Source organism: Pseudomonas sp. KCJK8993 (assembly GCF_046230915.1).
Classification (GTDB): Bacteria; Pseudomonadota; Gammaproteobacteria; order Pseudomonadales; family Pseudomonadaceae; genus Aquipseudomonas; species Aquipseudomonas piscis.
This window is the reverse complement of record NZ_JBJJLO010000009.1, coordinates 1-95,000: the sequence shown is the minus strand read 5'-3', so window position 1 is coordinate 95,000 and position 95,000 is coordinate 1. Positions and strand designations below refer to the sequence as shown.

The 95,000-nt window shown below is 64.4% G+C and carries 88 protein-coding genes and 1 pseudogene; 58 read left to right on the top strand and 31 right to left on the bottom strand.

Going from position 1 to position 95,000, the window contains the following annotated elements:
- The 3 genes from ACK6AU_RS05375 to ACK6AU_RS05365 form a co-directional block, all read right to left on the bottom strand.
- On the bottom strand, positions 1-1,209 hold a 1,209-nt coding region (locus tag ACK6AU_RS05375; RefSeq protein WP_409298126.1), incomplete at its 3' end, for a methyl-accepting chemotaxis protein.
- Positions 1,210-1,281: 72 nt separating this feature from the next.
- Entirely contained in the window at positions 1,282-3,057 is a 1,776-nt protein-coding gene (locus ACK6AU_RS05370) for a GspE/PulE family protein (RefSeq protein WP_409298124.1), read from the bottom strand.
- A 102-nt stretch (positions 3,058-3,159) separates the two neighbouring features.
- The gene (locus tag ACK6AU_RS05365; RefSeq protein ID WP_185696969.1) at positions 3,160-3,489 is read right to left on the bottom strand and encodes a hypothetical protein; all 330 of its coding nucleotides are present in this window, start codon (positions 3,487-3,489) and stop codon (positions 3,160-3,162) included.
- A gap of 124 nt (positions 3,490-3,613) precedes the next feature.
- Between ACK6AU_RS05365 and ACK6AU_RS05360 the strand changes: the two genes are divergently transcribed.
- On the top strand, positions 3,614-4,084 hold the full coding sequence (locus ACK6AU_RS05360; RefSeq protein ID WP_085594347.1) for an Lrp/AsnC family transcriptional regulator: 471 nt from the start codon (positions 3,614-3,616) through the stop codon (positions 4,082-4,084).
- Here the strand turns inward: ACK6AU_RS05360 and ACK6AU_RS05355 are convergent, their stop codons facing one another.
- Positions 4,085-5,452, bottom strand: coding sequence for an inorganic triphosphatase (locus tag ACK6AU_RS05355; RefSeq protein WP_409298121.1), 1,368 nt, complete (start codon positions 5,450-5,452; stop codon positions 4,085-4,087). It abuts the gene before it with no gap.
- A 158-nt stretch (positions 5,453-5,610) separates the two neighbouring features.
- Here ACK6AU_RS05355 and argE point away from each other — a divergent pair, with 158 nt between their 5' ends.
- The 11 genes from argE to coaA all read left to right on the top strand — a co-directional run bounded on the left by argE (position 5,611) and on the right by coaA (position 16,911).
- Entirely contained in the window at positions 5,611-6,768 is a 1,158-nt protein-coding gene (gene argE / locus ACK6AU_RS05350) for an acetylornithine deacetylase (protein ID WP_185696971.1), read from the top strand.
- Between the two features lie 136 nt (positions 6,769-6,904).
- Positions 6,905-8,203 carry an amino-acid N-acetyltransferase gene (argA, locus tag ACK6AU_RS05345; protein WP_409298118.1) on the top strand — a complete coding sequence of 433 codons (1,299 nt, stop codon included), beginning with the start codon at positions 6,905-6,907 and terminating at the stop codon, positions 8,201-8,203.
- Between the two features lie 498 nt (positions 8,204-8,701).
- The gene (locus ACK6AU_RS05340) at positions 8,702-10,027 is read left to right on the top strand and encodes an OprD family porin (RefSeq protein ID WP_185696973.1); all 1,326 of its coding nucleotides are present in this window, start codon (positions 8,702-8,704) and stop codon (positions 10,025-10,027) included.
- Positions 10,028-10,301: 274 nt separating this feature from the next.
- A complete protein-coding gene (locus ACK6AU_RS05335) occupies positions 10,302-10,940 on the top strand; it encodes a peroxiredoxin (RefSeq protein WP_022641715.1) in 639 nt (212 codons plus the stop codon).
- 207 nt (positions 10,941-11,147) lie between these two features.
- Entirely contained in the window at positions 11,148-11,741 is a 594-nt protein-coding gene (ssuE, locus tag ACK6AU_RS05330; protein ID WP_185696975.1) for an NADPH-dependent FMN reductase, read from the top strand.
- Between the two features lie 90 nt (positions 11,742-11,831).
- Positions 11,832-12,797 carry a sulfonate ABC transporter substrate-binding protein gene (locus tag ACK6AU_RS05325; RefSeq protein ID WP_409298115.1) on the top strand — a complete coding sequence of 322 codons (966 nt, stop codon included), beginning with the start codon at positions 11,832-11,834 and terminating at the stop codon, positions 12,795-12,797.
- A 24-nt stretch (positions 12,798-12,821) separates the two neighbouring features.
- Complete coding sequence (gene ssuD / locus ACK6AU_RS05320; RefSeq protein ID WP_022641712.1) at positions 12,822-13,970, top strand: FMNH2-dependent alkanesulfonate monooxygenase; 1,149 nt, start codon at positions 12,822-12,824, stop codon at positions 13,968-13,970.
- A gap of 9 nt (positions 13,971-13,979) precedes the next feature.
- On the top strand, positions 13,980-14,768 hold the full coding sequence (ssuC, locus tag ACK6AU_RS05315) for an aliphatic sulfonate ABC transporter permease SsuC (RefSeq protein WP_409298113.1): 789 nt from the start codon (positions 13,980-13,982) through the stop codon (positions 14,766-14,768).
- Positions 14,765-15,571 carry an aliphatic sulfonates ABC transporter ATP-binding protein gene (ssuB, locus tag ACK6AU_RS05310; protein ID WP_282879216.1) on the top strand — a complete coding sequence of 269 codons (807 nt, stop codon included), beginning with the start codon at positions 14,765-14,767 and terminating at the stop codon, positions 15,569-15,571. Before ssuC ends, ssuB begins: the two co-directional genes overlap by 4 nt.
- Before the next feature lie 88 nt (positions 15,572-15,659).
- The gene (locus tag ACK6AU_RS05305) at positions 15,660-15,875 is read left to right on the top strand and encodes a molybdopterin-binding protein (RefSeq protein ID WP_011064106.1); all 216 of its coding nucleotides are present in this window, start codon (positions 15,660-15,662) and stop codon (positions 15,873-15,875) included.
- Between the two features lie 118 nt (positions 15,876-15,993).
- Positions 15,994-16,911 (top strand): type I pantothenate kinase, encoded by a 918-nt coding sequence (gene coaA / locus ACK6AU_RS05300; RefSeq protein ID WP_185696979.1) that lies wholly within the window; start codon positions 15,994-15,996, stop codon positions 16,909-16,911.
- A gap of 21 nt (positions 16,912-16,932) precedes the next feature.
- On the opposite strand, the gene ACK6AU_RS05295 is transcribed toward coaA, so the two are convergent.
- Positions 16,933-17,571 (bottom strand): TetR/AcrR family transcriptional regulator, encoded by a 639-nt coding sequence (locus tag ACK6AU_RS05295; protein ID WP_185696980.1) that lies wholly within the window; start codon positions 17,569-17,571, stop codon positions 16,933-16,935.
- A 141-nt stretch (positions 17,572-17,712) separates the two neighbouring features.
- Positions 17,713-19,089 carry a glutamine synthetase family protein gene (locus tag ACK6AU_RS05290; protein ID WP_185696981.1) on the bottom strand — a complete coding sequence of 459 codons (1,377 nt, stop codon included), beginning with the start codon at positions 19,087-19,089 and terminating at the stop codon, positions 17,713-17,715.
- Positions 19,090-19,367: 278 nt separating this feature from the next.
- Between ACK6AU_RS05290 and ACK6AU_RS05285 the strand changes: the two genes are divergently transcribed.
- From ACK6AU_RS05285 to ACK6AU_RS05250, 8 genes are all read left to right on the top strand, one after another.
- Entirely contained in the window at positions 19,368-20,150 is a 783-nt protein-coding gene (locus ACK6AU_RS05285) for a gamma-glutamyl-gamma-aminobutyrate hydrolase family protein (RefSeq protein WP_185696982.1), read from the top strand.
- A gap of 38 nt (positions 20,151-20,188) precedes the next feature.
- The gene (locus ACK6AU_RS05280) at positions 20,189-21,547 is read left to right on the top strand and encodes a glutamine synthetase family protein (protein ID WP_022641707.1); all 1,359 of its coding nucleotides are present in this window, start codon (positions 20,189-20,191) and stop codon (positions 21,545-21,547) included.
- A 56-nt stretch (positions 21,548-21,603) separates the two neighbouring features.
- Complete coding sequence (locus tag ACK6AU_RS05275; protein ID WP_185696983.1) at positions 21,604-22,968, top strand: aspartate aminotransferase family protein; 1,365 nt, start codon at positions 21,604-21,606, stop codon at positions 22,966-22,968.
- A 200-nt stretch (positions 22,969-23,168) separates the two neighbouring features.
- Positions 23,169-24,266 (top strand): polyamine ABC transporter substrate-binding protein, encoded by a 1,098-nt coding sequence (locus ACK6AU_RS05270; RefSeq protein WP_022641705.1) that lies wholly within the window; start codon positions 23,169-23,171, stop codon positions 24,264-24,266.
- Positions 24,267-24,455: 189 nt separating this feature from the next.
- Positions 24,456-25,550, top strand: a complete 1,095-nt coding sequence (locus ACK6AU_RS05265) for a polyamine ABC transporter substrate-binding protein (RefSeq protein WP_185696984.1) — start codon at positions 24,456-24,458, stop codon at positions 25,548-25,550.
- A 71-nt stretch (positions 25,551-25,621) separates the two neighbouring features.
- On the top strand, positions 25,622-26,764 hold the full coding sequence (locus ACK6AU_RS05260) for an ABC transporter ATP-binding protein (protein WP_409298108.1): 1,143 nt from the start codon (positions 25,622-25,624) through the stop codon (positions 26,762-26,764).
- Complete coding sequence (locus ACK6AU_RS05255) at positions 26,761-27,681, top strand: ABC transporter permease subunit (RefSeq protein WP_185696985.1); 921 nt, start codon at positions 26,761-26,763, stop codon at positions 27,679-27,681. The genes ACK6AU_RS05260 and ACK6AU_RS05255 overlap by 4 nt, the downstream gene beginning before the upstream one ends.
- Positions 27,678-28,568: an ABC transporter permease subunit gene (locus ACK6AU_RS05250; protein WP_409298106.1), complete on the top strand. Its 891-nt coding sequence runs from the start codon at positions 27,678-27,680 to the stop codon at positions 28,566-28,568. Before ACK6AU_RS05255 ends, ACK6AU_RS05250 begins: the two co-directional genes overlap by 4 nt.
- 198 nt (positions 28,569-28,766) lie before the next feature.
- Here the strand turns inward: ACK6AU_RS05250 and ACK6AU_RS05245 are convergent.
- The 3 genes and pseudogenes from ACK6AU_RS05245 to ACK6AU_RS05235 all read right to left on the bottom strand — a co-directional run.
- A pseudogene (locus ACK6AU_RS05245) lies at positions 28,767-28,900 on the bottom strand (carboxymuconolactone decarboxylase family protein); the annotation flags it as partial.
- 82 nt (positions 28,901-28,982) lie between these two features.
- Entirely contained in the window at positions 28,983-31,394 is a 2,412-nt protein-coding gene (locus ACK6AU_RS05240) for a penicillin acylase family protein (RefSeq protein WP_409298104.1), read from the bottom strand.
- Between the two features lie 97 nt (positions 31,395-31,491).
- Positions 31,492-32,085, bottom strand: a complete 594-nt coding sequence (locus tag ACK6AU_RS05235) for a DUF6436 domain-containing protein (RefSeq protein ID WP_185696988.1) — start codon at positions 32,083-32,085, stop codon at positions 31,492-31,494.
- Between the two features lie 109 nt (positions 32,086-32,194).
- On the opposite strand from ACK6AU_RS05235, the gene ACK6AU_RS05230 reads away from it, so the two are divergent.
- Complete coding sequence (locus ACK6AU_RS05230) at positions 32,195-33,133, top strand: alpha/beta hydrolase (RefSeq protein ID WP_409298128.1); 939 nt, start codon at positions 32,195-32,197, stop codon at positions 33,131-33,133.
- A gap of 54 nt (positions 33,134-33,187) precedes the next feature.
- Here ACK6AU_RS05230 and ACK6AU_RS05225 read toward each other — a convergent pair whose 3' ends face one another.
- Entirely contained in the window at positions 33,188-33,940 is a 753-nt protein-coding gene (locus ACK6AU_RS05225; protein WP_409298102.1) for a DUF2059 domain-containing protein, read from the bottom strand.
- Between the two features lie 151 nt (positions 33,941-34,091).
- Here ACK6AU_RS05225 and ACK6AU_RS05220 point away from each other — a divergent pair, with 151 nt between their 5' ends.
- Entirely contained in the window at positions 34,092-34,724 is a 633-nt protein-coding gene (locus ACK6AU_RS05220) for a 2OG-Fe(II) oxygenase (RefSeq protein ID WP_185696990.1), read from the top strand.
- A gap of 2 nt (positions 34,725-34,726) precedes the next feature.
- Complete coding sequence (locus tag ACK6AU_RS05215; protein WP_409298100.1) at positions 34,727-35,215, top strand: DUF523 domain-containing protein; 489 nt, start codon at positions 34,727-34,729, stop codon at positions 35,213-35,215.
- A 116-nt stretch (positions 35,216-35,331) separates the two neighbouring features.
- On the opposite strand, the gene ACK6AU_RS05210 is transcribed toward ACK6AU_RS05215, so the two are convergent.
- The gene (locus ACK6AU_RS05210) at positions 35,332-36,117 is read right to left on the bottom strand and encodes a transporter substrate-binding domain-containing protein (protein ID WP_185696992.1); all 786 of its coding nucleotides are present in this window, start codon (positions 36,115-36,117) and stop codon (positions 35,332-35,334) included.
- A gap of 131 nt (positions 36,118-36,248) precedes the next feature.
- On the opposite strand from ACK6AU_RS05210, the gene ACK6AU_RS05205 reads away from it, so the two are divergent.
- Positions 36,249-36,686 carry a DUF4399 domain-containing protein gene (locus ACK6AU_RS05205; protein ID WP_185696993.1) on the top strand — a complete coding sequence of 146 codons (438 nt, stop codon included), beginning with the start codon at positions 36,249-36,251 and terminating at the stop codon, positions 36,684-36,686.
- 128 nt (positions 36,687-36,814) lie between these two features.
- Here ACK6AU_RS05205 and serA read toward each other — a convergent pair whose 3' ends face one another.
- Complete coding sequence (gene serA, locus ACK6AU_RS05200) at positions 36,815-38,044, bottom strand: phosphoglycerate dehydrogenase (protein WP_185696994.1); 1,230 nt, start codon at positions 38,042-38,044, stop codon at positions 36,815-36,817.
- A 203-nt stretch (positions 38,045-38,247) separates the two neighbouring features.
- Here serA and ACK6AU_RS05195 point away from each other — a divergent pair, with 203 nt between their 5' ends.
- The 4 genes from ACK6AU_RS05195 to ACK6AU_RS05180 all read left to right on the top strand — a co-directional run bounded on the left by ACK6AU_RS05195 (position 38,248) and on the right by ACK6AU_RS05180 (position 42,442).
- Entirely contained in the window at positions 38,248-39,642 is a 1,395-nt protein-coding gene (locus ACK6AU_RS05195) for an FAD-binding oxidoreductase (protein ID WP_185696995.1), read from the top strand.
- A gap of 41 nt (positions 39,643-39,683) precedes the next feature.
- On the top strand, positions 39,684-40,349 hold the full coding sequence (locus ACK6AU_RS05190) for a fumarylacetoacetate hydrolase family protein (protein WP_409298096.1): 666 nt from the start codon (positions 39,684-39,686) through the stop codon (positions 40,347-40,349).
- A 163-nt stretch (positions 40,350-40,512) separates the two neighbouring features.
- Positions 40,513-41,436: an SdiA-regulated domain-containing protein gene (locus ACK6AU_RS05185; protein ID WP_185696997.1), complete on the top strand. Its 924-nt coding sequence runs from the start codon at positions 40,513-40,515 to the stop codon at positions 41,434-41,436.
- A 97-nt stretch (positions 41,437-41,533) separates the two neighbouring features.
- Entirely contained in the window at positions 41,534-42,442 is a 909-nt protein-coding gene (locus ACK6AU_RS05180) for an SdiA-regulated domain-containing protein (RefSeq protein ID WP_409298094.1), read from the top strand.
- A gap of 57 nt (positions 42,443-42,499) precedes the next feature.
- Here the strand turns inward: ACK6AU_RS05180 and rpiA are convergent, their stop codons facing one another.
- Complete coding sequence (gene rpiA, locus ACK6AU_RS05175; RefSeq protein ID WP_022641685.1) at positions 42,500-43,171, bottom strand: ribose-5-phosphate isomerase RpiA; 672 nt, start codon at positions 43,169-43,171, stop codon at positions 42,500-42,502.
- 206 nt (positions 43,172-43,377) lie between these two features.
- Here rpiA and ilvA point away from each other — a divergent pair, with 206 nt between their 5' ends.
- Genes ilvA through ACK6AU_RS05155 form a run of 4 tightly spaced genes read left to right on the top strand, consistent with a single transcriptional unit; the run spans position 43,378 to position 47,101 of the window.
- A complete protein-coding gene (ilvA, locus tag ACK6AU_RS05170; protein WP_409298091.1) occupies positions 43,378-44,892 on the top strand; it encodes a threonine ammonia-lyase, biosynthetic in 1,515 nt (504 codons plus the stop codon).
- A gap of 40 nt (positions 44,893-44,932) precedes the next feature.
- A complete protein-coding gene (locus ACK6AU_RS05165; RefSeq protein WP_409298089.1) occupies positions 44,933-45,361 on the top strand; it encodes a DUF2269 family protein in 429 nt (142 codons plus the stop codon).
- A gap of 19 nt (positions 45,362-45,380) precedes the next feature.
- Positions 45,381-46,637, top strand: a complete 1,257-nt coding sequence (locus ACK6AU_RS05160; protein ID WP_185697001.1) for an SDR family oxidoreductase — start codon at positions 45,381-45,383, stop codon at positions 46,635-46,637.
- Positions 46,634-47,101, top strand: coding sequence for a DUF2269 domain-containing protein (locus ACK6AU_RS05155; protein WP_185697002.1), 468 nt, complete (start codon positions 46,634-46,636; stop codon positions 47,099-47,101). Before ACK6AU_RS05160 ends, ACK6AU_RS05155 begins: the two co-directional genes overlap by 4 nt.
- Before the next feature lie 45 nt (positions 47,102-47,146).
- On the opposite strand, the gene ACK6AU_RS05150 is transcribed toward ACK6AU_RS05155, so the two are convergent.
- Positions 47,147-47,803 (bottom strand): HAD family phosphatase, encoded by a 657-nt coding sequence (locus ACK6AU_RS05150; protein ID WP_185697003.1) that lies wholly within the window; start codon positions 47,801-47,803, stop codon positions 47,147-47,149.
- 143 nt (positions 47,804-47,946) lie between these two features.
- Here ACK6AU_RS05150 and ACK6AU_RS05145 point away from each other — a divergent pair, with 143 nt between their 5' ends.
- Positions 47,947-48,426 carry an RNA pyrophosphohydrolase gene (locus ACK6AU_RS05145; RefSeq protein WP_011064073.1) on the top strand — a complete coding sequence of 160 codons (480 nt, stop codon included), beginning with the start codon at positions 47,947-47,949 and terminating at the stop codon, positions 48,424-48,426.
- Between the two features lie 22 nt (positions 48,427-48,448).
- Positions 48,449-50,728 carry a phosphoenolpyruvate--protein phosphotransferase gene (ptsP, locus tag ACK6AU_RS05140; RefSeq protein WP_185697004.1) on the top strand — a complete coding sequence of 760 codons (2,280 nt, stop codon included), beginning with the start codon at positions 48,449-48,451 and terminating at the stop codon, positions 50,726-50,728.
- 41 nt (positions 50,729-50,769) lie between these two features.
- On the opposite strand, the gene ACK6AU_RS05135 is transcribed toward ptsP, so the two are convergent.
- Positions 50,770-51,516 carry an NRDE family protein gene (locus ACK6AU_RS05135; protein ID WP_409298086.1) on the bottom strand — a complete coding sequence of 249 codons (747 nt, stop codon included), beginning with the start codon at positions 51,514-51,516 and terminating at the stop codon, positions 50,770-50,772.
- 124 nt (positions 51,517-51,640) lie between these two features.
- On the opposite strand from ACK6AU_RS05135, the gene ACK6AU_RS05130 reads away from it, so the two are divergent.
- The 4 genes from ACK6AU_RS05130 (at position 51,641) to ACK6AU_RS05115 (ending at position 55,088) form a co-directional block, all read left to right on the top strand.
- The gene (locus ACK6AU_RS05130; RefSeq protein ID WP_022641676.1) at positions 51,641-52,423 is read left to right on the top strand and encodes a sulfite exporter TauE/SafE family protein; all 783 of its coding nucleotides are present in this window, start codon (positions 51,641-51,643) and stop codon (positions 52,421-52,423) included.
- A gap of 79 nt (positions 52,424-52,502) precedes the next feature.
- Positions 52,503-53,312 carry a prolipoprotein diacylglyceryl transferase gene (gene lgt, locus ACK6AU_RS05125; RefSeq protein WP_185697006.1) on the top strand — a complete coding sequence of 270 codons (810 nt, stop codon included), beginning with the start codon at positions 52,503-52,505 and terminating at the stop codon, positions 53,310-53,312.
- Between the two features lie 48 nt (positions 53,313-53,360).
- The gene (locus ACK6AU_RS05120; protein WP_185697007.1) at positions 53,361-54,332 is read left to right on the top strand and encodes a thymidylate synthase; all 972 of its coding nucleotides are present in this window, start codon (positions 53,361-53,363) and stop codon (positions 54,330-54,332) included.
- Positions 54,333-54,503: 171 nt separating this feature from the next.
- On the top strand, positions 54,504-55,088 hold the full coding sequence (locus ACK6AU_RS05115) for an undecaprenyl-diphosphatase (RefSeq protein ID WP_185697008.1): 585 nt from the start codon (positions 54,504-54,506) through the stop codon (positions 55,086-55,088).
- 24 nt (positions 55,089-55,112) lie between these two features.
- On the opposite strand, the gene cadR is transcribed toward ACK6AU_RS05115, so the two are convergent.
- A complete protein-coding gene (gene cadR, locus ACK6AU_RS05110) occupies positions 55,113-55,562 on the bottom strand; it encodes a Cd(II)/Pb(II)-responsive transcriptional regulator (protein ID WP_185697009.1) in 450 nt (149 codons plus the stop codon).
- Positions 55,563-55,651: 89 nt separating this feature from the next.
- Between cadR and ACK6AU_RS05105 the strand changes: the two genes are divergently transcribed.
- The 10 genes from ACK6AU_RS05105 (at position 55,652) to ACK6AU_RS05060 (ending at position 67,827) form a co-directional block, all read left to right on the top strand.
- On the top strand, positions 55,652-57,979 hold the full coding sequence (locus ACK6AU_RS05105) for a heavy metal translocating P-type ATPase (protein WP_409298083.1): 2,328 nt from the start codon (positions 55,652-55,654) through the stop codon (positions 57,977-57,979).
- 115 nt (positions 57,980-58,094) lie between these two features.
- Positions 58,095-58,964, top strand: a complete 870-nt coding sequence (locus ACK6AU_RS05100) for a LysR family transcriptional regulator (RefSeq protein ID WP_185697254.1) — start codon at positions 58,095-58,097, stop codon at positions 58,962-58,964.
- Between the two features lie 261 nt (positions 58,965-59,225).
- Positions 59,226-59,441 carry a hypothetical protein gene (locus tag ACK6AU_RS05095; RefSeq protein ID WP_185697011.1) on the top strand — a complete coding sequence of 72 codons (216 nt, stop codon included), beginning with the start codon at positions 59,226-59,228 and terminating at the stop codon, positions 59,439-59,441.
- Between the two features lie 205 nt (positions 59,442-59,646).
- The gene (locus tag ACK6AU_RS05090) at positions 59,647-60,390 is read left to right on the top strand and encodes a hypothetical protein (protein WP_185697012.1); all 744 of its coding nucleotides are present in this window, start codon (positions 59,647-59,649) and stop codon (positions 60,388-60,390) included.
- A 25-nt stretch (positions 60,391-60,415) separates the two neighbouring features.
- Positions 60,416-62,074 (top strand): IucA/IucC family protein, encoded by a 1,659-nt coding sequence (locus tag ACK6AU_RS05085; RefSeq protein ID WP_409298080.1) that lies wholly within the window; start codon positions 60,416-60,418, stop codon positions 62,072-62,074.
- A 121-nt stretch (positions 62,075-62,195) separates the two neighbouring features.
- Positions 62,196-63,272, top strand: coding sequence for a putative 2-aminoethylphosphonate ABC transporter ATP-binding protein (locus ACK6AU_RS05080; RefSeq protein ID WP_185697014.1), 1,077 nt, complete (start codon positions 62,196-62,198; stop codon positions 63,270-63,272).
- Between the two features lies 1 nt (position 63,273).
- Positions 63,274-64,998 (top strand): putative 2-aminoethylphosphonate ABC transporter permease subunit, encoded by a 1,725-nt coding sequence (locus tag ACK6AU_RS05075; protein WP_409298078.1) that lies wholly within the window; start codon positions 63,274-63,276, stop codon positions 64,996-64,998.
- Positions 64,999-65,049: 51 nt separating this feature from the next.
- Complete coding sequence (locus tag ACK6AU_RS05070; RefSeq protein WP_185697016.1) at positions 65,050-66,075, top strand: putative 2-aminoethylphosphonate ABC transporter substrate-binding protein; 1,026 nt, start codon at positions 65,050-65,052, stop codon at positions 66,073-66,075.
- Between the two features lie 61 nt (positions 66,076-66,136).
- The gene (locus ACK6AU_RS05065; RefSeq protein WP_409298076.1) at positions 66,137-67,270 is read left to right on the top strand and encodes a TIGR03364 family FAD-dependent oxidoreductase; all 1,134 of its coding nucleotides are present in this window, start codon (positions 66,137-66,139) and stop codon (positions 67,268-67,270) included.
- Positions 67,270-67,827: a phosphonate degradation HD-domain oxygenase gene (locus ACK6AU_RS05060; protein ID WP_185697018.1), complete on the top strand. Its 558-nt coding sequence runs from the start codon at positions 67,270-67,272 to the stop codon at positions 67,825-67,827. Before ACK6AU_RS05065 ends, ACK6AU_RS05060 begins: the two co-directional genes overlap by 1 nt.
- Before the next feature lie 93 nt (positions 67,828-67,920).
- Here ACK6AU_RS05060 and ACK6AU_RS05055 read toward each other — a convergent pair whose 3' ends face one another.
- Together ACK6AU_RS05055 and ACK6AU_RS05050 are read right to left on the bottom strand one after the other, a co-directional pair.
- On the bottom strand, positions 67,921-69,297 hold the full coding sequence (locus ACK6AU_RS05055) for a GTPase/DUF3482 domain-containing protein (protein ID WP_409298073.1): 1,377 nt from the start codon (positions 69,295-69,297) through the stop codon (positions 67,921-67,923).
- Positions 69,290-70,669, bottom strand: coding sequence for a DUF2868 domain-containing protein (locus tag ACK6AU_RS05050; protein WP_185697020.1), 1,380 nt, complete (start codon positions 70,667-70,669; stop codon positions 69,290-69,292). The genes ACK6AU_RS05055 and ACK6AU_RS05050 overlap by 8 nt, the downstream gene beginning before the upstream one ends.
- A 120-nt stretch (positions 70,670-70,789) precedes the next feature.
- Between ACK6AU_RS05050 and ACK6AU_RS05045 the strand changes: the two genes are divergently transcribed.
- Entirely contained in the window at positions 70,790-71,302 is a 513-nt protein-coding gene (locus tag ACK6AU_RS05045) for a dihydrofolate reductase (RefSeq protein ID WP_409298071.1), read from the top strand.
- Between the two features lie 116 nt (positions 71,303-71,418).
- On the opposite strand, the gene ACK6AU_RS05040 is transcribed toward ACK6AU_RS05045, so the two are convergent.
- Positions 71,419-72,810 carry an L-cystine transporter gene (locus ACK6AU_RS05040; RefSeq protein WP_409298069.1) on the bottom strand — a complete coding sequence of 464 codons (1,392 nt, stop codon included), beginning with the start codon at positions 72,808-72,810 and terminating at the stop codon, positions 71,419-71,421.
- A 240-nt stretch (positions 72,811-73,050) separates the two neighbouring features.
- Here ACK6AU_RS05040 and ACK6AU_RS05035 point away from each other — a divergent pair, with 240 nt between their 5' ends.
- The 4 genes from ACK6AU_RS05035 (at position 73,051) to ACK6AU_RS05020 (ending at position 78,062) form a co-directional block, all read left to right on the top strand.
- Positions 73,051-74,106, top strand: a complete 1,056-nt coding sequence (locus ACK6AU_RS05035) for a haloacid dehalogenase-like hydrolase (RefSeq protein ID WP_185697023.1) — start codon at positions 73,051-73,053, stop codon at positions 74,104-74,106.
- 210 nt (positions 74,107-74,316) lie between these two features.
- Complete coding sequence (locus tag ACK6AU_RS05030) at positions 74,317-75,717, top strand: MBOAT family O-acyltransferase (protein ID WP_409298066.1); 1,401 nt, start codon at positions 74,317-74,319, stop codon at positions 75,715-75,717.
- Complete coding sequence (locus ACK6AU_RS05025; protein WP_409298064.1) at positions 75,704-76,837, top strand: DUF459 domain-containing protein; 1,134 nt, start codon at positions 75,704-75,706, stop codon at positions 76,835-76,837. Before ACK6AU_RS05030 ends, ACK6AU_RS05025 begins: the two co-directional genes overlap by 14 nt.
- A 1-nt stretch (position 76,838) precedes the next feature.
- Positions 76,839-78,062: an SGNH/GDSL hydrolase family protein gene (locus ACK6AU_RS05020; protein WP_185697025.1), complete on the top strand. Its 1,224-nt coding sequence runs from the start codon at positions 76,839-76,841 to the stop codon at positions 78,060-78,062.
- 69 nt (positions 78,063-78,131) lie between these two features.
- Here the strand turns inward: ACK6AU_RS05020 and ilvD are convergent, their stop codons facing one another.
- Positions 78,132-79,973 (bottom strand): dihydroxy-acid dehydratase, encoded by a 1,842-nt coding sequence (ilvD, locus tag ACK6AU_RS05015; RefSeq protein WP_409298062.1) that lies wholly within the window; start codon positions 79,971-79,973, stop codon positions 78,132-78,134.
- A gap of 301 nt (positions 79,974-80,274) precedes the next feature.
- On the opposite strand from ilvD, the gene ACK6AU_RS05010 reads away from it, so the two are divergent.
- Positions 80,275-80,853, top strand: a complete 579-nt coding sequence (locus tag ACK6AU_RS05010; RefSeq protein ID WP_409298060.1) for a hypothetical protein — start codon at positions 80,275-80,277, stop codon at positions 80,851-80,853.
- On the opposite strand, the gene ACK6AU_RS05005 is transcribed toward ACK6AU_RS05010, so the two are convergent.
- Positions 80,822-82,015, bottom strand: a complete 1,194-nt coding sequence (locus tag ACK6AU_RS05005; protein ID WP_409298058.1) for an MFS transporter — start codon at positions 82,013-82,015, stop codon at positions 80,822-80,824. The two genes, ACK6AU_RS05010 and ACK6AU_RS05005, sit on opposite strands and share 32 nt — an antisense overlap.
- A 113-nt stretch (positions 82,016-82,128) precedes the next feature.
- On the bottom strand, positions 82,129-83,325 hold the full coding sequence (locus ACK6AU_RS05000) for a class I SAM-dependent rRNA methyltransferase (RefSeq protein ID WP_022641654.1): 1,197 nt from the start codon (positions 83,323-83,325) through the stop codon (positions 82,129-82,131).
- Between the two features lie 214 nt (positions 83,326-83,539).
- Between ACK6AU_RS05000 and ACK6AU_RS04995 the strand changes: the two genes are divergently transcribed.
- The gene (locus ACK6AU_RS04995; protein WP_185697256.1) at positions 83,540-84,352 is read left to right on the top strand and encodes an HDOD domain-containing protein; all 813 of its coding nucleotides are present in this window, start codon (positions 83,540-83,542) and stop codon (positions 84,350-84,352) included.
- Entirely contained in the window at positions 84,352-85,164 is an 813-nt protein-coding gene (gene mutM, locus ACK6AU_RS04990) for a bifunctional DNA-formamidopyrimidine glycosylase/DNA-(apurinic or apyrimidinic site) lyase (RefSeq protein ID WP_409298056.1), read from the top strand. The genes ACK6AU_RS04995 and mutM overlap by 1 nt, the downstream gene beginning before the upstream one ends.
- An 81-nt stretch (positions 85,165-85,245) precedes the next feature.
- Here mutM and ACK6AU_RS04985 read toward each other — a convergent pair whose 3' ends face one another.
- From ACK6AU_RS04985 to ACK6AU_RS04965, 5 genes are all read right to left on the bottom strand, one after another.
- Positions 85,246-85,497, bottom strand: a complete 252-nt coding sequence (locus ACK6AU_RS04985; RefSeq protein ID WP_016963552.1) for a YfhL family 4Fe-4S dicluster ferredoxin — start codon at positions 85,495-85,497, stop codon at positions 85,246-85,248.
- A gap of 136 nt (positions 85,498-85,633) precedes the next feature.
- The gene (gene coaD, locus ACK6AU_RS04980) at positions 85,634-86,113 is read right to left on the bottom strand and encodes a pantetheine-phosphate adenylyltransferase (RefSeq protein WP_022641651.1); all 480 of its coding nucleotides are present in this window, start codon (positions 86,111-86,113) and stop codon (positions 85,634-85,636) included.
- A gap of 115 nt (positions 86,114-86,228) precedes the next feature.
- On the bottom strand, positions 86,229-87,824 hold the full coding sequence (locus tag ACK6AU_RS04975; RefSeq protein WP_409298053.1) for a GMC family oxidoreductase N-terminal domain-containing protein: 1,596 nt from the start codon (positions 87,822-87,824) through the stop codon (positions 86,229-86,231).
- A 90-nt stretch (positions 87,825-87,914) separates the two neighbouring features.
- Positions 87,915-88,460, bottom strand: a complete 546-nt coding sequence (locus ACK6AU_RS04970) for a twin-arginine translocation pathway signal protein (RefSeq protein WP_409298051.1) — start codon at positions 88,458-88,460, stop codon at positions 87,915-87,917.
- Between the two features lie 80 nt (positions 88,461-88,540).
- Complete coding sequence (locus ACK6AU_RS04965; RefSeq protein ID WP_185697032.1) at positions 88,541-89,971, bottom strand: coniferyl aldehyde dehydrogenase; 1,431 nt, start codon at positions 89,969-89,971, stop codon at positions 88,541-88,543.
- 145 nt (positions 89,972-90,116) lie between these two features.
- Here ACK6AU_RS04965 and ACK6AU_RS04960 point away from each other — a divergent pair, with 145 nt between their 5' ends.
- Both ACK6AU_RS04960 and ACK6AU_RS04955 read left to right on the top strand, forming a co-directional pair.
- Positions 90,117-90,788: a TetR/AcrR family transcriptional regulator gene (locus tag ACK6AU_RS04960; protein ID WP_185697033.1), complete on the top strand. Its 672-nt coding sequence runs from the start codon at positions 90,117-90,119 to the stop codon at positions 90,786-90,788.
- A gap of 36 nt (positions 90,789-90,824) precedes the next feature.
- A complete protein-coding gene (locus ACK6AU_RS04955; RefSeq protein ID WP_409298048.1) occupies positions 90,825-91,679 on the top strand; it encodes a sulfurtransferase in 855 nt (284 codons plus the stop codon).
- An 83-nt stretch (positions 91,680-91,762) separates the two neighbouring features.
- On the opposite strand, the gene ACK6AU_RS04950 is transcribed toward ACK6AU_RS04955, so the two are convergent.
- From ACK6AU_RS04950 to ACK6AU_RS04935, 4 genes are all read right to left on the bottom strand, one after another.
- Positions 91,763-92,596: an AraC family ligand binding domain-containing protein gene (locus tag ACK6AU_RS04950; protein ID WP_409298046.1), complete on the bottom strand. Its 834-nt coding sequence runs from the start codon at positions 92,594-92,596 to the stop codon at positions 91,763-91,765.
- A complete protein-coding gene (locus ACK6AU_RS04945; protein WP_185697036.1) occupies positions 92,589-93,590 on the bottom strand; it encodes a hydrolase in 1,002 nt (333 codons plus the stop codon). The genes ACK6AU_RS04950 and ACK6AU_RS04945 overlap by 8 nt, the downstream gene beginning before the upstream one ends.
- A 63-nt stretch (positions 93,591-93,653) precedes the next feature.
- Positions 93,654-94,274, bottom strand: a complete 621-nt coding sequence (gene rsmD / locus ACK6AU_RS04940) for a 16S rRNA (guanine(966)-N(2))-methyltransferase RsmD (protein ID WP_185697037.1) — start codon at positions 94,272-94,274, stop codon at positions 93,654-93,656.
- Positions 94,274-95,000, bottom strand: a 727-nt coding sequence (locus tag ACK6AU_RS04935; RefSeq protein ID WP_409298043.1) for a M16 family metallopeptidase, incomplete at its 5' end; no start/stop codon positions are given. The genes rsmD and ACK6AU_RS04935, both read right to left, overlap by 1 nt.

Sequence of the window (95,000 nt, the reverse complement as noted above, 5' to 3'; positions counted from 1 at the left end):
GCCCACGGCGAAGCCGGGTCCGGCCTCGCCGGCGCGGGCGGCCTCGATGGCGGCGTTGAGCGCCAGCAGGTTGGTCTGTTCGGCGATGCTGTTGATCACCTGGATGATCGAGTGGATTTCTTCGGAGGACTGGCCCAGGGCCGTGATGCTTGCAGAGGACTGGTTGACCGCCTCGGCAATCTGGCTCATGCCGTTCACCACGCCGAGTATCACTTGGCCGCCGCTGCCGGCCAGGGATTCGGAGTGGGCCGAAATGCTCTGGGCGTTGCGCGCATGTTCGGCGACCTGGGCGATGTTGCTGATCATCTGTTCCATGGCCGCCGCCATGTCGGTGGCGCCATCGGCCTGCTCGCTGGCGCCGTCGGCGATGTTCGACGAGGTACCGCTGAGGCTGTGGGAGCGGCCACGCAGCTCCTCGCTTTCATGGCGGATGGTGGTGATCATCCGCCGCAGGTTGTCCTGCATTTCGCCCAGGGCCTGTTGCAACTGGCCGGCTTCGTCTTGGCTGTCGACGCTGATGTTGCGGGTCAGGTCGCCCTGGGCAATGGCCCGGGCCGTGGCCACGGACTTCTCCAGGGGCTTGAGCACGCGGTTGAGCAGTTGTCGGGTCAGCAGGCACAGGGCCAGGGCAGCGCACAGGCTGCCACCGACCAGCCAGCCAGCGGCCTGGCGCACGGCTGTTTCACTGCGGGCGCGGGTCTGCGCGCTACTGGCTTCGATCTTGCTGCTCAGGGCCTCGTTGCGGGTTTCCACTTCAGTGAAGCGCTGGGAGAACTCCGGCATCTGCAGGCGTGCTGCCTGGGGATCCTTGAGGGCCAGCCCGGCGATGTCCTGGGCGGCCCGGATGTAGTTCTCCAGCACCGGTTGCAGTTCACCGATGGCCTCGCGGATATCCGGTGCCAGGGGCAGCCGGGCATTCTCGGCCAGGGATTTGCGGAACCAGTCGCCGTGCTCGCGCAGGCTGTCGCGCACCTCGTTGCCCGCCGCTTCGTCACCGGGTTGGCTGCTCAGCGCCTGCAGTACATCGGCCCGCAGGGCGTCATGCATCATGTCGGCCTCCAGGTGGTTGCGCAGGGCGCTGGCATTGAGTTCGTTGTCGTGAAGGGCGCTGGCCAGGCGCGCCTGGCCCCAGAGACCGATGCCGGCCACCAGGGCGATGGCCAGCAGGCTGATAGCCCCCGAGGTGATCATGTTATGGCGGATGTTCATGCCCGGCTCCCTGCGCGTTTCGGCTGTGCCTAAAGCGTAGTCCAGCTCCTGGGGTGTGCCCTTGCGGCACTTTCAGGACTCGTTACAGGGCGTGACCCGCAAGGCTTCCTCCAGGCTGGTCTGCCCTTGCGTCACCTTGTGCGCGGCCGCCAGGCGCAGGCTGCGCATACCGGTGGCAGCGGCTTGGCGGCGCAGTCCGGCCAGATCGAGCTCCGGCTGGATCAGGGGCCTCAAGGCATCGTTCAAGCGCATGATTTCATAGACTCCGACCCGCCCGCGGTAGCCGGTGCCCCGGCACTCGGCGCAGCCAATGGCGCGGTGGGCGTGCAGGGGCGCCGGCAGTCGCTCGGGCGGGGCCAGGCTGCGCCATTGATCCGCGTCCAGATCCACCGGTTGCTTGCAATGGCGGCACAGGGTGCGCACCAGGCGCTGGGCCATGACCCCGAGCAGCGTGGCCTTGATCAAGTAGTGCGGCACGCCCAGCTCCAGCAGGCGGCTGATGGCGCCCGGGGCATCGTTGGTGTGCAGGGTGGACAGGACGAGATGCCCGGTGAGGGCCGCCTGGATGGCCACCTCGGCGGTTTCCAGGTCGCGAATCTCGCCGATCATGATGATGTCCGGATCCTGGCGCAGCAGCGCGCGTACGCCGCTGGAGAAACCCAGGTCGATGTTGTGCTGTACCTGCATCTGGTTGAAGGATGGCTCGATCATCTCGATCGGGTCTTCGATGGTGCACAGGTTGATCTGGGGCGTGGCCAGCTTCTTCAGGGTGGCGTAGAGGGTGCTGGTCTTGCCCGAGCCCGTGGGGCCGGTGACCAGGATGATGCCGTGGGCCTGGGCGGTCATGGCTTGCCAGCACGCGAGGTCCTCGGCGCCGAAACCCAGTTGGTCGAAGTCCCTGAGCAGGACCTGGGGATCGAAGATACGCATCACCAGTTTCTCGCCGAAGGCGGTGGGCAGGGTCGAGAGCCGCAGCTCGACGGCATTGCCCTCGGGAGTGAGGGTCTTGATCCGCCCATCCTGGGGTTTGCGACGTTCCGCGACGTTCATCCGGCCCAGGCTCTTGAGGCGGCTGACAATGGCCAGGGCCACATGGAGTTCAAAGGCATAGACGGTGTGCAGCAGGCCGTCGATACGCAAGCGCAGGTTGCCCTGTTCACGCCGGGGTTCGATGTGGATATCGCTGGCTCGCTGTGCGAAGGCGTACTGCAACAGCCAATCGACGATATTGACGATGTGGGCGTCGTCGGCATCCGGCGCCTGGTCGCCGCTGCGCGGCTTCAGTAATTGTTCGAAGTTGCCGGGACCGCTGCCTCGATGTTCGTTGCTGGCGCCGTTGACCGACCTGGCAAGGCGATAAAACTCCTGGGTCAGGTGGCGAATCTGCGCCGGGCTGGCCAGCACCCGCCGCACGGAGCGCTTCAGGGCATGGGCCAGGTCCGTTTCCCAGCCGTTGACATAGGGCTCGGCGCTGGCCACGGTCACGCTCCGAGTATCCACGGCGACGGCCAGGATCCTGTGTCGCTGGGCGAACGCCCGGGACATCAGTGGAGTGATGGCGGCTACATCGATCTGCAGTGGGTCCAGGCGTAGATAGGGTTGGCCGGCCTCCTGGGCGAGCCAGGCGGTGAGGCTGTCCAGGTCCAGCTGGCGGCCCGGGTGGCGCAGGTCTGGCAAGTGCTGTTCGGCGATGCTCTCCAGCGGGTGCCGGGGCTCACCGATCTCATGTTGCCTTGCCGCCATGACCTGCTCGGCGGACTCCTGGCTGATCCGCCCCTGGGCCTGCAAGTCGCGCAGCAACGTGCCGAGCTCCAGCTTGCAGTCCCGGGACAGGTTGTCGGTACCCATGGGGTTCTCCCTGTTCGTGGTCGAGATCCCGACCGGAACAGCCAAGGGTAGCCTTGGGCGGACCCAGGGCGGGCAACCAAGGGTTGCAGGGTTTTGCCGGCCTCAGCCAGCGGCTTGCAGGCGCATGGGGTCCAGTTGTTGCAACTCGACCGAGCAGACGCACACCAGGTTGCGCAGTTTATCGGCTATCACCCCGGCGCGATGCCAGCTCAAGCCATCGAGTTCCACTTGCAGGTGCAACATATCGTCCTGCTGTTGCACCGAGACCCGCTGTGGCACCAGGAACTGCAAGGCGAAATGGTTGAGGACCCGGCACAGCACATCGGCTTCGGCGTCGGCTGCCAACTGGTAGTGCACACGGCAATGGGCTTGGCTGGGGTTCCAGACATCAGGTCGGGGCGAGGGGCCAGAGGCGGTGTCGAAAGGGGGCATGGTGATCTCCAGTTCAGTGGAGAAATTTTTACATTCGGTTTTGGGTATTTCTTATCTAAGATGGGATGTTTTTCAGATTTGGCGAATTGAAATATTCGTTATCTAGCTGATTTGGAGATTGATCATGCATAGCGAGTTGGACGCCTATGACCGCCGGATTCTCGCCTTGTTGCAGGAAGACGCCTCGCTATCCAGCGCGCAGATCGCCGAGCAGGTGGGACTGTCGCAGTCGCCATGCTGGCGGCGGATCCAGCGTTTGAAGGAAGAAGGGGTGATTCGCGGCCAGGTGACCTTGCTCGATCGCAAGAAGATCGGGCTGAACACGCAGATTTTCGCCGAGATCAAGCTCAATGCCCACGGTCGTTCCAACTTCACCGAGTTCACCGAGGCGATCCGTGGTTTCCCGGAAGTGCTGGAGTGCTACGTGCTGATGGGAGCGGTGGACTTCTTGCTGCGGGTGGTGGCGGCGGACATCGAGGCCTACGAGCGCTTCTTCTTCGAGAAGCTGTCCATGGTGCCGGGTATCCAGGAGGTGAACTCGATCGTTGCCCTGTCGGAGATCAAGTCCACCACCAGCCTGCCGCTGCTGCGCTGATCACATGCGCAGCAGGGTCTTCCAGGCACGGTTCTGGAACACCGCGATGGCTTGCTGCTTGCGTGCCGCCAGGGCTTCGTCGCCGAGCGGCTCGTTGGCCAGTTGCGCCAGCTTGTTCAGCTCGCCATAGAGGCGGTCCAGCTCGGGGATCTCCAGCACGCCGCGGGCGTGGTGCAGCCAGGCCTGGATACGCTCGATGCGCGGCAGTTGCTCGGCCAGGTCCTCGGGTTGCTGCTGGTAGCGCGGCAATTGCAGGGACCTGGCTTCTTCGGCCAGCAGGCGTGGCAGCCAGCTGTCCAGGCGCGCGGCACCCTGGCGATTGCCGCGGGTGTTGCGCTCGGCGGTCCAGGCCCGGGCCAGCAACCAGCGTGAGGTAGTCAGCGAGAACAGGCCCCAGCGTACGTCCTGCAGCTCTTCGAGGAACTGCTCCGGTGCGGCCTTGCGCACGTCTTCGTCATCGAGGCCGGCTTGTACCAGCGGGCGCCAGTCTTCGAGCAGCGCGTCCAGGGCGCTGCGCAGTTCGGCGGTGGCTTGGCGTGGCGCCGCCTGACCCAGGCTGCTGGCCAGGGCGCGTAGTTCGGCGAGGTTTTCCACCCACTCCTGCAGCAGTCGCCAATGGCCGTTGAAGCGGTACTGTTCGGCCAGGCGCTGGCTGCTGCCCAGCAGGTGCCAGGCGAGGGCGGCGAAGGCTTCGTCCAGCGGCGTTTCGGCAGTCAGTTGCGGGGCCGGCAGGCTCAGGGAATAGCTGCCGGCATCGAACAGGCGGTAGCCGCGTTCGGCCTTGCTGATGTCGCAGGGCATCAGTGGCAGGGTCATGGCCAGTTCCGAGGCCAGTTCCAGCAAGGCGGCCGGTTCGCCTTCCCGCAGTTCCAGCTCCAGCTCGCAGATTTCTTCCTTGTGCTTGCCGGCGACCACTTGGCCCTGGTCCAGGGCCGCTTCGATCACCACCTTGGCCTTTCCGCGACCCCAGGCGATTTCCGCGCGCTCGCGGACGAAATCGGTGGTGAACATCGGCTTGAGGGTCTTTTTGTCCAGCTCGGCCAGGGCTTCGGGCCAGCATTGGCCGTCGAGTTTCTTCAGGTCGAGCTTGGCCTTGGGCAACTGCCAGTCGTATTCGTTGCGCTCGGACAGGCCGGCGATGCTCTGGCCACGGGTCTTGAGGGTCTGGATCACCACGTCGCCATCGCGGCGCAGGCGCAGGGCCACCTTGGCCTGGGCCAGGTCGCGGTCCGGGCTGTCGAAGTACTGGTTCATCAATTCACGGCGTTCCCAGCCACTTTTGTTGCGTTTCTTCAGCAGCGGGTGCTCGCGCAGGGCGGCGAGGGTCTCGCGGCTGGCGCGGAGTTTGATTTCGGTTTCTTTCTGCATGGCCGGACAATCCAGGATCGGGAGCGCAGCCGGGGAAGAGTTGGCTGCCAAGGTCGTGCAGTGTACAGGACAAGGCGCCGACAGGTGCCGCCGCGGTTCCTTCGGTGGGGCAACAGCCCCTATGATGGGCCTCGTCTTGGACATTCCGGAGCCCGCCCATGCCATTGCCGTCGATGAAGGATCAATTCGCCGCGTTGATCGCCGCCCCTTCGGTGAGTTGCACCCAGCCTGCTCTGGACCAGTCCAACCGGCCGGTCATCGACCTGCTCGCCGGTTGGCTCGGCGACCTGGGTTTTGCCTGCGACATCCAGCAGGTCAGCCCCGGCAAGTTCAACTTGCTGGCCAGCTTCGGCAGTGGCCCTGGCGGCCTGGTGCTGTCCGGGCACAGCGACACCGTGCCGTTCGACGCCGCGCTGTGGCAGACCGACCCACTGAAGCTGACCGAGGTCGACGGGCGCTGGGTCGGCCTTGGCAGCTGCGACATGAAGGGCTTCTTCGCCCTGGCCATTGAGGCGGTGCGGCCGTTGCTCGAACAACCGTTCAAGCAGCCGCTGCTGATCCTGGCCACCTGCGACGAGGAAAGCTCCATGGCCGGAGCCCGGGCCCTGGCGGATGCCGGACGGCCCCTGGGACGCGCGGCGGTGATCGGCGAGCCCACCGGGCTCAAACCGATCCGCCTGCACAAGGGGGTGATGATGGAGCGCATCGACATCCTCGGGCGCAGCGGCCATTCATCGGATCCGAGCCTGGGCCGCAGCGCTCTGGAGGCCATGCACGATGCCATCGGCGAACTGCGCGGCCTGCGCCTGCAATGGCAGCGAGAGTTTCGCAATCCGCAATTTGGCGTGCCACAGCCGACCCTGAACTTCGGTTGTATCCACGGTGGCGACAACCCCAACCGAATCTGTGGCCAGTGTTCGCTGGAGTTCGACCTGCGGCCCCTGCCGGGCATGGACCCGCAAGCCCTGCGCGAGGCGATCCGCCAGCGGCTCAGGCCGGTGGCCGAACGGCACGAAGTGCGGATCGACTATGCGCCGCTGTTTCCTGCCGTTCCGCCGTTCGAGCAGCCCGAGGACGCCGAACTGGTGCGAGTGGCGGAGCGCTTGACCGGGCATCGTGCCGAAGCAGTGGCGTTCGGCACCGAAGCGCCTTATCTTCAGCGCCTTGGTTGCCAGACCCTGGTGCTCGGCCCGGGGGATATCGCGTGCGCCCACCAGCCGGGGGAATACCTGGAAATGTCACGCTTGCAGCCTACCGTGCATCTATTACGGGAATTGATTGAACATTACTGCCTGAAGCCGGCCCAATTTCAGTAAATTGCCGTCGTCCCTGTCCGTACCCATGAGGAGAGTAAGCGTGTCGCCAAGCCTGTTCCGACGATAACCATCAGCCCGTTGTGCGTTTTCCGTTTCGTCCTTTCATAGGCTGCTTTTTATTTACAGGCTCAGGTTCATGCCCGAATACGTCAATTGGCTCCGCCATGCGTCTCCCTACATCAATGCCCATCGCGACTGCACCTTCGTGGTCATGCTGCCCGGCGATGGTGTCGAACATCCCAACTTCGGCAATATCGTCCACGACCTGGTGCTGCTCCACAGCCTGGGAGTGCGCCTGGTGCTGGTGCATGGTTCCCGTCCACAGATCGAATCACGCCTGGCCGCCCGCGGCCTGACTCCGCATTACCACCACGGGATGCGGATCACCGATGCCGCCACCCTGGAATGCGTGATCGACGCCGTGGGCCAGCTGCGCATCGCCATCGAAGCGCGCCTGTCCATGGACATGGCCTCCTCGCCGATGCAGGGCTCGCGGTTGCGGGTCGCCAGCGGCAATCTGGTGACCGCGCGGCCGATCGGCGTGCTCGAGGGCGTCGACTACCACCACACCGGCGAGGTGCGTCGGGTCGATCGCAAGGGTATCAACCGCCTGCTGGACGAGCGATCCATCGTCCTGCTGTCGCCCCTGGGCTATTCGCCTACCGGGGAAACCTTCAACCTGGCCTGTGAAGACGTCGCCACCCGTGCCGCCATCGACCTGGGCGCCGACAAGCTGCTGTTGTTCGGGGCTGACCCGGGATTGCTGGACGAGAATGGCAAGCTGGTGCGTGAACTGCGTCCGCAACAGGTGCCTGCCCATTTGCAGCGTCTGGGCGCCAACTACCAGGCCGAGTTGCTGGATGCGGCGGCCGAGGCTTGCCGGGGTGGGGTAGGGCGCAGCCATATTGTCAGCTATGCCGAGGATGGCGCCTTGCTGACCGAACTGTTCACCCGCGATGGCGGTGGCACCCTGGTGGCCCAGGAGCAGTTCGAGCGGGTGCGCGAGGCGGCGATCGAGGATGTTGGCGGCCTGCTGGAGCTGATCAGCCCGCTGGAAGAACAGGGCATCCTGGTGCGGCGTTCCCGCGAAGTGCTGGAGCGGGAGATCGAGCAGTTCAGCGTGGTCGAGCGCGAAGGCATGATCATCGCCTGCGCTGCGCTGTACCCGATCGCCGACTCCGACGCTGGCGAACTGGCTTGCCTGGCGGTGAACCCGGAGTATCGGCACGGCAAGCGTGGCGATGAATTGCTGGAAAGGATCGAGGCCCGGGCCCGGGCCCAGGACCTCAAGACCCTGTTCGTGCTCACCACTCGCACGGCTCACTGGTTCCGTGAACGGGGCTTTGTGCCCAGCAGCGTGGAGCGCCTGCCATCGGCGCGGGCCTCGCTGTACAACTATCAGCGCAATTCGAAGATCTTCGAAAAAGCCCTCTGAAATCTTTCCATCCGTTCGCCAGCGCCGCGGCTCGATCATGGGATCGGACCGCGGCGCTGTGTATTTCAGAATAATTTCATTTCGATACTAAAACTGTAACAAATTGACGGGAGGATAGGCCCTTAGCCAATATTGCGTCGCTTTTTTGATCCCTTATGACGTTATTCATTGACCTGGCCGAGGGCCTGGAAGGTATAGCGGCGGGAAAATATTTTTCAGGAATAGGCTCGCAAGCGTCTACGCTGGAGCTTTTGACTAGCGGATGGCGTTTCTTATTCCTGAAGAGTATGAGAAAGAATGGAATAATTCTTTTTGGGTTTATGAGTAATTCATTAACCTGCATGGACTCAATAACTGCGATTAGACATTGGTCGAAGACACAGATCGTTACGATTGACTTATCAGTCACGGTCTGGCGCTAATCGCGCATCTGTGGCACCCGGGCGTTTCGATCTGGGGCCAGGAACCACAAGAATTAGAAAACGAGAGGAGCGATACATGAACAAGTCCACCTTGGCCCTGGCTGTGGCCGTAGGGGTTTTGGCGCAGCAGGCAGGCGCCGCTGGTTTCATCGAGGACAGCAAGGCCACTCTGGGGCTGCGTAACTTCTACATCAACACCGATAACCGTGACGGTACTGGCCCGAACAAGAACGAAGAGTGGGGCCAAGGCTTCGATCTGCGTTTCACCTCGGGTTACACCCAGGGCACTGTCCAGTTTGGCGTCGATGCCATTGCGCTGTATGGCCTGCGCCTGGATTCCTCGCCGGCCACGAGCGGTAACTCTTCTGGTACCGCTTCCGGCGGCACCATCTTCCCGAGCGATGGCAACAAGGCTGTTCATGATTTCGCCAGCCTGGGCCTGACCGGCAAGGTCAAGGTTTCCCAGACCGAGCTGAAGATCGGCACCCTGCTGCCGAACAACCCGGTGATCAAGTACAACGACGGTCGCCTGCTGCCCCAAACCTTCCAGGGTGGCCAGATCACCTCGAACGAATTCAAGGACCTGACCCTGACTGCCGGCCAGGTCGAGCGCGCCAAGGGTCGTAACTCGAGCAACAACGAAGGCCTGTCCATCGCGGGCGCCAACGCTGGCTCGAACTACCCGAAAGGCGAGTTCAGCAACAAGTTCTACTACGCCGGTGCCGACTACAAGGTCACCAAGGATCTGACTGCTTCGTACTACTACGGCGAACTGAAGAACTTCTACAACCAGAACTTCCTCGGCCTGGTGCATAACTGGGCAATCGGCCCGGGTGTCCTGAAGAGCGACCTGCGCTACTACCGCAGCCGCGACGATGGCCGCAATGGCGACACCTCGAGCTACTACACCACGGGTTACTACGGCAACAAGGTCACCAAGGGCAAGGTCGACAACGACCTGTATAGCTACCTGGCCCTGTACTCGATCGAAGGCCACACCTTCGGCGCCGGCTACCAGTACACCAAGGGCGATAGCGACTTCCCTTGGCTGAACCAGGGCGATGGCTCGTCCAACAGCACCATCACCGACATGCAGATCCAGAAGTTCGCCCGTGCTGGCGAGCGTACCTGGCAAGTTCGCTACGGTTATGACTTCGCCAAGGTCGGCCTGCCAGGCCTGACCGCCAACGCGGTCTACCTGCGTGGCAACAACATCGATACCGCCCTGGGCAGCAAGACCGAGTGGGAGCGCGACCTGACCGTGGCCTACGTCATTCCGGAAGGCCCGCTGAAGAACCTGGGCTTTGCCTGGAAAAACGCCATGTGGCGTACCGACCTGGCCAACACTCGTTCCCAGGACGAAAACCGCCTGATCGTCAGCTACTCGATCCCGCTGCTGTAATCGGCAATAAAAACCTCGCCCGGCGCAATGCCGGGCGAGGCTTCGTTCCAAGTCAGGCCCACCCCCGTGAGCCCTTCCTGAATTCCCCTCTTTCTTGCAGCTACTCAAGGCCTTCTCGAACCTTGTGGCCAAGAGTGTTCCCGGCCTGTCCGCGAGTCCAGTGAAGAGATTTTTAATATTCCTATAGGATCTTAATAAATCGATATTTATTCTTTTTAAATAATCTGCGCCCCAGGCGGAGTAGGCCCATCACGCACTCACAGGAGCAGCATCCATGAGCCTCAGACTGGGCGATATCGCCCCCGACTTCGAACAGGATTCCAGTGCCGGCAAGATTCGTTTCCACGAGTGGCTGGGCGATAGCTGGGGCGTGCTGTTTTCCCATCCGGCGGACTTCACCCCGGTTTGCACCACCGAGCTGGGTTTTACCGCCAAGCTCAAGGACGAATTCGCCCAGCGCGGGGTCAAGGCCATCGCCCTGTCGGTGGACCCGGTGGATTCCCATCACCGCTGGATCGAGGACATCAACGAGACCCAGGACACCCGGGTCAACTTCCCGATCCTGGCGGATGCCGACCGCAAGGTCTCGGACCTCTACGACCTGATCCATCCCAATGCCAGCGACACCCTGACCGTGCGCTCGCTGTTCATCATCGACCCGAACAAGAAAATCCGCCTGACCATCACCTACCCAGCCAGCACCGGGCGCAATTTCCACGAGATCCTGCGGGTGATCGACTCGCTGCAACTCACCGACAACTACAAGGTGGCCACCCCGGCCAACTGGCAGGACGGTGACGAAGTGGTGATCGTGCCCTCCCTCAAGGACGAAGAGGAAATCAAGCGGCGTTTTCCCAAAGGCTACCGCGCAGTGAAGCCCTACCTGCGCCTGACTCCCCAACCCAACCGTTGAGGCGCGTGACCTATCCATAAAGCAGGGGTTTTCAGGCCGTTTCGACGGCCTTTTTTTTGGCCTGCGAAACAGTGCTCCTCATATTCGTATAGGGAATAAACAAATGAAAAAATAAGATTTATGGATATAAAAATAGACTGTTAAGGTCTGTTCAGTCCGGCGAGATCGCATCCCGCGAATCGCCCCAATCGCTCAAGGAATCCCTGCATGCTGGTGGTCTCTCTCGGTGGCAGTCCCAGCCAACGCTCCCGTTCCGGGGTGTTGCTGGAGTTGGCCAGGCGCTGGTTGCAGCAGCAGGGCGTGGAGGTGGTCAGCTACCAGGTGCGGGATTTCCCCGCCGAAGACTTGCTCCATGCCCGCTTCGACAGCCCCAGGATCATCGACCTGCTGCAACAGATCGAACAGGCCGATGGCTTGCTGATCGCTACCCCGGTGTACAAGGCGTCTTTCTCCGGTGCGCTCAAGACCCTGCTCGACCTGCTGCCCGAGCGCGCCTTGCACCACAAGGTGGTGCTGCCCATGGCCACCGGCGGCAGCATCGCCCATATGCTGGCGGTGGATTACGCCTTGAAACCGGTGCTGTCGGCGCTCAAGGCCCAGGAAATGCTGCAGGGCATCTTTGCCGAGGACAGCCAGATCGCCTACGGCGAAGGCAGCGCCCAGCCGCAATTGGCCGACGCCCTGGAGCAGCGCTTGCGTGAAGCCCTCGAGCAGTTTCACAGCGCCCTGGCGCGCCGACCCAGGCCGCTGGACCCGAGTCTGTTGAACGAACGCCTGCTCAGTGCTCGCTGGAGTATCTGAGCCGCACCCCTGATTCGCATCACTGGCCTTACTCGCCCGCCAACGGGCAAGCAGGTGCAGCCATAACCCAAGAGCCAAAAGGAGAGCGCCATGCGCCCTGTCATTTTGCGCCGTGGCTTGGTCGCTCTGTTTGCTGCGGCTGTGTCCTTCGGTGCCATTGTCCAAGCCCAGGCCGAGACCCTGCGTATCGGTTATCAGAAGTACGGCACCCTGGTCCTGCTCAAGGCCAAGGGCTCCCTGGAGAAACGCCTGGCCCAGCAGGGTGTCGACGTGCAGTGGACCGAGTTCCCCGGTGGTCCGCAGCTGCTGGAGGGGCTGAATGTCGGCTCCATCGACTTCGGCGTGACCGGCGAAACCCCGCCGGTGTTCGCCCAGGCTGCCGGCGCCGACCTGCTCTACGTGGCCTATGAGCCGCCGGCGCCCCTGAGCGAAGCGATCCTGGTGCCCAAGGACTCGCCGATCCGCTCGGTGCAGGAACTCAAGGGCAAGAAGGTGGTGCTGAACAAAGGCTCCAACGTCCATTACTTGCTGGTCCGCGCCCTGGAAGATGCCGGCCTGAAGTACAGCGACATCCAGACTGTGTTCTTGCCTCCGGCCGATGCCCGCGCCGCTTTCGAGCGTGGCAGCGTCGATGCCTGGGTGATCTGGGACCCTTACCAGGCCGCCGCCGAGCAGCAGTTGCAAGCGCGAACCCTGCGTGATGGCAGCGGCATCGTCGACAACCACCAGTTCTACCTGGCCACCAAGCCCTATGCACAACGGCACCCTGAGGTGATCGAGACCCTGGTGAAAGAAGTGCGGGCGGTGGGCGAGTGGTCCAGGGCCAACCCGCAGGAGGTCACCCAACAGGTGGCGCCGCTGCTGGGCCTGTCTCCCGAAATCACCCTGACCTCGGTCAAGCGCCAGGGCTATGGCGCGGGCTTCCTGACCCCGGAAGTGATCGCCGCCCAGCAGAAAATCGCCGACAGCTTCTACCAGCTCAAGCTGATTCCCAAGCCCCTGAACATCAAAGACGTGATCTGGACGCCCGGCGCCGCCGTGGCCAAAGCGCCGTAACCCGACCCCTTAGGAGACCACTCCATGAGCCTCAACATCTTCTGGTTCCTGCCCACCCACGGCGACGGCCATTACCTTGGCACCGCCGAAGGCGCCCGCGCCGTCGATCACGGTTACCTGCAACAGATCGCCCAGGCCGCCGACCGCCTGGGTTTCGGTGGCGTGCTGATCCCTACCGGGCGTTCCTGCGAGGACTCCTGGCTGGTGGCCGCCTCGCTGATTCCGGTGACCCAGCGCCTGAAGTTCCTGGTGGCCCTGCGCCCCGGGATCATTTCCCCGACGGTGGCGGCGCGCCAGGCAGCGACCCTGGACCGACTGTCCGGCGGACGGGCGCTGTTCAACCTGGTGACGGGTGGCGACCCTGACGAGCTGGCGGGCGATGGCCTGTTCCTCGACCATGAGGAGCGCTACCAGGCTTCGGTGGAGTTCACCCGCATCTGGCGGCGAGTGCTGGAAGGCGAGACCGTCGACTACGACGGCCAGCACATCAGCGTGAAGGGCGCCAAGCTGCTCTATCCACCCTTGCAGCAACCGCGTCCGCCGCTGTATTTCGGTGGTTCTTCGGAAGCGGCCCAGGACTTGGCCGCTGAACAGGTGGACATGGTGCTGACCTGGGGCGAGCCGCCTGCCGCCGTGGCCGAGAAGATCCGGCAAGTGCGGGAAAAGGCCGCTCGGCAAGGGCGCAGCGTGCGCTTCGGCATTCGCCTGCACGTGATCGTGCGCGAAACCAACGAAGAAGCCTGGAAAGCCGCGGAAAAACTCATCTCCCACCTGGATGACGAGACCATCGCCCGGGCCCAGGCATCCCTGGCGCGCTTCGACTCCGTGGGCCAGCAGCGCATGGCGGCCTTGCACGGTGGTCGTCGCGACAAGCTGGAAGTCAGCCCCAACCTCTGGGCCGGCGTCGGCCTGGTACGCGGTGGCGCTGGCACCGCCCTGGTAGGCGACGGCCCTACGGTGGCGGCGCGGATGCAGGAGTACGCGGACCTGGGGATCGATACCTTCATCTTCTCCGGTTATCCGCACCTGGAAGAGTCTTATCGGGTGGCCGAGTTGCTGTTCCCGCACCTGGACATCGAGCGGCCCAAGCTGCCGGAGGCTGCCGGTTATGTCAGCCCGTTCGGCGAGATGGTGGCCAACGACATCATCCCCAAAGCCGCGTCCCAGAGCTGAGGTGCGGCCATGAACGGACAACGCATAGTGCATCGGCTGGCGCCCTGGGTACTGCCGGTGCTGTTGCTTGCGGTGTGGCAGCTGGCGGTTTCGGCCGGCTGGCTGTCGACGCGCATCCTGCCGGCACCCAGCGCGGTGATCGAGGCCGGGGCCAACCTGATCCGCAGCGGCGATATCTGGACCCACCTGGCCATCAGCGGTTGGCGCGCCGGGCTGGGTTTCCTGATCGGTGGCGGCATCGGCCTGGCGCTGGGCTTCATCACCGGCCTGTCGAAATGGGGCGAGCGCCTGCTGGACAGCTCGGTGCAGATGATCCGCAACGTGCCGCACCTGGCGCTGATCCCGTTGGTGATCCTGTGGTTCGGCATCGATGAGTCGGCGAAGATCTTCCTGGTCGCCCTGGGGACCTTGTTCCCGATCTACCTCAACACTTACCACGGCATCCGCAACGTCGATCCGGCACTGGTGGAAATGTCCCGCAGTTATGGGCTGTCGGGCTTCGCCCTGTTTCGCCAGGTGATCCTGCCCGGTGCCTTGCCTTCGATCCTGGTGGGGGTGCGCTTCGCCCTGGGTTTCATGTGGCTGACCTTGATCGTCGCCGAGACCATTTCCGCCAGTTCCGGTATCGGCTACCTGGCGATGAATGCCCGGGAGTTCCTGCAGACCGACGTGGTGGTGCTGGCCATCGTCATGTACGCCGTGCTGGGCAAACTCGCGGACCTTGCCGCGCGTGGCCTGGAGCGGGTCTGGCTGCGTTGGCACCCGGCCTACCAGGTCGCCAGGGGAGGTGCGCAATGACTGCCCAGCAACCGCCGCGGCTGCTGCGGGGCATCCCGCTGGCGGTGCGCAAGCTGCAGAAGACCTTCGGCTCGCGGCAGGTGCTGCGGGAAATCGACTTGCACATTCCCGCTGGCCAGTTCGTCGCGGTGGTGGGGCGCAGCGGCTGTGGCAAGAGCACCTTGCTGCGCTTGCTGGCCGGCCTCGACCAGCCCAGCGCTGGCCAGTTGCTGGCTGGTGCCGCGTCGCTGGCCGAGGCTCGCGAGGACACCCGGTTGATGTTCCAGGACGCACGCTTGCTGCCCTGGAAGAAGGTGATCGACAACGTCGGGCTCGGCCTCAAGGGCAACTGGCGTCCCCAGGCCCTGGAGGCCCTGGAGGCGGTGGGCCTGGCGGATCGGGCCAATGAATGGCCGGCGGCCTTGTCCGGTGGCCAGAAGCAGCGCGTCGCCCTGGCCCGGGCGCTGATCCATCAACCACGGCTGTTGCTGCTGGATGAGCCGCTGGGGGCCCTGGATGCCCTGACCCGGATCGAGATGCAGCAGCTGATCGAGCGCTTGTGGCAGCAGCATGGCTTCACCGTGCTGCTGGTGACCCACGATGTCAGCGAAGCGGTGGCGATCGCCGATCGGGTGATCCTGATCGAAGACGGCGAGGTCGGCCTGGACCTGCACGTCGAGCTGCCGCGCCCGCGAGTGCGAGGTTCCCATCGCCTGGCGGCGCTGGAGACCGAAGTGCTCAATCGCGTGTTGTCATTGCCCGGGTCGCCGCCCGAGCCGGAACCCGTTTCACCTTTGCCCACGCAGCTGCGTTGGGCGCTCTAGAGCAGCGGCAAGCAAGAGTGTCGTGCTTGGGCTTGCCGCTGACCGCTTGAAACTTGCAGTTCTGTTTTTCGACCCCAGGAGAAATACCATGACCATCAAAGCCATCAACGTTCGCAACCAGTTCAAGGGCACCATCAAGGAAATCGTCGAGGGTGACGTGCTGTCGGAAATCGACGTGCAGACCGCTTCCGGCATTGTCACTTCGGTGATCACCACCCGCTCGGTCAAGGAGTTGGAGCTGTCCATCGGCAGTGAAGTGATCGCCTTCGTGAAGTCCACCGAGGTCTCGATCGCCAAGCTGTGAATGCCGCCATAGACGGCCCCGGAGGGTAGGAGCCCTGCGGGGCTTTTTTCATGGACGCTGTAAATACCGGTCAGATTTGATACTTTCCCTGCTTTCGCACGGCCTGAACAGTACAGACATGACAACAAAGCAGGGTCCAAACGCAGGGTACCTGGAGTTCGATCGCGACCATTGGGCCGCTCTCCGGGCCGGGGAACCCATGAGCCTGGCGCCGTCCGAGATGGAGGCGCTGACCAGTCCGACCCAGCCCATGGCGCCCGAGGAAGTGAGGCAGATCTTGCTGCCCTTGTCGCGCCTGCTGCACTTGCATGCAGCCCGGGTGCAGGCACTGAAGGCGCCGCAGGCCGGGGCCAGGGTGCCCTATGTGATCGGCGTGTCCGGTAGTGTCGCGGTGGGCAAGAGCAGCTTTGCCCGGGTCCTGGCAGCGTTGCTGGCCTACTGGCCAGGCAAGCCCAATGTGCATCTGGTGACCACCGATTCGTTTCTTTTCCCCCTGGCCACCTTGCAGGAAAAGAACATCCTGCACCGCAAGGGGTTTCCCGAGTCCTACGACGAACCGCTGTTCCTGGAGTTCCTGCAGGCGGTGTGCCGGCGGGGCGAGACTGCGCAGATTCCCATCTATTCCCATGTCCGCTACGACATCCTGGCCGATGAAATGCAGTCGGTGGAAGCGCCGGACATCGTCATCCTCGAAGGCCTGAATGTCCTGCAGGGCGTGCAAGGGCAGGGCCTGCATGCCCTGGATTTCATCGACTTCTCGATCTATGTCGACGCCGCGCCGGAGGCCATCAAGACTTGGTACCTGGAGCGCTTCGTCTACTTGAAGAACACCGCGTTCCAGTCGGCGGATTCCTATTTCAACAAGTTCAAGGGGCTCTCCGACCCCGAGGCCCTGGCCATGGCGTCCGATACCTGGGACCGTGTGAACCTGAAGAACCTGGTCGAGCACATCCTGCCTACCCGGGAGCGAGCCAACCTGATCATCCACAAGACCGTGGACCACCACATCGACAAACTGCTGCTGCGCCAGGTCTGACGTTCAGGTCAAGGTCCGGCTTCAGGGCTGCGTGGAGCGCTTGGGCAGGTAGGGCGGCAGGTACAGGCCCAGGTAGGCATCGAACACTCGCATGCCTTCCTCGGCCATGCGGGCGGTGATTTGCCCGTGCTGCTGTACCGAGCGGGCATACACCCGATCGCCCAGTTCCATGGCCAGGGCGAACACGTCCACATCCCGGGGCAGTGCAGGTAGTTCGAAGTGCCGGTCGAACAGTTGGAGCATCAGCTCGCCCAGTTCCAGGTCATGCTGGCGGTCGGCCTGGGTCACCTCGGTGAGGCCGTGTTGCGCCAGAATCAACTGGCGGGCCGCGGCGTCTTCGTCGTAGATGGCCAGCATGCGCTGCTCCACCAGGCGTGACAGATCCCGCCAGCTGGTGAGCTGGTCGTGCTCGATGGGGGCCTGCAGGCAGGCGCGGAACGCAGCGTGGACATCGGCGGTGAGGGCTTCCAGCAGGGCCGGGACGCTGGCGAAGAAGTGATAGACCGATGAGGGGGGAATCTGCGCCCTTTCGGCCACGCTGTAGATCGACAGGCTGGCCACGCCCTCGGCGGCCAGCAGGGTGCGGGCGGCGTCGAGTATCGAGTCGATCCGGGCCTGGCTGCGAGCCTGGGGCTTGCGAAGAGGGGCGGTGCGGGTCATCGGGGTCTCCTGTCGGGCAGCCGGCATTGTACGCGAGGGCGCTGTTTCCTGTAGTGGCAGGCACGAGCCGCGATCACGTATCAGGGGCATAAAAAAACGCCGCGAGCCTTGGGCCACGCGGCGTTCTTGGCTGCCAGCCGTTCAGACGGTGTGCAGGTACCAGTTGTACTCGAGGTCGGAGATGGAGTGTTCGAACTCCTCCAGCTCGCTTTCCTTGCACGCGACGAAGATGTCGATGTACTTCGGATCGATGTACTTGTTGAGGATCTCGCTGTCGTCCAGCTCGCGCAGGGCGTCGCGCAGGTTGTTCGGCAGGCTCTGCTCCACCTGCTCGTAGGCGTTGCCCTCGATCGGGGTGCTGGGCTCGACCTTGTTGGTCAGGCCGTGGTGCACGCCCGCCAGCACTGCGGCCATCAGCAGGTAGGGGTTGGCGTCGGCGCCGGCAACCCGGTGCTCGATACGCACTGCGTCCGGCGTGCCGGTAGGTACGCGCAGGGCCACGGTGCGGTTGTCCAGGCCCCAGCTCGGCGCGTTCGGCACGTAGAACTGGGCGCCGAAACGACGGTACGAGTTGACGTTCGGGCACAGGAACGCCATCGACGCTGGCAGGGTCTCGAGCACACCGCCGATCGCGTGACGCAGCGCGGCGTTCTGCTCGGGATCCTCGCTGGTGAAGATGTTCTTGCCATCCTTGTCCAGCACCGAGATATGGACGTGCAGACCATTGCCCGCCTGGCCTGGGTAAGGCTTGGCCATGAAGGTGGTGTCCATTTCATGGTCGTAGGCGATGTTCTTGATCAGGCGCTTGAGCAATACCGCATAGTCGCAGGCCTTGAGCGGGTCGGCGACGTGGTGCAGGTTGACTTCGAACTGCGCCGGGGCGCTTTCCTTGACGATGGCGTCGGCCGGGATGCCTTGTTCCTTGGCGCCTTCGAGGATGTCCTGCAGGCAATCGACATATTCGTCGAGGTCGTCGATCAGGTAGACCTGGGTCGACTGCGGGCGCTTGCCGGAGATCGGCGAGCGTGGAGGCTGTGGACGGCCGTTCACGTTCTCCTGGTCGATCAGGTAGAACTCCAGCTCGAACGCGGCGCAGATGGTCAGGCCCAGTTCGTCGAACTTGCTCACTACCTGGCGCAGCACTTCACGGGGGTCGGCGAAGAACGGCTCGCCTTCCAGTTCGTGCATGGTCATCAGCAGCTGTGCGGTGGGACGCTTCTGCCAGGGTTCGTTGGAGAGCGTATCGGGGATCGGATAGCAGATCCGGTCGGCATCACCGATATCCAGGCCCAGGCCGGTGCTTTCCACCGTGGAGCCATTGATATCCAGGGCAAAGAGGGAAGCCGGGAGGTTGATGCCCTTCTCGTAGACCTTGTGGAGGCTGGTGCGTTCGATGCGCTTGCCGCGCACCACACCATTCATATCCGCAATCAGAAGGTCGACGTACAGGACCTCAGGATGTTCCTTAAGGAACGCGTTCGCTTCGTTAAGCTGAACGGCACGCGGGGGTACCGACATGATGCAATACCTTTGTTGTTAAAAATATCAATCATTGATCTTTTCTGGTTTCAGTCAACCCGAACGGCATGCCGAAGTCAAGCGAGGCCTTTTATGCCCTAATAAAGGGCTGGCGGGGCATTTTTGCCGTAAAACAGGGCGCTTTTATGGGTTTGGGCACCCTGTCCACCCCGTGCTTGAGTGAGCTGTGTTGTATCTTTTACAGGGGTGTTGTGTAAAAAAATGAACAAGGCTAAGCTCGGCTCAAACCCATAACATCAATAATACCGGGGTGTTTCATGTCTCGCCGGCCGTTAATCGGCGTCACCGCCTGCTCCAGGCAGATCGGTCTGCACGCTTACCACATCAGTGGCGACGAGTATGTCCAGGCGGTGGCCACCGCGGCCCAGGGCCTGCCGGTGATCCTCCCATCCCTGGCTGCGTTGCTGGCACCGTGCGATATCCTGGACGGACTGGACGGCATCCTCTTTACCGGTTCCCCCTCCAATATCGAACCTTTCCATTACCAGGGCCAGGCCAGCGCGCCGGGCACTGCTCATGATTCTGCACGGGACGCCGCCACCTTGCCGCTGCTGCGGGCCGCCGTCGAGGCCGGGGTTCCGGTGCTGGGCATCTGCCGCGGCTTCCAGGAAATGAACGTCGCCCTGGGCGGCAGCCTGCACCAGGACGTGCACCAGGTGCCGCCGTTCATGGACCACCGCCATGGGGATGAACCTGGCCAGCCCCTGGATGCCTGGTACGCCCCGGCCCATGACCTGCATGTCGAGGCCGGTGGCGTGCTGGCCGACCTGGGCCTGCCGCAAACCCTGCAAGTCAATTCCATCCATGCCCAGGGCCTGGAGCGTCTGGCTCCGGGCTTGCGGGTCGAGGCGCGTGCTCCGGACGGGCTGGTCGAGGCGATTTCCGTAGACAGGAGCAAGGCTTTTGCTTTGGGGGTGCAATGGCACCCCGAATGGCAGGTAAGCTGCAATCCTCACTACCTGGCCATCTTCCAGGCTTTTGGTGATGCCTGCCGCGAGCGGGCAAAACAGCGCGACGCCCAGGCGTCACACAACGCCTGACTTAATAGAGAGTCAGGAAACTCAGCCTAGAGGCATTTATGAGTACCAACCTCGACCAGCTCACCGATTGGTTGAAAGACCACAAGATCACAGAAGTCGAATGCTTGATCGGCGACTTGACCGGTATCACCCGGGGCAAGATCTCGCCGACCAACAAGTTCATCGCCGAAAAAGGCATGCGCCTGCCCGAGAGCGTGCTGCTGCAGACCGTGACCGGCGACTATGTCGAAGACGACATCTATTACGAACTGCTGGACCCGGCGGACATCGACATGATCTGCCGCCCGGACCATAACGCGGTGTACCTGGTGCCCTGGGCCATCGAGCCCACCGCCCAGGTGATCCACGACACTTACGACAAGCAAGGCAACCCCATCGAGCTGTCGCCACGCAACGTGCTCAAGAAGGTCCTCAAGCTCTATGCCGACCATGGCTGGCAGCCGATCGTGGCGCCGGAAATGGAGTTCTACCTGACCAAGCGCAGCGACGACCCCGACTACCCGCTGCAGCCGCCGGTGGGCCGCTCCGGGCGTCCGGAAACCGGGCGCCAGTCGTTCTCCATCGAGGCCGCCAACGAATTCGACCCGCTGTTCGAGGACGTCTACGACTGGTGCGAGTTGCAGGAGCTGGATCTCGACACCCTGATCCACGAGGACGGCACGGCGCAGATGGAGATCAACTTCCGTCACGGCGACGCCCTGTCCCTGGCCGACCAGATCCTGGTGTTCAAGCGCACCATGCGCGAAGCGGCGCTCAAGCATGATGTGGCCGCCACCTTCATGGCCAAGCCCATGACCGGCGAGCCGGGCAGCGCCATGCACCTGCACCAGAGCATCGTCGACATCAGCACCGGCAAGAACGTCTTCTCCAACGACGACGGGACCATGAGCCAGTTGTTCCTCAACCATATCGGCGGCTTGCAGAAGTTCATCCCCGAGTTGCTGCCGCTGTTTGCCCCCAACGTCAACTCGTTCCGCCGCTTCCTGCCCGATACCTCGGCGCCGGTGAACGTCGAGTGGGGCGAGGAAAACCGCACCGTGGGCCTGCGGGTGCCGGATGCCGGGCCGCAGAACCGCCGGGTGGAAAACCGCCTGCCGGGTGCCGACGCCAATCCCTACCTGGCCATCGCCGCCAGCCTGTTGTGCGGCTTCATCGGCATGGTCGAAGGGCACAACCCGAGCGCACCGGTGGTGGGCCGTGGTTACGAGCGCCGCAACCTGCGCCTGCCGCTGACCATCGAGGACGCCCTGGAACGCATGGAAAACAGCAAGACCATCGAGAAGTACCTGGGCCACAAGTTCATCACCGGCTACGTCGCGGTCAAGCGAGCCGAGCATGAAAACTTCAAGCGCGTGATCAGTTCCTGGGAGAGGGAATTCCTGTTGTTCGCCGTCTGATACGCCAGGCGCCGCTGCCCGTCGGTGGCGCCTTCACTGATACCAAGGAGACATTGATGACTCATAAAAACCCGCAAACCCGCGAGTGGCAAACCCTCAGCAGTGATCACCACCTGGCACCCTTCAGCGACTTCAACCAGTTGAAGGAGAAGGGGCCGCGGATCATCACCCATGCCAAGGGTGTGTACCTGTGGGACAGTGAAGGCAACCAGATCCTCGACGGCATGGCCGGCCTGTGGTGCGTGGCCGTAGGTTACGGCCGCGATGAACTGGCCGAAGTGGCCAGCAAGCAGATGCGCGAACTGCCGTACTACAACCTGTTCTTCCAGACCGCCCACCCGCCGGCGCTGGAGCTGGCCAAGGCGATCATCGACGTCGCGCCCAAAGGCATGAGCCACGTGTTCTTCACCGGCTCCGGCTCCGAGGGCAACGACACCGTGCTGCGCATGGTCCGTCACTACTGGGCGCTCAAGGGCAAGCCGAAGAAGCAGACCATCATCGGCCGTATCAACGGCTACCACGGCTCCACGGTGGCCGGCGCCAGCCTGGGCGGCATGAGCGGCATGCACGAGCAAGGCGGCTTGCCGATCCCGGGTATCGTGCATATCCCGCAGCCATACTGGTTCGGCGAAGGTGGCGACATGACGCCGGATGAGTTCGGTGTGTGGGCTGCCGAGCAACTGGAGAAGAAAATCCTCGAAGTCGGCGAGGACAACGTCGCGGCCTTCATCGCCGAGCCGATCCAGGGCGCGGGCGGTGTGATCATCCCGCCGGAAACCTACTGGCCGAAGATCAAGGAGATCCTCGCCAAATACGAAATCCTCTTCGTCGCCGACGAAGTGATCTGCGGTTTCGGCCGTACCGGCCAGTGGTTCGGCTCCGACTACTACGACCTTGCACCTGACCTCATGACCATCGCCAAGGGCCTGACCTCCGGTTACATCCCCATGGGTGGTGTGGTGGTGCGTGACACCGTGGCCAAAGTGCTCAGCGAGGGCGGTGATTTCAACCACGGCTTCACCTATTCCGGCCACCCGGTGGCAGCGGCGGTGGGCCTGGAAAACATCCGCATCCTGCGCGAAGAGAAAATCGTCGAGAAGGTACATGACCGGACGGCACCGTATTTGCAGAAGCGTTTGCGCGAGCTCAGCGACCACCCGCTGGTGGGCGAAGTTCGCGGCCTGGGCATGCTGGGGGCGATCGAACTGGTCAAGGACAAGGCCACTCGGGCGCGTTACGAAGGCCGGGGCGTGGGCATGATCTGCCGGCAGTTCTGCTTCGACAACGGCCTGATCATGCGTGCCGTGGGCGACACCATGATCATCGCCCCGTCGCTGGTGATCAGCGAGGCGGAAATCGACGAGCTGGTGGCCAAGGCGCGCAAGTGCCTGGACCTGACCTTGGGTGCGCTGCGGGGCTGAGTGCTAGGCTTTGAGCGCAGTGCTTGCGGGCACTGCGCTCAAAGCGGATATAAAGGCCGGAACTTGCCTTGAAAGCCGGCCTTGGATCTTGCCAGACTAGCCGCCGTTTTCAGGGGGGCCGGACAGTGGCACCCGGCAGCGGGTCACCGAGAATGTGCTTAAAAAGAACAATTGGAGCATTACGCATGAAGGCATTAGGTATGAAGTTAGCTGGCAAGACCCTCCTCGCCATGTCCCTGATGGGCGTGATGGCGACGGCGGCACAAGCGGACGATAAAGTGCTGCACGTCTACAACTGGTCCGACTACATCGCGCCGGACACCATCAAGAAGTTTGAAGCCGAATCCGGCATCAAGGTGGTCTATGACGTGTTCGACAGCAACGAAACCCTGGAAGCCAAGTTGCTGGCCGGCAAGTCCGGTTATGACGTGGTAGTGCCTTCCAATAACTTCCTGGCCAAGCAGATCAAGGCTGGTGTCTACCAGGAGCTGGACAAGTCCAAGTTGCCGAACTGGAAGAATCTCAACGAATCGCTGCTCAAGGCGGTATCGGTGAGCGACCCGGGCAACAAGCATGCCTTCCCCTACATGTGGGGCTCGATCGGCATCGGCTTCAACGCCGAGAAGGTCAAGGCCGCACTGGGTGCCGACGCTCCGACTAACTCCTGGGACCTGCTGTTCAAGCCGGAAAACGCCGAGAAGTTGAAGTCCTGCGGCATCAGCTTCCTCGATTCGCCGACCGAGATGATCCCGGTGGCACTGCATTACCTGGGTTATCCGACCGACAGCCAGGACAAGAAACAACTGGACGAGGCCGAGAAGCTGTTCCTCAAGATCCGTCCTTCGATCGGTTATTTCCATTCTTCCAAGTACATCTCGGACCTGGCCAACGGCAACATCTGCGTGGCCGTGGGCTACTCGGGTGACATCTACCAGGCCAAGGCCCGCGCCGCCGAGGCCGGTGACAAGGTCAAGGTCAGCTACAACATTCCCAAGGAAGGTGCTGGCAGCTTCTACGACATGGTCGCCATTCCCAAGGATGCGGAAAACGTCGAGGGCGCCTACAAGTTCATGACCTTCCTGCAGAAGCCGGAAATCATGGCCGAGATCACCAACGCCGTGCGTTTCCCCAACGGTAACGCGGCCGCCACTCCTCTGGTCGATAAAGACATCACCAGCGACCCGGGCGTCTACCCTCCTGCCGATGTCCAGGCCAAGTTGTACGCGATCGCCGACCTGCCGGCCGCGACCCAGCGCATCCTGACCCGCAGCTGGACCAAGATCAAATCCGGCAAATAAGCCGATTTACAGCGATGCCTGTTGCCGTCGTCATGGCGAGGGCGGCAACAGGAAATAAATAAATGACAGAAAGTTTTGCTGGATTGGTTTATCGAGGGTAAGTTGCGCGCCGGTTTTGTTGCTGGGCAGCTTGGGGGCTGTCAGGTAGCGCGGGGCAACTTTGGCCCAACTATTCAAGAGGACCTCCACTTGCCTACTACTTTATTTCGCAAAGCCATGCTGGCCGCCGCCAGCCTGACGCTGGTGGCAAGCGCCCAGGCGGCATCGACCGTGCATATTTATAACTGGTCCGACTACATCGGTCAGAGCACCCTGGCAGATTTCGAAAAGAGCACGGGTATCAAGCCGCTGTATGACGTGTTCGATTCCAATGAAACCCTGGAAGGCAAGTTGCTGGCCGGCCGCACCGGCTACGACGTGGTGGTGCCGTCCAACCACTTCCTGGGCAAGCAGATCAAGGCCGGGGCCTTCCAGAAGCTCGACAAGAACCTGTTGCCCAACTATGCCAACCTCGACCCGCAGTTGCTCAAGCGCCTTCAAGCCAACGATCCGGGCAACCAATACGCGGTGCCCTATCTGTGGGGCACCAACGGCATCGGCTACAACGTCGAGAAAGTGAAGGCCGCCCTGGGTGTGGACAAGATCGACTCCTGGAGCGCTCTGTTCGAACCGCAGAACATCAAGAAGCTCAGCGGCTGCGGCGTGGCCTTCCTCGATTCCGCCGACGAAATGATGCCCACGGTGCTCAACTACCTGGGGCTGGACGCCAACAGCACCAATCCCCAGGACTACAAGAAGGCCGAGGCCAAGCTCCTGGCGGTACGCCCCTACGTGACCTATTTCCACTCGTCCAAGTACATCTCGGACCTGGCCAACGGCAATATCTGCGTGGCCATCGGCTTCTCCGGCGACGTGTTCCAGGCCCGGGCCCGGGCTGCCGATGCCGGCAAGGGCGTGAACATCGCCTACGCCATCCCCAAGGAAGGCGGTGCCCTGTGGTTCGACATGCTCGCCATCCCCAAGGACTCGAGCAACGTCAACGAGGCCCACGCCTTCATCAACTATTTGCTGCAACCTGAGGTGATCGCCCAGGTCAGTGACTACGTCGGTTATGCCAACCCCAACCCCGGGTCGGACAAGTTGATGGACCAGTCCATCCGCGCCGATGAAGCGGTTTATCCACCGCAGGCCGTGCTCGACAAGACTTACGTGTCCATAGAGTTGCCAGCCAGTATCCAACGCTTGATGAACCGCAGCTGGACCAAGGTCAAGACGGGTAAATAGTTCTACAGGCTCAAACTATCCGGGACCCGTCCACCAGGGGCGGGCTGAAAATTTTGTTGGGAGTTTCGCAAATGGCAGTTGCCTCCGGCGCCTATAAGAAAGCCCTCGAGGGCGACCAGACACCCAAGCAGGTGTTGGTCAAGATCGACCGGGTCACGAAGAAGTTCGACGAGACGGTGGCCGTGGACGATGTGTCCGTGGAGATCAAGAAAGGCGAGATCTTCGCCCTGCTGGGCGGCTCCGGTTCGGGCAAGTCCACCCTGTTGCGCATGCTGGCCGGCTTCGAACGGCCTACCGAGGGCCGGATTTTCCTCGATGGCGTGGACATCACCGACATGCCGCCCTACGAACGGCCGATCAACATGATGTTCCAGTCCTATGCGCTGTTCCCGCACATGACCGTGGCCCAGAACATCGCCTTCGGCCTCAAGCAGGACAAGATCCCTTCGGCGGAGATCGACGCCCGGGTGGCGGAGATGCTCAAGCTGGTGCAGATGAGCCAGTACGCCAAGCGCAAGCCGCACCAGCTCTCCGGCGGCCAGCGCCAGCGCGTGGCCCTGGCCCGCTCCCTGGCCAAGCGACCCAAGCTGCTGCTGCTCGACGAACCCATGGGTGCCCTGGACAAGAAGCTGCGCTCGCAGATGCAGCTGGAGCTGGTGGAGATCATCGAGCGCGTAGGCGTGACCTGCGTGATGGTGACCCACGACCAGGAAGAGGCCATGACCATGGCCGAGCGCATCGCCATCATGCACCTGGGCTGGATCGCCCAGATCGGCAGCCCGATCGATATCTACGAGACCCCGGTCAGCCGCCTGGTCTGCGAGTTCATCGGCAACGTCAACATTTTCGAGGGCGAAGTGGTGGACGATGCCGAAGGCCATGCCTTGATCACCTGCAAGGACGTGGACCGCAACATCTACGTCGGCCACGGCATCAGCACCTCGGTCCAGGACAAGTCGGTGACCTACGCCATCCGCCCGGAAAAACTCCTGGTGACCGCCGAGATGCCGACCTGCGAGTACAACTGGTCCAGCGGCAAGGTCCATGACATCGCCTACCTGGGTGGCCATTCGGTGTTCTACGTCGAGCTGCCGAGCGGCAAGCTGGTGCAATCCTTCGTCGCCAACGCCGAGCGCCGTGGCGCGCGGCCGACCTGGGGTGACCAGGTCTACGTGTGGTGGGAAGACGACAGCGGCGTGGTACTGCGCTCATGAACATGCGAAAGCTCAAGCGCCGACTCGACCGAATAATTCCCGGAGGCCGCCAGCTGGTCATCGGGATTCCGTTCATCTGGCTGTTCCTGTTCTTCATGCTGCCGTTCTTCATCGTCCTGAAGATCAGCTTCGCCGAAGCGGACGTGGCCATCCCGCCGTACACCGAGATCTACAGCTACGTCGACCAGAAGCTGCAGATCCTGCTGAACCTGGGCAACTACGCGATGCTCGGGGACGACGAGCTGTACATCGCCGCCTACCTCGGCTCGCTGAAGATGGCGTTCATCAGCACCATCCTCTGCCTGCTGATCGGCTACCCGATGGCCTATGCCATCGCCAGTGCCCGCAAGGAAATGCAGACCGTGCTGGTGCTGCTGATCATGATGCCGACCTGGACCGCGATCCTGATCCGCGTCTATGCCTGGATGGGCATCCTCAGCAACAACGGCCTGCTCAACGGCTTCCTGATGTCCATGGGCTGGATCAGCGAACCGCTACAGATCCTCAACACCAACCTTGCGGTGTACATCGGCGTGGTCTATTCCTACCTGCCGTTCATGGTGCTGCCGCTGTACGCCAACCTGGTCAAGCATGACCCGAGCCTACTGGAAGCCGCCGCCGACCTGGGGTCGGGGACCTTCAACAGCTTCTGGAGGATCACCGTACCGCTGTCCAAGAACGGCATCATCGCCGGCTGCATGCTGGTGTTCATCCCGGTGGTGGGCGAGTTCGTGATTCCTGAATTGCTCGGCGGCCCGGAGACCCTGATGATCGGCAAGGTGCTGTGGCAGGAGTTCTTCAACAACCGCGACTGGCCGGTAGCCTCGGCCCTGGCGGTGGTGATGCTGGCGATCCTGATCGTGCCGATCATCCTGTTCAACCGTAGCCAGGCCAAAGAAATGGAGGCCAAGGAATGAAGCGCTTCAGTTTCTCCAACCTGATGCTGGTCCTGGGCCTGCTGTTCATCTACCTGCCGATGCTGATCCTGGTGATCTACTCGTTCAACGCCTCGCGGTTGGTGACGGTGTGGGGCGGCTGGTCGGTCAGCTGGTATGTCGGCCTGCTGGACAACACCCAGCTGATGGGCTCGGTGCTGCGCTCCCTGGAAATCGCCTGCTATACCGCCGTGGCGGCGGTGGCCCTGGGCACCCTGGCGGCGTTCGTCATGACCCGGATCAGCCGCTTCAAGGGTCGCACCCTGTTCGGCGGCCTGGTCACCGCGCCACTGGTGATGCCCGAGGTGATCACCGGCTTGTCGCTGTTGCTGCTGTTCGTGGCCATGGCCCAGGCCATCGGCTGGCCCCAGGAGCGTGGCATCGCCACCATCTGGATCGCCCATACCACCTTCTGTGCCGCCTACGTGGCGGTGGTGGTGTCGGCGCGCCTGCGCGAGCTGGACCTGTCCATCGAGGAAGCAGCCATGGACCTGGGAGCACGGCCGTTCAAGGTGTTCTTCCTGATCACCATCCCGATGATCGCCCCGTCCCTGGCGGCGGGCGGCATGATGTCCTTCGCCCTGTCGCTGGACGACCTGGTGCTGGCCAGCTTCGTGTCCGGCCCGGGCTCCACCACCTTGCCGATGGAAGTCTTCTCGGCGGTGCGCCTGGGGGTCAAGCCGGAGATCAACGCGGTGGCCAGCCTGATCCTGCTGGCGGTGTCGCTGGTGACTTTCCTGGTCTGGTACTTCGGCCGGCGCGCCGAGGAAGCCCGCAAGCGGGCGATCCAGCAAGCCATCGAAGAGAGCGCCGCCGACTCCTGGAAACAGCCGGACGTTCGTCGGCCGCAGCGGGCGGAAACCGCCTGACCGGCGTATCGCCCTGAAAAAACCTCGCGTAACTGACCAATGCCAGCCAGTTACGCGAGGTGATCCCCGTAGGAGCGAGGCTTGCTCGCGAGGGCCGTTAACGCTAGCGCGTGTTGACGGGATAAACGCAGCGCTCTGAAGTCCATCGCGGGCAAGCCTCGCTCCTACACGTTCCTTAGCCTGGCATTTCCTGTGCGATCAAGGTTTCAGGCTGTCATACGCCTCCAGGGTGCGCAGTGAGTAGATATAGGCCGCTGCGGCATTCAGCGAAATCGCGGTGGCCAGTGTCGTGGCCACTTCCTCGCGGTGGCGCCGGCCTTGATGGCGGCCTCGATCTGCGCTGCCAGTTTCAGGGCTCCAGGCCGGCTGCGTCGGGCCCTGTAGACGATCCCGCGGCCGACCTGGGCGGATCCATTACTGGGCGACGCGCGCCGGCAGCAACTTCAGGGTGCTGCGGGTGTTGGCGGTGACTTCCTCTTCGCTGAAGTGCGCCTGCTGGTAAACCCCTTCGATGTAGGCCTCGGCCTGATCGTCATAGTGCTTGTCGAACAGCACACCGCTCTGGCCGACCGGGTTGATGGTCAGGCTATGGGCCGGGTCGGCGAAGTCGATGATGCGCCGGGTCGAAGGGCCGTAGACCACCGCCCAGGGCGCCGGGCCGATCTTGCTGGTGAGGTTGTTCGGTACCTCATGGCTGCCGGGGGCCTCCAGCGGCCCGACGTTGAACACGCGGTCCAGGGGCTTCTGCATGCCCAGCGGGTGGCCATGGGTCAGGGTGTGGGCACTGCCCCAGCGCCATTGCGCCGGGTTTGGTCCGAGGGTGCGCTTGAGGTGGTCGATGCTGGCGCGCCAGGCTTGTTTCACCGTATCGGCACGGCTTTCCCGCTGCGCTGTGGTGCGGTCGTCCCACCAGGGCGAGTCGGGGTCTGCCGCCAGGCGCGGCAGGGCGGCATCCACCACCCGGGCCTGGATCAGGGCGTCGAAATAGGCATCGCCGAGCTTTTCATGGAAGGTGGCGTTGGCCAGTTCGAACAGGAACTGGTTGAACAGGGTGGCGCTGGTGGATTCCAGCGGATAGTCGCCTTGCCATTGCGCCAGTTGCTCCACCAGCTTGAGTTCCTCGGGGGCTACGACCACTTCGCGCAGCACTGGCAGCAAAGGCGCCAACAAGCGCGGGCCGTAGGCGGTGGTGGTGCCCAGTTGCAGCTTCTGGGTGTTCTCCAGGTCCCATTTCAGCGTCTTGTCGCTGAGCTGGCGATCCAGTTGCTGGCCTCGGTCGGGCAGGTTGTAGTAGCCGGGAATCTCCATGCCGGTGGGGGAGGTCGGCTGGAAGTTGGCCGAGACGATGTAGCCCCGGGCCGGGTTTTCTTCCTGGGGGTTGGCGCTGAAGGGGTAGAAGCCGTCCTTGTCCGCCAGGGCGGTGCTGCCATCGAGGATGAAGCTCGGCTTGGCTCCGGCCGGACGCTTGGGCAACAGGGCGGCGGCCCACCAGCCGATATCGCCTTTGGCATTGGCCCAGACGATGTTCAGTCCCGGCGCATGGACCTTGGCCGCGGCCGCCCGGACCTTGGGCAGGGTGTCGGCGCGATTGAGCTGGTAGAAGCCGTCGAGGATCGGGTTGGGCGTCTCCAGGAATCCCCACCACATGGCGATCGGGGCCTTGCCCACGGTGCTGCCGAGCATGTCGTTGATGATCGGGCCATGGGGCGACTGGCGCAGAGTCAGGGTCACCGGTGCCTGGCCCTTGACGGCGATCTGCTGCTCGCTGCTGATCAGGTCCACCCATTGGTCATGGAACCAGACCTGGTTGGGGTTCTGCGGGTTGACCTTCTCGGCGATCAGGTCCAGATCGTCGTTCTGGAACATGGTCAGGCTCCAGCCGAAGTCCAGGTTGTGACCCAGGAAGGCAAACGGCACCAGCGCCTGGTAGTGGCCGTAGAGCTCGAAGCCCGGGGCCGAGAGCTGGGCCTCGTACCACACCGATGGCAGCGAGTAGCGGATATGCGGGTCGCCGGCCAGCAGCGGGCGGCCGCTCTTGGTCCGGCTGCCGGACACGGCCCAGGCGTTGCTGCCTTCGAATTGCGGCAGGCCTGCGTCGGCCAGGGCCTGCTGGCTCAGGTGGCCGATTCGCGCCAGGTCCTGCCAGTCGATAGCGGCCAGGTGCGGCGTGACTGGGGTCTTGCCGTTGGCCAGGACGCCCTTGGGCTGCCACTCCAGGTCGAACACCTTCAGGTAGTCGTTGCCCAGTTGGTCGCGAATGTAGGTCATCAGCGGTTCGGTACGAAACGCCATGGCGAAGCTGTAGGCCATGAACCCGGCGACGCTGACGGTGTCTTCGGCGGTGAAGGGCCGCTTCTGGATGCCCAGGATGTCGAACTCCATGGGCCGTGGGTGGCTGTCCTGATACTGGTTGATACCGTCCAGGTAGGCTTGCAGGGCTTGCCAGGCGGGAGACTGGCGGTCGAGCCCGGCCACGTAGCTGTCGGCCCGCTCGCGGATGCGCAGGCTGCGGAACAGCTTGTCGGTGTCCAGCAGCTTGGGCCCGAGAATCTCGGCCAGCTCGCCACGGGACAGGCGGCGCAGCACTTCCATCTGGAACAGCCGGTCCTGGGCATGCACGTAGCCCAGGGTGCGGTACAGGTCGGTTTCGTTCTCCGCGCGGATATGCGGTACGCCGCGCTCGTCGTAGCGCACCGTGGCCGAGCCCTGCAGGCCGCTGAGCTCCACCTGGCCCTGACGCACCGGCTGCTTGCTGTACAGGTAGCCGCCGAGGCCCACCAACAGGGCGAGGATCAACACGGCGACGATGGTGAGGCTGCGTTTCATGCGGGCTCCTTGCTGCGTTGTTATGTTCGGTGCCGCCCTGGTCGGGCAGCAGACATGTAGCACATCTGGCCTGCGGTGCGCAGGAGGCAGTCCTCGATTAGTCGCGAATGCCTTGCTCGGCGCCGTTGGCCCATGGGCAATAGCAGCCGACCGCCAGGGTATGGGTGGCGCTGACCGCGCGCTCTTCTTGCAAGGCCTGGAGGATGGGTTCGATGAAGCTGTTGCTGGAGTTGCAGGTCAAGCCTTCGCTATAGGGGCCGAAGTAGGCCAGCTTGCCGTTGCGGTCCCAGATCGCCACGGCGGGGCTGGCGGGAATCTGCTCGGCGCCGGGCAGGTGCTCCAGGGATTTGAGGCGCTCCAGGGTGACCGGCAACTGGCCGTGGCTGCCGGCCTTGCGCACCGAATAGAACTCCACGCCCCGTGGGCCGTAGGTTTCGATCAGTTCGGCCAGGTGCTGCTGGTTGCCGACGTTGCAAGGGCAGGCCGGGTCCCAGAAGTGCACCAGGCGGATCGCTCCCGGTCCGGCGAGTTCGGCGGGCAGTTGCAATGGATCGCCGGAGAACATCGCTGTGTGCTCGCTGAAGGCCCGCAGGTAGCGACCCTGGAACCAGTCGTAGGCACTCCACAGGACCACGGCGCAGATCAGGGCGAGCAGGCTAGCGAGCAGGGATGTGCGGTAGGGCTGGCGCATGGAGATAGGTCCTCGAAGGTCGCGTAGCTTGCCATGCTTGCCGCGACAGATGAATATCGCAGGCCCATAAAGCCCGTTTTGCTCTGGTGTCCCCGTTTTGCAAACCTCCCTGCCCATGACCTTCGACCCCGACCTCCTGCGTGCCAGCCTGCAACCCCTGGCGGCTGGCCAGCCGCTGTCGGCCCAGGGCCAGGCCTACCAGCGTTTCTACGGGCTGGATTTCGCCGACCGCGCCCGGGTGCCGCGCAGTCGCCTGGGGCGCTTCCAGGTGGATGGCTATGAGGTGGTCGCCCAGGCCTGGTGGCCGGAGCAAACCCGGGCGACGCTGTTCCTGTTCCATGGTTTCTACGATCACATGGGCTTGTACCGGCATGTAATCGAGTGGGCGCTGCAGCGCGACTTCGTGGTAATTTCCTGCGACCTGCCGGGGCATGGACTGTCCAGCGGCGAGCGCGCCAGCATCGACGATTTCGCGGTGTACCAGCGGGTATTGCAGGGTCTGTTCGAGCAGGCGCGGACCCTGGAATTGCCCCAGCCCTGGCACCTGTTCGGGCAGAGCACCGGCGGGGCGATCGTCATCGACCACCTGCTGCACCAGGGCGCCCAGAGCCCGGCCCAGGGCCAGGTGATCTTGCTCTCGCCGCTGGTGCGGCCACGGGCCTGGGGCTGGTCGTTGTTCAGCTACTACCTGTTGCGGCCCTTCGTCAGCGGCATTGCCCGGCGTTTCAGCGAGAACTCCAACGACCACGACTTCCTCGCCTTCCTCCAGGCCGACCCCTTGCAACCCCAGCGCCTGCCGACGGCCTGGGTCGGTGCGCTGGCGCACTGGATCAAGCGGCTGGAGGCGGCCCCGCGCAGCGACCGGCAGCCGGTGATCGTGCAGGGGCAGGCGGACATGACCGTGGATTGGCAGCACAACCTGCAAGTGATCCGCAGCAAGTTCAGCGCACCCGAGGTGCTGATGCTGCCGGAAGCGCGGCACCACCTGGCCAACGAGGTGCCGCTGTACCGCGACCAGTATTTCGCCTTCCTGACCCGGCACGTTTGAGTCCCGGGAGCGCGCCTGCCTCGCGGGCTCGGCAGGGGCAGGTGAGTAGCCGGGTCAGGGAGCCAGGCTGGAGGTGCTCTGGCCCACCGCCAGGCCGGCGCGGATCGCAGACAGGGCCGCCTGGTAATAGGCCTTGCCTTCGGCGGACTCGGCAAAAGTGGCGAACTCTTCCAGTTCCGTGTCGGACAGGTCCCGGTAGACGTACAGCAGGGTGTTGTTCAGGTCATTGCCGATCTGCTGCATCAGGCGCTGGCGCTGGCCATTGAGCATGCCCTGGGCCTGGCCGTTGCCCAGCAAGCCGGGAATCATCTGGCTCAGGCTGTCGGCGGCGACCCCGGCGATGGCCAGGCTGACTTCCGCGCCGGCTTCGCGGGCGGGCAGGGCCTGGGCCAGGTGGCCGATGATCAATTGGCGATTATCGCTGGCCTGCATCTTCGGCAAGCCCTGGGCATTCTTGGCCAGCTGGTCGCGGCGGGTGGCCAGTAGCTCGGCGGCGACGATCTTGCGGCCCAGGGGCGACTGGAAAAAGGCCAGGGCGGGAGCGGGGTCGGCCAGGTTCTGGCGCAGTTGCTCCTCGGCGCGGCGATCCACCGACTGGGGCGCGAAGCGCTGGTTGCTGTTTTCCACCAGGGCCTGGTAGACCGCTGGCGGCAGGCTGTTCTGGTAACGCTGCTGGGCGGCGTTGAGGGCATCGCTGAAATGCGCGCGCTGCTCTGCCCAACCGGCGACCTTGTACAACTGGTCGTGGCTGTCTGCCCAGGCAGGCAAGGTGCAGAACATCAACAGTGAGAAAAGCAAACGACGCATAAGGACTCCTGTCAGCAGGCGACTATTCTCCGGGGCAAGGCGGTGGTTGTCGAGAATTCGTATCAGATGAAGTCACGGTTCCAGGCGCGTTGGAAAAAAAGCTGAATCTGCCGCCCTGCGGCTCTGTCGGATTTATCTGCGGCTGGATACTATGCGCGCCATGCACATACCCTCTGATCATCCGCTGTTGTTGAGCATCGTCGACGACCTGGCCGCCCGTGGCTGGTCGCAGCAGGATCTTTTCCTGCCTGAGGCTCTGACCCTCGACCTGGCTGCCGAGTGCCGTAAACGCGCGGCCGAGGGCGAACTGGCTCCAGCGGCGGTCGGGCGCGGGCTCGCCCAGGAAATCCGCGAGGGTATCCGTGGCGACCATATCCAGTGGCTCGAACCCGGCCAGGCCGAGGCCAGCGACGCCTACCTGGCGCTCATGGACAGCCTGCGCGAAGCCTTGAACCGTGGCCTGTTCCTTGGCCTGGAGGATTTCGAGTGTCATTTCGCGATGTATCCGCCGGGTGCCTTCTACAAGCGCCATGTGGACCGCTTTCGCGACGATGACCGGCGCATGGTGTCGGCGGTGATCTACCTCAACTCGCAATGGCTGCCCGAGCATGGCGGGCAATTGCGCATGTACCTCGAGGACCAGGGGCAGCACGATGTCGACCCGCTCGGCGGCCGGCTGGTGGTGTTCCTCTCCGGCGAGCTGCCCCATGAGGTCCTGCCCGCGACCCGCGAGCGCCTGTCCCTGACCGGCTGGTTCCGGCGCCGTGGCAACGAGCCGTTCTGACGATGCACAAGATCCTGGTCAGCCGCTGCCTTTTGGGCCACCGCGTACGCTACGACGGCGGCGCCAGTGGTCCTTTCGATCAATTGGCGGCCTGGCAGCAGGAGGGGCGGGTGGTGGCCCTGTGCCCGGAAGTGGCTGGTGGCTTGCCGACACCGCGGGCCGCGGCGGAAATCCCGGGCGGCCAGGGCATCGATGTGCTGCAGGGGCGGGCGCCGGTGATGAGCACGGCCGGTGAAGACGTCAGCGCCGAGTTCCTCTGCGGGGCCCGGCAGGCTTTGGCCCTGGTGGAAAAGCATGGCATCCGTATTGCCGTGCTCAAGGCCAACAGCCCGTCTTGCGGCAACCTGTGGACCTATGACGGCACCTTCAGTGGGGTCAAGGTCCCGGGAGAGGGGGTCACCGCCGCCTTGCTCAAGCAGCACGGCGTGCAGGTCTTCAGCGAACTGCAACTGCTCGAGGCCGCCAGCGCCCTCGCTGCCTTGTCCTCGTAGCCGCTGTCGAGTTTCTGCGAGGCTGCGAAAAGGCCTGAAGAGCCTTACTGGGTGCTTTCCCGCCAACCTCTGGCGGCCATGAAGTCCCTGCGTCCTGCGCCGGCTACAGGTCAGGCTTATTGCTCGGCCTGGCCCTTGGGCGGCTTGCTGGCGTCCATGCCGAACCATTTCTCCGACAGGGCCATCAGCCGGCCATCTGCCTTGATCCGCTGCAAGGCGCTATCCAGGCTGGCGCGGAATGCCGGGTTGCCTTTCTGGAAGGGGATCGCCAGGCTGAGGGTCGGTCCCACCTTGGCGCCTTCCTTCACCGGCAGGCGGCTGTCGCGAATCGCATAGGGGATCAGCAGGCGGTCGCTGATGGCGGCGTCGATCTGCTTGTCCGCCACATCCTTGATCGGCTGCTGGGCATCGGCATAGCTACGCAGGTTGATGCCTTCGACGGTCCGCGCCTGGTCGACGAACTGGCTGCCCTGGGCCACGCCCAGGGCCCGGCCACGCAGGGATTGCAGGGAAAACAGCGGGCGCTGCTCTTCCTTGCGCACGATCAGTTGGGCGCTGGAGTAGCTGTAGGGCTCGCTGAAGTCGAAACGGTCCTTGAGCTCCGGTGTCACTGCTATGTGATTGATGGCCACGTCGAACCTTCCGCTCTCGACGCCGGGCAGCAACTCGTCGGTGTCGGTCACCACGAAGTCCGCGCGCACGTCCAGTTCGCTGGCCAGCAACTGCCCCAGCTCGACTTCGAAGCCGCTGAGCTTGCCGTCATCCTTGAAGTTGAAGGGTGGAGTATCGGCTTCAAGGGCGATACGCAGTTCCCCGCGGTCGTTGATGTCATCCATCAACTCGGCGTGGACGCAGGTGCTCGCCAGGGGCAGCAAAAGTATCAGGCCAGGCAAAAAACGCATGGTCACTCCTTGAATTCATGTGAGCGATGCGCTGTTCAGGCTCGCTTTGCTAAGGTGTTGAGTGCCTTCGACAACGAACAGCCACAAAGTTGTCATAACCGTAAAAGAATCGCGGAAAACTGGAGAAGATAATGAAAAAGTATATGTCTTGTGCGGCCCTGGCGGGTTTGTTGCTGGGAGCCTCGATGCTCGCCGGCGCGGCTGAAATTCCTCGTACGCAGGCCCCTGCCGGTGCCAAGGTGTCGATTGTTTCCCCGGCTGATGGAGCAACCGTGGACAAGACCTTCAAGGTGAAGTTCGGGGTCGAGGGCATCGCCCTGGCGCCAGCGGGCGACCAGACCGCCAACACTGGTCATCACCACCTGCTGATCGATGTCGACCAGCTACCGGCCGAGAACCTGCCGATTCCGATGGACGCCAACCACCTGCACTTCGGCAAGGCCCAGACCGAGACCGAAGTGACCCTGGCCCCGGGCAAGCACACCCTTCAGCTGGAACTGGGGGACAAGAACCACGTACCGTTCGACCCGGTGATCGTTTCGAAGAAAATCACAGTGACCGTGAAATAAGCGTAAACGCCGTACAAAAAAGGGAGCCCATCAAGGCTCCCTTTTTTGTACGGCTAGCTACAAGGCTGCAGCTACAAACCAGGGCGGGCCCTTGCTTGCAGCTTGAGACTTGCCGCTTGAAGCTTCTGTTAGAACAGCACGCGGCAGCGGATAGTGCCGTTGATGTGCTGCAGCTTCTCTTGCGCCAGGTCCGAGTACTCGGCGTCGACGTCGATCACCACGTAGCCGACCTTTTCGTTGGTCTGCAGGAACTGGCCGGAGATGTTGATGCCATTTTCCGCGAAGACTTTGTTGATCTCGCTCATCACGCCCGGGATGTTCTCGTGGATGTGCAACAGGCGATGCTTGCCAGGGTGGGCAGGCAGGGCCACTTCCGGGAAGTTGACCGAGGACACCGAGGTGCCGTTGTCGCTGTACTTGACCAGTTTCTCGGCCACTTCCAGGCCGATGTTGGCCTGGGCCTCGGCGGTGGAACCACCGATGTGCGGGGTCAGGATCACGTTGTCCAGGCCACGCAGCGGGCTTTCGAACTCTTCGTCGTTGGAGCGTGGCTCGACCGGGAATACGTCGATGGCCGCGCCGATCAGGTGCTTGTCCTTGATCGCGTCCGCCAGGGCGTCCAGCTCGACCACGGTGCCGCGCGCGGCGTTGATCAGGATGCCGCCCTTCTTGATGGCGCGGATTTCCTTCTCGCCGATCATCCACTGGGTGGCCGCGGTTTCCGGCACGTGCAGGGTGACGATGTCGGACATGCCCAGCAGCTCGTGCAGGTTGCCCACCTGGGTCGCGTTGCCCAGTGGCAGCTTGGTCACGGTGTCATAGAAGAACACCTGCATGCCCAGGCCCTCGGCCAGGACCGACAGTTGGGTGCCAATGGAGCCATAACCGACGATGCCCAGCTTCTTGCCACGGATCTCGAAGGAGTTGGCTGCGCTCTTGATCCAGCCGCCACGGTGGCAGGAGGCGTTTTTCTCGGGGATACCGCGCAACAGCAGGATGGCCTCGGCCAGTACCAGCTCGGCGACCGAGCGGGTGTTGGAGTAAGGCGCGTTGAACACCGCGATGCCGCGCTCGCGGGCCGCGGACAGGTCAACCTGGTTGGTGCCGATGCAGAAGCAACCCACCGCGACCAGTTTCTTGGCGTGGTCGAAGATCTCCTCGGTCAGCTGGGTGCGGGAACGAATGCCGATGAAATGCGCATCGGCGATCTTTTCCTTGAGCTGGGCTTCGGGCAGAGAACTGGTGAGGTACTCGATGTTGGTGTAGCCGGCGGCCTTGAGCACGTCGACAGCGGATTGGTGGACGCCTTCGAGGAGAAGGAACTTGATCTTGCTCTTATCGAGAGAAGTCTTGCTCATCTGCGTAAACCTGTGTCCCGGAGAAAATTGGCAGGGAAGTGGACAGCTTGAGCTGACCTGGGCGGCGCGCGGCCGACACCGCAGAAGGCCCTTGGGCACTCTTCTGCGGGGGCGGTATGCTAGCATACGCGCCCCGCTAAACACTCATTCCTGCGACGTGAAGCGTTCTCAGGATGACCATGAATTGTTCGAGAGTTCTGTCGATGACCAATCCTGCCCTGATTGATGAGCTGAAGACCCTGGTTGAGCCCGGCAAGGTGCTGACCGACGCTGACTCGCTGAATGCCTACGGCAAGGATTGGACCAAGCACTTCGCCCCCGCGCCGACCGCCATCGTGTTCCCCAAGACCATCGAACAGGTCCAGGCCATCGTCCGCTGGGCCAACCAGCACAAGGTGGCGCTGGTGCCTTCAGGCGGTCGCACCGGGCTTTCGGCGGCAGCGGTAGCGGCCAACGGCGAGGTGGTGGTGGCCTTCGACTACATGAACCAGATTCTCGACCTGAACCTGACCGACCGCACCGCGGTGTGCCAGCCAGGCGTGGTCACCGAGCAACTGCAGAACCTGGCGGAAGAAAACGGCCTGTACTATCCGGTGGACTTCGCTTCGGCAGGCTCCAGCCAGATTGGCGGTAACATCGGCACCAATGCCGGCGGGATCAAGGTCATTCGCTACGGCATGACCCGTAATTGGGTGGCTGGCATGAAGGTGGTCACCGGCAAGGGCGACCTGCTGGAGCTGAACCGCGACCTGATCAAGAACGCCACCGGCTACGACCTGCGCCAGCTGTTCATCGGTGCCGAGGGCACCCTGGGTTTCGTGGTCGAGGCCACCATGCGCCTGGACCGGGCGCCGAAGAATCTCACTGCCATGGTCCTGGGCACGCCTGATTTCGACTCGATCATGCCGGTGCTGCATGCATTCCAGGGCAAGGTCGACCTGACGGCTTTCGAATTCTTCTCCGACAAGGCGCTGGCCAAGGTCCTGGCCCGCGGCGACGTACCGGCGCCATTCGAATCGCAATGCCCGTTCTATGCCCTGCTGGAGTTCGAGGCCACCACCGAGGAAGTGGCCAACCACGCCCTGGAAACCTTCGAGCATTGCGTCGAGCAGGGCTGGGTCCTGGATGGCGTGATGAGCCAGAGCGAAACCCAGCTGCAGAACCTGTGGAAGCTGCGTGAGTACATCTCCGAGACCATCTCCCACTGGACGCCCTACAAGAACGACATCTCGGTCACCGTATCGAAGGTGCCGGCATTCCTCCAGGAAATCGACGCCATCGTCGGCAAGCACTACCCGGATTTCGAGATCGTCTGGTTCGGCCACATCGGCGACGGCAACCTGCACCTGAACATCCTCAAGCCGGAAAACCTGAGCAAGGACGAGTTCTTCGCCAAGTGCGCCACGGTCAACAAGTGGGTGTTCGAAACCGTCGAGAAGCACAATGGTTCGATTTCCGCCGAGCACGGCGTGGGCATGACCAAGCGCGACTACCTGACCTACAGCCGCTCGCCGGTGGAAATCGAGTACATGAAGGCCGTCAAGGCGGTCTTCGACCCGAACGGCATCATGAACCCGGGCAAGATCTTCGCTGCTTGAGTCCGGGCAGCCCTGAACACGCGTACGAACAGGAGTCGGTAATGAGCTATCAGCACCAGTATGTCGACGGTACCCGGATTCATTTTCCCCTGGGCAAGGTGGTATGCATCGGTCGCAACTACGCCGAGCACGCCAGGGAGCTGGACAACCCGGTTCCCACCGAGCCGCTGCTGTTCATCAAGCCGGGCAGCTGTGTCGTGCCCCTGGAAGACGGTTTTGCCATTCCCACCGAGCGTGGTTCGGTGCATTACGAGGCCGAGATCGCGGTGTTGATCGGCAAGCCGCTGTCCCCCAAGCCCAGTCGCGAAGAAGTGCTGGATGCCATCTCCGGTTTCGCCCCGGCCCTGGACCTGACCCTGCGCGACAAGCAGGCCGAGCTCAAGGCCAAGGGCCTGTCCTGGGAAATCGCCAAGTCGTTCGACGGCGCCGCGGTAATCGCGCCTTTCGTGGTAGGCAGCACCTTCGCCGACCTGACCGACATCGGCATTCGCCTGACCATCAATGGCGAGGTACGCCAGGATGGCAACAGCAGCATCATGCTCAATCCTATCGTGCCGATGATCCAGTACATGGCCGGCTGCTTTTCGTTGCAGGCCGGCGATGTGATCCTCACGGGTACTCCGGTGGGTGTCGGTCCGCTGAATGTCGGTGACGAGCTGGTGCTGGAATTGCCGGGCGCCAGCCGCTTCACCAGCACTGTCCGTTGATCGGAAACTTTCTGCGAGGCACCGAAAAGCCGGACATCTCGCAGAAAGCCTTCCGCGCTTTTACCGTTTTTTCACATTTCACCCGGATAATCCTGCAGTTTATGGTTCGCAGCGTTCAAATTCGCGTGCTATTACCTAAGGCCGAGCTTCTGGAATCTGTGAAATGGATGCCCAACCTCTGACCAAATCCAATGTCCCTCGCCGTCTGCGACTGCGCATGCGCTGGTATTCCTGGCTGCTGCTGGCCGGGGTGATCAGCTATGGTCTGGCCAGCATCATGCACTGGGACGATCGCGGCGTGCTCTGGTTGCAGGAAGGCTTCGTCACTCCTGCAGAGCGCAGTGCCAGTATCTGGTTGCCGGCCTATCGGGCGGTGATCGATGCCAAGTTGCTGCCTGGCCTGGAGCGCGACGAAGCTTCCGATCTTTCGTACAACCCCAGGACCAAGACGTTGTTCTCGGTGATGGGCAAGCATCCTTTCCTGGTGGAGCTGAGCCTGCAGGGCGATGTCCTGCGCAAGATCCCGCTGGTGGGCTGGAGCAATCCGGAAGGCGTGGCGGTCATGGAGGATGGCTTGATGGCCATCGTCGACGAGCGCGAACATTCGTTGGTGATCGTCAAGGTCGATGGCTCCACCAGCCAGTTGAACATCGCCGATTTCCCCAAGTACGACCTGGGCCCTTCGGAAGACCAGAACAAGGCTTTCGAAGCCGTGGCCTGGGATCCGCGCAAGCAGCAGTTGCTGCTGGGCGAGGAACGGCCACCAGCGTTGTTCACCTGGAGCAGCGACGGTCGTGTGCTCAAGGGCGACAAGCAAAGGCTGCCCAGCGACGAGCTCGACCTGCGCAACCTGTCGGCCCTGGGTATCGATCCGCGTACCGGCCACACCCTGGTGCTGTCGGCCGAGTCGCACTTGCTGCTGGAGCTGGACGAGCAGGGTGAGCAAGTCAGCTTCATGACCCTGCTCGGTGGTTTCAACGGCCTGAAGAACACCATCCCCCGCGCCGAAGGCGTAGCCATGGACGAGGCGGGCAACCTGTACATGGTCAGCGAGTCCAACCTGTTCTACCGCTTCGAGAAGCGCTGAACACCGGTCCCAGGCGTTGTCCGGGGCCTGCCGATTAAGCTTGAATTCAGGCGCCGGTGATATTCATGTGGCCGTCCTGTATTCGAGCTTGCCTGCCATGTATCGCCTGAGTCGTCTCCATCCCCTCTACCTGCTCCTTGGTCTTGTAGTCATGTTGCTGGCGGCATTCGCCCACAACCATCGGCTGTGGCAGCGCGCCTGGTTCGATTGGCAGGCCTACTGGCAAGCGGGTGATCCGCATTCGCTGGGTCTGGGCGATTACCGAATGGTGCGCGAGGCCCAGCCCATCGAGGGCCTGGACGATGTCTCGGCGCTGACCTACGACCCGTTGCGCAAAAGCCTGTTCACCGTGACCAACAAGCAACCGGAGCTGATCGAGCTGTCCCTGGACGGGCAGGTACTGCGGCGTATCGCCCTGGTGGGGTTCGCCGATCCCGAGGCGGTGGAGTTCATCAGTGCCGGGACCTATGTGATCAGCGACGAGCGCCAGCAGCGGTTGATCAAGATCCATCTGCAGGACGACACCCAGGTAGTAGATGCGGCGCAGTCCGAGCAGGTGACCCTCGGTGTGCACCTGAGCGGCAACAAGGGGTTCGAGGGCTTGGCCTACGACTCCCGGGGCAAGCGCCTGTTCGTCGCCAAGGAGCGCGATCCGATGCTGATCTACGAGGTGCAGGGGTTTCCCGACAGCGAGCCGGACACGCCCTATGGCATGCACGTGGTGAACAACCCCAAGCGGGATGCCGCGCTGTTCGTGCGTGATCTTTCCAGCCTGCAATACGATGAGCGCAGCGGCCATCTGCTGGCGTTGTCGGATGAGTCGCGACTGGTGCTGGAGCTGGATGCCCAGGGGCGCCCCCTGAGCACCCTGGCGCTGGGCAAGGGCCGCCAGGGCCTGGACCGGGCGGTGCCCCAGGCCGAGGGTATCGCCATGGACGATGAAGGCACGTTGTACCTGGTCAGCGAACCGAACCTGTTCTACGTCTTCAAGAAACCCGCGCGCTAGCCCGGGCGTTGCCGGGATTGGCTCGCCACAGCGGCCAATCCGGCAGGGGGAGCGTGATCAGGCCTTGAGGGTCTGCACGCCTTCGGCGGTGCCCAGCAGCAGCACGTCGGCGGGACGCGCGGCGAACAGGCCGTTGGTGACCACGCCGACGATGGCGTTGATCTGGCTTTCCAGCTCCACCGGGTTGCTGATCTGCATGTTGTGCACGTCGAGGATGATGTTGCCGTTGTCGGTGATCACGCCTTCACGGTACACCGGATCGCCGCCCAGCTTCACCAGCTCGCGAGCCACGTGGCTGCGGGCCATCGGGATGACTTCCACCGGCAGCGGGAAGGCGCCCAGCACCGAGACCAGCTTGCTGGCGTCGGCGATGCAGATGAAGGTCTTGGCCACGGCCGCGACGATCTTCTCGCGGGTCAGGGCCGCGCCGCCGCCCTTGATCAGGTTCAGGTGCGCATCGCTTTCGTCGGCGCCGTCGATGTAGAACTCCAGCTCGCTGACGGTGTTGAGCTCATACACCGGGATGCCGTGGCCCTTGAGGCGCGCGGCGGTGGCTTCGGAACTGGCCACGGCGCCATCGAAGGCGCCCTTGTGCCGGGCCAGGGCGTCGATGAAGCAGTTGGCGGTGGAGCCGGTGCCGACCCCGACGATGCTCTTGTCGTCGAGTTTCGGCAGGATGAGGTCGACGGCGGCCTGGGCGACGGCCTGTTTGAGTTGATCCTGGGTCATGCGGGCTCCGAAGCGGGCAGGGGGGCACAAAGCCCGGCATTATAGGCGTCGGCGCCGGCCAGGTCATTGCCCGTCTGGCCACTCGCCCGGCGGCGCTGCCCACAGGGCCCGCAGGCAGGCTAAAACCTCTGGATTCGTGTGGTCGCCCGGGCAAACGCTGGGTTAGACTCCTTGGCCCTGCCCAACCCGCTCAGTGATGCTTTCCGATGCTCGAACAGTACGTAAAGAAGATCCTCACCTCGCGCGTTTATGACGTTGCCGTGGAAACCCCATTGCAGACCGCCCGCCAGCTCTCCGAGCGGCTGGGCAACCAGGTCTGGCTCAAGCGCGAAGACTTGCAGCCGGTGTTCTCGTTCAAGATCCGTGGCGCCTACAACAAGCTGACCCAGCTCACCGACGCCGAGCGCGCCCGTGGCGTGGTCACTGCATCGGCGGGCAACCATGCCCAGGGCCTGGCCCTGGCCGCCAAGGTGCTGGGGGTCAAGGCCACCATCGTGATGCCCAAGACCACTCCCGAGATCAAGGTCGAAGGCGTGCGTTCCCGTGGCGGCAAGGTGGTGCTGCACGGCGATACCTTCCCCGAGGCGCTGGCCTATTCGCTGAAGCTGGTGGATGAGAAGGGCTACGTCTACATCCATCCTTATGACGATCCCCACACCATTGCCGGGCAGGGCACGGTGGCGATGGAGATCCTGCGCCAGCATCCCGGCCCGCTGGATGCGATCTTCGTACCGGTCGGTGGCGGCGGCCTGATCGCCGGCATCGCCGCATACGTGAAATACCTGCGCCCGGAGGTCCGGGTCATCGGTGTCGAGCCGGACGATTCCAACTGCCTGCAAATGGCCATGGCCGCCGGCGAGCGGGTGGTGTTGCCGAGCGTGGGCATCTTCGCCGACGGCGTGGCCGTGGCGCAGATCGGCCAGCATACCTTCGATATCTGCAAGGACCATGTCGACGAGGTCATCACGGTCAGCACCGACGAGATCTGTGCGGCAATCAAGGATATCTACGACGATACCCGCTCGATCACCGAACCTGCCGGGGCCCTTGGGGTGGCAGGGATCAAGAAGTACGTCGAGCAGTGTGGCATCACCGGGCAGACCCTGGTGGCCATCGATTCCGGCGCCAACGTCAACTTCGACCGCCTGCGCCACGTGGCCGAGCGCGCCGAGCTGGGTGAGGGCCGCGAAGCCATCATCGCCGTGACCATTCCCGAGCAGCCCGGTAGCTTCAAGGCGTTCTGCGAGGCGGTGGGCAAGCGCCAGATCACCGAATTCAACTACCGCTACAACACCGGCAGCGAGGCGCATATCTTCGTTGGCGTGCAGACCCACCCGGAAAGCGATCCGCGCAGTGCCCTGATCGCCAACCTGAGCGAGCAGGGCTTCCCGGTGATCGACCTGACCGACAACGAGCTGGCCAAGCTGCATATTCGCTACATGGTCGGCGGCCGGGCGGAGAAGGTCAGCGACGAGCTGGTGCTGCGCTTCGAGTTCCCGGAGCGTCCGGGCGCCTTGTTCAACTTCCTCAACAAGCTGGGCGGACGCTGGAACATCTCCATGTTCCACTACCGCAACCACGGCGCGGCGGACGGGCGAGTGGTCGCCGGCCTGCAAGTGCCGGCCGAGGAGCGCCACCTGGTGCCGGCGGCCCTGGAGCAGATCGGATATCCGTACTGGGACGAAAGCGACAATCCGGCCTACCAGCTGTTCCTGGGCTGAGCGGCTACGCTGAGGATCGAGGCCTTAAGGACGCGAGAATATGGAAACGCTGACCACGCTCAAGACACTTCATATACTGGCCACGGTGCTGCTGCTGGGCAGCGCGCTGGGCCTGGCGATCTGGGTCTGGCGCCTGCGTCGCCAGGGTGACGCGACCGTCTATAGCCGGGTGCTGCACCGTCCGGGCCTGTTCGGCTGGCTGCTGCTGGCCCTGGGCCTGGTGACCCTGCCGGTCACCGGCTGGTGGCTGGTGCACCTGGTGGGCTGGCCGCTGGGGCAGACCTGGGTCCTGGGCTCCAGCGTGCTCTACACCCTGGGCGCGCTGGCCTGGCTATGGCTGATGGTGCGCCTTAATCGGCTGCGCGTGGCCAAGGCCGCCAGTGGTCTGGCCTTTACCCTGGTCCTGGCGGTCTTCAGTGCCCTGTGCTTCGTCACCATTGCCGGCCTCATGGGGGCCAAGCCGGTCTGACCCGGCTTTAAGGATTGCCATGAAGGTCGTTCTGGTGGGGGCCACGGGGTTCGTCGGCCGTCATCTGCTGGCAGCGTTGCACGCCGCCGGCCATCAATTGATCGCTACCAGTCGCCAGCCACAACCTCGGGGTTTGCCCGGGGTGCAGTGGCTGCAACTGGACCTGGATCGCCTCGGTCGCGAGCCCGGTTCGTTCGAGCTGCCGGCGGATACCGACCTGCTGATCAATGCCGCCGGGCTGCTGAGCAATGATCCCCAGGCCCTGAGCCTGACCCAGGACTTGGGCACGCGGGCACTGTTCGACCTGGCTGCGGCCCGCGGCGCCCGGGTGCTGCAGATTTCCGCGTTGGGCGCCGGCAGCCAGCCCCGGGTGCCGTTCCTGGCGAGCAAGGCCATGGCGGACGATTATCTGCTGGGCCTTAATATTCCGGCGGTAGTGCTGCGCCCGTCATTGGTGCTCGGTGCCGGGGGCGCCAGCAGTGGCTGGCTGGCGCGATTGTCGCCCTGGCCGCTGATTCCGCTGCTGTCCGCCCAGGCGCGGATGCAGCCCCTGCATGTGGATGACTTGAGCGCCGCGGTGCTGGCGCTGCTGCGGCACTGGCCGCAAGAGTCCATGGTCTTGCCGCTGGTCGGCCCGGAGCGGATGACCATGGGGCAATTGCTCGATCGCCTGCGGGCAGCCCAGGGCTGGGCGCCAGCTCGTTACCTGCAACTGCCGGGGCCGTTCCTGGGCCTGGCCGCGCTGCTGGGCGAGCGCCTGGGTTGGCGGGCCTTGAGCCGGCAAAGCCTGAGCATGGCCCGGCAAGACAACCTGGCCGACCCCGAGGCGCTGGCATCGGTCTGTGGTTATCACGCCGCGCCGTTGGCGACGCGCCTGCAAGACTGGCCCCAGGCCGGGCAGACCACCCAGTGGGTGCTGCGGCCGTTGTTATTGGCAGTGATGGTGCTGATCTGGCTCGGCACGGCGGTGGTGTGCGTCGGTCCCGGCTACGACTGGGGCCTGCGGATCATGGCCGAGGCCGGGGTACAGGGCGCCTGGGCGGTGCTGGCAGTGATCGGCGGTTCGCTCTGCGACGCAGCACTGGGCGTCGGCCTGCTGCTACGGCGCTGGCGCCGGCGGGCCATGCAGGCGCAGTTGCTGCTGATGCTCGGCTACACGCTGATCATCAGCCTGATCCTGCCGCATTTCTGGTTTGACCCTTATGCCGCCGTCGCCAAGAACCTGGTGCTGATGGTGGCGACCCTTTGGCTGTTGTGGACCGAACCTCGTCGATGAGCGCTTACCTGCTGCTGAAAACCCTGCATATCCTGTCTTCCACCGTGCTCTTCGGCCTGGGTGCCGGGTCGGCCTACTACGCCTTGCGGGCCTGGCGCAGTGGCCAGGTGCAGGTGATCGCCGTGACCTTCAGGCACCTGGTGTTCGCCGACTGGGCCTTCACCGCGACCACGGCGGTGTTCCAGCCGCTGAGCGGGCTGGGTTTGATCCACTTGGCGGGGTGGTCGATCCAGCAGTCCTGGCTGATGTGGAGCCTGGGGCTCTATGTCTTGGCGGGGGCGTGCTGGTTGCCGGTGGTCTGGCTGCAGATCCGGGTGCACAAGATGGCTGAACAAGCCTTGCGCGATGGGACGCCGATGCCGATGCGCGCCACTCTCTATATGCGCTGGTGGTTCGCCCTGGGCTGGCCGGCGTTCCTGGCCTTCATGGCGATCTTCTACCTGATGGTGGCCAAGCCGGCCTGACGACCATGAGCGGCCCCGGACCGTAGTGCGGCCCGGGGCGCCAGTTCAATCGCGCAGACTGATTACCTGCCAGCCGCGTTTCTGGGCTTCGGCGCGCAGGTTGGGATCAGGGTCGACAGCCACCGGAGTGGTCACCTGCTCCAGCAGCGGCAGGTCGTTCATCGAGTCACTGTAGAAATAGCTGTCTTGCAGGTCGTGGCCGGTTTCCTCCAGCCAGCGCTGCAGGCGGGTCACCTTGCCCTCGCGAAAGCACGGGACGTCGGTGCTGCGGCCGGTGTAGCGGCCGTCCTGCATCTCGCACTCGGTGGCGATCAGGGTTTCCACGCCCAGGCGCTCGGCGATCGGGGCGGTGACGAAGCGGTTGGTGGCGGTGATGATCACCAGCTTGTCGCCGGCTTCGCGGTGCCGGGCCAGCAGGGCCTGGGCCTTGGGCAGCAGGATCGGCTCGATGCAGTCGCGCATGTAGTCGCGGTGCCATTGGGCGAGCACGTCCATTTCGGTGCGGCCGAGGATTTCCAGGCAGAAGTTCAGGTAGGCGGCGTTGTCGAGCTTGCCAGCCAGGTAGTCCTGGTAGAACTCGTCGTTGCGGGTCTTGTAGGCCACTGGATCGAGGTGGCCCTTTTCGCACAGATAGTCGCCCCAGGCGTGATCGCTGTCGCCGCCCAGGAGGGTGTTGTCCAAGTCGAATAAAGCCAGACGCATTGCGGTTACTCACTGAAAAGTCTTGGAAAAGGTCCCCAGAATACGGTCTTTTCACAAGAGTGCACATAAGCTTGGCAGCCTCGTTGCTGCATTCCCAAGCTTTATGGAACAATGCGGCGACATGCGTTTGCGAGGTTGTAGCCGTGATCGACCCCGATGGTTTTCGCCCCAATGTCGGGATCATTCTGACGAATGATGCCGGCCAGGTGCTATGGGCTCGCCGTATCAATCAAGATGCCTGGCAGTTTCCCCAAGGCGGCATCAACCCCGACGAGACGCCGGAAGACGCTCTTTATCGCGAGTTGAACGAAGAAGTGGGCCTGGAGCGCGAAGATGTGCAAATTCTCGCCTGCACCCGCGGCTGGTTGCGCTATCGTTTGCCGCAGCGCCTGGTAAGGACCCACAGCCAACCGCTGTGCATCGGCCAAAAGCAGAAATGGTTTCTCTTGCGCCTGATCTCCAACGAGCAGCGGGTGCGGATGGACTTGACCGGTAAACCGGAATTCGATGGCTGGCGTTGGGTCAGTTATTGGTACCCGTTGGGCCAGGTGGTGACATTCAAGCGCGAAGTGTATCGCCGCGCTCTCAAAGAGCTTGCCCCGCGCCTTCTAGTGCGCGACTGACGACGGAGTTCGACCCCGAGCCATGCTCAATACGCTGCGCAAGATCGTCCAGGAAGTTAACTCCGCCAAGGATCTCAAGACGGCGTTGGGGATCATCGTCTTGCGTGTCAAAGAGGCCATGGGCAGCCAGGTCTGCTCGGTCTACCTGCTGGACCCGGAAACCAATCGTTTCGTGCTGATGGCCACCGAAGGCCTGAACAAGCGTTCCATCGGCAAGGTCAGCATGGCTCCCAACGAAGGCCTGGTGGGCCTGGTAGGCACCCGGGAAGAACCCCTGAACCTGGAAAACGCCGCCGATCACCCCCGCTACCGCTACTTCGCCGAGACCGGCGAGGAGCGCTACGCCTCCTTCCTCGGGGCGCCGATCATCCATCACCGGCGGGTGGTCGGGGTCCTGGTCATCCAGCAAAAGGAACGTCGCCAGTTCGACGAGGGCGAAGAAGCCTTCCTGGTGACCATGAGCGCCCAGCTGGCCGGGGTTATCGCCCATGCCGAGGCCACCGGTTCGATCCGTGGCCTGGGACGCCAGGGCAAGGGCATCCAGGAAGCCAAGTTCGTCGGTGTGCCGGGTTCTCCCGGCGCCGCGGTGGGCAGTGCGGTGGTGATGCTGCCGCCGGCCGACCTGGACGTGGTGCCGGACAAGCACATCATCGATATCGACGCCGAGCTGGCGTTGTTCAAGAGCGCCCTGGAAGGCGTGCGCGCCGACATGCGGGCGCTGTCGGAAAAACTCGCGACCCAGCTGCGCCCCGAAGAGCGGGCACTGTTCGACGTCTACCTGATGATGCTCGACGACGCGTCCCTGGGCAGCGAGGTCAAGGCGGTGATCCGCACCGGGCAGTGGGCCCAGGGCGCACTGCGCCAGGTGGTCAGCGATCACGTCAACCGTTTCGAACTGATGGACGACGCCTACCTGCGTGAGCGCGCTTCGGACGTCAAGGACCTGGGTCGGCGGCTCCTGGCCTACCTGCAGGAGGAGCGCCAGCAGACCCTGGTCTACCCCGACAACACCATCCTGGTCAGCGAAGAGCTGACCCCGGCCATGCTCGGCGAAGTGCCCGAAGGCAAGCTGGTGGGCCTGGTCTCGGTGCTGGGGTCGGGCAACTCCCACGTGGCGATCCTGGCCCGGGCCATGGGCATCCCGACGGTGATGGGCCTGGTCGACCTGCCGTACTCCAAGGTCGACGGCATCCAGATGATCGTCGACGGTTACCATGGCGAGGTCTACACCAACCCCAGCGATGTGCTGCGCAAGCAGTTCGCCGATGTGGTGGAAGAGGAACGGCAACTGGCCCAGGGCCTGGATGCGCTGCGCGACCAGCCGTGCGTGACCCCCGATGGCCACCGCATGCCGCTGTGGGTCAACACCGGCCTGCTGGCCGACGTGGCCCGGGCGCAGAAGCGTGGCGCCGAGGGCGTGGGCCTGTATCGCACCGAAGTGCCGTTCATGATCAACCAGCGCTTCCCCAGCGAGAAGGAACAGCTGGCGATCTACCGTGAACAACTGGCGGCGTTCCATCCGCAGCCGGTGACCATGCGCAGCCTGGACATCGGCGGCGATAAATCGCTGTCCTATTTCCCGATCAAGGAAGACAACCCGTTCCTGGGCTGGCGCGGCATCCGCGTGACCCTCGACCACCCGGAGATCTTCCTGGTGCAGGCCCGGGCCATGCTCAAGGCCAGCGAGGGCCTGAACAACCTGCGCATCCTGCTGCCGATGATCTCCGGCATCCACGAACTGGAAGAGGCACTGCACCTGATCCACCGGGCCTGGGGTGAGGTGCGCGACGAAGGAACCGACGTGCCGATGCCGCCGGTGGGGGTGATGGTCGAGATTCCCGCGGCGGTGTACCAGACCAAGGAACTGGCGCGCCAGGTGGACTTCCTGTCGGTGGGCTCCAACGACCTGACCCAGTACCTGCTGGCGGTGGACCGCAACAACCCGCGGGTGGCCGATCTCTACGACTACCTGCACCCGGCGGTGTTGCAAGCCCTGCAGACGGTGGTCCGTGACGCCCACGCCGAAGGCAAGCCGGTGAGTATCTGTGGCGAGATGGCCGGCGACCCGGCCGCCGCGGTGCTGCTGATGGCCATGGGCTTCGACAGCCTGTCGATGAACGCCACCAACCTGCCGAAGGTGAAGTGGATGCTGCGCCAGATCAGCATGACCAAGGCCAGGGAACTGCTGGACGAGATGATGACCATCGACAACCCGCAAGTTATCCACAGCTCGCTGCAGCTGGCGCTGAAGAAGCTCGGCCTGGCGCGGATGATCAACCCCGCGTCGAACAAGACCCTCTAATAGGCGAGCCGGTCCCCCTCGGGACCGGCCGCCGGCTGCACTCAAATCCTCAGTTCTATCTCTCCCAGGTGCCCGCCATAAGGGCCGAAACTGCGTTCGACCATATGCCGGGAACCGTCGGCGTGGACGATCAGCGCAGTGCTGGCGCGAGTGCCGTAGCTGGGGCTGGCGATGAAGACGCTCGACAGCAGGCTCTCGGTGGCCAGGCCCACGCCGGTGTCCGGCAAGTCGGCGAAAGGCGCGGTCTGCGGATCGCCCAACAGCGCCAGCAAGGCCTGGGGGTGCGGGTCGTGTAGCACTTCGCGGAGCGCTGCCTTGGCCTTGAGCAGCTTGGGCCAGGGGGTGTCCAGGCCGGCGTTGGACAGGCCATAGACACCGGCTTCCAGCTGGCGCGGCTGCGCATCCTGGGCGTTGTAGTGCCAGAGCTGGTCCGCGTTGCCCAGCAACAGGTTGAAGCCGGCATACTCCAGGGAGCGGCCCACTACGTCACGCAGGTATTCGTCCAGGTCGATGGTGCCGGCCAGGAAGCGCGCCACCAGCTCCCCGCGAGAGCGCCGTGCCGGAGGCTGGTGTGGGTTGCGGATATTGGTCAGGGCGGCGAAGCGCCCGCCAGCGCCGACCCCGAGCCAGGTGCCGCCGGCTTCAAGGTCGCGTCCGGCGTGGATCTGCGGCAATTCCGGCCATTGCGCCAGGGGCAGGCTGGGCCGGGCATAGAACTCGTCGCGGTTGGCCGCGACGATCAGTGGCTGGGCATGACCCGGCCGCCAGGCGAAGACAATCAAGCACATGAAGGTGGCCCCCTGTGTGTTTTTTGCCCACTTTACGCACAGAACCGGCGGGTATCCATCGTCAGCCGGTGGAGTCCCGGGCCGTGCATCCGTTACCATGCCGGACTCATTTTTGGATGCTCCCATGGAATTTCTGCTCTATCTGCTCTTGGGCGCCTGTGCGGGCGTACTGGCCGGGCTGTTCGGCGTCGGCGGCGGAATCATCATCGTTCCGGTGCTGGTGTTCAGCTTCACCCTGCAAGGCTTCGACGCTTCGGTGCTGACCCACCTGGCGGTGGGCACATCCCTGGCCAGCATCATCTTCACCTCCATCAACTCGGTCCGCGAACATCATCGCCGGGGCGCTGTGCGCTGGCCGATATTCGCCTGGATGACCCTGGGCATCCTCATGGGCGCCGGTTTCGGGGCGCTGACGGCGGAAGCGATTTCCGGCCCGCACCTGCAGAAGATCATCGGTGTGTTCGCTCTGGTGATCGCCATGCAAATGGCCCTGGAACTCAAGCCCAAGGCCAGCCGCGAGGTGCCCGGCAAGTTCGGCCTGACCGCCGCCGGCGGCGTGATCGGCTGGGCCTCGGCGATCTTCGGCATCGGCGGCGGCTCGCTGACGGTGCCGTTTCTCACCTGGCGCAGCGTGCCGATGCAGCAGGCGGTGGCCACATCCTCGGCCTGCGGTTTGCCCATCGCCCTGGCCAGTGCATTAAGTTTCATGATTCTGGGCTGGCATGATCCCCTGTTGCCGGCTCATAGTCTGGGCTTCGTCTATCTGCCTGCGTTGCTGGGCATCGCCCTGACCAGCATGGTGTTCGCCCGTATCGGCGCGCGCCTGGCCCACAAGTTGTCACCGCGACTGTTGAAGCGGATGTTCGCCGCGCTGCTGTTTTGCGTCGGGGTCAGCTTCCTGTTCTGAGTCGTGACGCAATCCTGGCTTAATCCTGGCGTGACAGTTTCGCCCGGAACCGAAGTCCCAACCCTTACGAGGAGTCGTAATGCTGCCTTACCCGCAGATTGATCCGGTGGCCGTGGCCATCGGTCCGCTGAAAATCCACTGGTACGGCCTGATGTACCTGATCGGCATCGGCGGCGCCTGGCTGCTGGCGTCGCGCCGGCTCAAGCGCTTCGACCCGACCTGGACCAAGGAAAAACTCTCGGACCTGGTGTTCTGGCTGTCCATGGGCGTGATCGTCGGCGGGCGCCTGGGCTACGTGCTGTTCTACGACCTCAGCGCCTACCTGGCCAACCCGACCCTGATCTTCGAAGTGTGGAAGGGCGGCATGTCGTTCCACGGCGGTTTCATCGGGGTGATGCTGGCGGCCTGGTGGTTCGGCAAGCGCAACGACAAGACCTTCTTCGAACTGATGGACTTCGTCGCACCCATGGTGCCGATCGGTCTGGGCGCCGGGCGTATCGGCAACTTCATCAATGCCGAGCTGTGGGGCAAGGCCACCGACCTGCCCTGGGCCATGGTGTTCCCGCCCTTCAGCGACCCGGCCCAGTTGCCGCGCCATCCATCGCAGCTCTACCAGTTCGCCCTGGAAGGCGTGGCGCTGTTCCTGATCCTCTGGCTGTTCTCGCGCAAGCCGCGCCCGACCATGGCGGTCTCCGGGATGTTTGCGCTGTTCTACGGGATCTTCCGCTTCATCGTCGAATTCGTGCGGGTGCCGGATGCCCAGCTGGGCTACCTGGCATGGAACTGGCTGACCATGGGTCAGATTCTGTGCGTACCGATGATCCTCGGTGGCCTCGGACTGATCTGGCTGGCTTATCATCGCGCTCCGGCCAAGAACGCCGCGCAATAAATTCGAATCCCGGGACGCAGCTCCCGGGTTCAAGGATGCAGGTAACTCATGAAGCAATATCTCGATCTGGTGGCCCACGTCATCAACAACGGCACCAAGCAGGCCAACCGCACGGGTGTGAACACCATCAGCTTCCCCGGGGCGATGCTGCGCTACGACCTCAAGGAAGGCTTCCCGGCCATCACCACGCGCAAGATGGCGTTCAAGTCGGCCATCGGCGAAATGGTCGGCTTCTTGCGCGGCGTCAACAACGCCGCCGAGTTCCGTGCCCTGGGCTGCAAGGTCTGGGACCAGAACGCCAACGAGAATGCCCAGTGGCTGGCCAATCCGTTTCGCCAGGGCGAGGACGACCTGGGCGAGATCTACGGTGTGCAGTGGCGCAAGTGGCCGGCCTACAAGCAGATCAAGGTCGCCAACCAGGCCGCCATCGAGCTGGCGCTGAGCCAGGGCTACCGGCAGATCGCCGCGGGCGAGGAAGAGGGCGAGGCCTACGTGGTGCTGTACAAGGCCATCGACCAGGTGCGCCAGTGCGTCGACACCATCATCAACGACCCGGGCAGCCGGCGGATCCTGTTCCACGGCTGGAACTGCGCGCAACTGGATGAAATGGCCCTGCCGCCATGCCACCTGCTGTACCAGTTCCATCCGAATGTCCAGACCCGGGAAATTTCCCTGACTCTCTACATCCGCTCCAACGACCTGGGCCTGGGCACGCCGTTCAACCTCACCGAAGGCGCGGCGCTGCTGAGCCTGATCGGGCGCCTGACCGGCTACACCCCACGTTGGTTCACCTATTTCATCGGCGATGCCCATGTCTACGAGAACCACCTGGACATGCTCAACGAACAGCTCAAGCGCAAGCCGTTCCCGATGCCCAAGCTGGTGATCTCCGACCGGGTGCCGGAGTTCGCCAAGACTGGCGTGTACCAGCCGCAGTGGCTGGAGCTGATCGAGCCGAGCGACTTCTCCCTGGAAGGCTACGAACACCATGCGCCGATGACCGCGCCCATGGCGGTCTGATCGTCCCCCGCGTCACCTGGGGTCGGACGCTGGATATCGCCTGGCCCTGCCGCTTTTCCCTGTTGTCTTTATCGAGCCTGCCCGGAATGTACTCCGGGCATCGCCGTGCCTGGTGGGCGACTATGCTCCTGGAAGCGGCGCTCTCTTTGCCTTCTGAACGTGAGCCACCGAATGGAAGAACTCAACCGCAGCCTGTTCCTGGCCATCAATGCCAGTGCCGAAGCATCGCTGCCCATGCGCGACCTGGCGCTGTTCATGGCGCAATGGCTGGTCCTGGCCGTGCCATTGCTGCTGTTGCTGTTCTGGGTCTTCGGCGACCGGCGCCAACGGATGATCGTCCTGCTGGCGACCTTGAGCATCATCCTGGCCCTGGCCAGCAACCTGCTGATTCGCGGCCTGTGGTTCCACCCGCGGCCGTTCATGCTGGAGCTGGGGCAGAACTTCCTGGCTCATGCACCCGGCGCGTCCTTTCCCAGCGACCACGCCAGCGGCATGTTCGCCATGGGCTTCGCGCTGTTGCTGGCGTCCCTGCGCAAGACCGGCCTGGTGATGCTGATCCTGGCATTGCTGGTGGGTTGGGCACGGGTCTACCTAGGGGTGCACTTCCCGTTCGACATCCTCGGCGGTTGCCTGGTGGGGTTGGGGAGTGCCTGGCTGGTGCGCCGCGGCATCGCCTGGCATCAGCTGGACCAGCGCCTGCTGGCGCTGTTGGAAGGGGCCTACCTGCGCTTGCTGCCGCGGCGCCACGGTTCCTGAGCGCCGGGCGCCTGGCGGGCAGGCTCAATGGCCGTGGCTGCGGCCAACGTGGGAAGGCTCGGTTTCGCTGGGCACCACCGAGCCGCTGACCTCCAGGCGCTGGAGGATGCCGCACGGCTCAAGGTCCGGCTCCTGCCCGCAGCGCTGGCGCAGGTCCAGCAGTTGTTCCTGCAGGGCCAGCAGGCCATCGATCCGCGCCTTGACGTGGTGGATGTGCTCATCGATCAGGGCGTTGACGCTGGCGCACTGGTCCTGGGGGCTGTCCCGCAGGTCCAGCAGGCTGCGGATCTCCTCGAGGGTCATGTCCAGGCTGCGGCAGTTGCGGATGAAGGTCAGCCGCTCGCCATGGGCCTGGGTGTAGAGACGGTAGTTGCCTTCACTGCGGGCCGGTTCCGGTAGCAGGCCCTCGCGCTCGTAATAACGGATGGTCTCGACCTGGCAGTCGGTGAGTTTCGCCAATTCGCCAATCTTCATCGCCGTCGTCTTCCATTGGGTGCTTGACCCTATAGTGGCTACAGGGTGTTCACTTGGCAACAAGCACCTTTTCATATGGAAGCGACCCGATGAGCGATTCTCTCCATAACCCGCGCAAGCCCGACGTCCAGCATGCCCATGCTGGCCACGATCACGATCACGATCACGATCACGATCACAGCCATGCCCCTGCCGCCGTGGGCAAGTTGCAACCGCTCAAGCCCCACGCGCATGCCAGCCATGGCGGTTCCTGCTGTGGCTCCGTGGCTGCCGCGCCATCCCGGGTGGTCCTGGGCGAGGCGTCGGCCGCGGGTGCGCGCTCGAGCAGCTTTCGCATCGAGGCCATGGATTGCCCCACCGAACAGACCCTGATCCAGAACAAGCTGGGCAAGCTGGCCGGCATCCAGGCCCTGGAGTTCAACCTGATCAACCGGGTGCTGGGCGTCACTCACGACTTGCCGAACACCGCGCCGATCGTCGAGGCCATCAAGTCCCTCGGAATGCATGCCGAACCCCTGGAGGCAGGGAGCGATAGCCAACCTGTCAGTGCGCAACCAGTGAAGAAGCCCTGGTGGCCCCTGGCGCTGTCCGGCGTCGGTGCGCTGGCCGCCGAAGTCATTCACTTCACCAGTGCCGGGCCGGATTGGCTGGTGGCGCTGGTGGCGCTGGTCTCGATCCTCAGCGGCGGGCTGGGCACCTACAAGAAGGGCTGGATCGCCCTGAAGAACCGCAACCTCAACATCAATGCGCTGATGAGCATCGCCGTGACCGGCGCGGTGCTGATCGGCCAGTGGCCAGAGGCGGCCATGGTGATGTTCCTGTTCACCGTGGCCGAGTTGATCGAGGCTCGCTCCCTGGACCGCGCGCGCAATGCCATCAGCGGCCTGATGCAGATGACTCCGGAGCAGGTCACGGTGCAGCAGAACGATGGCAGCTGGCGTGAACAAGAGGCGAAAAGCGTCGAGCTGGGGGCACTGGTACGGGTGCGTCCCGGTGAGCGCATCGGCCTGGATGGCGAGGTGACCAGCGGCAGTTCCACCATCGACCAGGCACCGATCACCGGTGAAAGCCTGCCGGTGGAAAAGACCGTGGGCGACAAGGTGTTCGCCGGCACCATCAACCAGGCCGGCGCCCTGGAGTACCGGGTCACCGCTGCGGCCAACAACTCGACCCTGGCGCGGATCATCCATGCCGTGGAACAGGCCCAGGGCGCACGGGCGCCGACCCAGCGCTTCGTCGACAGCTTCTCGAAGATCTATACCCCGGCGGTGTTCGCCTTCGCCCTGGCGGTGGCGCTGATTCCCCCGCTGTTCATGGGCGGCCTATGGTTCGACTGGATCTACCGCGCCCTGGTGCTGCTGGTGGTGGCTTGCCCATGCGCCCTGGTGATCTCGACCCCGGTGAGCATCGTCAGCGGCCTGGCCGCCGCGGCGCGCAAGGGCATCCTGGTCAAGGGCGGGGTCTATCTGGAAGGTGGCTACAAGCTGGATTACCTGGCCCTGGACAAGACCGGCACCATCACCCACGGCAAACCGGTGCAGACCGACTTCCTGCCCCTGGACCCGTTGGCCAACGACAGCGCCCCGGCCCTGGCCGCCAGCCTGGCTGGCCGTTCCGACCACCCGGTGTCCCTGGCCATCGCCCAGGCGGCTGTGGATAAACAGCTGGCCATGCACCCTGTGGATAACTTCGCGGCCCTGGCCGGCCGTGGCGTGCGCGGTGAAATCGGCGGCCAGTTGTACCACCTGGGCAACCACCGCCTGGTGGAGGAACTGGGCCTGTGCTCGCCCGCTTTGGAAGAAAAGCTCTTCGCCCTGGAGAAGCAAGGCAAGACCGTGGTCCTGCTGCTGGACAACAAGGGCCCGCTGGCGCTGTTCGCGGTGGCCGATACGGTCAAGGAGTCCAGCCGCGAGGCGATCCAGCAGTTGCACGGGCTGGGTATCAAGACCTTGATGCTCACCGGCGACAACCCCCACACCGCCAAGGCCATCGCCGCCCAGGTGGGGATCGACCAGGCCCGGGGCGACCTGTTGCCCACCGACAAGCTGCAAGCCATCGAGGACCTGTATGCCCAGGGTCACCGGGTGGGCATGGTGGGCGACGGCATCAACGATGCCCCGGCCCTGGCCCGGGCGGAGATCGGCTTCGCCATGGCGGCCGCCGGCACCGACACCGCCATCGAGACTGCGGATGTCGCGCTGATGGACGACGATCTGCGCAAGATCCCGGCCTTTATCCGCCTGTCGCGCCAGACCTCGGCGGTGCTCAAGCAAAATATCGCCCTGGCCCTGGTCATCAAGGCGATCTTTCTTGGGGTAACCTTTGCCGGGTTGGCCACCATGTGGATGGCCGTGTTCGCCGACATGGGGGTCAGCCTGTTGGTGGTGTTCAACGGTTTGCGCCTGCTGCGCAAATAGGCCCATGTAGCGGCAAGCGACCAGCAACTGAGATGAGAACCAGAGTGATGAACCCATACCCACCCGCTCCAGCTTGTGGCTTGGCGCTGCAATCTTGCTGCTGCGACAAGCCGCCATGCTGAGTGCCGAGCTGAAGGCCTTCTACATGGTCGCCCGCCTGGGCAGCATCACCCAGGCGGCGAAGAAACTCGGCCTCAGCCAGCCCACGGTGACCACCCAGGTCCGCAACCTGGAAAACCAGTACTCGGTGGAGCTGTTCTACCGCGGTGGCCGGCGCCTGAGCCTGAGCGACGAGGGCGCGCGCCTGCTGCCGATGGTCAAGGAGCTGTTGCAGAAGGAGGCCGACATCGAGTTCTTCCTGCGTAACAGCGGGCAGGTCCAGGGCACGTTGCGCATTGCCGCCACGGCGCCGTACTACATCCTCGACCTGGTGAAGACCTTCCGCCAGCACCTGCCCCAAGTGGAGGTGGCGGTGGAAATCGGCAACTCCCAGCAGGTGCTGGAGGCCCTGGAGGAATACCGCGTCGACGTGGCTGCATCCTCGCAATTGCTGGAGGACTCGCGGCTGGTGCGCCGGGTGCTGGGCAGCGATCCGCTGGTGCTGGCGGTGCATCGCAACCATCCGTTGGCGGCCCTGGAACACGTGCCGCTCAGCGCCCTGGCCGGCCATACCCTGCTGATGCGCGAGCCGGGCTCCACCACCCGCAGCCTCACTGAAGAGCTGCTCAAGAGCGCCAACGTCAGCTTTGGCCCGCTGCTGGAGATCGGCAGCCGTGAATCGATCCGCGAGGCGGTGCTGCGCAATATCGGCATCAGCATCATCGCCCGCCAGGAAGTGCCCCACGACCCGCAGCTCAAGGTGCTGACCATCGAACATGCGCCGCAGATCGCCGAATACCTGTACTGCCTCAAGGAGCGCAAGAACGCCCGCCTGCCGGCAGCCTTCCTCGGCCTGGCCCAGGAGATGGCCCCGGTTTCTCCCTGAACTCCAGGCTATATCAAAAGTTCATTCATCCTATTGCAGTTAGTTGCATGGGTTGTGGGTGCTTTTATGTGTCCAGAGCATCGGCTTACATGCTTTTAATTAGTCGTTATGGACTGTAAAGCTCGGCTAATAGTGAATTCTCATAATTCTCGAATACTAATCGCGCTTTATATCTGGCCGTCCGTCCGCTTGAGCCAGATGTATAAGAACCATGCACTAACGTTGCGCGTGGGGGTCACTGAACGCAACGAGGATGGAATCATGAAGAAGGACGAAACAGGTACGGCAAAAAAACCAGGGCGGTTGTCGGAGTCGCTCAAGAAGCTGGCGGACGACGGGCATACGGTGAAAATCGTCGGTTCGATCAAGAACGGCAAGTTGGAGATCGACCCTGAGTCACTGGCCGAGCTGAACAGGACGCACCCGCAGGCCAACTTGTCTTTCGTGGCGGTCAACGCTCCGTTCAGAACGTACTAGCCGATATATCCGAAGCATGACTATTGAACTCTGCACGCTGGAGTGATTGGGGTATGCCGGAGATATTCGCTGCCCCAATTCTTTCGACTGTTCATCGCGCAGACTTCGGTAGTTGCTGCTGGTTGATCTTTCCAGGTCCGGGTTGCCTGTAACAACGCCGTGCAACCCCTGGCTCTTGCTTCACTGCCACGCAAGAGGATGCGTCATGAGCGACATTGCCCATTCCACCCTTCAGGCACTGCGCCAACAGAATGTGCCGTTGCTGTTTCATTACGACGACCTGCTCTGTCATGCCTGCCAGAAAAGTCCGCCGTTGTTCGGTGAAACCACTTATGCCGATATCTACCATGAGGCCGCGTGCGATCCGCAATGGCTGGCGATCTCCCTGATTACCAATGCCGAGCGCGAAGGGGATGGCGCCACTCGCTTGTGGAGCCTGGCGGCCAGTACGCCCGACGCCGGGCTGGCCGCGCAGATACGCCAGCACGCCATCGATGAGTCCCACCATGCCCGGGCCTATGTACAGATGCTGGACATCGCCTTTCCCGGGGCGGTGGACCGCAAGCTCCACGCCCAGTTGCTGACGCTGTCTCCCGGCTATTCCCGGCAGCAAGCGCCGGTGGCGGTGCCCGGCTCGGCCTTTGCCCACCCCATTACCCTGGACGACCTGATCCAGATGAACATCGCCGAGATCCGTACTCGCGTGCATCACTTGATGCAGCGGCCGATCCTGCTGCAGTTCTGCCCGGTGGACAGCAGGCCCCGGCTGGCGCGGATCCTCGACCGCCTGCTGCTCGATGAAACCCGACATGTGGCCTACACCGCACGGCTCATCGAAGGATTCTGCATCCAGGGCGAGGCGGCGCAGGCCAAGGCGTTGATGCTCGAACGCATGGATGACTTCGATGCCATCACCCGCCATGAACTTGAGCAGCGGGTCTTCGAATGAGCGACTCCACCCCGGGATGAAGGACATGCGCCCTCCAGCGACGGTATCCCTGGCGACGGTCAGGCATTGGTGCCTGTGCAATGGCCTGGACAGGCAGGGCCTGCGCGCGATCTATCGGGAGGCCCACCTCATCTGCATGGCGCGCCTGTTGCACTACGTGTTTCTCGAGCATCTGTGCGATGAGCGAATAACCCACGCGGCAGGCGAGGGCGGCCTGCGCTTGTGCCTGGGGCTGGGGCTGGGGCCAAGGTTGCGGATGCAGTTGGTGGGCGATGCTCCACAGGTGTATTTCGAGTTGCTCACCAACCCCAGGCTGGACGACGCAGGCCGGTGCCGCGAGCTGGCCTGGTCCGGGCCCTTCTTGCGTGCCCTGGGCCAGGTGCTTGCAGGAACGCCCTATGGCAAGCACTTGCCGGCGTTGGCGCACGACTACCGCAACAGCTTCTGCAACCTGATCCTCAACCTGGCGCTGGGTCGGCGTGCCGGGCAACCCGGGTGTGCCATCGAGCCGGTGTGCCGGGGCCATGGCTATTACCCGTTTCCGGCGCTGCGGATCGGCCCCTGCATCCAGGACGTGGTGGATGTCTCGAACCTGTCGCCAGAGCCGGTCCCGCTGTTCCTGGTGAATGCCGCCGGTTTCAGGTTCCACTCCAGCGACTATGCGGACCCGCAGTCTTGCGCGCAGCATTGGGGCGGACCGGATATGGCCGGCCAGGAGGGCCTGCTGCCTGTCCATCCCTGGCAACTGCGACTGTCTCCGGTGGTCCGCGAACTCCTGCGCAGGGACCTGGTCTCCCTCGCGCCGACCCAGCTGCAAGTGGTGCCCCTGGCTTCCCAGCGCACGTGCCGGGTGCTGGCGACAGGGTACGACGTCAAGCTGGCGCTGGATGCCACCCTGACCGGGGAGCGCCGCTTGCTGTACCGCCTCAACAGCTACAACGCACCCTTCGTTTCCAGCATCGTCCGTGAAATCCACCGGCGCAGCGAGATCGCCAGCATCGGCTTCCAATACGACGTCGCCTCCCTGTGCTGGGACGATGCCCTGGTCAGCGAACACCTGAGCGCCATCGTCAGGGGGCCTTGCCTGGCAGGAGCTGGCGAGGTGGTGGTACCGGCCCTGAACCTCTGGAGCCCGACCGGACAGGCCGCGGCCCTGCTGAAGCTGGACAGCCACCGCGACCGCCTCGATAGCTTCCGGCGCTACGCCGAGGTGCTGATGACCGGCCCGTTGCAGCTTTGCGTGCAATGGGGCATCTGCCTCGAACCGCATATGCAGAACAGCTACCTCGTCCTGCGCGGTGGCAAGCCGGTGCGGCTGTTACTGCGTGACCTGGACAACACGATCATGGACCCGGCCCGGGTGCGCCCCATCTGTCAGGAGCTGCGTGTACCGCTGGCGCCCGATACCTGGGCCCACATGCCGGATGTCCCGATTGGCCAGGGGCGGCTGGTCCACGCCATGCTGCATGGGCACCTGTACCTGGTCATGCACTGGCTGATCAAGCACCGGGGCATGGCGCTGGCCGAGCTGGAGCCGTGCCTGGAACAGCACTGGCAAGGATTGGCTGCCCGATTGCGCAGCACCTCGGACCAGGGCGAGCTGCGGCGGCTACGGACCATGGTGGGCTCCACCAAGCACTCCCTGAGCATGCGCCTGGAGCAATCCTCGAACATGAGGTTCTGAGTCGGGGTCGAGCACCAACCCAAATCTGCCAATACCTCTATCGGCAAGTTTTACCTGATTGCCATCAGACCTACGCATTCGCTCCCTAGGATGGCCTGCATCTGCCAGATGAGGTCCGTCCATGAACAACTCCCCCGCAACCGCCCTGAGCAACCCTGGCGCGCCGATGAAGGTGCGCGGCATCCAGAAGCGCTTCGGTGCCTTCACCGCCCTGGACAACGTGTCCCTGGACGTGGCTGCCGGCGAGCTGGTGTGCCTGCTGGGGCCGTCGGGCTGCGGCAAGACCACCTTGTTGCGCTGCATCGCCGGCCTGGAGCGCCAGGATGCGGGCGAGTTGTACCTAGGCCAGCGTGACGTCTCGAACCTGGCGCCGCAGGCCCGGGACTACGGCATCCTGTTCCAGTCCTATGCACTGTTCCCCAACCTCACGGTGGAGGCCAACATCGCCTATGGCCTGGCCGGCAGTGGCCGTGACGAAGCCCGCCAGCGCGTGGCGCAGATGCTCGAACTGGTGGGCCTGGCCGGCAGCGAGAAGAAATACCCCGGCCAGTTGTCCGGCGGCCAGCAGCAGCGGGTGGCCCTGGCTCGGGCCCTGGCCCCTTCGCCGTCGCTGTTGTTGCTGGACGAGCCGATGTCGGCCCTCGACGCCCGTGTGCGCGAGCACCTGTGCACCGAGCTGCGCCAGCTGCAGCGGCGCCTGGGCATCACCACCCTGATGGTGACCCACAACCAGGACGAGGCCATGTTGATGGCCGACCGCATCGCTGTGATGAACAACGGCAAGGTCGAGCAGTACGCCACGCCCCAGGAAATCTACGATCGTCCGGCCACGCCGTTCGTCGCCGAGTTCGTCGGCCAGGGCAACTGGCTGCCCTTCAGCCGCAGCAGCGACAGCCATGCCCAGGTCGGCGGGATGAACCTGCGCCTGGCCGACGACTCGGCCAAGGCCGCCTCGGGGCGCCTGTTCTGCCGTCCGGAGGCCATCAGCGTGAACCCGCCGGTGCATGAGGAAAACCTGTTCCCGGCCAAGGTCCGCGAGATCACCTTCCTCGGCAACCGCTGCCGCATGAGTTTCGAACTCGACCAGTTGCCGGGGCATCCGCTGCTGGCGGAGCTGGCACCGGAGGCCATGCCGCGCCTGGGAGCCCAGGACATCTGGGTGGCCCTGCCACCGCGCAGCCTGCAGGTGTTTGCCTGAGATGGCCGTCGAAATGTCCCTGCCGCTACCCGCCAAACGGGCGCGCCAGGTTTCCCGTGCCGAGATCGGCGATCGAGTGTTCGTCATCGGCGGCAAGGTTTTGCTGCTGGTGTTGCTGGGGGTCGCGGTGCTGCTGCCGCTGCTGGCGATCTTCTGGCGCGGCTTCAGTGCCGAGGCCGGGCAGGGTGGTGGCTGGCTGGCCGCCCGCGAGCTGGTGACCAGCGCCAACTTCCACTGGCTGCTGGGCAACAGCCTGAAAGTCTCCCTGAGCGTGGCCGCCATCGTCGTGCCCCTGGCCTACCTGTTCGCCTACGCCCTGCAACGTACCTTGATCCCCGGCAAGGGCATCTGGCGCGGCCTGTCGCTGCTGCCCTTGATGGCGCCGTCGATGCTGCCGGGCATCGCCCTGGTCTACCTGTTCGGCAACCAAGGCCTGCTGCGCGGGCTGTTCGCCGACAACATCTACGGCTTCTGGGGCATCGTCCTGGGCGAGGTGATCTACACCTTTCCCCATGCCCTGATGATCCTGCTGTCGGCGCTGTCCCTGGCCGATGCGCGGCTGTTCGATGCCGCCTCGAGCATGGGCGCGAGCCCGGCCAAGGCGTTCCGCAGCATCACCTGGCCGGCCACCCGGCAAGCGGTGTTCGCCGCGTTCTGCCTGGTGTTCACCCTGACCATCACCGATTTCGGCGTGCCGGTGGTGGTGGGCGGCGACTACCAGGTGCTGGCCCTGGAGGCCTACAAGGCCGTGGTGGGGCAGCAACAGTTCGGCCGTGGTGCGCTGATCGGCATGGTGCTGCTGGTGCCGGCCCTGTTGAGCTTCGGCGTCGATGCCTGGTTGCGCCGGCGCCATGGCGACTCCATGAGCGGCCGGGCCCAGGTGTTCAAGCCGGCGCCCTCGCGACTGCGTGATGGCTGCTACCTGGCCATCGTGCTGCTGATCTGCGCGGCGCTGCTGCTGGTGTTCGGCATGGCGGTGTACTCATCGCTGGTGAAGTTCTGGCCTTACAACCTGTCGCTGTCGCTGAACCACTACCAGTTCGACGAAACCGCCGGCGGTGGCTGGCTGGCCTATCGCAACAGCCTGACCATGGCCCTGGGCACGGCGCTGATCGGCAGCGTGGTGATCTTCACCGGCGCCTACCTGATGGAGAAGACCCGCGGCCAGCGCGGCTTGAACCTGGCCCTGCGCCTGCTCAGCTTCGTGCCCATGGCAGTGCCCGGGCTGGTGCTGGGCCTGGGCTATGTCTTCTTCTTCAATCTCAACGGCAACCCGCTGCATGTGTTCTACGGCAGCATGGCGCTGCTGGTGGTGTGCACCATCGCCCACTACCTGACCACCGCGCAGATGACCGCCACCACCGCCCTGCGCCAGCTGGATGCGGAGTTCGAGGCGGCGGCGCTGTCGCTCAAGGCGCCGTTGTACCGCCATTACCTGCGGGTCACGGTGCCGATCTGCCTGCCGGCGCTGCTGGACATCGTGCGCTACCTGTTCGTTTCGGCCATGACCACGGTTTCGGCGGCGATCTTCCTCTACAGCCCCGACACCATCCTGGCCGCCGTGGCCGTGCTGAACATGGACGACGCCGGCAACGTCGGCGGCGCCGCGGCGATGTCGACCCTGATCCTGTTCACCTCGATCGGCGTGTCGCTGCTCCTGGCCGCAGCTTCGCGCGGCCTGCTGCGTCGCTCCCAGGCCTGGCGCCAGACCGCGCCCGGCCACTGAAGGGCTTCATCCACCCCCCACTCTGATCCGCACTCACTAAGGAACCGCACCATGTTCAAGCCTCTGGCTCTTGCCGCTTCTGTCCTCTGCGCTGTCAGCCTGAACGCCTTTGCTGCGAAGACCGAGCTGACGGTCTACACCGCCCTCGAAGCCGAGCAGCTGAAGTCCTACAAGCAGGCCTTCGAGCAGGCCAACCCGGATATCGAGATCAAGTGGGTACGTGATTCCACCGGGATCATCACCGCCAAGCTGCTGGCCGAGAAGGATCGCCCGCAGGCCGATGCGGTCTGGGGCCTGGCGGCTTCCAGCCTGGCGATCCTCGACCAGCAAGGCATGCTGCAGAACTATGCGCCCAAGGACCTGGGCAAGATCGGCGGCAACTACCGCGACGCCGCCAACCCGCCGGCCTGGGTCGGCATGGACGTGTGGGCCGCCACCCTCTGCTTCAACACCGTGGAAGCCCAGAAACAGGGGCTGAGCAAGCCGGTGAGCTGGCAAGACCTGACCAAGCCCGAGTACAAGGGCAAGATCGTCATGCCTAACCCAGCCTCCTCGGGCACCGGTTTCCTCGATGTCAGCGCCTGGTTGCAGACCTTCGGCGAGAAGCAGGGCTGGAAGTACATGGACGATTTGCACCAGAACATCGGCCAGTACGTCCATTCCGGCTCCAAGCCGTGCAAGCTGGCCGCCGCCGGCGAGTTCCCCATCGGTATTTCCTTCGAATACCCGGCCGTGCAGCTCAAGCGCAAGGGCGCGCCGCTGGACATCGTGCTGCCCAAGGAAGGCCTGGGCTGGGAAATCGAGGCGACGGCGGTGATCAAGGGCACCGCTCACGAAGATGCGGCCAAGAAGCTCGCCGACTTCTCCGCCAGCCCGGCGGCCATGGAGCTGTACAAGGAAAACTTCGCCGTGCTGGCCCAGCCGGGCATCGCCAAGCCACAGACCGAACTGCCGGCGGACTACGAGCAACGCTTGATCAAGAACGACTTCGCCTGGGCCTCGAAGAACCGCGACGAGATCCTCGCCGAGTGGCGCAAGCGCTACGACGGCAAGTCGGAGAAGGTCGCCGCGCAATAACGCCAGGTACTTGCCATGGCGGGGGAGCTTGCTCCCTCGCCATCACCAACGAGACATGAACATGACCAACCACAGCGATCTGCTGATCGTCGGCGCCGGCATCCTGGGCCTGTCCCACGCCTATGCGGCAGCCAAGCGCGGTTTGCGGGTGCGAGTATTCGAGCGCAGCGCGACCCCCCAAGGGGCGTCGGTGCGCAACTTCGGCCAGGCCCTGGTGACCGGCCAGCCGCCGGGCACCATGCTCGAGCTGGCCAGGGCCAGCCGGGAGATCTGGGCCGACTGGCAGCAACTGGCCGGGCTGCAGCTCAAGCGCAATGGTTCCTACCTGTTCGCCCGCACGGAGGCCGAGGAGCAACTGCTGGAGGCCTTCTGCGCCGGGCGTGCGCGGGAGCATGGCTACCGGGTCGAGCTGGTGCAGGGGGCGGCGCTCAAAGACCTGTACGGCGGCCAGTTCCGTCATCACCGCGCCGCCTTGCATGGCCTGGACGACCAGCAGCTGTATTCACGCGAAGCGCTGCCGATGCTGATCGACTACCTGCGCCGGGACCTGGGCGTGCAGTTCCACTTTTCGACCCTGGTGCGCGATATCGAGCCAGGCCTGCTGCGCAGCACCGCCGGGACCTTCCAGGCACCGCGCATCCTGCTGTGCTCGGGGCACGACTACCAGACCCTGCTGGCCGAACAGATCGCCGCCCTGCAGCCGCAGATCTGCCGCCTGCAAATGTTGCGTGCCCGGCCCCAGGTCAGCCTGAACCTGCAGCATGCCCTGCTCACCGGCCTGAGTTGCGTGCACTACGGCGCTTTCGCCGACCTGCCCGAGGCACAGGCGGTCCAGGCGCAGATCCTGCGCGAGGCTGCGCATCTGCATGAACACGGCATCCACCTGCTGATCAGCCCGACGCCATATGGCGAGCTGATCATCGGCGATTCCCATGACTACGGCAGCGATCCGTCGCCTTTCAACAGCGAACAGGTGGACAGCTGGCTGCTGGAACTGGCCGAACAGACCCTGGGCTGCAAGGTCCAGGTGGTGGAGCGCTGGCAGGGTGTCTACGGCGCCCGTGGGCCGGGGCCGTTCTCGTTCCTGCAAGCGATGCCCGGGGTGCATGCGGCGTTGATGCACACCGGCGTCGGCATGAGCGTCGGCCCGGCGCTGGCCGAGCGCAACATCGCGCAGTTGCTGGAGGAAGCCTGATGGACCGCGAGCGGGCGATCGCCGAGGTCTTCGGCCTGTACGAGCGTTTTGGCGACCATGACTACATCGGTGAGCCGATCTCGCAGATCGAGCATATGTCCCAGGCCGCGCAGCTGGCCCTGGCCGAAGGGCATGACGATGAAGTGGTGCTGGCGGCGTTCTTCCACGATATCGGGCATATCTGCCAGCAGGATGCCGAGAACATGGGTGGTTTTGGCGTGGTCAGCCATGAGCGGCTGGGGGCCGACTACCTGCGCCGGGCCGGTTTCGGCGAGCGTCTGGCGAAACTGGTGGAGTACCACGTGCAGGCCAAGCGCTACCTGACCTTCAAGGAGCCGGGGTATTTCCAGCGCCTGAGCGAGGCCAGTCGCCGCACCCTGGAGTACCAGGGCGGGGTGATGACGGCCGAGGAAGCCGCGGCATTCGAGCAGGACCCGCTGTGTGCGCTGAGCCTGCGCCTGCGCCAGTGGGACGAGCAGGCCAAGCAGCAGTGGGTGCCGGTGATGGACCTGCAGATCCTCAAGGACAAGGCCGCCGCCCTGCTGCAACCCTTGTAGCCGCTGACGAGCCTGCGAGGCTGCGCCAAGGCCGCAGGCCTTCAGCGATCTTGCAGCCCCCGTGGCCCTGCGGGCCATGCGCTGCGGTAGCGGTTACAGATCCTGGGCCAGGATTTCGATCTGCTCCTGGCGTTCGGCCTGCTCCTGGCGTTTGCCGGGGTTGAGGGACGACCACTGCGGGTGGGCCCGGGCCTTGCCCAGGGCTTGCGGCAGCTTGCCCTCGCGCCAGCTTTTATCCTCGGGGGTGGCCAGCTGGATGCTCTCCAGCGCTGCGTGCCCGCGCAGGTCCAGGGCCTGCACCAGCTGCTTCTGACGCAGGGCCAGCAGGCGCAGCACGCTATCGTCCACGGTCAGTTCACGCTGGCCCTTGAGCTTGCCCAACAGGCGGTTGCCGTAGCTGCGGGCGGTTTGCAGGGCGCCACCGGCGATGGCCCCGGCGATGGCCGCCGCGCCCAGGGTCAGGCCGCCCACCAGCAGGTCCACTCCGGCCCCGGCCGCCGCGCCAGCGGCGATCCCACTCCCGACCCGGACCCCCAGCTGCTTGAGGGTTTCAGGGTTGAACAGATCATCGCCCCAGCGCCCGTCCAGCAATGGCAGGTCGCTGGCGCAGGCGTCCTGGGGACGGAAGGCGTACAGCTTGAGCAAGGCCTCGACGCAGCGTTGCTCACGCTGGCGTACGTCCTGGCGCAGGCTGGCGATGGCCTGGCGCTCCTGCTCGGCCTCGCTGGCCACGCTGCGCCGGCAAGCCGCGCAATCCACCAGTAACTCGGCGATCAGCCGGGCCGCGCTGTGGCGACGTGCCAGGCGCTGGGCCTGCTGGTCGTCGATCAAGCGCTGCAGCGCCGGGCGGGCCTGTTCGAGCAACAGCCCGAGGCTTTCGTACAGGCGCCGTTCGCCGTCCTCCGGCGGGGCCACGCTGTCGAACCGCACCAGGGCGTGCAGCCCCAGGCGCGCCAGGGCTTCGCGCCAGTCGCCCTCGCGCTGGGTGGCGCTGCTGACGAAGTTCAGCACCGGCAACAGCGGTTTGCCGCAGCCGGCCAGTACTTCCAGTTCGTCGCGGTACTTGGCCAGGACCGGTTCCCGGGCATCGATCACGTACAGCCCGGCGTCCGAGGCCAGCAGCTGGCGCAGGACCTTGGCTTCCTGCTCGAAGCGCTGGCGCGCCTCGCTGCCATCGAGAAAGCGAGCCAGGCGCGCCGGGCCATCCAGGCGCTCGCCGGGACGCTCCAGGCGTTCCAGGTAGTCCAGCAGGGCGATGGCGTCTTCCAGGCCCGGGGTGTCATAGAGTTCCAGCAGCGGCTGGCCATCCACCGACAGCCGCGCGCCTTCCACGTGGCGGGTGGTGCTGGGGCGATGGGACACCTCGCCAAACTCCACATCCCGGGTCAGGGTGCGCAGCAGCGAGGTCTTGCCGACGTTGGTATGGCCGACCACCGCCAGCGTCAGCGGCCGGGTGCGGGTATCAGTCATGGCCGGTCTCCAGCCAGTTGAAGGGCGCGCAGTCGGCGAACGGCAGTTGCAGTCGCTCCAGGGCGGCGTGCCAGTCGCCCAGGCGCTCGGCGTCCAGGGCCTGGCCGGCCGGGGCCTGCAACAGCCAGATGCGGGTGGCGCCGGCATTGCGGGCCAGTTCGGCGATCAAGCCCAGGCTACCGCGGTCGGGCGAGCGCCGAGGATCGCAGGCGATCAGCAGGCGGGCCGGGGGGAAGCGGCTCATCTGCTCCAGCAGGCGGTGGCGCGATTCGCGGTTGTCGAGGACCCCGGCGTCCTTGACCGCTTCCGGCAATTGCGGCGGCCAGGTGCGTTGGTCGTCCAGCTCGATGGCCACCAGCAAGGCGCCGCTGCTGTCCAGGCTGCTACTGCCGCCTGCGATCTGATGCAGGTGTTCCGGCGCCAGGTCGCTGACCCCCAGGCGCTCGCTGCTGGGCATCAGCCGCTCGCGCAGCTGGGCGTAGCCGGGCAGCTCGAGGTCCAGTTGCAGGCGGGCCCGGCCGTGGACCCAGCGCCAGCGGCACAGCAGCATCAGCACCAGGCGTGGCAGCACGCCGTAGATCACCAGCGACGCCACCAGCCACACCGCCCAGGACTGGCGCACCAGCTCGGTGTTGTAGACGTCCCGGGTACTGGCCTGGATCATTTCCACGGTCGGTACGCCGAAGCCCAGGACCCGCGGGCCGGCACTCAGGAAGTCGGTGATCGAGACGAAGGCGTCGGCCCCCAGCAGGGTGCTCTCCCAGACGAAGTCGTAGCGATGGGTGATCAGTTGCGCCAGCAGCATGCTCATGGCGCTGAGCAGGGCCAGCAGCCACAGGCCGTGGACCAGGGTGCCCAGGGCCCAGCGGTTGAGCTTGCGGCGTTGCAGCAGGAGCAGCAGCGCCGGCGGCAACTGGGCGGCCTTGGCATCGCGCGAGCACTTTTCACTGAGCCATAGCCACAGGCGGCCCAGCCCGGAGTCATGGCCGCCGAACAGCAGCAACCCGGCCAGCCAGCCCAGCAGCAGGAGCAGGTTGATCCCCAGCAGGCTGCCCAGGGCCCAGAACACGTTCACCGGCTCGCGGGTGTCGCCCAGGGCGCTGAAGGCCAGGCCGGCTCCGCTGAGGACCGCCAGCACCGCCAGGACCAGGAAGGCCAGGCGTGCCCCTTGCCACCAGTGCAGCAGCGCGCTGTCCAAGCCGTCGCGCCGGGCCAGCCACAGGGCCCGGGCCTGGATCCGGGTGGCCAGGTCGCCGCCCTGTTGCCGGGCCACGCGGTTGGCTTCCTGGTCATCCAGGGGGCCGGCGTGTTCCTCGCGCAGGCGCACGGTCTCGGTCAGCCACAGTCGTTGCAGGGGAGTCATTGCGGTCACGCGTCATTCCATCGCTCAAGAGTGCGCTGAGCATAACTGCTGCAGCGTTGGTCGGGTTAGATCGCCGGGATTCGCCATGGGGCGGGAACAGATCCCCGGCCCTCTGGTATGCTCGCCGGCATGAAAAAATCACTCCCCCTGAGCCTGATCGCGGCACTCGCTGAAAACCGCGTGATCGGCATCGACAACAGCATGCCCTGGCACCTGCCGGGGGATTTCAAGTACTTCAAGGCCACGACCCTGGGCAAGCCGATCATCATGGGGCGCAAGACCTGGGATTCCCTTGGCCGGCCGTTGCCCGGGCGATTGAACATCGTGGTCAGTCGTCAGACCGATCTGCTGCTCGAAGGTGCCGAGGTGTACCCGTCGCTGGAAGCCGCGGTGGCGCGCGCCGAGCAATGGGCCCTGGAGCAGGGTGCGAGCGAACTGATGCTCATCGGTGGCGCGCAGCTCTACACCCAGGGCCTGGAGCAGGCGGATCGCCTGTACCTGACGCGGGTGGCCTTGAGCCCGGAAGGGGATGCGTGGTTTCCAGCGTTCGATGAACAGCGCTGGAAGCGGGTGTCCGACCTGCCCAACCCGGCGGAAGGCGACAAGCCGGCCTACAGCTTCGAAGTCTGGGAACGAGCCTGAGTTGTAGCCGCTGCCGAGCCTGCGAGGCTGCGTAAAGGTCCGCAGGACCTTCAGCGATTCCGATGCCCCGTGGCCCTGCGGGCCATGCGCGGCTTGCGACAGCGGCTGCCCCTGGCTCAGGCGTGGGCCAGGTCTTCGTGCTCGTCGGCGTCCAGCAGGGCCTTGTCGGTCTGTCCCATCACCTGGCTGGTGATGGCGCCGGCGGTCATCGAACCGCTGACGTTCAGCGCGGTGCGCCCCATGTCGATCAGTGGCTCCACCGAGATCAGCAGGGCCACCAGGGACACCGGCAGGCCCATGGCCGGCAGTACGATCAGCGCGGCGAAGGTCGCGCCGCCGCCGACGCCGGCCACACCGGCCGAACTCAAGGTCACGATGGCCACCAGGGTGGCGATCCACAGCGGGTCCAGCGGGTTGATGCCCACGGTCGGGGCGACCATCACCGCCAGCATGGCCGGGTACAGGCCGGCGCAGCCGTTCTGGCCGATGGTGGCGCCGAACGAGGCGGCGAAGCTGGCGATGGACTGCGGGATCCCCAGGCGCCGGGTCTGCGCCTCGATGCTCAGGGGAATGCTCGCGGCGCTGGAGCGACTGGTGAAGGCGAAGGTCAGCACCGGCCACACCTTGCGCAAGAAGCGCAACGGGTTGATCCCGGCCAGGGCGACCAGCAGGCCATGGACCACGAACATCAGGCCCAGGCCGATATAGGACACCACCACGAAGCTGCCCAGCTTGATGATGTCCTGCAGGTTGGAACCCGCCACCACCTTGGTCATCAAGGCCAGCACGCCGTAGGGCGTGAGCTTCATCACCAGGCGTACCAGGCGCATCACCCAGGCTTGCAGGGTGTCGATGGCATTGAGCACCTTCTGGCCTTTATCGGCGTCGTCCTTGAACAGTTGCAGCGCCGCCACGCCCAGGAACGCGGCGAAGATCACCACGCTGATGATCGAGGTCGGCTTGGCCCGGGCCAGGTCGGCGAAGGGGTTCTGCGGGATGAACGACAGCAGCAACTGCGGCACGTTGAGGTCGGCGACCTTGCCGGCGTAGTCGCTCTGGATCACTTGCAGGCGAGCCAGTTCCTGGGTGCCGGCCACCAGCCCTTCGGCGCTCAGGCCGAACAGGTTGGTCAGGCCGATGCCGATCAGGGCCGCGATGGCGGTGGTGAACAGCAGGGTGCCGAGGGTCAGGAAGCTGATCTTGCCCAGGGACGAGGCGTTGTGCAGGCGGGCCACGGCGCTGAGGATCGAGGCGAACACCAGCGGGATCACGATCATTTGCAGCAATTGCACGTAGCCGTTGCCCACCAGGTCGAACCAGCCGATGGAGGCCTTGAGGACCGGGTGGCCGGCACCGTAGATGCTGTGCAGGGCGATACCGAATACCACGCCCAGCACGAGTGCCAGCAGGACCTTCTTGGCCAGGCTCCAGGTGGTATGGCGGGTTTGTGCCAGGCCCAGCAGCAGGGCCAGGAACACCAGCAGGTTGAGGATCAGCGGCAGATTCATTGGGGCTCCGGTAAACATGTGCCAATCGCGGCTCGGGGCGATTGCGAACCGGGAAGCCTAACAGCTTGAAATCTATTGAATTAATAACGATATCGCATGGCTATCGTCGTTTTTGGAATAAGCCGGTGACGCTATAGCACATGGGATTGGCGCTCAGGGGACACGAAAAGTCGCGCACAGACGAGAACTGTCACAAGGATTTGTTAGCGTCGATGACTTTCACCCAGGGAGAAATCGCCGATGAAATTCGCACCCAAGCTGCTCGCCGCCGCCCTTTGCCTGGGCCTCGCCGGCCAGGTTTTCGCCACCGAGTTGAAGCACTGGCCGCAAGAGCAGGCCAAGCAGTTGGAGGCGATGATCGCGGCCAACGCCAACAAGGGTAACTACGCGGTGTTCGACATGGACAACACCAGTTACCGCTACGACCTGGAAGAAGCCCTGCTGCCTTACCTGGAAAACAAGGGCCTGATCACCCGCGACACCCTCGATCCGTCGCTGAAGCTGATTCCGTTCAAGGACACCGCCGAGCACAAGGAAAGCCTGTTCAGCTACTACTACCGGCTCTGCGAGATCGACGACATGGTCTGCTACCCCTGGGTCGCCCAGGTGTTCGCAGGCTTTACCCTCAAGGAGCTCAAGGGTCATGTGGACGAGCTGATGGCCTCCGGCAAGCCGGTGTCGAGCACCTACTACGACGGCGATGTGGTCAAGACCATCGAGGTCAACCCGCCCAAGGTCTTCAGCGGCCAGGCCGAGCTGTACAACAAGCTGATGGAGAACGGCATCGAGGTCTACGTGATGACCGCTGCTTCCGAGGAGCTGGTGCGCATGGTCGCCGCGGACCCCAAGTACGGCTACAACGTCAAGCCGCAGAACGTCATCGGCGTCACTACCCTGCTCAAGGACCGCAAGACCGGGGCCCTGACCACCGCCCGCAAGCAGATCGCCGAGGGCAAGTATGACCAGCAGGCCAACCTCGGCCTGGAGCTGACGCCTTACCTGTGGACTCCGGCCACCTGGATGGCTGGCAAGCACGCCGCGATCCTCACCTATATCGATGAGTGGAAGAAGCCGGTGCTGGTGGGGGGCGACACTCCCACCAGCGATGGCTACATGCTGTTCCACGATGTGGACGTGGCCAAGGGTGGCATCCACCTGTGGATCAACCGCAAGGACAAGTACATGAACCAGCTTAACGGCATGATCGCCAAGCACGCCGCGGCCCAGGCCAAGGAAGGGCTGGCGGTGACCGCCGACAAGAACTGGGTGATCGTCAAGCCCGAAGACATCCAGTAAGCCTGCCTGCGCCCAGTGGCACGGCCCCGCCCGGGGTGTTTGTGCCACTGGGGGCAAGGACGCCTGCCAGGTCCCCGCGGCCCTTGGTCGGGGGACTGTTTCAACTTGTGACAGCCAAAGCCCCTCTGCCATAATCGCGCCCGTTTGCACTCCTCCCGCCTGCTCTCCCTGTGCCGGGCCATGCCCCGTCTGCCCGTAATGGACTACGTTGTGAGCTATCTCTCGATCGAATTCGGCTTCTGCTTCATCCTGTTCTTCGTCCTGTATTGGGGCCTGGGCTTCAGCCTGCGCTTGCAGAACGTCCTGCTGCTGGCCGCCAGCTACGCCATCCTGGCCAGCTTCAGCCTGAACTTCCTCTATATCCTGCTGGGCTACACCGCCCTGGTGTACTTGCTGGGCCTGCTCAGCCAGCGGTATCCCGGACGCGGCTGGGTCAACGGGCTGATGCTGTTGCTGGTGCTGGGGGCGTTCTACCTGTTCAAGTACCAGGACTTCTTCACCAGCAGCGTACAGAACGCCTTCGCCCAGTTCGGCGTGGAGGTATCGCTGCCGCTGCTGGAAGTGCTGCTGCCGGTGGGGCTGTCGTTCTATGCCTTCCATTCGGTCAGCTACCTGGTGTCGATCCACCGGCGCGAGCTGGCGGCCGGCTCGCCGTTCGACCTGGCGCTGTACCTGGCGTTCTTCCCCAGCCTGATCGCCGGACCGGTGAACCGGGCGGTGCCGATGCTCGGGCAGATCAACCCGCCGCAACTGCGCCAGGTGCTGGAGCCGCAGCGGGCGCTGGGGCTGATCGCGGTGGCGGTGGTCAAGCTGTTCTTCCTCAGTTCGTGGCTGGCCAGCGAGTGGGTCGACCCGGTTTTCGACAGCCCGGTGGCCTATTCCGCCGAGCAGATCCTGCGGGCGGTCTACGGCTACTCGTTCCTGATCTATTTCAACTTCAGCGGCTACACCGACCTGGTGACCGGCATCGCGCTGCTGCTGGGTTTCCGCCTGCCGGAGAACTTCAACTACCCCTATGCGGCGCGCAACCTCAAGGAGTTCTGGGGCCGCTGGCACATCAGCCTGTCGACCTTCATCCGCGACTATGTGTACATCCCCCTGGGGGGCAATCGGGGACCGGTCTGGCGCGGCAACCTGAACATGCTGCTGGCCATGCTGATCTCCGGCCTGTGGCACGGCGCCAGCGCCAACTTCATCATCTGGGGCGCGCTGCATGGCGTCGGCCTGGCGCTGTACAAGCTGTGCAGCCCACTGCTGGCCCGTGGGCCGCGCTGGATCGGCTCCGACCTGGCGGCGCGCCTGCTGACCTTCCACTACGTGGCGCTGGCCTGGATCTTCTTCCGCTGCGCGACCCTGTCCGATGCCCTGGACATGCTCAGCGGCCTGGGCGGGCTGTCCCTGGCCGGATTGGCCGGCAGTGCCCTGTCGCTGCTGGGCTGCCTGTTGTTCGTGGCGTTCTACCCACGGATCGTGGCGTTGCTGCGCCGCCTGTTCGAAGCTGCCACCGGCTTGCCGTGGCTGCTGTATCCAGTGCCGCTGGGCCTGTTCATCTGCGTGGTCATCTTTGCCTCTCCATCGGGCGTGCCGGGGTTCATCTATGCCAGTTTCTAAGCCTTCACCCTTGTCGATCAGCCTGGGCAGCGCGGCCAAGGTGTTCTATGCATTGCTGGTGACCAGCCTGTTGCTGGTGTGGTTCAACCAGCAGTCGATCCGCCTGTATTGCCAGCAGAAGTACCACCAGAGCTGCGAGATTCCCGGCCTGGCGCAGAACCCGCAGTGGCGTTTCGGCGCGCAACTCAACCAGGCCCTGGAAAACGCCCGGGTGGCCTTCGTCGACAGCTTCGCCGGCCAGGCCGAGCTGAACCTGGTGGCCGAGGTCCAGGCGGCGCCAGAGCCGGAACCAGCCGCACCCGCGCCGCAGGCCAAGCAGCCGGCAGCGGCGCACCAGGCTCCGGCGGCCAACGCCCATCCGGTCGCGCATCAGGTAGCGGTCGCTGCGCCGCAAGCGGTGGCCGTGGCGCCTGTGGCCAGCCAGCCGCCCAAGGTCGAGCAGGGAAGCATTACGCCGCTGATGGTCAGCCTGGGCACTGGCGACGAGGTGTTCTTCGTCGGTGACTCGTTGATGCAGGGCGTGGCGCCGCACATGGCCAACACCTTGCGCAAGCGCTACAACGTCAAGAGCCTGAACCTGAGCAAGCAGAGCACCGGCCTTGCCTACCCGAGCTTCTTCAACTGGCCCAAGACCGTCGAAAGCACCCTGGCCAGCAACCCCAACATCCGCCTGATGGTGATCTTCCTCGGCCCCAACGATCCCTGGGACATGCCCGAGGTCAAGGGCAAGCCGTTCCTGCGCTTCAAGACCCCGGACTGGGAGGAGGCCTATCGCCGGCGCATCGATTCGATCCTCGACACCGCCCAGGCGCACAATGTGCAAGTGATCTGGGTCGGGCCGCCGAACATGGAGAAGGCCAAGCTGTCTACGGCCATGGCTTACCTGAGCGAGCTGTACAAGGGCCAGATCGAGCAGTATCACCAGCACTTCGTGTCGGCCAACGAGATTCTCGGCTACCGCCACGACGAGTTTTCCTACTACCGCATCAATGGCGACGGGCAGAAGATCAAGACCCGGGTCGATGACGGTATCCACTTCACCACTACTGGGCAGAAGCTGATCGCCGAGCGCGTGATCTCGATGATCAACTTCCCCAGCCAACAATTGACGGAGCATTGAGATGGGGCGTTTGCAAGGTATTGCGCTGTTGCTGGGCATCACCTTGCTGAGCAGTTGCAGCCCGACCACCGAGGTCCAGGCCACTCCTGCCTCGGCACTGGCCAGGCCTGGTGCGGGCCAGAAGAAGGTGGTCACCACCGGCAGTGATCCGAACCTGGCGCTGCTGGCACGCAAGTTCAGTACTTCCAACCGTACGCCGATCCACATCGTGCAGCTGGGCGACTCGCATACCGCGGCCGACCTGTTCAGCGGCGAGCTGCGCCGCCTGCTGCAGGCGCAGTACGGTGATGGCGGCATCGGCTTCGTGGCGGCGACCCCGGTACCCGGCACGCGCTACGAGCGAGTGATCCTCAGCGCGGCCAAGCGCCAGTGGTCGCTGGTGTCGGCGCGCAACCAGCAGAGCACGCAGTTTCCCCTGGGCGGCTACCTGTCGCTGCCGCAGACCCCGGGGGCCCGGGTGCACATCGCCGAGCGCCAGCCAAGCAACCAGCAATACCGCATCTCGGCCCTGTACCAGGCGTCCAGCAACAGCACCCTGACCGCGTGGGACAACCTCAACAAGGGCAGCCGCATGCTCGCCGCCACTGGCGGACAATGGCGCCTGAGCCCGCCGTTCAACAACCTGACCCTGCCTTTGGACCTGAGCGTGGCCAACAGCCAGGGCCTGGCCCTGGGCGGTTGGAACATCCTCGGGCAGAAAAGCGCCGGGGTGATCTATTCCGCCCTGGGCATCAACGGCGCGCGCCTGGATGTGCTGGACAAGTGGCAGCCCGGCTGGCTGGAGGCCCTCAAGGCCTTGCGTCCGGACATGGTGGTGCTGGCCTACGGCACCAACGAGGCTTTCGACGACGATATCGATCTGCAGCTGTATCGCAGCCAGTTGCAGGAGAAGGTCGCGCTGCTGCGCAAGAACCTGCCCAAGACGGTGATCCTGCTGGTGGGCCCGCCGGATTCGATCAAGCGGCGCAATGCCGGCAGTTGCGCTGCCTCGCAGCCGCAGCCGCTGCGCCAGATCATCCAGATCCAGAAGGACGTGGCCAAGACCAGCCGCACGCTGTTCTGGGATTGGCAGGCGTTCATGGGCGGCGACTGCTCCATCAGCCAGTGGCAGGCCAGCGACCTGGCGCGCAACGATCTGATCCACCTGACCGCCGATGGTTATCGCAAGAGCGCCGACGGCTTGTATCGCTTCCTGCGCGCTCAGTTGGGCGAACGCATGCCCTGAGCCTGCACTGGCGCAAGGCAAAAAAATGCCCCGCACACATGGCGGGGCATTTTCATTCGCCGGTGGCGATCACAGGCTGTCGAGCAGGGCCTTGTTGCGGACCGCGCCCTTGTCGGCGCTGGTGGCCAGCAGGGCATAGGCCTTCAGGGCGGTGGTCACCTTGCGTGGACGCACCTCCGCCGGCTTCCAGCCTTTCTGGTCCTGCTCGACCCGGCGGGCCGCCAGCTCTTCGTCGCTGACCAGCAGGTTGATCGAGCGGTTGGGGATGTCGATCAGTACTTTGTCGCCGTCGCGCACCAGGCCGATGGCGCCGCCGGCGGCGGCTTCCGGCGAGGCGTGGCCGATCGACAGGCCCGAGGTTCCGCCCGAGAAGCGGCCGTCGGTGAGCAGGGCGCAGGCCTTGCCCAGGCCCTTGGACTTCAGGTACGAGGTGGGGTACAGCATTTCCTGCATGCCCGGGCCGCCCTTGGGGCCTTCGTAGCGGATGATCACGATGTCGCCTTCCTTCACCTCGTCGGCGAGGATGCCGCGCACCGCGCTGTCCTGGCTTTCGAAGATTTTCGCAGTGCCTTCGAACACGTGGATCGACTCGTCGACGCCGGCGGTCTTCACCACGCAGCCGTCCAGGGCGATGTTGCCGTACAGCACGGCCAGGCCGCCTTCTTGCGAGTAGGCGTGCTCGACGCTGCGGATGCAGCCGTTCTCGCGGTCGGCGTCCAGGGTGTCCCAGCGGGTCGACTGGCTGAAGGCGGTCTGTGTCGGGATCCCGGCCGGGCCTGCCTTGAAGAAGGTGTGCACGGTTTCGTCATCGGTCTGGGTGATGTCCCACTTGGCGATGGCTTCCTCCATGCTACGGCTGTGCACGGTCGGCAGGTCGGTGTGCAGCAGGCCGCCACGGGCCAGCTCGCCGAGGATGCTGATGATGCCGCCGGCGCGATGCACGTCTTCCATGTGGTACTTCTGGATGTTCGGCGCCACCTTGCACAGCTGCGGCACCTTGCGTGACAGGCGATCGATGTCGCGCAGGTCGAACGCCACCTCGGCTTCCTGGGCGGCGGCCAGCAGGTGCAGGATGGTGTTGGTCGAGCCGCCCATGGCGATGTCCAGGGTCATGGCGTTCTCGAACGCCTTGAAGCTGGCGATGTTGCGCGGCAGCACCGACTCGTCGTTCTCGCCGTAGTAGCGCTGGCACAGCTCGACGATGGTACGTCCGGCGTTGAGGAACAGTTGCTCGCGGTCGGCATGGGTGGCCAGGGTCGAACCGTTGCCCGGCAGGGCGAGGCCCAGGGCTTCGGTCAGGCAGTTCATGGAGTTGGCGGTGAACATGCCGGAGCACGAACCGCAGGTCGGGCAGGCGCTGCGCTCGTACTCCGCGACCTTCTCGTCAGAAGCGCTGGAGTCGGCGGCGATGACCATGGCGTCCACCAGGTCCAGGCCGTGGGAGGCGAGCTTGGTCTTGCCGGCTTCCATCGGGCCGCCGGAGACGAAGATCACCGGGATGTTCAGGCGCAGGGCGGCCATCAGCATGCCGGGGGTGATCTTGTCGCAGTTGGAGATGCAGACGATGGCGTCGGCGCAGTGGGCGTTGACCATGTATTCCACCGAATCGGCGATGATCTCGCGGCTGGGCAGCGAATACAGCATGCCGTCGTGGCCCATGGCGATGCCGTCGTCCACGGCGATGGTGTTGAATTCCTTGGCCACGCCACCGGCGCGTTCGATTTCGCGGGCGACCAGCTGGCCCAGGTCCTTGAGGTGCACATGGCCCGGGACGAACTGGGTGAAGGAGTTGGCAATGGCGATGATCGGCTTCTTGAAGTCGGCATCTTTCATTCCCGTGGCGCGCCACAGGGCGCGGGCGCCGGCCATGTTGCGACCGTGGGTGGACGTTTTCGAACGGTAATCAGGCATGAAGCACTCCAGGCGGCTAATCAGGTGACAAATGGGGAGTGAGCTTCTACTGACCTCGGGAACACTCAGAAATGGCCGTGTGTCCGAAGCTGCCGATGACACCGCGGGATCGCCGCGAGACTCAGCCTGAGCTCATAAACCCGCCGGGGGATGACTGGCGATGAATACGCCCGATTCTACACCGCTGGCGTCAGGAAGGAATGCCGTGGCCGCCCCGCGGTTTCCATCGTTCCGCACGCGACCGCAGCCCGGCCCTTGCTTTAGACTCGCGGCCTTTGGATCACATGCCAATGGAACTGGAATGCTCGCTGCTTTTCGCTCGTTGAGGTTGTACCTGGTGGTTGGCGCGGTGCAGGGCATCGTGCTGATGTGGTTGCTGCTCCATAGCGGCTGGGGCTCCAGCGCCATGGCGGTGCTGGCCGCTGCCTTGCTGGCGGGCGGCACCACCTTGCAATTGCAGGGCGAGCAGTGGCGCCGGCTGCGCAGTTGGGTCGCCGTGCTGCTGGTGGGACTGGTCTCGGCAGCGCTGGCGCTGGCATGCCAGGCGCTGCCCGGGACCCTGCGGGTGGTGTATGGCGTCGCTGCTGTGCTGTTGGTGATTGCGTTAGTGGGTGCCACCTTGGCCCAGGATGGCCCCCGGTTGGCGCGACGCCTGCTGGAAAACGGCCTGTGGCTGCTGCTGGCGCTGCCGTGGCCCTGGCTGGCGCAGAAGCTGTTCAAGCTCTGGCTTGCCTATCGGCACCTGGACCCCTTCAAGAGCGAGGTGCTGGCGCTGGCCTTCTTTGCCGGCCCGACCCTGGCGTTCTCGGTTGCGCTGTTTCTCGGCCAGTCATGGCGCGCCAGGGGGCTCAGGCGCAAGCCCGTTGATTGTGCCGGTTGACCAGGCTGTTCAGGCCCAGGGCGCTGGCGCTGAGCACCAGGAAGCACAGGCCCAGGGCCATGGCCAGGTTATCGCTGGCCAGGTTGATGAAGCCGCTGATCAGGCCGCCGCAGGTGAAGATGATCATGTTGCCGGCCGAGGCCGAGGTCCCTGCGTTCTGCGGGAACAGGCCCATGGCCCGGGACGTGGCGACCGGCCGGGTGATGGTGGTGCCGGCGGTGCAGACGATCATCGGCAGCAGCACGCTGCTGGCGCTCGGTTCGAAGCGCTGGAGAAACAGCATCAGCAGCCCGGACAGGGCGATCAGCAACAAGCCGGCGACGATCTGGGTACTGGTCCGCAGGTGCCGGTTCATCGCACCGGCGGCGAACCCGCCCAGGATATAGGCCGCGCCGTACAGCAGGAGCACCAGGGAATACTGGTAGGGCGAGAGCTGCAACTGTTCCATGAAGATGATCGGCGAGATGACGATGAACGAGAAATGGCAGGCGAAGGCCAGCGCCGAGATCAGCCAGTAGCCCACGAAGCGCGGCTCCGCGCAGACCCGCCGGTACGCGGCGAAGATATTGCGCTGGCGGCCCGTGGCCGTGCCCGGGGTGTTTTCCAGCAGCAGCCAGGCCATGAGGATCACCAGCAGGCCGATGACCACGAACACCTCGAAGCTGCCTTGCCAACCGAGTCGTTCCTGTAGCCAGGTGCCGAACAGCGGGGACAGGGAAATGAAGATCCCGCTGGCGGTGACCATGGCGATGCGCAGGCGTTCCTGTTCCTGGCCTTCGAACAGGTCCTGGACCAGGGCCTGGGACAGAACGAAGCAACCGCAGCCCAAGGCCTGGATCACACGAAAGAACAGGAACCACGAGTACTGGCTGGCGACGACGCAGCCGGCCGCGCCGACCAGGGCCACGCTCATGCCCCCCAGCAACAGCTTCTTGCGGCCCAGGGAGTCCGATAGCGGGCCAACCAGCATCAGGGAAAAGGACAGGCCGATGGCGAACAGGCTGACCGACAGCGCGATGTCGGCGCTCGACGTCTGGAAACGTTCGGCCAGGGCAGGGAAGGAGGGCAGGATGACATCCAGCGGAAAGACTCCCAGCAGGGTCATGGTCATCAACAGGATGATGGCCGAGGTCTTCTGCGTGGCGTTGGATGCGTGGTCCATGAGGCGGCTTCTCGGGCCTTGAGGTGGTCCCGAGGATCGAGTCGTGGCCCTGCAAAGTCAATGGATGGCGCTGGCCATTCCCGTCACGGACGGCAATGGCCAGCCGGCCGGCCTCAGCTGTTGGGCAGCAGGCGGCAGGTGATGCTCTTGATGTAGCGGGTTTCCGGGATGGCCGGGTGCACCGGGTGATCCGGGCCCTGGCCGCCGCGCTCGAGCAGTTGGATGTTGCGATCCAGGTGGCGGGCGCTGGTCAGCAGGATGTTCTGCAGGTCGTCCTCGGGCAGGTGCATCGAGCACGAGGCGCTGACCAGGATGCCGTCCTTGGTCAGCAGGCGCATGGCCTGCTCGTTGAGGCGGCGGTAGGCGCCTTCGCCGTTCTTCAGGTCCTTCTTGCGCTTGATGAAGGCGGGCGGGTCGGCAACGATCACGTCGAAGCGCTCTTCGGCGGCCTTGAGTTCCTTGAGGGCCTCGAATACATCGCCTTCGATGCAGGTGAGCTTGTCGGCGATGCCGTTCAGCGCGGCGTTGCGCTCCACGCCATCGAGGGCGAAGCCCGAAGCGTCGACGCAGAACACTTCGCTGGCGCCGAACGCACCGGCCTGCACGCCCCAACCACCGATATAGCTGAACAGGTCCAGCACGCGCTTGCCCTTGACGTAGGGCGCCAGGCGCGCGCGGTTCATGCGGTGGTCGTAGAACCAGCCGGTCTTCTGGCCTTCCATCACCGGGGCTTCGAACTTCACGCCGTTCTCTTCCAGGGCGACCCATTCCGGCACGACGCCGAACACCGTGTCGACGTAGCGTTCCAGGCCTTCGGCGTCACGGGCGGCGGAGTCGTTCTTGAACAGGATGCCGCTGGGCTTGAGCACCTGGACCAGGGCGGCGATCACGTCGTCCTTGTGGCGTTCCATGGTGGCGGAGGCCAGCTGCACCACCAGGATGTCGCCGAAACGATCCACCACCAGGCCTGGCAGCAGGTCGGAATCGCCGTACACCAGGCGGTAGAAGGGCTTGTCGAACAGCCGCTCGCGCAGGGACAGGGCCACGTTCAGGCGGTGCACCAGCAGCGACTTGTCCAGGGCCAGCTTGGCATCGCGCGACAGCAGGCGGGCGCAGATCAGGTTGTTGGGGCTCATGGCGACGATGCCCAGGGGCTTGCCGCCGGCAGCTTCCAGCAGCGCCTGGTCGCCTGCCTTGAAGCCGTGCAGGGGAGTGGCGGCTACATCGATCTCGTTGCTGTAGACCCACAGGTGGCCGGCGCGCAGGCGGCGGTCGGCGTTGGCTTTGAGGCGCAGGCTTGGCAGGGACATGACGTCGCTCCGGAAAAAAGGGCGCGATTATACCCCTTCGCAGGCGTTCGGTGATGGCCATTGGACCTGCGGCTAAATGCGCAAGGTAAAGTTCCTGTCGGTTTGCCCAACATTGCCGAGATAGGGGTTAGAATCGCCGCCTGACCCAGAGTGTGTACTTATGTCCCAAGAGCTATCCGCCGAACAGATTCAACAGGCCCTGCAAGGCATCAGTGTGCCGCCCCAGCCGCAGATCATGGTGGATCTGCAGATGGAGCAGTACATGCCCGATCCCGACCTCGAGGTGATCGCCAAGCTGATCTCCCAGGATCCTGGCCTGTCTGGCGCGCTGCTGAAGATCGTCAACTCGCCCTATTACGGGCTGAGCAACAAGATCGCTTCGATCCAGCGTGCGGTGAACCTCCTGGGCAGCCGCTCGATCATCAACCTGATCAACGCGCAGTCGATCAAGGGCGAGATGAGCGACGAGACCATCGTCACCCTCAACCGCTTCTGGGACACCGCCCAGGACGTGGCCATGACCTGCCTGACCCTGGCCAAGCGCACTGGCGCCCAGGCCGTGGACGAGGCCTATGCGCTGGGCTTGTTCCATGACTGCGGCGTGCCGCTGATGCTCAAGCGCTTCCCCGACTACATGACGGTACTGGAAGAAGCCTACGGCGGTGCCGGGCCCGAGCAGCGGGTGGTGGATACCGAGAACCGGGTCTTCAACACCAACCATGCGGTGGTCGGCTACTACACGGCCAAGTCCTGGCGCCTGCCGGAACACGTGACCAACGCCATCGCCAACCATCACAACGCCCTGGCGATCTTCAGCGACGAGTCCTCGCGCAACAGCCAGCTGAAGAACCTGCTGGCGATCCTGAAGATGGCCGAGCACATCTGCTCCTCGTACCGGGTACTGGGCAACCAGGTCGAAGACCATGAATGGAACAGCATCGGCCACCTGGTCCTCGATTATGTCGGCCTGTCGGACTACGACTTCGAGAACCTCAAGGAAACCGTGCGCGAGCTGGGCGCCCACTGATGCCTGAACTCCCCGAGGTCGAAACCACCCGGCGCGGGATCGCGCCGCACCTGGAGGGCCAGAAGGTCAGCCGGGTGATCGTCCGTGACCGGCGCCTGCGCTGGCCGATCCCCGAGGACCTGGACATACGCCTGTCCGGACAGCGGATCGTCCAGGTCGACCGCCGGGCCAAGTACCTGCTGATCAATGCCGAAGTCGGCACCCTGATCAGCCACTTGGGCATGTCGGGTAACCTGCGGCTGGTGGAAGTCGGCCTGCCGGCGGCCAAGCATGAGCATGTGGATATCGAACTGGAGTCGGGGCTGGCCCTGCGCTACACCGATCCACGGCGCTTTGGCGCCATGCTCTGGAGCCTCGACCCGTTGAACCACGAGTTGCTTTCGCGGTTGGGCCCGGAGCCACTGACCGACCTGTTCGACGGCGAGCGCCTGTTCCAGCTGTCCCGTGGGCGTTCCATGGCGGTCAAGCCGTTCATCATGGACAACGCCGTGGTGGTGGGGGTGGGCAACATCTACGCCACCGAGGCCCTGTTCGCCGCGGGCATCGACCCACGCCGCGAGGCCAAGGGTATTTCCCGGGCGCGTTACTTGAAGCTGGCGTTCGAGATCAAGCGGATCCTGGCGGCGGCCATCTTGCAGGGTGGCACCACCTTGCGCGACTTCATCGGCGGCGATGGCCAGCCCGGCTACTTCCAGCAGGAACTGTTCGTCTACGGACGAGGCGGGGAGCACTGCAAGGTCTGCGGCACGGGATTGCGCGAAATCAAGCTGGGCCAGCGCGCCAGCGTCTACTGCCCACGCTGCCAGAGCTGATCCGGGCGTTACTGGCGCTGCGTGCCAGCATCCATCCCGTCGTGCCCTGGCAAGCACCGGGGCCGCCAGGGGCCGAACGGATCAGGCCTTGCCGGTGATCTTGCGATACTTGGCCATCAGCTCTTCTTCGGTTTCCGGACGGTTCTCGTCCAGGGGAATGCAATCCACCGGGCACACCTGCTGGCACTGCGGTTCGTCGTAGTGGCCGACGCACTGGGTGCACAGGTTCGGATCGATGACGTAGATCTCTTCGCCTTGGGAAATGGCCGCGTTGGGGCACTCGGGTTCGCAGACGTCGCAGTTGATGCAATCGTCGGTGATGATCAGGGACATGGGGTACTCCGGCCTGGGCGGTGGGCCCGGGCATGTAGAAACGAATGCGCGCAATTGTGCCGCATTGACGCCCGCAGTGCACGCGGGCGCGATGGCTGACAGCGGGCACAGGCCCCCTTGGCGGGGGCCAGATGGCTTACTTCTTGAAGCGCAGGGTCAAGGCTTCGGCGACGGCCGGGTGGACGAACTTGGTGATATCGCCCCCCAGGGCCGCGATTTCCCGGACCAGCGTCGAGGAAATGAACGAATAGCGTTCGGACGGGGTGAGGAACAGGCTTTCCACGTCCGGAGCCAGCTGGCGGTTCATGTTGGCCAGTTGGAATTCGTATTCGAAATCCGAAACGGCCCGCAGGCCGCGCAGGAAGACATTGGCGTTCTGCTCCTTGGCGAAATGCGCCAATAGCGTCGAGAAGCCCACGACTTCAACGTTGGGCAGGTGCTTGGTCACCTCTCGCGCCAGCTCCACGCGCTGTTCCAGGGGGAAGAGCGGGTTTTTCTTGGGGCTGGCGGCGACGGCGATGATCACGTGGTCGAACAGCCGCGAGGCGCGTTCGACCAGATCGCCGTGGCCCTTGGTAATAGGGTCGAAGGTTCCTGGGTACAGCACTCGGTTCATCGCGTCGTCCTGGCGGGAATCCGTTGGGGAATCGGATGGTATCGCAGCCTTTCCGGTCGGCCAAGTCGCCTTTTGGAGTACCAGTCCCCGCGGGCATCATCGATACCGAGCCTCATCACGCGGTTTTCAAGCGCTCGGCCAGGGCCGTGGCCAGCTGCGCGGTCAAGCCGTACACCGACAGCTGCGGGTTGGCGCCGATGCTGGTGGGGAACAGCGAGCCGTCGTGGATCGACAGGTTATGCAACTGGTGGTGACGGCCGAGGCTGTCGGCCACGGCGACCTTCGGGTCCTGGCCCATGGCGCAGCCGCCCATTACATGGGCGCTGCCCAGGCGGGTGCGGTACAGGGCCAGCTCCAGGCCGTCGATCTGGCTGCGGACCTCGGCCAGGGTCTTGGCGAAGTGTGCATCGCTGTGCAGCGGCTTGACCGCCTTGGCGCCGCCGGCGAACTGGATCTCGGCCATGCTGTGGAAGGCCCGGCGCAGGCCGTCCCAGGCATAGGGCGAGACCTGGTAGTCGAGCACCGGGCTGCCATCGCCGCGCAGTTCGACGTTGCCGCCGGTGCTGTCGGGATGAAAGCCGTCCCGCAGCAGGGCCAGCATGGCGTGGGTATGGGGCAGTTGCTCCATGGTCAGGCCGCTCTGGGGGCCGAAACCGCCCAGCAGGGTGCTGGCCAGGGCGGGTTGCAGCGGCGGTACCTCGAGCTTGTAGGCCATCTTGCCGGTGGTGCCGTCCTGCCATTGGAAATGGTCGGAATAGATTGACTGCGGCGCGCCGTAGAAGGGGTTGATCACCTCATCGAACTGTCCGGCGGAAAAGTTCACCAGGTGCAGGAACGTACGCTTGCCCAGGCGCGAATGCGGGTCCGGGGCATCGGAGCGCAGCAGCAGGGCCGGGCTGTTGATGCCGCCGCCGGACAGCACGTAGTGCTTGGCCTTGACCATGATCTTGCGGCCGGTGGGCGCCACGCAGCGAGCGTCCATGGCCAGGCATTGCAGGCCGGTGACCCGGTCGCCATCGAGTTGCAGGCGGTCGGCCCGGGCCAGGTACAGCAGTTCGCCGCCTTTCTCCAGGGTCGCCGGGATAGTGGTCACCAGCATCGACTGCTTGGCGTTGGTCGGGCAGCCCAGGCCGCAGTAGCCCAGGTTCCAGCAGCCGCGCACGTTGCGCGGGATCACGTGCCAGCTGTAGCCCAGGGCTTCGCAACCCTTGCGGATCACGTCGTTGTTGGCGTTGGGCGGCATGACCCAGGGCGCGACGCCCAGGCGTTGCTCCATCTTCTCGAACCAGGGGGCCATCTCGGCCGAGCTGTGGCCCACCACGCCATGCTCCCGGGCCCAGTGCTCGAGGGTCGGGTCGGGGGTGCGGAAGCTCGAGGTCCAGTTGATCAGGGTGGTGCCGCCCACGGCGCGGCCCTGGAGGATGGTGATGGCGCCGTCCTTGCTCATGCGCCCGATACCTTCCTGGTACAGGCTGGTGTAGGCCTGGTCCTCGAGCATCTTGAAATCGTCGCTGGTCTTGAGCGGGCCTTCTTCGATCAACAGCACCTTGTAGCCGGCGGCGCTGAGGATCTCGGCCGTGGTACCGCCCCCGGCGCCACTGCCGACGATGGCGACATCGGCCTCCAGGGTCAGGTCCTGCTCCAGTTGCGAGCCGTTGTAGGTTTTCCAGCCACGAGTCAGGCCTTCGCGAAACAGATCAGGTACAGGCATATCGGGTGCTCTCTTATTATCGATGTCGTGGCGCAACGGCACGGTAGCCGCGCCTCTCCCGGACGCGGCCAGTGCCAACGGCTGGCTGGGTCAGACCTTGGGCGGTCCGGGGTAGCCGCAGTGGGCCCAGGACTCGGGGCGGGTATACCAGGCCATCATCACCAGTTGCAGCAGCGAAGCGTGGCCCATGCGCAGCAGCGACAGGTAGCTGTTTTCCCAGCGACTGAGGAAGTTGCGGATATCGTCGGCGCTGGCGTTCTCCCAACTGCCCCAGATTCCCGTCAGGGGTCCGCGGGTCACGGCCATGCCCAGCACGTCGAACAGTTGCTGGGTGAGCTTGAGCATCTCCGGAGATAAATGGTTGAGGGCGTTGTCCAGGTTTACCAGGGCGCCGTCGACGGCGGCAGGCATCCTGTCCGCCGCCACGGCACCTTCGAGCATCACTGGGATCAAGGCCCTCAGGAACGGCAACTCATTGCTGCGCAAGATGGCATAACCGTTGGCCGGTGTGCTGGCCGAGCAACCGCTGAGGCTGGCACCCAGGCCGGCGGTAGCCAGGAAGGCACTGGCGCAGAGGCCGATTTTCAGCAGGCCGCGCCGCGACAGCGCGGGTGTTTCAGACAGGCTAGGGGTCATTGTTGTTATTACCCTGCGATCGACTGGTTGAAAAATCTCGGACAGCGACTGCCCTGGCAATCGCTGCGGTTTCGAGGCGCCTAGCGGATGAACAGCTTCTGGATCAGTTTCTGGATCGACTTGCCGTAGGGTGGGTAGATCAGGCGGGCGGCGTTGAAGCGTTGCTTGATGAACACTCCCTTGGCCTTGCTGAAGGTCAGGAAGCCCTCGTGGCCGTGATAATGACCCATGCCCGAGGGGCCGATGCCACCGAAAGGCAGGTCATCCTGGGTCACGTGCAGCAACGTGTCGTTCATGCAGGCGCCGCCGGAGTGGGTCTCGGTGAGGACTCGCTGCTGCTCGGCCTTGTCGTAGCCGAAGTAGTACAGCGCCAGGGGCCGAGGCCGCTCGGTGACATAGGCCAGGGCCTGGTCCAGGGTCTTGTAGGGCACGATGGGCAGGATCGGGCCGAAGATCTCGTCCTGCATCACCGTCATGTCGTCGTTGACATTGAGCAGCAGGCTGTGGGGCAGGCGGCGCTCCTGGCCCTGGTCGAACAGCGGTACCAACTGCGCGCCTTTGCTGGTGGCGTCGCTCAGGTAGCCGTTGAGCCGCGAGAGCTGGCGCTGGTTGATGATCGCGGTGTAGTCGGGGTTGTCCACCAGGGTCGGGAAGAACCCGCGCACCACCTGGCGATAGGTGTCGACGAAGGCCTCGACACGGTCCTCCGGTACCAGCACGTAGTCCGGGGCGACGCAGGTCTGGCCGGCGTTCATGGTCTTGCCGAAGGCGATGCGCTCGGCGGCATCCTTGAGCGGCACGGTATGGGAGACGATGGCCGGGGACTTGCCGCCCAGTTCCAGGGTCACCGGGGTCAGGTTCTCCGCCGCGGCGCGCATCACATGCTTGCCGATGCTGGTGGCGCCGGTGAACAGCAGGTGGTCGAAGCGCAGCTTGGAGAAGGCCATGCCCACTTCCGCCTCGCCCAGGACCACGCAGACCAGGTCTTCGGGGAAGATCCGCGCCAGCAGTTGCTTGAGCAGCAGGCCGGTGGCGGGGGTCGATTCGCTGAGCTTGAGCATGACCCGGTTGCCGGCGGCCAGGGCGCCGGTCAGCGGTCCCATGCACAGGAACAGCGGGTAGTTCCACGGCACGATGATGCCCACAACGCCCAGGGGCTGGTAGATCACCTTGGCCGAGGCTGGCTGGAAGGCCAGGCCGACGGCGCGGCGGGAGGGTTTCATCCAGCGCTTGAGGTGCTTGCGGGCATAGTGGATGCCATGCAGGCTGGGCATGATTTCCGCCAGCAGGGTTTCGTCGGCGCTGCGGTTGCTGAAGTCCTGGCTGATGGCGTCGATCAGCGCCTGGCGTTCGGTGTTGAGCAAGTCCTGCAAGGCCTTGAGCCATTGGTCGCGCTGGGCGGCTGGCGGCATCGGATGGGCGGCATAGGCTCGGCGCTGAGCTTCGAACAGCTCGAGCAGCCCGTCCTGTTGCTGGAGGGAATCCTGAAGGTAGGCGATCTCGGCAGACATGATCGGGCTCCGAATTTTGTGAGGTGGCTAGTTTTTTAGAGCTTATACTCTAGATTGTCAATTGCTCCTCCCATGCCGCTCTCGATTTATCCCCAGGGGGATAGGTCGTAAACTGCCCCCAGTCTTCCGAATAAAGCCCGTATCCATGGCCCCACGTATAAAAACCCGCGAGCGCATCGTCCAGTTCAGCCTCGAACTCTTCAACCAGCAGGGCGAACGCAACGTCAGCACCAACCATATTGCGGCGCATATGGAAATCTCCCCGGGCAACCTGTACTACCACTTCCCCAACAAGCAGGCGATCATCGCCGTGCTCTTCGCCGAATACGAAAGCCTGGTGGACAGCTTCCTGCGCCCACCGCCCGGGCGCGCCGTCACTGTGGAGGACAAGCGCTATTACCTGCAGGCCCTGCTGGCGGCCATGTGGCGCTACCGCTTCCTGCACCGCGACCTGGAGCACCTGTTGGACAGCGATCCCGACCTGGCGGCGCGCTACCGGCGTTTCTCCCAGCGCTGCCTGATCCAGGGCATGGCTATCTACGGGCGTTTCGTCGATGCCGGGATCATCGCCATGGACAGGGTGCAGATCGAATCCCTGACCCTCAATGCCTGGATCATCCTCACTTCCTGGGTGCGGTTCCTGTGCACCACCCGTGAGAACTCCACCCACCTGAGTGAAGAAGCGATCAAGCGTGGCGTCTACCAGGTGCTGGTCCTGGAAGCCGGCTTCGTCACCGAGCAGGCGCGGGACGAGGTCAACAAACTGTTCGAAGAGTTTTACGTGCCCCTGGCCCAAGCCCTGGAAGAAGTGCAGTAGGATCGAGCCTTCGACACGTATTCACAGGAGCCCGCTATGCCCCTCGCGCAATTGATCAGCCCGCTAGCCCTGGACCAGAAGAGACAGCAGCCCGGCCTGGTGATTCTGGATTGTCGCTTTGCCCTGGAAGACCCGGACTACGGGCAACGCAGCTATGCCGAGGGGCACTTGGCCGGGGCGCACTTCGCCGACCTGAACCGGGACTTGAGCGGACCCGTGGTCAAGGGCGCGACCGGCCGGCACCCGTTGCCGGACCCGGCCCGGCTGGTGGAGCGCTTGCAAGCCTGGGGGATCGATAACGACAGCCAGATCGTGCTGTATGACGATGGCCCCGGCGCTTATGCCGCCCGCGCCTGGTGGCTGCTGGCCTGGCTGGGCAAGCGTGAAGGCGTGTTCATCCTCGATGGCGGCCTCAAGGCCTGGCATGCCGCGGGCCTGCCCCTGAGCCTGGATCCGCCGCCCGCCGTCCTCGGCCACTTCAGCGGCCAGCCGGACCCGCACCTGCTGCTGGACGCGGCGCACTTGCAACAGCACCTGGGCCAGCCGGACCTGACCCTGCTGGACGCCCGGGCCCTGCCGCGTTTTCGTGGCGAAGTGGAACCTATCGATCCGGTGGCCGGGCACATTCCCGGCGCGCAGTGCGCGGCGTTCACCGACAACCTGGGCAGTGATGGGCGTTTCCTGCCGGCCGAGCAGCTCAAGCAACGCTTTGCCGAAAAACTCGCCGGGCGTTCACCGGAGCAGTTGGTGGCCTATTGCGGTTCGGGCGTGACGGCCTGTCATAACCTGTTCGCCCTGTGCCTAGCCGGGTACCCCCTGGCCCGCCTGTATGCCGGCTCCTGGAGCGAGTGGATCACCGATTCCCAGCGGCCTGTGGCCAAGGGCGACTGAGCCGTCGTGGCGGGCCTGGCAGCCCCAGGCCGCGCTTCACCTCCACCAGGCCCAAGCCTGGCCTTTACGCGAGCATGCCGGGTTCAGGGTGCCTGCAAGGCGCTGCGGTAGGCCGCCGGGGCTACCCCATAGACCTGCTTGAACTGCCGGTTCAGATGGCTCTGGTCGGCGAACCCCAGTTGGGTCGCCACCTCCAGCGGCAGGCAGCCGTCGCGCAGCAGGGCCCGGGCCTTGGCGATGCGCTGCTGCATCAGCCAGGTGTGAGGCGGAATCCCGGTGGCGCGGCGGAATACCCGGGCAAAGTGAAATGGCGACAGGTTCACCGCCGCCGCCAGCTCCTCCAGCGAGGGCGGTTCAGCCAACCGGCTACGCAGCAATTCCTTGGCTTGCACTATGGCCCGATGTTCCTGCCCGGGTTCGCGGGGCGCCTTGACCTTGGCGTGGCGTTGCAGCAGCAGGAGCAGCATGTCCCGCCACAGGGTCTGTTGTTGAAGGGCGGTGGCCGGGCTTTCCAGCAGGTGATGCAGATGACTGAAACCCGTGACCAGATCCGGGTCGCGGTACAGCGTCGCGCCGAAGGCTGGCAAGGTGCCACTGGGTAGCTCCAGCTCGTCCAGCAGCCCCAGCACCTGTCGGTTGTCCGGGTAGAAGGCCCGGTACAGCCAGCCGTCCTCGGTGCCCTTGGCCCCGGTGTGCAGTTCATCGGGGTTGATCAGCACCAGGGTGCCGCTGCCCGCCAGGTGTTCGGCGCCCCGATAGCGGTAGCGCTGGGCGCCTGCCATGATCATGCCGATCACGAAGCCATCATGCACATGGGGTACGAAGCGGTGCTCGATGTAGCGCGCGGACAGCAACTCGATTCCGGTCAGGGGCGCGCTTTGCCAGAAGTGGATCGACTCCCGGGACGACTTATCCATGGCGTCCCAGGCCTGCCAGCCACTGGGGAATCCGGCGCTCCAGATAGTAGCCGGGACGCTTGAGGGTGCCGTCGACGAACCCCACGTGGCCGCCCTTGGCCTGCAGCTCGAAGCGGGTGCTGGTCGACAGTTCGCTGGCTTCGGGCAGGCTGTGGGGGAACACGAATGGGTCGTCGGCGGCCTGGATGATCAGGGTCGGCGTGCGGATTTCCCCGAGGAAATAGCGGCTGGAGGCGCGCCGGTAATAGTCCTGGGCATCGGCAAAGCCATGCAGCGGCGCGGTGACCCGGCCATCGAAGTCCCAGAAGGTGCGCATCCGCGTCAGCGGGCCCAACTGCGCCAGGGTCGCCAGGCCTTCATGGCGGCCGTCGTGCTGGAACTGGCGCTGCTTGTCCTTGATGTAGGCCAGCATCTGGCGCATGAAGTGCGCCTGGTAGATCCGCGAAAACCCCTGGCCGATGCGATCGGCACACTGGTCCAGGCGAAATGGCACCGACACCGCGGTGGCGCCTTGCAGGAAACTGGCGCTACCGGTTTCCCCCAGGTACTTGAGCAGCACGTTGCCACCCAGGGAGTAACCCACCGCATACAGCGGCGCCTGGGGGCGCTTGGCCCGCAGGTGGGCGATGGCTGCGGCCAGGTCTTCGCTGGCGCCGGAGTGATAGCTGCGTGGCAGCAGGTTGGGCTCGCCGGAGCAGCCACGCCAGTTCAGCGCCGCACTGGCCCAGCCCTGCGCCGCCAGGGCTTGCTGCAGGCCGGCCACATAGTGCGAGCTGGAGGAGCCGGTCAGTCCATGCAGCACCAGCACCAGCGGTGCCTCGGCGCTATGGGGGCCGTGCCAGTCCAGGTCGAGGAAGTCGCCATCGTCCAGCCACAGGCGTTCGCGCTGGTGCTGTAGCGCGGTGGCCGGACGCCACAGCGGGCCCCACAGGGTCTGCAGGTGCGGATTGCCTAGGCCGAAGGCGGGGATGAAGCGATCTGGCGAGTCGGGCACGGGGAGTATCTCGATGCAGCGGTACGCGGCCCGGCCGGGCCGCGTACCTTGTTCCGGCCGGCGTTAGCCAGCGTTGTCTGCCATACGTTGCCACAAGGCGTAATACACCTGCCCGGATTTTTGTTCACGGTGCAGGCGCCAGCGCATCGGCAGGCCCAGGGAGGAAGGGGCGGCCTCGCTTTCGGTGTAGATCCAGGCGTCGTCCGCCAGCCAGCCGCGCTCTTCCAGCAGGGCGCAGGCGGTGGGTAGCAGGTCCTGGTGGAAGGGCGGGTCGAGGAACGCCAGGTCGAAGGCGCTCGCCGGCTGGGTCTCCAGGTAGCGCAGGGCGTCGGCGGTCTGCACTTGAGCGACGGTGCAGCGCAGGGTGCCCAGGTGCTCGCGCAGGCTGGATACCGCGACGCTGCTGTTGTCCAGGGCCAGGCCACTGGCGGCGCCACGGGACAGGGCCTCGAGGAATACCGCGCCGCTGCCGGCGAACAGGTCGATCACCTTGGCCCCGGGCACGTAGGGCGCGAGCCAGTTGAACAGGGTCTCGCGCACCCGGTCCGGGGTCGGGCGCAATCCCGGCAGGTCGGGGAAGCTCAGCTTGCGGCTGCGCCACTCGCCGCCAATGATGCGCAGCTGGCCCACGCCGTTGTGTGGGTTGTGGGCGGGTTTCTTGGTGGGACGGGCTGGACGGGCCATCAGTGCTCCGGAACCCCGAGCGGCTGCTCGGCGGGTTTGTCAGTAGGGGGTGGTAGCGGCTTCTGGGCGACGGTCGGGCCGGCGCTGACGATCACCATCTTGTCGACGCTCAAATGTTTGTTCATGGCGGCCTTGACCTGCTCCACGGTCAGCGCCTGGGATTGGCGCATGAAGTCTTCCAGGTAGCTCAACGGCAGATTGTAGAAGCCCATGGCGCCCAGCTGGCCGACGATATCGGCGTTGCTGGCGGTGGACAGCGGGAAGCTGCCGGCCAGTTCGCGCTTGGCATCGTCCAGTTCCTTCTGGGTCGGGCCGTTCTTCAGGTACTCGGCGAACACGTCCTGCACCAGCTTGAGGGTGCCTTCGCTCATTTCGGCGCGGGTCTGCAAGTTGATCATGAACGGGCCACGAACCTGCATCGGGGTGAACCCGGAATAGACGCCGTAGGTCAGGCCGCGTTTTTCCCGGACTTCGCTCATCAGCCGGGTGCCGAAACCGCCGCCGCCAAGGATCTGGTTGCCCAGGGAGACCGCAGCGTAGTCCGGGTCGTCACGGTCGATCCCCAGTTGCGCCAGCAGCAGGTTGGTCTGGGTCGAAGGGAACTCGATATGGCCGATGCTCGCCCTGGGCGGGCTGGGTGGGGCGGGCTTGGCCCGGGCCTGGGCACTTGGTAGGGCGGGGGAGGCCGCGGCGGGAAAAGCCCCCGCATCGTTGGCGGAGGGGGGG

What these genes read in the sequence shown, in the direction of transcription:
- ACK6AU_RS05370 (WP_409298124.1), bottom strand. Translation starts at nt 3,057, where the DNA reads ATGGGTACCGACAACCTGTCCCGGGACTGCAAGCTGGAGCTCGGCACG.
- ACK6AU_RS05365 (WP_185696969.1), bottom strand. Translation starts at nt 3,489, where the DNA reads ATGCCCCCTTTCGACACCGCCTCTGGCCCCTCGCCCCGACCTGATGTC.
- ACK6AU_RS05360 (WP_085594347.1), top strand. Translation starts at nt 3,614, where the DNA reads ATGCATAGCGAGTTGGACGCCTATGACCGCCGGATTCTCGCCTTGTTG.
- ACK6AU_RS05355 (WP_409298121.1), bottom strand. Translation starts at nt 5,452, where the DNA reads ATGCAGAAAGAAACCGAAATCAAACTCCGCGCCAGCCGCGAGACCCTC.
- argE (WP_185696971.1), top strand. Translation starts at nt 5,611, where the DNA reads ATGCCATTGCCGTCGATGAAGGATCAATTCGCCGCGTTGATCGCCGCC.
- argA (WP_409298118.1), top strand. Translation starts at nt 6,905, where the DNA reads ATGCCCGAATACGTCAATTGGCTCCGCCATGCGTCTCCCTACATCAAT.
- ACK6AU_RS05340 (WP_185696973.1), top strand. Translation starts at nt 8,702, where the DNA reads ATGAACAAGTCCACCTTGGCCCTGGCTGTGGCCGTAGGGGTTTTGGCG.
- ACK6AU_RS05335 (WP_022641715.1), top strand. Translation starts at nt 10,302, where the DNA reads ATGAGCCTCAGACTGGGCGATATCGCCCCCGACTTCGAACAGGATTCC.
- ssuE (WP_185696975.1), top strand. Translation starts at nt 11,148, where the DNA reads ATGCTGGTGGTCTCTCTCGGTGGCAGTCCCAGCCAACGCTCCCGTTCC.
- ACK6AU_RS05325 (WP_409298115.1), top strand. Translation starts at nt 11,832, where the DNA reads ATGCGCCCTGTCATTTTGCGCCGTGGCTTGGTCGCTCTGTTTGCTGCG.
- ssuD (WP_022641712.1), top strand. Translation starts at nt 12,822, where the DNA reads ATGAGCCTCAACATCTTCTGGTTCCTGCCCACCCACGGCGACGGCCAT.
- ssuC (WP_409298113.1), top strand. Translation starts at nt 13,980, where the DNA reads ATGAACGGACAACGCATAGTGCATCGGCTGGCGCCCTGGGTACTGCCG.
- ssuB (WP_282879216.1), top strand. Translation starts at nt 14,765, where the DNA reads ATGACTGCCCAGCAACCGCCGCGGCTGCTGCGGGGCATCCCGCTGGCG.
- ACK6AU_RS05305 (WP_011064106.1), top strand. Translation starts at nt 15,660, where the DNA reads ATGACCATCAAAGCCATCAACGTTCGCAACCAGTTCAAGGGCACCATC.
- coaA (WP_185696979.1), top strand. Translation starts at nt 15,994, where the DNA reads ATGACAACAAAGCAGGGTCCAAACGCAGGGTACCTGGAGTTCGATCGC.
- ACK6AU_RS05295 (WP_185696980.1), bottom strand. Translation starts at nt 17,571, where the DNA reads ATGACCCGCACCGCCCCTCTTCGCAAGCCCCAGGCTCGCAGCCAGGCC.
- ACK6AU_RS05290 (WP_185696981.1), bottom strand. Translation starts at nt 19,089, where the DNA reads ATGTCGGTACCCCCGCGTGCCGTTCAGCTTAACGAAGCGAACGCGTTC.
- ACK6AU_RS05285 (WP_185696982.1), top strand. Translation starts at nt 19,368, where the DNA reads ATGTCTCGCCGGCCGTTAATCGGCGTCACCGCCTGCTCCAGGCAGATC.
- ACK6AU_RS05280 (WP_022641707.1), top strand. Translation starts at nt 20,189, where the DNA reads ATGAGTACCAACCTCGACCAGCTCACCGATTGGTTGAAAGACCACAAG.
- ACK6AU_RS05275 (WP_185696983.1), top strand. Translation starts at nt 21,604, where the DNA reads ATGACTCATAAAAACCCGCAAACCCGCGAGTGGCAAACCCTCAGCAGT.
- ACK6AU_RS05270 (WP_022641705.1), top strand. Translation starts at nt 23,169, where the DNA reads ATGAAGTTAGCTGGCAAGACCCTCCTCGCCATGTCCCTGATGGGCGTG.
- ACK6AU_RS05260 (WP_409298108.1), top strand. Translation starts at nt 25,622, where the DNA reads ATGGCAGTTGCCTCCGGCGCCTATAAGAAAGCCCTCGAGGGCGACCAG.
- ACK6AU_RS05255 (WP_185696985.1), top strand. Translation starts at nt 26,761, where the DNA reads ATGAACATGCGAAAGCTCAAGCGCCGACTCGACCGAATAATTCCCGGA.
- ACK6AU_RS05250 (WP_409298106.1), top strand. Translation starts at nt 27,678, where the DNA reads ATGAAGCGCTTCAGTTTCTCCAACCTGATGCTGGTCCTGGGCCTGCTG.
- ACK6AU_RS05240 (WP_409298104.1), bottom strand. Translation starts at nt 31,394, where the DNA reads ATGAAACGCAGCCTCACCATCGTCGCCGTGTTGATCCTCGCCCTGTTG.
- ACK6AU_RS05235 (WP_185696988.1), bottom strand. Translation starts at nt 32,085, where the DNA reads ATGCGCCAGCCCTACCGCACATCCCTGCTCGCTAGCCTGCTCGCCCTG.
- ACK6AU_RS05225 (WP_409298102.1), bottom strand. Translation starts at nt 33,940, where the DNA reads ATGCGTCGTTTGCTTTTCTCACTGTTGATGTTCTGCACCTTGCCTGCC.
- ACK6AU_RS05220 (WP_185696990.1), top strand. Translation starts at nt 34,092, where the DNA reads ATGCGCGCCATGCACATACCCTCTGATCATCCGCTGTTGTTGAGCATC.
- ACK6AU_RS05215 (WP_409298100.1), top strand. Translation starts at nt 34,727, where the DNA reads ATGCACAAGATCCTGGTCAGCCGCTGCCTTTTGGGCCACCGCGTACGC.
- ACK6AU_RS05210 (WP_185696992.1), bottom strand. Translation starts at nt 36,117, where the DNA reads ATGCGTTTTTTGCCTGGCCTGATACTTTTGCTGCCCCTGGCGAGCACC.
- ACK6AU_RS05205 (WP_185696993.1), top strand. Translation starts at nt 36,249, where the DNA reads ATGAAAAAGTATATGTCTTGTGCGGCCCTGGCGGGTTTGTTGCTGGGA.
- serA (WP_185696994.1), bottom strand. Translation starts at nt 38,044, where the DNA reads ATGAGCAAGACTTCTCTCGATAAGAGCAAGATCAAGTTCCTTCTCCTC.
- ACK6AU_RS05195 (WP_185696995.1), top strand. Translation starts at nt 38,248, where the DNA reads ATGACCAATCCTGCCCTGATTGATGAGCTGAAGACCCTGGTTGAGCCC.
- ACK6AU_RS05190 (WP_409298096.1), top strand. Translation starts at nt 39,684, where the DNA reads ATGAGCTATCAGCACCAGTATGTCGACGGTACCCGGATTCATTTTCCC.
- ACK6AU_RS05185 (WP_185696997.1), top strand. Translation starts at nt 40,513, where the DNA reads ATGGATGCCCAACCTCTGACCAAATCCAATGTCCCTCGCCGTCTGCGA.
- ACK6AU_RS05180 (WP_409298094.1), top strand. Translation starts at nt 41,534, where the DNA reads ATGTATCGCCTGAGTCGTCTCCATCCCCTCTACCTGCTCCTTGGTCTT.
- rpiA (WP_022641685.1), bottom strand. Translation starts at nt 43,171, where the DNA reads ATGACCCAGGATCAACTCAAACAGGCCGTCGCCCAGGCCGCCGTCGAC.
- ilvA (WP_409298091.1), top strand. Translation starts at nt 43,378, where the DNA reads ATGCTCGAACAGTACGTAAAGAAGATCCTCACCTCGCGCGTTTATGAC.
- ACK6AU_RS05165 (WP_409298089.1), top strand. Translation starts at nt 44,933, where the DNA reads ATGGAAACGCTGACCACGCTCAAGACACTTCATATACTGGCCACGGTG.
- ACK6AU_RS05160 (WP_185697001.1), top strand. Translation starts at nt 45,381, where the DNA reads ATGAAGGTCGTTCTGGTGGGGGCCACGGGGTTCGTCGGCCGTCATCTG.
- ACK6AU_RS05155 (WP_185697002.1), top strand. Translation starts at nt 46,634, where the DNA reads ATGAGCGCTTACCTGCTGCTGAAAACCCTGCATATCCTGTCTTCCACC.
- ACK6AU_RS05150 (WP_185697003.1), bottom strand. Translation starts at nt 47,803, where the DNA reads ATGCGTCTGGCTTTATTCGACTTGGACAACACCCTCCTGGGCGGCGAC.
- ptsP (WP_185697004.1), top strand. Translation starts at nt 48,449, where the DNA reads ATGCTCAATACGCTGCGCAAGATCGTCCAGGAAGTTAACTCCGCCAAG.
- ACK6AU_RS05135 (WP_409298086.1), bottom strand. Translation starts at nt 51,516, where the DNA reads ATGTGCTTGATTGTCTTCGCCTGGCGGCCGGGTCATGCCCAGCCACTG.
- ACK6AU_RS05130 (WP_022641676.1), top strand. Translation starts at nt 51,641, where the DNA reads ATGGAATTTCTGCTCTATCTGCTCTTGGGCGCCTGTGCGGGCGTACTG.
- lgt (WP_185697006.1), top strand. Translation starts at nt 52,503, where the DNA reads ATGCTGCCTTACCCGCAGATTGATCCGGTGGCCGTGGCCATCGGTCCG.
- ACK6AU_RS05120 (WP_185697007.1), top strand. Translation starts at nt 53,361, where the DNA reads ATGAAGCAATATCTCGATCTGGTGGCCCACGTCATCAACAACGGCACC.
- ACK6AU_RS05115 (WP_185697008.1), top strand. Translation starts at nt 54,504, where the DNA reads ATGGAAGAACTCAACCGCAGCCTGTTCCTGGCCATCAATGCCAGTGCC.
- cadR (WP_185697009.1), bottom strand. Translation starts at nt 55,562, where the DNA reads ATGAAGATTGGCGAATTGGCGAAACTCACCGACTGCCAGGTCGAGACC.
- ACK6AU_RS05105 (WP_409298083.1), top strand. Translation starts at nt 55,652, where the DNA reads ATGAGCGATTCTCTCCATAACCCGCGCAAGCCCGACGTCCAGCATGCC.
- ACK6AU_RS05100 (WP_185697254.1), top strand. Translation starts at nt 58,095, where the DNA reads ATGCTGAGTGCCGAGCTGAAGGCCTTCTACATGGTCGCCCGCCTGGGC.
- ACK6AU_RS05095 (WP_185697011.1), top strand. Translation starts at nt 59,226, where the DNA reads ATGAAGAAGGACGAAACAGGTACGGCAAAAAAACCAGGGCGGTTGTCG.
- ACK6AU_RS05090 (WP_185697012.1), top strand. Translation starts at nt 59,647, where the DNA reads ATGAGCGACATTGCCCATTCCACCCTTCAGGCACTGCGCCAACAGAAT.
- ACK6AU_RS05085 (WP_409298080.1), top strand. Translation starts at nt 60,416, where the DNA reads ATGCGCCCTCCAGCGACGGTATCCCTGGCGACGGTCAGGCATTGGTGC.
- ACK6AU_RS05080 (WP_185697014.1), top strand. Translation starts at nt 62,196, where the DNA reads ATGAACAACTCCCCCGCAACCGCCCTGAGCAACCCTGGCGCGCCGATG.
- ACK6AU_RS05075 (WP_409298078.1), top strand. Translation starts at nt 63,274, where the DNA reads ATGGCCGTCGAAATGTCCCTGCCGCTACCCGCCAAACGGGCGCGCCAG.
- ACK6AU_RS05070 (WP_185697016.1), top strand. Translation starts at nt 65,050, where the DNA reads ATGTTCAAGCCTCTGGCTCTTGCCGCTTCTGTCCTCTGCGCTGTCAGC.
- ACK6AU_RS05065 (WP_409298076.1), top strand. Translation starts at nt 66,137, where the DNA reads ATGACCAACCACAGCGATCTGCTGATCGTCGGCGCCGGCATCCTGGGC.
- ACK6AU_RS05060 (WP_185697018.1), top strand. Translation starts at nt 67,270, where the DNA reads ATGGACCGCGAGCGGGCGATCGCCGAGGTCTTCGGCCTGTACGAGCGT.
- ACK6AU_RS05055 (WP_409298073.1), bottom strand. Translation starts at nt 69,297, where the DNA reads ATGACTGATACCCGCACCCGGCCGCTGACGCTGGCGGTGGTCGGCCAT.
- ACK6AU_RS05045 (WP_409298071.1), top strand. Translation starts at nt 70,790, where the DNA reads ATGAAAAAATCACTCCCCCTGAGCCTGATCGCGGCACTCGCTGAAAAC.
- ACK6AU_RS05040 (WP_409298069.1), bottom strand. Translation starts at nt 72,810, where the DNA reads ATGAATCTGCCGCTGATCCTCAACCTGCTGGTGTTCCTGGCCCTGCTG.
- ACK6AU_RS05035 (WP_185697023.1), top strand. Translation starts at nt 73,051, where the DNA reads ATGAAATTCGCACCCAAGCTGCTCGCCGCCGCCCTTTGCCTGGGCCTC.
- ACK6AU_RS05025 (WP_409298064.1), top strand. Translation starts at nt 75,704, where the DNA reads ATGCCAGTTTCTAAGCCTTCACCCTTGTCGATCAGCCTGGGCAGCGCG.
- ACK6AU_RS05020 (WP_185697025.1), top strand. Translation starts at nt 76,839, where the DNA reads ATGGGGCGTTTGCAAGGTATTGCGCTGTTGCTGGGCATCACCTTGCTG.
- ilvD (WP_409298062.1), bottom strand. Translation starts at nt 79,973, where the DNA reads ATGCCTGATTACCGTTCGAAAACGTCCACCCACGGTCGCAACATGGCC.
- ACK6AU_RS05010 (WP_409298060.1), top strand. Translation starts at nt 80,275, where the DNA reads ATGCTCGCTGCTTTTCGCTCGTTGAGGTTGTACCTGGTGGTTGGCGCG.
- ACK6AU_RS05005 (WP_409298058.1), bottom strand. Translation starts at nt 82,015, where the DNA reads ATGGACCACGCATCCAACGCCACGCAGAAGACCTCGGCCATCATCCTG.
- ACK6AU_RS05000 (WP_022641654.1), bottom strand. Translation starts at nt 83,325, where the DNA reads ATGTCCCTGCCAAGCCTGCGCCTCAAAGCCAACGCCGACCGCCGCCTG.
- mutM (WP_409298056.1), top strand. Translation starts at nt 84,352, where the DNA reads ATGCCTGAACTCCCCGAGGTCGAAACCACCCGGCGCGGGATCGCGCCG.
- ACK6AU_RS04985 (WP_016963552.1), bottom strand. Translation starts at nt 85,497, where the DNA reads ATGTCCCTGATCATCACCGACGATTGCATCAACTGCGACGTCTGCGAA.
- coaD (WP_022641651.1), bottom strand. Translation starts at nt 86,113, where the DNA reads ATGAACCGAGTGCTGTACCCAGGAACCTTCGACCCTATTACCAAGGGC.
- ACK6AU_RS04975 (WP_409298053.1), bottom strand. Translation starts at nt 87,824, where the DNA reads ATGCCTGTACCTGATCTGTTTCGCGAAGGCCTGACTCGTGGCTGGAAA.
- ACK6AU_RS04970 (WP_409298051.1), bottom strand. Translation starts at nt 88,460, where the DNA reads ATGACCCCTAGCCTGTCTGAAACACCCGCGCTGTCGCGGCGCGGCCTG.
- ACK6AU_RS04965 (WP_185697032.1), bottom strand. Translation starts at nt 89,971, where the DNA reads ATGTCTGCCGAGATCGCCTACCTTCAGGATTCCCTCCAGCAACAGGAC.
- ACK6AU_RS04960 (WP_185697033.1), top strand. Translation starts at nt 90,117, where the DNA reads ATGGCCCCACGTATAAAAACCCGCGAGCGCATCGTCCAGTTCAGCCTC.
- ACK6AU_RS04955 (WP_409298048.1), top strand. Translation starts at nt 90,825, where the DNA reads ATGCCCCTCGCGCAATTGATCAGCCCGCTAGCCCTGGACCAGAAGAGA.
- ACK6AU_RS04950 (WP_409298046.1), bottom strand. Translation starts at nt 92,596, where the DNA reads ATGGATAAGTCGTCCCGGGAGTCGATCCACTTCTGGCAAAGCGCGCCC.
- rsmD (WP_185697037.1), bottom strand. Translation starts at nt 94,274, where the DNA reads ATGGCCCGTCCAGCCCGTCCCACCAAGAAACCCGCCCACAACCCACAC.